This is a genomic window from Proteus sp. Marseille-Q3619 (genome assembly GCF_965283115.1).
Genome location: NZ_CBDIMP010000001.1, coordinates 2,825,670 through 2,941,012, shown reverse-complemented (window position 1 = coordinate 2,941,012; position 115,343 = coordinate 2,825,670). Strand labels below are relative to the sequence as shown.

The window sequence follows — 115,343 nt, the reverse complement described above, 5'->3', positions numbered from 1 at the left end:
AAGTCTGATACACGCATAATTAAACGACTACTTTCATAAAAAACAGGCGGACTAGTCTAGTGCTGCCAGCTTATCAGTGCAAGAAAGAAGCCCTTTTTTATTCAAAAAGCGCTATGATGCTGTGATGAATTATCTTGCTCACTTACATCTGGCCTTTAGAGCAAAAAGCTCTCTATTAGGCAATATGATGGCAGATTACGTTAAAGGCGCACCTAGCTCTGATTACAGCCAAGCTGTTATTGAGGGCATTCGCATGCATAGACGCATTGATGTGCTTACAGACACTCACCCATTAGTCAAGCAAGCTCGCCTTTTATTTCCTGATGAATATCGCCGAGTTTCACCAATTACCTTAGATGTTTTTTGGGATCATTTTCTTTCTTTAAATTGGTTGAAATTTGAACCAGATTTACCGTTGATTGAATTTGTTACCAAGACCCGAAATATTATTGAACCTGATTTATGGCAAACACCTGAAAAATTCCAAGAGCTTAATGAGTATCTATGGTCACAATCTTGGTTAATTCGTTATGCTGATAAGGCATATATTGCTCAAACATTGAAAGGAATGGCAAGAAGAAGACCACGATTAAGTGCACTAGCTGGCTCTTATATTGTTCTTGAAACCCACTATGACGAACTAAGTGAAATTTTTTGGCAGTTTTATCCACAATTGCTAGAAAGAGCACAACATCACCAACTTGATGACTGATACATTTAACTACCATATTGAGTTTCATCTTTTTGTCATATTGTAGAATTACATTTGATATATCAAAGAGATGCTAAGTCAATTTATCATGTTATTAGTAACGATTTGTTAACAAGCATAGTATTCATTTCCAAAGTTGATTAGAATGAATCGTTATACAAGGAGTCATAAATAATCCTACTTTATTGTATTAAGTTGATAGCTATAATCTATCAAATGGATTGTTCTGTTTAACTTTATCAATAGCGATTGATTATTTATGCTGTATGCATCATTTAAAAACAGGGTATACCCCTTGAATTTACTCTGAATAGTTCGAAGTATAGCTAGGCGACAAGTAAATGAGTAAAGTATGTGACTAGTGCGAATGAACGCAGTCAACAACGCTATAACTCGAAATATGACGAGTATAAACTTTTTCAATCTACAGGAGTACATTATGGTTCTGGTTACTCGCAAAGCCCCTGATTTCACAGCTGCTGCCGTTTTAGGTAATGGCGAAATCGTTAATGATTTCAACCTGCATTCATTTATCAAAGGCAAACCTGCCGTTATTTTCTTCTGGCCAATGGATTTCACATTTGTTTGCCCTTCAGAGCTGATTGCATTTGATCACCGTTTTGAAGAATTCAAAAAACGTGGCGTTGAAATCATCGGTGTTTCTATGGACTCTGAATTCGTTCATAACGCATGGCGTAAAACCCCAATTGATGATGGCGGTATTGGTGAAGTTAAATACCCAATGGTTGCTGATATCAAACATGACATCATCAAAGCTTACGGCATCGAACACCCAGAAGCAGGCGTTGCTCTGCGTGGTTCATTCCTAATTGACAAAGAAGGTGTTGTTCGTCACCAAGTCGTTAACGATCTGCCACTTGGTCGTAATATCGATGAAATGATCCGTATGGTTGACGCACTGCAATTCCACGAAGAACACGGTGAAGTTTGCCCTGCACAGTGGGAAAAAGGTCAAGAAGGTATGGGCGCATCTCCAGACGGCGTTGCTAAATACCTGAAAGCAAACTCTGGCAAACTGTAATATTTCAGTAAGCTACTATTTTCTAAAAGCCTGTGAAAACAGGCTTTTTTTGTTTATTCAGCGCTTATCTATTTATTTCTTATCAACTCTATTTATTACTGCAATTAGTTATACTCAAGCTTATTGTTTACCTGCTTAAAGATAGTTTTGTGATCATCACATCAAAAAAAATTCTCATCACCAATAACCTCTCTCTATACTTATTGTTACGCAATTGTTAATTCACATTAATAACAGCGTAAAACTCTATATTTGTATTTATTAAATATAACTCCCTGTTATAAATGGAGATAATAATGATTACTATAAAAAAGACTCACCTGCTGTTACTCACCGCCCTTTTTTCACATTCACTTTATGCTGCCTATGAACCCGCGGTTGAAGCACAACATGGTATGGTTGTCTCTTCTCAACATTTAGCATCACAAGTCGGGAATGATATTTTACAAAAAGGGGGGAATGCGATTGATGCCGCCGTTGCAGTTGGTTATGCACAAGCTGTCGTGAATGCCTGCTGCGGTAATATTGGTGGCGGTGGTTTTATGACAATACACCTTGCTGATGGCACAAATACCTTTATTAATTTCAGGGAAACCGCGCCTGCCGCAGCGTCTAAAAATATGTATTTAGATAAAGAGGGTAACTTAATTAAAGGTGCCAGTTTATATGGCTATCTCGCTTCAGGTGTACCTGGTACGGTAAAAGGGCTTGATGCTGCATTAGAAAAATACGGCACCCTTTCACGCCAAGAAGTGATGGCACCTGCGATTAAACTTGCAAGAGAAGGCTATATTTTAACGCGTGCTGATACCGATGTATTAGAAACAACAACAGAGCGCTTTAAACAAGATCCTGAATCGGCAAAAATTTTCTTAAAACCAGATGGAACACCATGGCAACCTGGTGATCGCTTAATTCAGACTGACTTAGCCAATACGCTTGAGCTTATTGCAGAGCAAGGTGCAGAGGCTTTTTATCAAGGTGAAATTCCTAAAAAAGTAGAAGAAGCCTCAAAACAGCATAAGGGAATGCTAACTAAAGATGATTTCGCAAACTTCACTATCACCGAGACCAAACCTATCACCTGTACTTATCGGGGTTATGAATTTATTTCTGCACCACCACCCAGCTCAGGCGGAGTGACTATCTGCCAAACATTGAATATTTTGGAAGGCTATGATCTTAAATCGATGGGCTTTAATTCAGCTGAATATGTTCATACACTAACGGAAGCAATGCGTCATGCTTATATGGACAGAAACACTTTTCTTGGCGATCCTCAATTTATTAATAATCCAACAGAAAGGTTACTCAGTAAAACTTATGCCACTGAAATTCGCCAACAAATAAAACCCAATAAAGCCACTCCATCAGAAAATGTACAACCTGGTATTGCACCTCATGAAAGCCCTGAAACAACACACTACTCAGTTATAGATAAAAATGGTAACGCAGTTTCAACCACTTATACTATAAATGGTCGTTTCGGTGCCGTTGTTATTGCGCCTGGAACAGGTTTTTTCCTCAATAATGAAATGGATGATTTTACAACCAAAGTTGGCGAGAAAAATCTCTATGGCTTAGTACAAGGTGAACGTAATAGCATTGCCCCATTAAAACGCCCATTATCATCAATGAGCCCAACCATTGTGACGAAAGAAGGTAAACCTTTCTTAATATTAGGATCACCAGGAGGCTCACGAATTATCTCAATCACCTTACAAACAGCACTTAATATCATTGAGTTTGGTATGCCACCGCAAGAAGCCGTTAATAGCCCTCGTATTCATCATCAATGGCTACCTGATGAGGTTTATTATGAACAACGAGGGTTATCAAAAGACACGTTAGAAAAACTTTCTGCCATGGGATATAAAATGGTAGAACAAACCCCATGGGGAGCTGCTGAATTGATTATGGTTGGACTCCCCGGAGAAGAAGGCGTGATCCCAACTTCATCAGGCAACGATTCTGCTGTTTCTGGAGCAGTGCGTGAAGGTTATATTTATGGATCAAATGATGTGCGCCGCCCTGCGGGTAAAGCAGTGGGTTACTAACCATAAAACCAAATGATAAAACAAACAAAAGAAACCTTCTCTTAATTAGATAAGGTTTCTTTTTTTATAAAAATGATCTAGTCATGGTTTTACAATTTATTCATATTTACAGCTATTAATAATAATCAAAACTCACATTTCATTTAATCGATAATTAATATCGAATATCAATTTATTATTAAAATAATAATATCAAATAAAATACAAGAACAAATCACCTTTAATTTAATTTCAATAATAGAATATATATAAATAGTAGTTATTCTCTTTCGTAATTACAGATAAAAATAATAATCATTTAATTAAACAAATTAAATAACACGAATTGTTTTTATTTCTATGATAGTAATCACAGAATAAATTTTTTAATAACCACACTATCAGAAAGGATAATAAAAATACGTAAAAAAAATGATATAACACATTGTAAATACAAATATTTAACATTTTCTTACAACGTGTTTTTTAATCATAAAAAGAGTTGAAATCTATAATTTATCTACTAACGATACCGTTATTATATTTTTTATATAACGATAAGGCAAGCGGGTAAATAAAGAATTTATCATCACAACTTATTTCTTAATAAAATTAGTTAAGCGGAGATAAATATTAATGTCTGATACACATCATCGTCCAATATTAGATATTGGGCTATCAAGACTAGAGTTTCTGCGAATATCCGGTAAAGGGCTTGCAGGGATCACGATAGCACCCGCATTGCTTTCTCTTTTAGGTTGTAAGCAAGAAGAAATAGACAGCGGAATAATTCAATTAACCACAACACCTAAAGGCGTTTTAGTCACAAATAGAGCGCGTTGCACAGGATGCCACCGTTGCGAAACAGCATGTACAACATGGAATGATGGAAGCGTTGGATCATTCTTCTCACGTACCAAAATCCATCGTCACTTTTATTTTGGTGATAAAGGTATTGGCTCTGGTGGGGGGCTTTATGGCGATTTGAACTTTACAACGGATACATGCCGCCAATGTAAAGATCCTGAATGTATGAAGGTCTGCCCAGTCAAAGCTATCCGTTATCAAGAAGAGTTCGGCTGTATTGTCGTTGATACACGTCGTTGTATTGGTTGTGCCGCCTGTACAACAGCTTGTCCGTGGATGATGGCAACCCTCAACCCACAAACTAAAAAATCCGGCAAATGCAATTTATGTGGTGAGTGTGCATCAGCGTGCCCAACAGGTGCTCTGCAAATCATTGAATGGAAAGAAATTACTGTTTAATAAATCCAGACAATCACATCACTGAACCACATTTAGATTAGGAAGCAATATTATGACTAACGGCTGGACTGGAAATATTCTAAGAATCAATTTAACTACCGGTGCCATCACACGTGAAAGCTCAAGCAAGTATAAATTCTTGATTGGTGGTATGGGCTTTGGCTACAAAATTATGTACGAAGAGGTTGCTCCCGGCGTTAAACCTTTTGATGAAGAAAACAAAGTTGTTTTTGCAGTAGGTCCTTTAACTGGATCTGGCGCACCTTGTAGCTCTCGCGTCAATATCACCTCTCTTTCCACCTTTACTCGTGGCAACCTCGTTGTTGACGCTCATATGGGGGGATTTTTCGCAGCATGGATGAAGTTTGCAGGCTATGACTCTCTGATTATTGAAGGTAAATCAGATAAACCTGTTTGGATCCATATCGATGATGACCAAGTTTCTATTGAAGATGCCTCTTTCTTATGGGGTAAAGGCGTTCGTCAAACCACAGAAGAGCTGTGCGCACAAACTAGCCCTGAAGCCTGTGTTGCCGCAATTGGTCCTGCGGGTGAAAATTTAGTCCCGTTATCTGGCATTATTAATAGCCGTAATCACAGTGGTGGTGCGGGTGTTGGTGCAGTGTTAGGCGCTAAAAAATTAAAAGCGATTGTTGTCGAAGGTAGCCGAGGCGTTAACGTTGCTGATCGTAAAGCGTTAAAAGAGCTTAACGACTACATGATGACACAACTTATTGGCTCAAATAACAACCACGTTGTACCAAGCACACCACAATCATGGGCTGAATATTCTCATCCAGGTTCTCGCTGGACTGCACGCAAAGGACTTTTCTGGGGTGCGGCTGAAGGCGGACCTATCGAAACGGGTGAAATTCCTCCTGGTGATATCAATACCGTTGGTTTTAGAACCATGAAATCCACCTTTGACCTTGGTCCTGAAGCTGAAGAATACACGGTCAAAATGGGAGGTTGCCACTCTTGTCCTATTCGTTGTATGGCGCAACTTAATGTTCCACAAGCGAAAAAATTTGGTGTACCGCAAACTGGGGGTAATACCTGCGTTGCAAACTTTGTTCACACCACCATTTTCCCTAATGGCCCTAAAGATGTTGAGAAAAAAGGGGATGGCAACGTTGTTGGTAATCTTGTTGGTCTGAATATTTTTGATGATATGGGATTATGGTGTAACTACGGTCAACTCCATCGTGACTTCACTTATTGTTATACCCACGGCGTCTTTAAACGTGTGCTTTCTGAAGAAGAATATAACGATATTCCTTGGGATAAACTGGAAGAAGGTAACCCAGAATTTATCAAAGATTTCTATTACCGTTTAGCGCATCGTAAAGGTGAATTTAGCCACCTTGCCGATGGATCTTACCTGATGGCTCAGCGTTGGAATTTAGGTGAAGAATATTGGGGTAACAAGAAAAATAAACTTTGGTCACCAATGGGCTTCCCAATTCACCACGCCAATGAAGCCTCTGCACAAGTTGGTTCTATCGTTAACTGTATGTTTAACCGCGACGCGATGACACATACCCATATCAACTATATCGGTAGTGGTTTACCGCTGAAATTGCAAAAAGAGATTGCAGGTGAGCTATTTGGCTCTGGTGATGCTTTTGATGAAACCAAAAACTACACACCAATTAATAAAGCAAAAATTGCTTATACCAAATGGACTCTCTTACGTAGTTGCTTACACGATGCCGTCACTTTATGTAACTGGGTATGGCCGATGACGGTTTCCCCTCATAAGAGCCGTAACTATCGTGGTGATCTTGAAATGGAAGCCAAATTCTTCACGGCGATCACAGGTGAACCAACCACATCTAAAGATTTAGATTTAGCCTCAGAGCGTATCTTCACCTTACACCGCGCTTATACCGTTAAATTAATGAACACTATGGATATGCGCAATGAGCATGACCAAATCTGTTCATGGGTATTTGATAAAGATCCTGATATTCCTGTCTTTACTGAAGGTACAGACAAAATGGACAGAGAAGATATGCAGCTTTCTCTCACCATGTTCTATGAAGAAATGGGCTGGGACCCTAAATTAGGTTGCCCAACAAAAGAAACTTTAGTTCGCCTTGGATTACAAGATGTTGCAGATGATTTAGCGTCTCGTGGTTTATTACCAAGTTAATAGGTAAAAGAAGGAGATCATGATGATAGAACAAAGTGCATCGGCTTCTATACCACAAGATATCGCTGATGATGCAGATATTGCTTTAGAGCAGCCTGATATTTCTCGTCGCCGTTGGTTACTGCCACTATCAGAAACCGGTGTTGGACGTAGTGCTAACACCTCAACGGATATCGTAGAAGAGCCCGTTGCAGAGATAGCAGAATTATCTGCCGAACAACATCTAGCGAATGCGATACGTCAATGTTCAAAAGAAGGTGAACTATTAGCAATTTCAACGCTGTATGATGCGCCCTATTCTCTGACAGAAGAAGATATTGCGCAGTTAGAAACCGCGTTAAAGAGCGACGAGTTTATTGATATCGCCCATTTAAGTCTCAATGGCGAGGATTATTTCTACTCAGATGAATTTATGTCAGATAACTTCGCACAACTGCAATTACTAAACCGCTATGCGGATATTTGTACAGCAATTGCAGGTGTGGTTCGTTTTGAATGTGAAACCTATCCTCGACCATTGAAACAAAGCATGTTGATGTCTGAACCTTTTCAGTACACGGCTTCAGAGATTGAAGATGCACTGACACTGATGAAAACTCACCCTGATTTTCAGGATATTCAGCAAGTTTTAGCGTCCAACGATGCCCCTTATCTCTTTAGCAATACGTTAATGAGTTACGGCAAAGCACGAGGCTTAACTGAATGGATTGAGGTAGAACAACATGAAAATCCTTAACGTTCCACCTTATCAACGAAATTCGATGTGGGTATTACAACATCATCAGACTGAGGAGCAAAAATAATGCGTGTTTCTCGCCGTAAATTTGTAGCAGGTATGGGATCGGTCATTTTTTTCAGTGCGCCACTAGGAAGTGCGCTTGCAGCAACTGCAGAAAAAAAACCTATCCGCTATGCCATGATCCACGATGAGACGCTCTGTAATGGCTGTAATATCTGTGCCACTGCATGTCGTCGATTAAATAAAGTACCCAATGGAATGGCTCGAATGGATATTGCTCATATTCCATTAAGCCTCAAAGAAGATAACGATAAATACCATTTCTTTAGACACTCTTGCCAGCAATGTGAAGACGCCCCTTGTATCCCAGTTTGTCCTACGGGTGCTTCTTGGCGTGATGAAACCAATGGCATTGTTCGTGTTAATAAAGAGAAATGTATTGGTTGTAGCTATTGTATATCGGCATGCCCATACCAAGTCCGTTATCTTAACCCTGTGACACATGTTGCTGATAAATGTGATTTTTGTCTTGAGTCTCGATTACAAAAAGGTTTCCCACCGATTTGTGTGAGCGCTTGTCCACAAAATGCCTTGTTATTTGGTAGAGAAGACAGCCCTCAAATTCAAGAATGGCTCAAAACACATGATTACTATATCTATCAACTCGATGGCGTAGGAAAACCACATCTCTATCGTCGTGTAGGGCCTCATTCTCAAGAGGAGGGTAAAGTATGAGTGCAGTTAATATCATGCCAAATGCCGAGCAATTTCAAGCCTCACTAAAAGAGTATGTCTTAATCTATACGCCTGACTATTTACCACTTTGGTTAATTGTTGCAGGTGTGCTCTTAGTGGGGATGTTGCTTGTTCTCGCACTGCATGGCTTCTTGCGTTATCGCTTTGCCACACCACACGGTGAGTCTCATAAAGAAGAGAAGCTCTATCTTTACTCTAAAGCAGTGCGTTTGTGGCACTGGAGTAATGCCTCTTTATTTATTCTGTTGCTTCTCAGTGGTGGCATTAACCATTTCGCCCTACTTTCTGCACACGATACAGCATTATTAGTTAGCGTGCATGAAATCTGTGGTTATCTGCTATTAGTTTGCTGGTTATCCTTCGTACTGATTAACCTTGTTGGTGGTAATGGCAAGTTTTACCGCATTGATGGCAAAAATTGGTTACAACGCACCTTAATGCAAGTTCGTTTTTACCTCTACGGCATTATCAAAGGCGAAGATCACCCCTTCCCAGCAACACCGAATGTTAAATTTAATCCACTGCAACAAATGGCTTATTTAGGTGTGATGTATGCATTAGTTCCATTGCTTTTAATAACTGGTGTTTTACTGCAAAACCCAGCATTTATTCCTGCTGATGCTGTAATGTTTAAAGCATGGCTATTGATCGCACACCAAGTATTAGCCGTATGTAGTGTCTTTTTTATTCTTGGTCACCTGTATCTGTGTACGACAGGCAGAACCCCATTCCAAACATTTCGCAGTATGGTTGACGGTTACCATAGACACTAATTGATACATGGATTAAGGAGCTTATATGTCAGTCCCTTCAAAGGAAAATATCACATTAACAAAAGAAGACTTACGACAACTGCATGTTTCAACTTCGCTTTATCGTTGGTTTTTGCGTTATTTTCCTGATGGAGGCACTTACAGTGCTATCCATAGTGAGTTAATAAAACAGCGCCGTACACAGTGGATAGAGAGCTTTATTCAATATATTTATTTACGTCATTTTAGTGAAACATCCTTTGCCAAACAGGAACAAGAAGTCATGGAAAACATCTTGTTCCTGCTCGGCGATGAACAACAGCAAGGCGTGTCATTACAACGCCTGCCATATCACAATACTTTGCCAACATCTGAAAATATTCAATTTTCTACCGAATGGCATCAATTGATCTTAAAAAGTCAGCAATTAAGTACCGATCTTGCTTTGTGTGGGAGTAATAACATTGTGGCTTTTTCTGGCGATGAAAACAGCATTGCCAACACAGGTTATAGTAATCAATTGATGAATACGGGTTTTGCAGGAAAAGTATGTAATACGGGTAATCAATGTCGTATTGGCAGCTTAGGTGGACGCTCTCGCATTTGTAATAGTGGCAATGATGTCAAAATTTATGCCTCTGGTAATGGTGTTCATATCGCAAACAGCGGCATGCGTAATTTTATTACTGCCTCGCAAGATCGAGCAAAAGTCACTAACACAGGTGATTTAGCACAAATCAACGTAATCGGACAAAACTCTGTCGCGATTAATACTGGTGATAATTGTAAAGTCACGGTATCTGGCGACGACAGTATTTGTATCTCAACAGGTAATCTACATCAATTCTGCTTAGGAAAAGGCGGCAGTGCAGTTATTGCTTATCATGATGGCAATCGTACTCGCTTTAAAATCTTCTATGAAGGTGAAGATGATATTGTTGCTGGAGTTCATTATTACTTAGATGAAAACCAACAGCCCGTGGCAGAAAAACAGTATTCTACAGATCAAAATTAATGAGTTATTCCAACAAAAAGGGAAACTTTCGTTTCCCTTTTCACGTTTAAATCAATGTGCTTTATCGCTTATTTAGTCACTTTCGTCTGGAGTGCTTTTTTACTCTGAGAGCCTGCAACTTTATCGTAAATACCACACACAACAATCGTCACCAATACAGGAATGAGCCATGCTAATCCCTGCTCACTTAATGGCAATTTAGTTGCCCAGTCTGGTAATAAATGTTTCAGATAATCAGAGGCTTTTATTGCATCAAAAATACCGAAAAATAAGCTAACAGCCATCGCTGGCGCGATAATACGGCTTGGATTATTCCACAGACGTAAAGTGAAACTCATCAAAATAATCACAATACAAGGTGGATAAATCATAATCAGCACAGGAATCGAAAACTCAATAAGTTTGCTTAATCCTAAGTTTGAAACAACCGCTGAGAATATCGCTAAAATCAACACTAATGTACGGTAAGAGATGGGCAAATAACGGCTAAAAAATTCAGCACATGCACAAGTTAAACCAACTGCCGTCACCATACAGGCTAAGAAAATCAGTAGAGCAAGGAAGAAGCTACCGAAGTCACCAAAAGTGTACTGAACATAGGCGTGTAAAATATCAGCACCATCTTGCGCCTCTGGAATAATGCTCCCACTGCTAGAACCTAATTTAAACAAGCTTAAGTAAATAGCTGTTAATAATACGCCCGCAATAATACCCGCCCACATAGTGTAACGTGTTAATAATGAAGAGTTATCTATTCCACGAGAGCGGGCAGCATTAACAATCACGATACCAAAAACCATCGCCCCCAAGGTATCCATGGTGAGATAACCATTGATAAAACCTTGAGTGAAAGCCATTTCACGATAAGCATCTGTGGCAGGGATCGCGCCACCAGCAGGCCAAAACACCGCAGCCACACCTAATACTGCTAATGCCAGAATTTTAATAGGCGCAAGAATATGACCAACACTATCTAATAATTTACCGGGATAAAGTGAAATACCAATCACAATTAAGAAATAGGCAATGCTATAAATCAGCAATGACATTTCTGTATCACCCACCAAAGGGGCAATACCCACTTTAAAAGAGACCGTTGCAGTACGAGGAGTTGCGAAAAGAGGCCCAACAGCAAGATAGGCAACAATAGCTAATAATAATCCCATTGATTTACCAATCGGTGTGCTTAATGCCTCTATACCACCACCGACTTTTGCTAATGCGACTACTGTTAAAACAGGTAAACCTACCCCTGTGATCAAAAAGCCAATTGCTGCTGTCCAAACAAATTCGCCTGATTGTAACCCCACCATTGGAGGAAAAATAATGTTGCCAGCGCCAACAAATAGGGCGAATGTCATAAACCCTAATGCCAGAATATCTCTGGAAGTTAATCTATGTGCCATAAGTTTTGTTAATATATAGTTACAATAATGGTTAAATTGCGCCAATATAGCGCAACATAAAATCAACAATATCTATTTAGGCTCATACCATCATTATTCAGGATAATATCCATATATAATCATTTCATGTAGAGCAATTAAGTGCTAAATAGAAAAAATTGCCGATAACTGGTCACAAGTAAAACTTTTATAATGAAAAAAGGCAATAGCCAATCTAAAAACCAGAAGAATCATCTAAACTATTTTTCAGGTCTAGTTATAACTGTCATATATCATCGAATATACATGATATGATTTGTGCATTTTATCACCAATAATATTGAATATTAGCGTCATTTAAAGTTACCATTAATTAATAATATTAAAATTTAACACTACGATATTAGTTTTTATTGATATTAAAAAGATTAAAAAAGGACAAAAAAGCCTTTATCACTGATTGAATAGAAGTGATAAAGGCTTTAAAAAAGACATTCTGCTAGTGTGTTTTTTTAGCAGTAAGCAATGTTTGAGGAAGGATAAAAGAGAATGTACTCCCAACACCTACTTTACTTTCAATATTCAATTGAGAGTGATGATGAAGCAACGATTTTTTCACAATCGCCAAACCTAAACCAGTACCGCCAGAATGACGAGAGCGAGCTTTATCTACGCGATAAAAACGCTCTGTTAAACGTGTTAAGTGTTCAGCGCTGATCCCCGCCCCATTATCTGAAACACTAAATAACATACCTTGGGGTATTTTCTTCCAACTCACTTTGATTGTTGTACCCTCTTCAGTGTGATTAATGGCGTTATACACTAAATTAGAAACAGCACTACGCAGTTGCTCTTCATTACCACGAACAGCCCACTCTTCATCAACATCAAAAACAATCTGATGTTGACCTTGGCTTAGTGAGTTCGCTTCTTGTTGTAATAAAGCCAAAATGGCAGGAATATCAACAATTTTGTTTAAATCAATATGAGGAGCAGATTCGATACGAGAAAGCTGTAAGAGTTGCTGAACAAGCGTATCCATACGTTTAGCCTGCTCTTGCATCGTAACTATCGCCTTATGCTCTGCGGGTTTTGCTACACTATTTTCTTCCATCATCTCAAGATAACCTTGAATAACGGTTAGTGGTGTTCTTAGCTCATGACTGACATTAGCAAAAAAATCACGTCGTGAGTTTTCTAGTTTATTTTTTTCTGTTACATCGCGCGCCACCATTAAGCGCTGATCTTCGCTATATGGCATCACACGAAACTCAACAATAGAGCCATTATTTAGTGAAATAGTTAAGGGGCGACTAAAATCACCTGCGGTAAAATAGTGCAAAAAATCAGGATAACGTAATAAGTTAAAAATATTTTGCCCATTATCATCAGGCCAGCGAAAGCCTAATAGATGTTGAGCTAGACTATTACACCAAAAAATATTCCCTTCATTTGTCATCATCACAACAGCATCGGGTAAACTTTCAGCCCCGCTTCTAAAACGTTTAATTAAGTCGCCTAATTCTCTGCGTCGTTTACGATTACGTTGTTGGGTCTGTCGAATACCATAAAAAATAGGCTCCCATCCCCCTCTCCCTTCCGGAGGTAATACAGAGCGATCTAACCATAACCATTTAGATAATTTCAGCAAATTATAGGCATGCCACACAAGGGCACTGAGAAGCGATGCCACCAGCAACCAAGGAAGATGCCCAATAAAAAGCGATAATATAAAGGCAGGCAAGCAAAATAGACATAGCCCCCAAACGAGGGCTTTCCACGATAGTCGTTCTAACACCTGACGATTACTCCCATATTGACTTAGAAACGGGCAGAAAAACGATATCCCGTTCCACGTACTGTCTGTATCATTCTGTCATGGCCATCTTCTTCAATAGCCTTACGTAAACGACGAATATGCACATCAACAGTACGGTCTTCGACATAAACATTGGTTCCCCAAACGTAGTTTAGCAGTTGTTCTCTGCTATATACGCGTTCAGGATGTGTCATAAAAAAGTGTAGGAGTTTAAATTCGGTAGGGCCCATATCAATCGGCTTATCTTGACTTGTGACGCGGTGAGAAACAGGATCAAGACCGAGTCCATTGAATTCAATAACATCTTCCGCTGACATCGGTGATAAACGCCGTAAAATCGCCTTCACTCGGGCAACAAGCTCTTTAGGTGAAAACGGTTTGATAACATAATCATCAGCACCCGTCTCTAGGCCTTGGACTTTATCTTCTTCTTCCCCTTTTGCCGTTAGCATAATAATGGGAATATCACGGGTATTACTTTCCCGCTTCATCTGTTTTATTACCTGCAAGCCTGATCCACCAGGGATCATCCAATCTAATAAAACCAGATCAGGGTAAGGATCGATAAGAAAACTCAATGCAGAATCATAGTCTTCTGCTTCAATAGGTTGAAAACCATTTTGTTCCAAAACAAAACAGATCATCTCTCGAATTGCGGTTTCATCTTCAACAACAAGAATACGCCTTGCCATACTCTATCCTGTGTAATGTATATAGAGGGTCAAAATGATTATGATGCACTTTTATGACAGATTTATGACTAGCCTTAACATTACTGAAATAGATCCCTGTTGTTAAGGTAAATAAATCATTTTTTGGTGAAATATCACTCAAAAAAGGGAGTTATTGTTGAGTTTTCACTAAAAAAGCAAGGTGCGCTATACTCTTCACCAGATAAAAAAGAGGGATAGCAATGCGGATTATTCACACATCAGACTGGCATTTAGGGCAATATTTTTTTACTAAGACTCGAGCTAAAGAACACCAACAGTTTCTTGATTGGTTATTAGCACAAATTAAACATTACCAAGTTGATGCTCTGATTGTTGCGGGTGATATTTTTGATACTGGCTCCCCTCCAAGCTACGCCCGAGAGCTTTATAACCGTTTTGTTGTTGCTATTAGAGATACACAATGTCAGCTCGTTATTCTAGGTGGTAATCACGATTCGGTGGCAACACTAAATGAATCAAAATCACTGTTGGCATGTTTAAATACGACCGTTATTGCCAATGTTCATGCTGAAACACCACAAGCTCCGTTAATTCTTCCTAAAAAAGATAACACTCCAGGAGCATTACTTTGTGCAATCCCTTATCTACGCCCTAGAGACATGATCAGCAGTAAAAGTGGGCAATCAGGTGCTGAAAAACAAACAGCCTTAAAAGAAGCGATTGCTGAATATTATCAAGCTCAATATCAAGCAGCTCTCGAATTACGTCAGCAATTAAATGTCGATATTCCCATTATTGCAACGGGTCATCTCACCACGATTGGAGCGAGTGTGACAGATTCCGTCCGTGAAATTTATATCGGCACCTTAGAAGCCTTTTCAGCAACCCTATTTCCTGAATTTGACTATATTGCCCTTGGTCATATTCATCGCCCTCAAGTGGTGAATAAATCAGGTCATATTCGTTATAGCGGCTCTCCTATTCCGTTAAGTTTTGATGAATGTGGACAACAGAAAAGTATCTGCCTTATCGATTTTGAGCAAGAAAAATTAACTAACCTCACACTATTACCTATTCCTGAATTTCAGTTACTACGCACTATCAGTGGTTCATTAAAAGAAATAGCGATACAACTTGAGGATTTAAAAAAACAATACGGTGAAATAGATACCACTATTTGGTTGGATATCGAAGTTTCAACACAAGATTATCTCAGTGATATACAAACCCGTATTCAAGAGCTAACTAACGATCCGCTTTTTGATGTGATCTTATTAAGAAGAGCGAGAAAACAACGCCAAGCGTTCACTCAAAATGAGAACGAAACACTGACCGAATTAACCGTTTATGATGTTTTTGAAAGACGTTTAGAACAGCATGAGTTTGATTCAGAAGAAACTAAAACTCGTTTAACAACATTATTTAAACAAGCAGTTGAAATGGCAGAGAAAGAGGATAACGAAGCATAATGAAAATCTTAAGTCTGCGATTTAAAAATATTAACTCCTTAAAAGGCGAGTGGAAGATTAACTTTAACCAAGAGCCTTTTATCAGCAATGGATTATTTGCCATTACAGGCCCCACGGGGGCAGGAAAAACCACTCTGTTAGATGCGATTAGTTTGGCGCTTTATCATAGAACACCACGATTAGATAAAGTCACACAATCTCAAAATGAATTAATGACTCGTCATACCGCAGAGTGTTTGACCGAAGTCGAATTTGAAGTCAAAGGTGTGGCTTATCGAGCATTTTGGGAACAACGCCGAGCTAATTATAAAGAAGATGGCAATCTTCAAGCGCCACAGGCTGAACTTGTTAAAATAAATACAACAGGAGGCGAAGACAAAATATTAGCAAGCAAAATAAGCCAAGTGAAAGAGATGATCATTAATATTACGGGCCTTGATTTTGATCGTTTCACTAAATCTATGTTGCTTTCTCAAGGACAATTTGCGGCTTTTTTAAATGCAGATGATAAATCTCGTGCTGAATTACTCGAAGAACTCACTGGCACAGATATTTATCGCCATATCTCCCAATCTATCTTTAAACATTGGCGTGAAGAAGAACAAGCATTAAAAGCACTAAAACAGCAAGCCGAAATGATGGCGTTATTAGATGAAAATGCTCGCCAAGCGTTATTAACTGAACAAACCGATCTTTTTGTCAAAGAGAGCCGATTACAAAAAGAACAGCTGGAATATCAAGCAGCAAAACAGTGGCAAGAAAAAGAAACTGAACTTAATAAAAACAAACTATTAGCACAAACCGAAGTTAACTTAGCACAAGAAGCCTTAATCGCCGCCAAACCCGATATTCAACGTCTTGAAAATAGCGAACCAGCAGAAAAAATCCGCCCAATTTATGATGAAAAGGATCGTCTATTAAAAGAACAAACCTATATTGAGTCACAACTCTCAACACTAACAGCAGAAAAACAGCTCATTGAACAACAGAGCCAACCTATTAATCAGCATTTAATCGAGGCTCGTAACACATTTAAACAACACGATGAAAAAAAACAGCAAATATTGCAGCTTATACGTGAAAAAGTAGCACCATTAGATAATCGGTTAATCTTGCTACAACAAGATATTTCAGTAAAAACACAGCAAAAAAATACGCTAGAAAAAACGCAATCAGAATATCTGGAAAAAATACAGTTAACTGAAGCCAAATTAGCTGGCTCACAAAAACAATTTAATGAATTAGACGAATATTTAAATCAGCATATAGCTCATGCTCAACTGGCTGAAAATTTACCGTTATGGCAACGTTATTTTGAGCAATATGATGAAATTACAGAGAAATATCTAATTAGCCAGAAAAGTGAAAAAGCAGAACAAGAAAAAGAATGCTTACTTAAACTCGAATTAGAAAAAGCGACCAAAGCGCTAGAAGTGCAACAGTACAATCTTAACTTACAGCAACAACAATTAAGCGAATTACAAACACAACTTGAGCAACAAAATAAAGCTGATGCTATTGCGGATATCCCTCATCGTTTGCAACAAATTTCACAACAACGAAATGCACTCGCTAAACTAATGGGATTACAAACCCAATTACAACGCAATATCAAAACTGAATATCAATACCAAAAAAGCTATTCAGAAAATCAGCAAAAAATAGCAATGCTGACTGAAAGCATCCATAAAAATGACATTGTTTTAAAAGAGAAAGAACAACATCTTAAAGACTTAAACGATAATTATCTGCTAATACGAAAGTTAGCAGAATATGAAGAAGAGAGACAACGTTTAGTTAAAGATACCCCATGTCCTGTTTGTGGTTCAACCGAGCATCCTTATGTTGAAAAATATAAAGAAATTCAAACTGATGAAACGAAATCACGGTTAGATACCTTAACACAGCAAGTACATGCATTAACTATAGAGTTAGTGGAACAAAAAACACAGTGTGCTGGCTATCAAACTCAAAACGAAAAGCTTAATGAAGATCTTGAGCAACTCACCCAAGATATAGCGACATTAAAACAACAATGGCGAACCTTAGCACAAACGCACACAATACCTGATGTTGATTGCGAAGAAGATGCTTTGGCTAAATTGGATGCAGAGCTTGAGAAAAAAGATAATTTACTCACACAAAAGCAATCCAGCTATAAAGCGTTAGAAACCAAAATTCAGCAAGAATACAAACTGCTATCTGATACCAAAGAGCAATTTAATCAACAACAGCAAGCGATCCTTCATCAGCAAAATGAATTTGCGCAACAACAAAAAGAAGCCATCAATAAACAACAACAAACAACGCAATATCTTCAACAACAAACCCAGTTAACTCAGGATCTTCAATCTCTTGTCAAACAGCAAGGTTATGAATTACAGGAATGTGAAGATAAAATTCAATGGCTTATTGCGCGTAAAAAAGAGAGCCAACAATATCAATCAACCTTAAAAACACATCACGAATTACAACAAACAATCCGCGAATTGTTATCAACACTGCAAGAAAGAAAACGCTATTTATCTGAAATTCAAAAAGAACTTGATGCTGTTTTAATCCATTTACAACAACTACATCAGCAACAAGAACAGCTAAAAGCACAACGCCAAGCGTTATTCGGGACACAAACCACCGAAGATGCGCGTAATGAATTAGATAAACAGAGTCAATTGTTACAAAAACAAATTGAGCAATATAGCGAAGAAAAAAACCGACTCGAAATCCGTTTAAATCAGCTTATTGGTCAATATCAGGAAAATGAAAAATCACTACAACGGTTACAAACGCGTTCACAAGACATTATTGAACAATATCAACATGCGTTAAAAAACAGTCCGTTTGCTGATGAAAATGCATTTTTAGCCTCTCTGTTATCAGTCGAAGAAAGAAACTGTTTACAAGAACAGCAAAAACAACGACTTGATAGATTATTGCAAGAAAAAACTCGCTTAGACACTCAAGAAAAGGCATATCAGCAGCACTTGTTACAACAACCGTTGTTATCGACTGAGCAAAATATTGAACAAATCACTACACATTTATTAGCACTAGAAACACAGCTGGCTCATATACAAGAAACCAAATTCCGCATTCAAGAGCAACTGCGTACTGATGAAGAAAAACGCAAAGAACAACAAGCCTTACTCGACAAAATAACGAAACAGCAATCTCACTTTGATGATTGGAGTTACTTAAACGAATTGGTGGGATCTGCATCAGGAGATAAGTTCAGCCGATTTGCTCAAGGCTTAACGCTTGATCATCTAATTTATTTGGCTAATCGTCGTTTAGAAAAGCTTCATGGTCGTTATTTCTTGCAACGTAAAACACCAGCAAGCCTTGAATTACAAATTGCCGATACATGGCAAGCTGATGCGCTACGGGATACTCGCACGCTCTCTGGTGGCGAAAGTTTTTTAGTCAGCTTATCGCTCGCCTTAGCGCTTTCAGATTTGGTCAGTAACAAAACTCAAATCGAATCACTATTTCTAGATGAAGGCTTTGGCACATTAGATCCTGATACCTTAGATATTGCATTAGACGCTCTCGATAGCCTCAACGCATCTGGAAAAATTATTGGTGTAATTAGTCACGTAGAAGCCATGAAAGAGCGCATTCCAGTGCAAATTAAAGTGAAGAAAGCCGGAGGTGTTGGCATTAGCCAGCTTGCTCCTGAGTTTAGATATGTAGATAAACAGATTTTAAATCAAGTAGTTAAAAACTAGGTCGAATATTTTGACGTAGCTGATTAAATTTTTTATATATCAATAAATCACTACTAAGCCCTATAGTATGTCCATAGATTAGCTCAAGCTAAGACACGCTTTAAGCGCTTAAATTTATCAAGGAGACAATCATGTCTAACGCATTTACTGATTTAATGAAAAAACGTAGAACAATTTATCATTTAGGTAATCAACTTCCAATTAGCGAAGACAGAGTCACTGAAGTTATCAAAGAAGCGGTTAAAGAGAGCCCAACTGCATTTAACTCACAAACATCTCGTGTTGTTGTTCTGTTTGGTGAACAACATCAAAAACTGTGGGATATCGTTAAAAATACCCTGAAAAAATTAGTGCCAGCAGAAGCATTTAGTGCAACTGAAGCGAAAATTAATAGCTTTGCAGCAGGCGCAGGTTCAATTCTTTATTTTGAAGACACTGATATCGTAAAAGGTCTTCAAGAACAATTCCCACTGTATGCGGATAACTTCCCTGTATGGTCAGAACAAGCAAGTGGTATGGCGCAACTCTCTGTTTGGACTGCATTAGCAGCAGAGAACGTAGGTGCTTCATTACAACACTACAACCCAATTATTGATGACGAAGTTCATGCAACTTGGGATCTGCCAAAAACATGGAAACTAAGAGCTCAAATGGTCTTTGGTTCAATTGAACAAGAGGCTGGTGAAAAGAATTATATGGAAGATGATGCACGCTTTAAAATCTTCAAATAAGTGTTAGAACAGACATCTGACAAAAGACCCTAGCAATAAGTAATACCCTCTTTTTTTTACTTTCATTCCTTGCCCACAGCCACTGTGGGCTTTTTTTTGCCCATATCCAACATAAAAGAAAGGTGGCATTAGGCCACCTTTCTTTTATGTTGTAATCAGTTTTAGATCAGTCTTTCGCTGTTTCTTCTGAGCATTATAGAAATTCTCATGAGAACCTATATGCAATAAATACAGTTCAACTTTGTTGGCGACCCATGAATAGCCGAGTAGTACAGTCAGCTCATTAAGCCTAAATTTATGTACTCTAAGATGAGTAAGATCACCTTTTTTCTGTTCACCAATCAATGGATTATCAATTATTTGATCAATTTCATCTTCAATAATTTTCACATCTGATTCAGGCAACTTTTTCATTGCCTTTTCAAATCGAGCTGACTGATAAACATCAATCTCTTTTTGTGGTTCGGACATATCGAGAAACCTTTTTGTTTTCGACTTCCGCCTGTGCCAGTAACAATTCTTCGATAAAGCTATATGGCAGATCAGGGTTATCTTCAGCTATACGCCCTATTTTAGCCCAGTGTTCAATTTGTTTAGGAACACTTCTGCTTTTCGCTTCCGCATGAATTTTAGCATCAGACACAAAGTCTTCATCTAATCTTACGGAAATAGCCATGATTTACACTCCTAATACCTATCGGGTGTTACAACTTTATAGAATTAAAACGCTATAAATTTTTATGTTAATAACTCACGACAAAAAATGAAATCTTTTGTCGCTAAACGCAACAATACACCACAGATGATATGTTGTAAAGATTCCAACTTTGTTGCTTATGCCTTCATGCTCACTAAAAAAATACTTATTCTCCAATAAAAAACATAAAAAAGAGCAAAGTGCGTAATGAATACAAAGGTAGGGATGGACCCTTTGTGTTCAACACTTTGCTCTCTTTATTTATTTACGCACCTCCCGTAAGAGGTGCGATTTTCACAAGGCGTATGAAAATACGTTATTTACGTGTGATGTTATTCGCTTTTGGTTGAGCAATTGGAGACTGCTCAGCAAAGTATTTCACGACTGCATCAACATCTGGCACGCTGTAAACTGGATCTTTACCTTCTTTCAGTACAGAGAAGTTACTACCACCTGTTGCTAAGTATTCGTTAGCAACAACACGGTAGTTCGCTTTCATATCTACTGGTTTACCATCAATTTTCATTGATTCAACGATAACACGGTTACCATTAGATGCTTTGCTATCCCATGTGTACTGGAAGTTACCTGAAATCGCTAACACTTGTGGACGTGAACGATCCCATTGTTGTTCTAACAGGCGTTTGATTTGCTCACCTGTTAATGTTTGAGTTAACAGTACGTTAGAGAATGGCTGTACTGTGTAGATTGCGTTATAAGAAACGTCGCCACCTGTCATATCAGCACGAATACCACCGCTGTTCATAAATGCGATTTGTGCGCCACCCATATCTTTTGGTTTTGCAGTGTATAAATGCGCATCAGCAATCACTTGACCCAGTGCAGACTCACCCGCGTCGTTAGTTTGCTTCGTTAAATTACCTTCTAACTTACCAATGATACGGTTAGCTAATGGGGTTGCGATTTTTTCGTAAGCTTCTAACAGTTTGGTAACGGCTGGATCTTTTTCATATTTGCGGTTATCAACCCAAATATTACGTGCTTCAACATCAACAACGTCTTTTGTTGTTTTGTCTAGTTTCAGATCGATACGCGTTAACATTGCACCATTTGATTGCGCAGATGTCACTGATTTACCGTTGATAGTACAGTTATAAGCTTGGTGAGTATGACCGGTCACAACGAAGTCAATCGCAGGATCTAATTGATCAACAACACCTAATACTTTACCAGTAATACCATTACATGCGTTGATATTCACAGGACCACCGTCACGACGTTGTGCAGCACCTTCGTGAATTAACACACCAATCGCTTGAACACCTTGCGCCTTTAACTGAGGCACTAATGCGTTGATTGTTTTCGCTTCGTTATGGAAACTTAAACCTTCAGTACCTTTAGGTGTTACGATTGCCGCAGTACCTTCCAGTGTGACACCGATAAATGCAACAGGGATACCATTAAATTCTTTGATAACATATTCAGGCAGTAATGTTTTACCTGTTTCGTTAACAATAACGTTAGCGGCTAAGTATTGGAAATCAGCGCCTTTAAATTCAGTTGGACCTTGGCAACCTGTTACTGGGTGGCAACCACCGTTCTGTTTACGCAGTAACTCGCTCATGCCTTTATCAAATTCGTGGTTACCCACAGACGTTGCTTCTAAGCCAGCTAATGATAACGCTTCAATAGAAGGTTCATCATGGAACATTGAAGATAACAGTGGGCTTGCACCAACCATATCACCCGCTGCAACAACGATGTTGTTCGGGTTATCTTTCTTCATTTCTTTGATTAATGTTGCCATGTGCTCGATGCCACCAGGTTTGTTTGGACCTGGCGCTTTTAGTGCACCGTGGAAGTCGTTCATTGCGATAACACGCACATCAACAACATTAGCTTCGTCGTAGTTCTTTGCACAACCAGCTAATAAGACTGAGCTTACTGCCAGTGCAACGAGTTTATATTTATGGTTCATTTAAAATTTATCCCTAAGATCAAAATTCACGTTTCGGACAATCAATGACTTCGAAATCTTTGCTATAACAGATATAGAATTCATCTCGATTAATTTGAATTTCCTTATCCTTCAATGATGGATTGTGTTCTTTTAAGAACTTAATCAATGCACTGTTTGAAGGACGGCCTTCTGGTAATACTAACGCTTCATACAACTCTTTTTGTTTACCAAAGAATGCATCTGGTGTATCAAACGCACATACACCGTGTTTTTCCCACTCACCTTGTAGTAAGTCGATACCCGGAGAATCACACAGATAAGGTTTGATAGCAGAGTATTCTAAAGGTGGTAAATCGCCTTTACATAAACGAGGATGCTTGCGTATGTCTTTCCAATCACGGCACTCTTCCCATGATTTACCATCACAGGTTTCAGCCCACAGCCCATGAACAATCCAACCAAATTTATTATCTGAGAAGCATTGGATTTCAAATTTATCATACTCACGTTTTGCACGATCTTTTTCATTGTCGTTATTTAAACGCTTAATGTTATTACTTTTATAATCACAAAAAGCGGGTGAGTAGTTAATCGCTAACTTAAAGTAATCTGTTGATGCTGTGCTGTTTTGACCATAGCGATCATTAGAAGCAATGTAGTCGTAAGGTGCTGTTGGTGCATCAGGTAAAATACAAGATACGCCTTCAACTAATTTAGCTTGAGGTTTTAATGGTTCTGTAATTTCAGGTGCTTGCGTTGCACATCCTGCTAATACTAAAGCAAAAGCAGCAGGTAATAGCTTCATAAAGCGCATAAAATCCCCTTAAAGAGCAATAAGTTTTACTCTTTTGGTTCAAAAAGGTAAGAGAAGCCTGCCCAGAATGGACAGGCTTTAATGGCTTATTTTTTCTCTGTTAAATCAATTTTGTAAATTGCAAAACCGATTTCATCATTTTCCACAAAGGTCATTGGATATTGAGAGAAATCTTTAATAAATGCAGCCGCTTTTTCACTTGGCGACGTTTCAAAACGTACATCTAACGCTTTGTCAGTCTTAATAGGTAAGAATGACCAGTTGTTAGCAGCTTTAGTTGCAACTTCGCCTTTTTCTTTCGTTTGTTTAGCAATGTAAGAAGCTAAGATTGCACGGTTCTCATCTGGAGATGCGAACGCAATATTTGCTTCACCAGTACCCGCAAACTTACCACCGTATCCACGGTAGTTATTTGTTGCGATCAGGAATGTTGCTTTAGGATCGATTGGCTTGCCTTCATAAGTCACGTCTTTGATACGATTCGCATCTTTATTAACGACTTGGCAATCAACGTCATATTTAGCTGGTTGAGTTAGGTCAACTTTATAGTTCACACCACTAATGGTATCGAAGTTATAAGTACGGAAACCATCCCAGTTGATCAGTTCTTGTGGTTTAGTTGAATTTGGATCAACTTGGTTCCACATACCCGCAGAACATTCTAACCACTCAACAACATCAGCACCGGTCGCTTTAACGACCACTAATGTGTTTGGATACAGGTATAAGTCTGCAGCGTTACGGAATGTTAAGTCACCTTTTTCAACTTCTACGAAGTCTGCTGGTGCGTTTTTACGACCACCCGCTTTAAATGGCGCAGCTGCACCTAATACTGGTAAACCGTCTAAGTTCGGATCACCTTGAATAAAGTGTTTAGTGTAATCAACTTGTGCATCATTAACGATTTGTACAGTTGGATCGCTTTGTACTAATGCTAAGAAACTGTACATATTGGCAGAAGCTTTACCAATGTGTTTACCCACGAAATCACGAGTACCTTGGTGTGCTTTTTCAATGATTTGCGCTAATTCAGCATCACGTTCAACTAATGCTTTTTTGTTCGCTTTATCAAAGATAGGACGTGCTTCACCTGTTGCTTGTGTCATCACCCATTTGCCGCTGTCGTTGTTGATAACCATATCAACGACACCTAAGTGATCACCCCATTGTCCTGGCATAACCGCAGGAACGCCATTTACAGTACCTTTAGCAACATCAACACCTTTAATGCCTTCAAATTCTTTGCTTGGGAATACGCCATGAGCGTGACCAAACATGATTGCATTGATGCCTTCAACTTCGCTTAAATAATAAACAGAGTTTTCAGCCATTGCTTTGTATGGCTCTGAGGCAAAACCAGAGTGAGGAATAGCCACAATCAGGTCAGCACCCTCTTTTTTCATTTGAGGGACGAATTTTTTCGCTGTTTCTGTAATATCGTTTACAACGACCTTACCATCCAGATTGGCTTTATCCCAGATTAAGATCTGTGGTGGAACGAAGCCGATATAACCAATCTTGATAGTGTGTTCTTTACCATCACGATCTTTTACTGGTGTATCAACAATGATATAAGGTGTGAAATAGTTTTTGCCTGTTTTCGCATCCATCACGTTGGCGTTGATGTAAGGGAATTTAGCACCGGCAATGGCTTTTTTCAGGTAATCTAAACCATAGTTAAATTCATGGTTACCAAAGTTACCTACTGTGTAACCCATGGTGTTCATCAGCTGGTGAGCTGGATGAGATTCGCCTTTTTCTAAGCCTTTAGCTGCTTGATAGTCAGCCAGCGGGCTACCTTGGATCAAGTCGCCGTTATCAACTAAAATCGCATTGGTTGCTTCAGCTTTTGCTGCTTTGATTAAATTAGCAGTACGGACATAACCAAACTGTTCTGTTGGTTTGTCTTTGAAGTAGTCAAAGTCGATTAAGTTACTGTGAACATCAGACGTCTCCATAATACGAAGATCGACTGTCGCAGCATTCACGTTGAATGCGACAAACATTGCTAATGTTGAAATTTTCAACACGTTCTTAACCATTACACACCCCTTATATATTGGTTAACAGGAGAGCGAAATCGCTCTCCTTTGGTTACTTCTATCAAACGGTAATGCTTTTGTCAGGACTAGAAGTACAGACGCATACCAGTTTCGAAGATATATTGCTTTTTATCTTCATATTTCGGGTTTTCGCTACGTGCGTCATCATATGCAACTTCAGCGAATAAACGTAAGTTGTTGTATTTAGATACCGCAAAACGTTTATCTACACCCATAGTATAGGTTTCTTTTTTGTAGTTGAATGTGTTGGCATCACCATCACGCAGGTAGTAACCCGCATACATACCACTTTCGATACGATCCCAGTGCCATTTCACACCAACACCATACAAGTCAGCTTTCCAATCGCCTTTCACTGAGTTCCAGCCACGCGGAGCTTGGTTTGAATACAGTGCTAAGCCTGGATTTTTACCACGAGATTGACCATAGTCTAAACCGATAGAAAATTCACGACCTGGGAAGAAGTATTCCGCACCAAACGCTAAGATACTGTTTTCTGGTGTTTTATCTTTATTTGGACCTGAATTATTTGCTTCACCTTTAGCCGCAGAGTAACCCGCATCAAACTCTAAACCGAAAGTTGATTTATAGAAACCAACTAATGAGTAAGCACGAGTAATATCACCCGCTACACGGCGACCATCATCACCAGTTTTACCTGTTACAGTACCTGCTAATTTAAAGCCTTCATAACGGTTAGTTTCTAAGAAAATAGTTTGTGGTAAACGGGTCATAAAGTTGTTTTTACCAACACCATTATAGTTTACATATTTACCATTAACGCTAGTTTCACCACCAGAGTAACCTACTGAACGACCTAATACATCGCTAAAGTAAAATACACCTGTGTTACCGTAGCCGTAGCTTGATTTTTTCACCCAGTCAATTGGAATATAAGTACGACCAAATTGGATTTGACCATAATCACGGTGAGAAAAGCCGACATAACCCACACGGTTGTACATTTCAAAGTTTGATTTAGGGTTTTCGCTATTCGTTCTTTGAGTGTCTGAACCCCACTCTAATTTACCAAAGACTTTGATATCGTTAGTCAGTTCGTGTGAACCAAAGAAACCGATACGGCTACCATCATCCGTCATTTTCATTTCGTGATTTTGGCTGGTCACTTGTGTTTTTAAACGGAACTGACCATTTACATCGAAACGTGTACCTTTATCGTTATACACGTTTACCGCGTTTGCCGATCCAGAAAGAACCAACAAACCAACCAGTGCTGCTAGAGGCTTCAAGCTTTTCATGATTAAAATACCCATCTATCTATTTTCTATAGTTTTATGACTTTCTTTAAGGTCAAAAATAATACCGCCGTATATAGTTGACCTGAGATTCAGGCAAAAGATCTCTGCCACGAATTTCGAAAAAGAAAATCGCTCTCACAATTGATAATTTTTATAGCTACTAATTATGACTCTACAAAATTTTCTTAAAGGCTTTAATTTCCTTGACACAGACGTAATCACCAATAAGACACAAAAATAATATCCTCATTATATTTAAATAAAGGCATTACTTTTATTTCTGTCAGGAAAAGAAATAGGTTGTTGAGTTTTCGATGGCATGTTACTCAAAAAAAAGCCCAACTTTCGTGATACAGCCCACAATTACACCAATGTGTATTTTCATGGTTACATACTCAAGTGATAGGTATCACAATTAAAGGTAAAGATACGTGTTTTTTGAACTTAATCAACTTTTTAAAAATAGCACTTTTAGATTTTTCTTTTATATTTCATTTCTTTATAAGACTCTTTTTTTTGCTAATAAAAAATTTATCCCCCTATTTAATATATTTAAAAGGAAGTATTAATTTTAACCACTAAATAAATAACACTAAAGATTTAAATATTGTTATTCCTAATTAATAATTTTTTATCTTTATATTTATTTCTTATTTAAATAAAGGCAAAGTCGAATTTAAATACAATTTAACTAGTGGTAACGAGTAACATCCCATCAAAAAAGAATAATTATCTATAAATATTCAAAAGAGAAGCACAAGAATGCTATTCAATTACAATATCTAATCAATACGTACAAGCAACAACAAAACCCAATGAAACATTATAAAATCTAAACTATAACACTGGTTAATATAAAAAGCCCAATCGTGCTCTTTTAACGATATTTGAAAAAAAATATCAATATTTGTGATCTTAATCACTTTGCTTATTGTGAAAAACCCCCTCCTACATTTTCCTTATTTTGTGATAATTATCACACAAGAGCGTCAAGAATATTTTTGTTTTGTAAATTAATGCAGAGATAAATCTGAAAGTGATTTCAGTTTGTAAACAAAAAAGAGTATAAAAATAAAATCTTGTGATTATTATCACATAATGGTTTGTACTAAAAATCATGCTATTTCATTATCAATATTCTTAATCGATCTAATTCAGATAAGAATAAAACTCATTATCATAGAGTAGATTTACTAATTATTCGTTTCAGCTTTTTTTATCTTTTTATTAAATAGCACGGTATAGATTTTCTTTTAAGGGATATTACCTTTTAGATACCCTAAACATTCAGTATCATATTGTGGTAAATAATGATTAAGGGGAATGTCAGATGCTGTGGTTTAAAAATATTTTAGTCTATCGCTTAAATAAAGAGATAGCACTGTCAATGGATGAGTTAGAACAACAGCTTGCCTCATTGGCATTCACACCTTGTAGTAGCCAAGATATGACTCGGACAGGTTGGGTTTCGCCGATGGGTGATCGCGGTGAAGCGCTTATCCATGTTGCTGGCAAACAAGTCATGATGTGTGCACGGAAAGAAGACAAAATTTTACCTGCGACAGTTATTAAACAAGCACTGCAAGACAAAGTTGAAAAACTTGAAGGTGAGCAAGGACGTAAACTGAAAAAAACAGAGAAAGCCACCTTAAAAGATGAAGTGGTGCACACTCTGCTTCCTCGTGCTTTTAGTAAATTCTCACAAACATTTATTTGGCTCGATTTAGAAAAACAACTCGTTATTGTTGATTCGGGCAGTGCAAAACGCGCTGAAGATAACTTAGCCCTGCTGCGTAAGACCTTAGGTTCATTACCTGTTGTTCCTTTGAACTTTAATGAATCCGTTGAATTAAAAATGACAGAGTGGGTACGCTCTGGAGAACTCCCAGCTGGCTTTACCTTGATGGATGAAGCCGAGCTAAAAGCGGTCTTAGATGAAGGTGGCGTTATTCGTTGTAAGAAACAGGAATTAGTCTCTGATGAAATTGCGACGCATATTGAAGCAGGTAAATTTGTCACCAAACTCTCTGTAGATTGGGAAGATCGCCTGCAATTTATGCTTTGTGATGATGGTTCTATCAAACGCATTAAATTCAGTGAAACTTTACGTGAGCAAAATGATGACATTGATAAAGCTGATTTTGCCCAACGTTTTGATGCCGACTTTATTTTAATGACCGGTGAACTCAGCGCTTTAATTGAACGAGTCACCGAAGTCCTAGGCGGCGAAGCAGAGTAATAATATTATTCAAGAAAACAGCCTATCATTCTCTATGTATAGGCTGTTTTTTTATTTAATGAAAAATAAAGATTATTTTTGAATTAAATAACGAATAGTTGGGCCATCTTGTTGAATATCTAACACGGTATAACCGTAGTTTTTCGCATCAAGTGGAATATTGTTGATTGATTGCGGGCAATCACTGACCACTTCTAAAATTTCGCCTTTTTTCAGAGATGGCATGGCTTCAAGCGTTGCCACCGCAGGGTAAGGACAAGGTTCGCCAACCATATCTAAACGATAATCGGGAATAATAGTGTCTTTCTGGCTCATGCGATTTCCTTATTAATCTGGGTTGAAATAGAGTGTGCTTGTTGTGTTTTTTTACGGAAGAAGTGTTTCTCCCACCAAAGCAACAACACAAATGACAGACCCAACATCAGATATGTCACGCCTAATCCACCTACTGGCCCAAAAGTATCAAGTAAATTAATTTTGTCATAATCAGTCGCTAAGATGGCTGAAAAATCATCCCAATAATAAGCGAGTAACGTCGAACCAATCACATTGCCTAATCCAACCCACCAAAAGTGAATTTGACCTTCAACAGCGCGATACATCCAGCCAGTTTCACACCCACCAGCAAGCACAATACCGAAACCGAAGAGTAAACCGCCAATTACCGCATTAGGTCCCGCCCACATAATTTTAGGTGCTGCACCTAATTGGACATAGCTAAAGATCCCAATGGCACTCACCGCCATACCGATGATAATCGCTTTTGCCATATGGGTTCTGCCTGTTATCCATAAGTCACGGAAAGCAGAAGTAAAACAGATTTGTGCACGTTCAATTAAAATACCAAAACCAATACCGCCTAGCATGGCGAAACCCAGTTTTGGTGAATCAAAGAGAATAATTAAAGACCACGCAATCATGGCAAAAAAGATAACCATTCCCAATCTAAAGCGACGTTTCGCACGTTGTTTATCTTGAGTGATAGGTGACGCTTGGCTGACTTTTTGCAGTTTTACTGGAATACGGAACAGTGGCATCAATGACAGCTTGGCACCGAAGTAGGAACCGACTGCCGTTGCAACCGCAAAGAACCAAGCATGTAAAGAGAACTGAGGAATACCCGTAAAGAAGGCAGCAAGGTTACAACCCATTGCTAAACGAGCACCAAAACCTGCGATGATCCCACCTAGAACAGCTTGAAGAATACGAATTTTATGTTGAGGATGACGAAGTTTGACGTTATTGGCCCAAAGAGCCGCCATAATGCAACCTCCAAACATCCCGATAATCATCACGCCATCAATACGCGTTAATGGCGTACCTTCAAGACCGATGATTTTAAAATAACCCCATTCTTCAGGATGAGCACCGAACCATTGCATAACGTGACCACCCCAGCGAGTAAACTCACCAGTGACAGCCCAGAAAGTGCCGGTTAAACCAAAGTAATAAGTTGATAAGATACCTGCCGCGATAACAGCTGGAAGAGGCTTCCAAAAACGGATCAGGTATTGAGATTTAAATTCTGACCAAGACATGTTTTTTCCTAGAGCTAACCTCTACGAGAGACACTCTCCACGCAGTAGGATGAGGCGAACATGTTACTCCGATAATTTTTTTATCAAAGAGTCAGTATTCAGATAAATGAGAGAAATTTGCGTTATAACAATTTTTTGTAACAAGTGGGTAACTTATCCCACTTATAAATTCAGTGAACATTTCAATTTATAAGTGGGGAATAAGTGTTTAGCAGATACGAGGTAAAGGCTCGTTATAAGGTAGGTCGAGAATACGACTAGTACCGAAAATACCTGTTAAACGAATATAATTATCCGTTGTGACTTCGCCAATCGTGCAAGCGTCTTTGCCTAAAGCATGTTGATGCAGTGCTTCAAGTACTTGAGCTTCCGCTTCTGGTGAAACTACTAAAACAATTTTTCCTTCGTTAGCGAAATTAAGCGCTTCAAGTCCCAATAATTCGCATACACCACGAACAGATTGTTTCATAGGTAATTTGCTTTCATGCACGTTCATGCCACAACCGCTGGCTTGAGCAAACTCATGCAAAATCGCCGTCACACCACCTCGAGTTGCATCACGTAGTGCTTTAATTCCTTCGATTTGGCGTAAAGGGGCAATCATTGGCTCAAGAACCGCGCAGTCACTTTGCAGATCCGCTTCAAGCCCTAAATTTTCACGCAGATTCAGGATTGTTGCACCATGATCGCCAATCGTGCCACTCACTAAGATCTTATCGCCTGCTTTAATGTTTGATGCAGCCCAATGAATTTTGGTTGGGATCACACCAATACCCGCAGTGTTAATAAAAATCTTATCCGCAGCACCACGAGGAACCACTTTCGTATCACCCGTAACAATTTGAATGCCCGCTTGTTGCGCGGCTTTTGCCATTGCCATCACAAGGGTTTCTAAGGTTTCAAAAGGAAGCCCTTCTTCCAAAATAAAACCACATGAAAGATAACGAGGAACCGCACCACCAACAGAAAGATCGTTAGCCGTCCCGCAGACCGATAATTTACCAATGTTTCCACCAGGGAAAATAATGGGATCGATGACATAGCTATCTGTACTAAAAGCAAGACGATCGCCCAGTGTGGTTAACTCATTTAAGGCGATCCGCGCTTGATCTTCTTTTTCATTTAATAATGGATTATCGAACGCTTTTAAAAATAGTCCTTCGATAAGTTGCTGCATACCTTGCCCGCCGTTTCCTTGGGCTAAGGTGATTTCATCAGGTTGTTTCATATATTACCTTCACGGCGATACTGATAATAAGCCGCACATGCACCTTCAGATGATACCATCAAGGCACCCAATGCCGTTTCTGGTGTACAACTTTTACCAAAGAGTGGGCAATCGGAAGGTTTGCATCGTCCTGTTAATACATCACCACAGCGAGATTGCGGATTATCAGCCACTTTCTGCGGGGCGGGAGTAAAACGTAATTCAGCATCAAACTCAGAATAAGCAGGTGTTAATTGAATACCTGACATTGGGATTTCACCCAGTCCACGCCATTCACTGGTTTCTTTTAACATAAACACTTCGCTAAGTGCTTTTTGAGCCAACTTATTACCTTCATTCGGTACAATGCGACTATATTGGTTTTCAATACTTAAAACATAATCTGTATTTTCTGCTTTTGCTTTAAGTTGTTTAATGACCATCAGTATAGCTTGTAATAAGTCTAATGGTTCAAATCCTGTCACCACAAAAGGCTTTTCAAATTCGTCACATAGCGGTTGATATGGCGTACAGCCAATCACCATACTCACATGCCCTGGAGCAATAAAGCCGTCAATGCGAACATCATCTTGTTCTAGTAAACAACGTAAAGTCGGCACGATAGTAATATGCTGGCAAAACAGAGAGAAATTTTTGAGTCCGCGCAATTTCGCTTGTTGTAGCGTCATTGCAGTACTTGGCATCGTAGTTTCAAAACCTAAACCAAAAAAGACGACTTGTTTATCTGGATTATCTTGTGCAATTTTGAGGGAATCGAGCGGTGAGTAGACAATACGAATATCACTGCCACGACGACGTGCATCAAGCATTGAGCCATTACGTCCCGGTACTCGCATTGCATCACCAAAAGTACAGAAAATGACATCAGGACGGGCTGCAATTTCTAAACAGGCGTCAATTCGCCCCATCGGTAATACACAAACAGGACAACCCGGTCCATGAACAAATTCAATTTCTTCTGGTAATAAGCGATCTAGACCAAATTTAAAAATGGCATGTGTATGCCCACCACACACTTCCATAATTTGTAATGGACGTTTAATAGGATGAGGCCATTGTGAAATAGTTTCACGGATTTGGGCTAGTAAGGCTTTCGCAAGTTCGGGATCACGAAATTCATCAACGTACTGCATCATCAGCCTCTTCGAGGGTCACACCATAGACATGCTGTAATGCATCAAGGGTATCTTGTGCTTCTTGCTCATCAAGAATACTCATGGCAAATCCCACATGAATAAGTACCCATTTGCCTAATAATTCACTAGGTTCGCCTTCACATACCATCGAAATATTAACAGCACGTTTGACGCCACTGACTTCGGCATAAGCGAGTTGGTGGACGTCTTCGCCCACCTCAACAATCTTAGCTGGAACACCTAAGCACATAAACGACTCTCCAACCAAGCTAACCACTCTTCCATGCCTTCACCCGTTGTTGCTGATAACGCAATGATTTCGATATTTGGGTTAACACGGCGAGCGGATTCAATACAGGCTTGAACATCAATATTCAGATGTGGCACTAAATCAATTTTGTTGATAATCATTAAATCAGCCGCAGCAAACATATGCGGGTATTTCAGTGGCTTATCTTCACCTTCAGTGACAGAAAGAATCGCAACTTTATGCTTTTCACCCAGATCAAAACTGGCAGGACAAACTAAGTTACCCACGTTTTCAATAAAGAGAACGCTGTTATCATGTAAGCCTAATTGGTGTGTCGCATCATGCACCATTTGTGCATCAAGGTGGCAACCTTTACCTGTATTCACTTGGATCGCTGGCACACCAGTTTCACGGATACGATCCGCATCATTAGTGGTTTGCTGATCGCCTTCGATCACCGCACAAGGCACACGTTGCGCTAACTGTTTTAAGGTTTGTGTTAATAGCGTTGTTTTACCGGAGCCTGGGCTTGAGACTAAGTTTAATGCCAACACATTTTGTTGTTCAAAATGTTCACGGTTATGAACAGCAATACGGTTATTTTTATCCAGCACATCCATTTCAATTTTCAGCATACGCTTTTGGCTAATACCGGGAGCATGTGTTCCCGCTTCACCTTGGCCATAATGCATATTCTGATTTTCAATCACAGGGCTAAATTGCTCTTCGTGCTCATGTTCGTGATCGTGGTCATGATCGTGGCTGTGAGAATGATGATGTGAATGCTCATGGTTATGATCATGAGAATGATCGTGACTGTGAGCATGGTCATGATTGTGTGAATGATCATGCTCATGATGATCGTCATGTCCATGATGATGTTCATGGAAAACAGGCGCTTCGTTTAGCTGTGCATCGTTATGAAAATGGAGATGAACATCACCACTGTTATGGTAATAGTGGTGATGAACGATGATAGGCTGACCATGTGTTTCGTAGTTATGTTTATGCTTTTGTTCAGACTTATCAATATATTTATGAACAGTATTCGCTGGAGTAGCATTGTGTTCATGATGATGATCATGCCCATGATGGCCGTGATCATGATGATGACCGTGGTCGTGATGATCATGGTCATGAGAGTGATGATGGTGGTGCTCATGTGAATGAGGCTCTACGCCTTCAATTCTGACATTGCCTTCGCCACAACCGCAAGTGCTACACATATTCTGACTCCTGTACTATTCAATAAGAAGAATGTGACTCTGTGTCGCGTAAAATTTCTACACTATGATCTTAACTGACCACGGAAGAGAGAACGACGACTTAAATCAACTTCTGCTACGGATTGTGTCTGAACAGGAAGAGAAAGTGCCATTTTTACACTATTTTCCACCAACTCAACAGCATGTTCCCCTGAAAGGTGTCTATCAAGTGGCGACATTAATGAACACGCGAGATATTGCATATCACCAGCAAGCTCACCCACAACGAATTTAATCTGACCACAAGGTAATTCTAACCCAATGCGATCACCTACTTTTCGATGTGGCCATTCTTGTGAAGGCCCCGGGAAAACGACAAGCTCTAGCATCCAAGGAGTAAGGACAGCCCCAATCCACTGGTTTTCAAATAAGGTAAAGCCCCCTGCTTTTACAGGAATACCTTCTCGATAAAAAGGAAGCCCTTTCATCTCTTTTTCAGCAATTTCACTAAAACGCGCTTCAAGTTGCTCAACAGGTGGTTCATCGTATCCTACGATATCCCAGCTCATTTCACTCATGCTGTTACCTCTTTGGGTGTGACAGGAATGCCGTATTCACGCAAAATATTGACGACATGTTCCAACGCAATTTCCATTGATTTTTGACCAATGTCAGACAGTGACATGCTTGGCTCTAATGACGCAGGTTCAATGCCCACTAAAATAAGCTTGCGTGGAAATTCATCTGTCATACGCAATGCCATAAGCACATCAGATAAGCCTAATTGATGAGGCGAGATCTTCTGCGTAAAAAGTGCGGGAACATCATCATCATGTAACACAAAAATACTGCCAGGTTCATGATTACTTCTTACCGCATCGGCAACAATCAGGAGATCTCTTGCAGCGATATCTTGCAAAATTTCCATACCTGATGTGCCACCATCAATAACATCGACGTTCTCTGGTAAAGAGAAGCGCTCTTCGAGCGCTTCTACTATACGAACACCAATGCCTTCATCGCTTAGTAATAAATTACCAATACCTAAGACGAGAGTTCGCATTATAATACCTTCACCTTACTTAGTTCTTTACCTGTTAAATCAACCATATGCACAGCACACGCCATACATGGGTCAAAGGAGTGGATCGTTCTTACCACTTCTAATGGTTTTTTCGGATCAGCAACAGGTGTACCAACAAGTGATAACTCATAAGGACCCGGTTCATCATTAAAGTTACGAGGACCCGCATTCCATGTTGATGGAACAACCGCCTGATAGTTAGTGATTTTACCGTCTTTAAACACGATCCAGTGAGATAACATACCGCGAGAGGCTTCTTCAAAACCCACACCTCGGTACTCTTTACCTGGTTCAAACTCTGGTTTAATAAAGGCAGCTGTATCGCCACGACCAATATTATCAACCAGTGATTGCCACAAGAAGTTTAGAGAATCTTGTAACACACACGCATGAACAGTACGTCCAATAATGCGTCCCCAAGTTGACTCTAACTGCTCATTAACCAGCGTTTCACCCGTTAATTTGGTGTATATCTCATTGATTTCGTTATAGTGTTTAACAGTTCCTTCATGCTTACCTGCTAAACCACATACTAACCATGCTAACGTACCCACTTCGACAGGTTTGCCATAGAATGTAGGTGATTTAACCCATGAGTATTTTTCGTTCTCATCCCAACCTGTATATTTAGGACGAGTCAAACCTTCCCACGGTTTTAATGGTTCATCATCTTCATACCATGCGTGTTTACCACTTTCTTCGATACCGTCTTTCAGGTTTTCATCTTTCCAGTCTTTAATTGGACGATACGTTGAGAAATCAACGCCTTCCATATAACCACCAGACAATAAAAACTCAGTGTTATTACCGTTAATAGGTAATTCAGGTACAGATAAATAGTAGTTCGCACCTTTACCAATTTTTAGCCACTCTGGGTAATAAGCAGCAAAAATCGCAGTATCGACTTTATAAACTTGTTCAATAAAATCGCCAAGATTATCGATAAAGTGCTTCACATACATTAGACGTTCTAAGTTAAGAACACTTGGTGCATCAAGGTTAATTGGGTTAGCAACACCCCCTACTGCCAAGTTTTGAATGTGTGGTGTTTTACCACCAAGAACCGCAACGATACGGTTAGCATCACGCTGACATTCAAGTGCTTGCAGATAGTGAGCAACAGCAATCAGGTTAACTTCTGGTGGTAATTTCATGGCTGAATGACCCCAGTAGCCATTAGCGAAAATACCTAACTGACCGCTGTCAACCAGACCTTGAATTTTCTTCTGAACCTTTCTGAATTCTTCAGCAGAGTTCAATTGCCACTGAGAAACGCCTTTTAGCATCGCTGACGCTTTTTCAGGATCGGCTTGTAATGCTGAAGTAATATCAACCCAGTCCATCGCAGAAAGCTGATAGAAGTGGACGATATGGTCATGAAGAATATGCGAAGCCAAAATAATGTTACGGATATACTGCGCATTGACAGGAATATCCATACCTAAGGCATCTTCAACAGCACGTACTGAGGCAATGGCGTGAACTGTCGTACAAACCCCACAAATACGTTGCACGATAATCCATGCATCACGAGGATCGCTTCCTTTTAGGATCTCCTCCATTCCGCGCCACATGGTACCGGAAGACCAAGCCTTAACAACTTTTCCGTTATCAATTTCACAATCGACGCGTAAATGCCCTTCAATACGGGTAATAGGATCAATAGTAATGCGTTGGCTCATGATTTAACCTCAGCCTTTTTTAATTGTATATTTGAGTCTGTTTGTGCAGGTAAGACCGGCAGTAAACGGATAATAAGAATGTAAGCTGTTACTTCAAATGCAACGAAACCAATAGAAATCAGCAATTCACTTGCTGTTGGGAAATAGTGGTAACCATTGCCTGGATTGTAAGCAACTAAAGAGTAGTTCATACGCCACATTGCTGCGCCAATTAAGATAAATACAGCGCAGACAAACAACATTTTTGGACTACGGCGGTTATTATTTAAATGCATCAAAATAAGAGGAAGTAACAATAATGCACTTTCAGCAATGAATAACCACGAGAACATATCCCCATTTCCGATATAACTCAGTTTACCGTTCCAAATAATTTCGCCCCAGCGACATACCAAGAAAGCAATCAGTAACACTTCAATCACTTTGGTTAACTTGGTAAATAGCGGTGTTTCATCATCGTTCATGGTGCGGCTTGCTTTTAACAGCGAACCTTCAAAAATAACGATAGTGAAACCAAGGAGAAAGGCTGTTAACAGAGAAAATAGCGGTAACATCTCATAAGATTGCCACAGTGGATGTACTTTCCAACCCGCTGAAATCATTAATGATCCCATTGAAGATTGGTGCATGGTTGGCAGTAAAGCACCAAGACCAATAATAAAGAACATCGCTTTATTAAGACGTTTCAACGACACTTTCCAACCTAAACGTTCTAATAACGCAGGTAAGAATTCTAATGCCATCACCATAATATAGATGGTCATACAGGTCGCTGTTTCAAACAACACTGAGTTAACGTTGAAGTATTGCGGCATAAAGAAGTGAGGCATGTTCCAATAACGACCGATATCAATGGCGATAGATAAACCACCTAATGAATAGCCGAACAAGCTCGCTAACAATGCAGGTCGCACTAATGGGTGAAATTCCCCTTTATTAAAGACATAAACAGCCCATGCAAGTGCCCAACCACCACATGCAAAGCCTGTCCCTATCAATAAGTCAAAGGCAATCCAAATACCCCAAGGATATCCCCCATTCAGATCAGAGACATCGCCCAGACCCAATACCAAACGCTTACCAATAAGAATAAAACCGAGCACAGCAAGCGGTAAAAATACTCTTACTGCTAGAGTAAATAACTTACCGCCAAGTGGACGAGGATCATGACTCGACATCGTTATCCTCCTTGTGGTGTTCCTGCTCTTGTTTTTTACTATTACGGTTAACCAAATAGGTGATCCCTGCGAGGGCTGCTATTGGTAATACCATGCCTTTGTAAAGCGTATGTTGAATATGTTCAGAACGCGCACCCGTTGATAATGGTGCCACTTCTGGCATTCCTAAATTTTCGAAAGGAACAGCAGAAAGTACCATGACTTGCGTACCACCACCTTCAAACTCACCATAGATATGATCTTGATATTCAGGAATTTTATGTAAATAAGTATCGCCACCACTAATGGTTTGACGTGGGTAATGATACTCTTCACCCGCTTTTTTCGCTAAACGACGTTTTGCTTCTTCCAACAACTCTTCACGTGTACCGAAAATAACCGCACCAGTAGGACAAACTTCAACACAGCCTGGTAATAAGCCTTTATCTAAGCGCTCAACCCCTTTTTGGTTACAAAGCTCACATTTATAGAGCTTACCAAATGGATCATCATAATCGTATTTTGGAATGTTATAAGGGCATCCCACCATACAATAACGACAACCTGTACAGATATCCGCGTGATAATGGACAATACCGGTTTTTGGATCTTTGGTTAACGCAGAAACAGGACAAACAGAAACGCAGTTTGCATCAACACAATGCATACATTGTTTCTTAATAAAGGCATAACCGTTTTCCAGTTGATCTTTATTTTCACCAGTACCATCACGCCAAATTTGAATAATGTTATTTGTGTAAGGACTTAATTTGTCATTGTTTGACCAAATCGGATCACCATTAGCGTAAGTATCACCACGCTCCATTGGCTCCGGGTGATTAATTTCCTGACATTTTGTGACACATGCTTGACAGCCTACACACAGTGTAGAGTCGTAGAGCATACCGAGAGACCCAGGAATTGGGGGACGGTTCTGCGCCGCAGCATGACTCGCAGTGGGTGCCATTCCCGCAAGGAGAACCCCACCTGATGCCAGCTTAAAGAAATGACGCCTATTCACCGTTTATCCTCCTGTGAGGCTCCTGTGGCATTCTTGTCACGGCCTAATTGACGCACAGCCATCACACTAACACCTGCAACTGCCCCCACGACAGCACCCAGTAAGCCAGCAGCACCATAAGAAACACCACCACCTTCTTTTGCATTAACATCAGGTACTTGTGCTTTTGGTGTTGGCTGATAAACGTTCGCTAATTGGAAAATACCCTTAGTAAAGCCGATACCTTCTTCGTTACAGCCATAGCAGGGGTGACCGATACCGACAGGCCAGATCCCACCACCGACATCGCAGAATTCTAATGTTGGGCAGTTACCATAAGTTTCAGGGCCTTTACAGCCTAAATGGTATAAACACCAGCCTTGACGATGACCTTCATCACCAAATTCTTTAGCAAAACGACCCGCATCAAAATGAGGGCGACGTTCACAGTTTTCGTGAATTAAACGCTCATAAGCAAAAAGCGGTCTGTTTTTGCTATCTAACTTAGGCAATTTGTTGAAAGTAATAATATGTGCAACAGTTGCTAAGAAGTTATGTGGGTTTGGTGGACACCCTGGAATATTGATAACAGTTTTACCCGGTAAAATAGCTTCCAGTGATTTAGCGCCTGTTGGGTTACCCCCAGTAGCAGGTACACCACCCCATGCAGAACATGAACCAATAGCAATAATCGCAGCAGCCCCTTCAGCGGCTTCTTTGATATGCTCAAGAATTGGTTTTCCTGCAACCATACAGTAAACACCGCCATCTTTGTCTGGGATTGAACCGTCGACAACGAGGACGTACTTACCTTTGTATTTCTCCATCGCATTGTGTTTATTTTCTTCAGCCTGTTCACCAAAGGCCGAAGAAAGCACTTCGTGATATTCGAGTGCGATAACATCAAGAACGAGGTTTTCCAGAGTCGGGTGAGTTGCACGTAATAAAGACTCCGTACACCCTGTACACTCCTGAGCGCCAATCCAAATAACGGGTGGACGTTCAGATGATGCCATTGCATCTGACATTTCTGCGGCAGCTTTGCCGCTTAATCCCATGGTAGCTGACAACGCAGCACACAATTTCATAAAATCGCGTCGGTTAATACCATGATGGGAAAAAACATTATTCCCCAAGGCCATATATCTCTCCTGATATGATGATTTTTAATTGGAATAATTTTAAAACACCGCCTTTTTAACACTACGACACAATAATGACTTGATCATTATCAAGCGATAATTCATTAAAAAATAAATTACGCTTTTATGTGAGTAAAAACGTTTCAGCAATATAAGGTTTAATGTCTATTTTTTATATATTTCGTCATTTTAAATTTATTTAAGCTCTATTTAATAATGATAATTTAAATAGAAATAATTCTCATTATCTCAACAAACAAGATAAAGATATTTTTAAAATCTATATTAATCAATTAGATACAAAAAAGACAAAAAACATTCAAATTATAAGACAATATATTTAAAATAATACAAAATTAATAATCCATTATTCCTATATTCCAATAAAAATTATTAAAAATAAGTTTCAATATATTATTTAATTATAATGATGACTCTTGTTTTCATAATATCAACCTTTATATTACATCATAAGTAATGTTAAAAATTGCATTTCATAAACAAGAAATGATTACATTAATATATTTAATTTCAGCTTATTTTCATTACCTATTTAGCTAATCTTCTTTCGTTATTAATTTTTAATCACCATAATTACTGTTTATTTAATAGACAAAAGTTAACCTGTTTTTCTTATCGTTTTTCATATAGTTATAAGTATATTCATTTTTGGAATAAGAAATTCCTCTAGTATAAAATCGTTATAAAATTAAGTACATATCGATATAAACATCATCAAAAAGATAAGATCATTAATAATTACTAATTAGTACACATTTGCAATAGTTTCGTTAAGTTATTTTATAATATATCGAATTTATAACGAAATTAACGTAAATAAAATCTCATGTTAAATCACTGTTATTTTTGTGGATAAAAAAAATACAATTTATCGATAAATAATCCCTAAATAGAGCTGATTTCTTTTTTTTGTGAGAATAGATAAAAGAAGTGGTCATAAATCTAAAAAATTAAAATATGCTTTGTTAACTGTTTGTAGTATTCAGTATGACAAGTACTTGTGAAGATCAGCAGGTAATGAGGTGTATGCCCTCTAAAGTGATGAGAAAGACAGGACAGGTAAAATAATGATAAAAGCAAAATCCCAGTTGATAAAAATAAAAAGCCATAACACCGAAATGTTATGGCTTCTAAATTTATTAAAATAATAAAATGCTATGTGTAGTTCTCTGCCTTTCACGTTTTATTTTACTCACTGCGTATCAAAGATAAGTAGTGGTTTGAATAAGTAAATAAAATCTACTTACCAGAAATTGGAATGACTGAAAACAACGGTCTACCTGGTGCAATAAAAAAATAAGTACCCAAATACGGATAACTTAGATAATAAATAAATTAGGCGTTATAACACATTACAAAATATTTCAATTTGTAACGTGAGTGCATTATATCCAATAAGATTTTTTGCGCAAGTTTTTTTACACTTAAATCAAATTTACATAAAGACATTATAAATCATAAGGTTATAGATAAATTTAACTTTAAAATGTCGAACTAAACAAATCTAAAAATGAAAAAAAATGAAGAGTTAATGAATATTAATGTTATAGGAGTTCAAATAATGATATCTACTTAGCATTAATTGATTCAGCCCGCCATTACTCAATAAATTTAATTAATCGTTTACTCATAAACTTAATCTACTTATTATTAATCTTATTTAACACTAAAGTTAAATTTTATTCTAACTCAATTTTATTAATAATATCGATAACCATTAAAAACGGTAAAAATATAAACTCTATTTCTTCTATACAATAAAAAAGCACTTTATTCATCATTTCACAACGACAAATAAAGTGCTTTTAAAATAGAGTAATAATACTTAAATAAATAGCTTATTTGCTAAAATTTAACCACCCGTAGAGACGGTTTCCATTCCCACTAGTCCAACTTTGAGATAACCCGCTTTTCTTAGCGAATCCATTGCCGACATTAACGTTTCATAATCAACCGTTTTATCAGCTTGGAAAAAGATTGTTGTCTCTTTGTTTGCTTGTGTCATGGTATCTAACACATTCGCCATCGTTTCATGTGTGACCATCTCTTCACCAATGAAAATTTGTTTATCCGACTTAATCGTTAAATAAACAGGCTTTTCAGGACGAGGTTGTGGTTTAGCACTTGAAGCGGGTAAATTTACTTTTATATCAACAGTAGCTAAAGGTGCCGCCACCATAAAGATAATGAGTAGAACCAACATGACATCAATAAAAGGCGTCACATTGATATCATGCAATTCATTATCATCACCTGAATCATCACCAAGACGCATTGCCATAATTCATTACCTTGCTTTGCTGTTTTCGATATCTAAATCACGGCTGACTAATGTCACCACACCTGTTGCGATATCACCAATTTCACCACGATAACCTGCGATCATACGAGCAAAAATGTTATAGATAATAACCGCTGGAATTGCCGCAATCAGACCAATCGCGGTTGCTAATAGCGCTTCTGCAATACCTGGTGCAACAACAGCAAGATTTGTCGTTTGAGAATGTGCAATACCGATGAAGCTATTCATGATCCCCCAAACCGTACCGAAAAGGCCGATAAAGGGAGAAATTGCACCGATTGTGGCTAAGTAACCATTACCGCGACCTAATTCACGAATAATTGCTGCAACGCGACGTTCCATACGCATTTCAACACGCTCTTTAATGCCTGATGCCACTTTACTTTCTTGAGAGTAAGTACGCTCTAATTCTGCATCATTAAAGAGATCAGCGGTTGCGCTCTTATTACCAAATTTTTTGCTAATCGCTAACGCATCGTTAAGTGATTTAGCTTCAACTAACTGAGCCGTCTCATTTCTTAAGCGACGACGCAGTGAGATCAAGTAACTTCCTTTCGCGAAAAATAGTGCCCAAGTAACAATAGAGGCTAACAATAAGCCAATCATGACACTTTTAACGACTAAGTCTGCATTACGGTACATGCCCATTACAGATAAATCTTCAGCGAATCCACCACCAGCAACCATTTCAGGTTGTACTTCTGATGGTGTATTTTCTGTCGCTGAAGGTACATTTTCTGAATTCTCAGCCGTTGTTACAGGTGTATTTTCACCTTCAGGCTTAGTGGTTTCAGTACCTACTGCTTTCACTTCATTACCCGTTGTAGAAGTCGTTGAAGCAGTAGCAGTTGTTGGTGTAGCTGTTCCCGGTGTAGAAGCTGTTGAAGAAACGGCAGCAGTAGTTGGCTGTTCAGTTGGTGTGGCAGGAATCGTATCCGCAAAAGCAGAGCCTGTCAGACCGATTGCCAATAGAATAGAAGCTGTCAAATTACGCATCAGTTGGCCTTTTACTCTCTTTTTTATCTATTTATTTATTCAGTAATGAAGCTTTTTCTTCACTACTTACCCAAAATCGTTCGCTTACAATCATCCTGTTTGCCATCAGGAAAGAGAAAACGCTCAAATGATATCAAACATGAAGCATTTTGATAGTAATTATCATTACTATTTGGCTATTTTTTTTTCATTTGTCGATTTTTAAGACAAATTATCGTTCTTTCACGTAACGTGAAATTTTATCAACTACTCTGCAAGCCTTTTGTACTTATCCAAAAAATGAATTAACTTGAGGTAAACACACCATCAATTAAAAGAAGGTATTAAGGATGACGCTAAAAAAACAAGAAACCTCACTCCTCCTTTCTGGTCGAGCTAAAAAATATTCCCAAGGCGCAGTAAACCCAATTATACAACGAACATCATCCGTTATTTTTGATTCCGTTGCACAAAAACGTGAAGCAACGAAAAAACGAGCGGAAGGTACGCTTTTTTATGGCCGTCGAGGTACAACCACACATTTTGCCTTACAAGAAGCTTTAACGGAATTAGAGCAAGGTGCAGGCTGCGCATTATTTCCTTCAGGTGCAGCTGCGATTACGCAATCTATACTCGCATTTATTGAGCAAGGTGCTCATATTCTTGTTACAGGCTCTGCCTACGATCCAACTCAAAATTTTTGTGATCAGATCTTACGTAAATTCTCAGTGACAACGACTTATTTTGATCCTTTAATCGGCAAAGAGATCAGCCAATTGCTACTTCCTGAAACAAAAATCGTTTTTCTTGAATCTCCAGGATCAATCACGATGGAAATTCAAGATCTACAAGGAATAGTCAATTCAGTGCGCCAATATAACCCTGAAATCATTATTATGATTGATAACACTTGGGCGGCGGGATTACTGCTTAAACCACTAACATTGGGTGCTGACATTTCAATCCAATCTGCCACAAAATATATTAATGGTCACTCTGATGGCATGTTAGGTTTTGCTGTGGCTAATGAACGTTGCTGGGCGCAGTTACGTGAAAATACCTATTTATTAGGTCAATGTGTTGATCCTGATACTGCTTATATGACAACAAGAGGATTAAGAACATTACCTGTCAGGATGAAACAACACGAACAAAGTGCATTAGAAGTCGCTCGCTGGTTAAAACAACATCCTTTAGTTGATAATGTTTATCACCCTGCTTTAGTCTCTTGCCCAGGACATGAATATTTCCAACGTGATTTCTCTGGTAGCAATGGGTTGTTCTCTTTTAGTTTAAGGAAAATCCTAACCACTGAAGAATTTGCACTTTTCTTGGATAACTTCTCATTATTTAAGATGGCGTTTTCATGGGGAGGATTTGAATCTTTAATTTTGGGTTATCAACCTAATGATATTAAAGCGATGCGCCAATATGAAACTCAGCCAACATTTACGGGAACACTATTTCGCATTCATATTGGATTAGAAAATGTAGATGACCTTATTGAAGATCTAGAACAAGCCTTTTTACGTATTTCTTAATAAAGAATGAATTTTTTATTAAAAAAAATCTATCCCTGTGGTTCCACAGGGATTAAATCAAACTGTTCTCTTTATTTTGCGTTAGAATAGCGAACATAAAGTCCTTTTTTAATGCGAGTTCGCTAATGGGTACATTAAAAGAGATCATTCACGCGCTAATGCAACACGATTATATGGTGTTAGCTAATCCAAATGTGCTGTGGGTTATCTATATTGTTCTTTTTGTTATTATTATGCTGGAAAACGGGGTATTACCCGCCGCATTTTTACCAGGAGATACACTGCTTATTCTTTGCGGTGCCTTAATTGCAAAAGGTGTTTTACACTTTTTCCCGACTATCATTATATTAGGCGCTGCCGCGAGTATTGGGAGTTGGCTCGGATTTTTACAGGGCCGCTGGCTAAGTGATACAAAAATAGTTAAACGTTGGATGGCTCAATTACCAGAGCAATATCATCATAAGGCAAATGATCTCTTCCATCGCCAAGGGTTATACGCGCTATTACTGGGTCGTTTTATTGGGTTCGTGCGTACATTATTACCGACGCTGGCTGGCTTATCAGAATTACAACAACGTCGCTTTCAAATATTTAACTGGTTAAGTGGTTTCTTATGGGTGGGGATTATTGTTTCTTTAGGCTATGTACTAAATCTTATTCCTTTTATTCAAAAGCATGAAACCTTAGTCATGAATATTTTGATGACATTACCTGTATTACTCTTAAGTGCAGGTTTAATTGGTTCGATTGTGATGTATATTCGCCATCGTAAAAATAGTACCAGTAATAAGTAATTAAAAAAACGCCATTATGTTAATCATCATAATGGCGTTTTTAATCATCTAATACCTCAAAAGTTCAGTTGTTCATTGTCTTATCTCCTATCTTTTTAATATCTCAGTAAAAATTCATTGATATTTATCACCGTCATCTTTTTGCCTTAATCTGTATGTCGTTAAAGCTTAATGGCTTTTGACGCAATAAACGTTGGAATATAACTATCAACGAGAAAACGAGCATGAGGGGCAAAATCTTCAACAAAATCTTGTAATAAGAAACCCGCTTTTAGCTGCCCACCAATAAGGTCAGTTAAAGAATGACCAAATACAAGTCCATCACCTTTTGCGACTTTTTCTTGCAGGATCTCCGAAGGTAGTGAACCTTGATCGCTATATGGTAATCGGTAAGTCGGTCTTATTAATCCCTGTGAGCGCAATTGCGGATCTCTATCATCAATAAAAACAACGGGATTATAAAAACTCGCCATCAAGACACCGCCTTTTTTCAAAACACGGTAGCACTCTTGCCAAACGGGATTAACATCCGCTACATATAAGTTTGAAATAGGATGAAAAATAATATCAAAACTTTCATCAGCAAATGCGGTTAAATCCGCCATATCACCTTGTACTGTGACCAAATCTAACTGATGCTTTTGTGCCAATTGATGGTCTTTGCTTAATTGACCTTCTGATAAATCAAATACCGTCACAATGCCACCAGCAGCAGCTAAAATAGGCGCTTGTTGCCCACCGGCAGAAGCTAAACAGAGTATTTTTTTACCTTTAATATCTGCTAACCACTCTTTTTTAACCGGATGAGGTGTTAAATGGACTTTCCAGTTTCCTTGTTTTGCCGCGATAATTTCTTCATCACTTACAGGTTTAGACCACTGATTTTCCATTGCGGCTTGTTTATCCCAATGTTCTTGGTTTAATGTTAAATAATGATTTTCCATATTACTCCTTATAAATTAGCTACAATTTGAATTGTTGTAGTCATTAAGAAAGATAATTCATCTCTTATTTCTACAACCTTACAGTTATAGTTATGTCATGCTATTTCGTCTAGACACAGTGAAAAACTTTTTCCTGATTAATTGTCATATTGCAGAACATCAAATTAAGGTGGATACAAAATGCAAAACTTTACTTATTACTCCCCCACTCGCCTTCATTTTGGTCAAGGGCAAATAGAAAAACTACGTTCTGAAATCGGAAAAAATGAAAGAATTTTGCTGACTTATGGTGGTGGCAGTATTAAACGCAACGGCGTTCTAGATCAAATCTATACGGCACTCCCTGGTTATCAAATTCATGAATTTAGTGGTATTGAACCCAATCCTTCTTATGAAACATTAATGAAAGCCGTTTCTTATGCCAGATATCATGGTATTACGCATTTATTAGCAGTAGGGGGCGGGTCAGTTATTGATGGCACAAAATTTATTGCAGCCGCGATACCTTATAAAGGTGAACCTTGGGAAATCGTTACCAGTCGCGGTAAAGTCATCGAAAATGCAATACCTTTAAGCTGTGTATTAACACTTCCAGCAACGGGAACAGAAACCAACAGTTTTTCTGTTATCAGCAGAAAACAGACCATGGATAAACAAAGCTTTGCTAGCCCTCATGTTTACCCTCATTGCGCTATTTTAGATCCAACAACCACTTATTCTCTGCCACCAAGACAAACCGCAAACGGTGTTGTTGACGCTTTTATTCATATATTAGAGCAATATCTCACTTATCCGGTGAATGCTCGTGTACAAGATGAGTATGCAGAAGGTCTTTTACGGATTTTAATTGATCAAGGACCAAAAGCGCTGACATCACCTACAGACTATGATATCCGTGCTAATATAATGTGGACAGCATCACAAGCCCTTAATGGTATCCTTGGTGTTGGTGTTCCTCAAGATTGGGCTACACATGCATTAGGCCACGAACTCACGGCATTACACGGGCTTGATCATGCACAAACTCTCGCCATCGTTTTACCTGCCCTATTAAATGAAAAACGGCAGGCTAAATATGAGAAGTTAATCCAATATGCACAAAAAGTTTGGGGTATAAACCAAGGTTCTGACGCTTTTAAAATTGAAACTGCGATTAATGAAACTCGAAAATTCTTTGAATTAATGGGACTTAGAACTCGACTAACTGATTTCAAAATCACTGAAGAAGATATTCCAGCTTTAGTGCGAAAATTGGAAGAGCACGGACAAACCGCACTAGGCGAGCATCAAGATATCACATTAGAAGTCAGTCAACGTATTTATACAGCGGCACTCTAAGTACTTTAATGCGACTTTGGAGACAGAAATGGATAAACCTAAACTGATCAAGCTATCTGATGGAAATACCATTCCACAACTTGGTCTTGGTGTTTGGAAAGCAGATAATCATCAAGTTGTTAACGCTATTCATCACGCACTTGATACAGGCTATCGCCTTTTTGATACGGCAGCGATTTATCATAATGAAGAAGGTGTGGGTAAAGCGTTAAAACAGGTCACTGTTCCTCGTGAGGAGCTTTTTATCACAACAAAATTATGGAACAACGATCAAACGCATGCTCGTGGTGCTGTCTTAGAAAGTCTCCAGCGTTTGCAACTTGATTATATTGATCTCTATTTAATGCATTGGCCTGCCCCCTCACGCGAGCTTTATGTTGAAGCGTGGAAACAGATGATTATTTTGCAAAAAGAAGGGTTAGTAAAAAGTATTGGTGTTTGTAATTTTAAAGAAGAACATCTTGAACGTATCATTACTGAAACAGGTGTAACCCCAGTTATTAATCAGATTGAAATTCACCCTTTAATGCAACAAGCGCCATTAAGAGCATGGAACACAACGCATAATATTGTGACCGAATCTTGGAGCCCTTTAGCACAAGGTGGTGAAGGTGTTTTCAACCAGCCCATTATTCAAAAACTTGCCGAAAAATATCATAAAACCCCAGCACAAATTGTTTTACGTTGGCACCTAGATAGTGGACTTGTGGTGATCCCTAAATCTGTTACGCCTTCTCGCATAGAAGAAAACTTCCATATTTTTGATTTTAAATTGGAGAAAGAGGAAGTTGCAGAAATGGCAGCACTTGATCAGAAAAAACGTTTAGGTCCTGATCCTGATATTTTTGTTGATATCTAATTTTTGATGTTGAATAAAAAGCCAATAGTATTTATTCCTATTGGCTTTTTTATACCTAAAATTCCCTTTCAATTTTTATTTCTAAACTTATTTTATTTTTTTGATCATTTATTTTTATATATTGAATAATTAATTAATTCAAGTTCACTTTCTGATATCTAAAACATCTATAAATACGAGAATCTCATCATTATTTGTTACGGTGAGTTTAAAAATGACAAAATTTAAAAGTGGACTAACGCCTCAACTCTCTTCTATTACAAAGAAAGTTGCTTGGTTTAATATTTTTATTCAACTGGCATTTCCTATCTCAGCAACCCTTCCAGCCAATGTGTTTGCTGACGGAAATAACCAAGAAAAACAGGCTATTAATTTATTAAAAAAACAGAAAACTTATCAGGTTAATGCGGGCGATACACCGGAATCTATCGCTAAGCAATTTAATATAAAATTATTTAAGCTTATAGAAGCTAATCCTGATTATGTCTCTTTAGTGGGTAAATTAAAAATAAAGGTGGGCATAACACTTAATATCCCCGATGAGCCTTTATTAACAAAAAAATGGCTAAATAATAATCAAGATATTCCGATCCCTTCAACTAACGGGCAAGAACTAGCCCAAATTATTGTCGATAATTCATCTTTATTAAATAGAGATACTGATGCGACACAATTCGCAATAAGCAAAATATCAAATAAAGCCAATCAACAAATAGAACAATGGCTTAATCAATTTGGCCATGCTCGTGTGTCACTTTCTACAGATAAAAATTTCACATTAGAAAATAGCTCAGCCGATCTCTTGATCCCATTGTACGATCAAGAAAAAAACTTAGTTTTCTCTCAAACCAGTTATCATCGTAAAGACTCTCGTAGCCAATTAAACCAAGGGATTGGCTACCGATATTTTACTGATAAATTTATGGTGGGTCTGAATGCTTTTTATGACTACGATTTAAGTCGTTATCACAGCCGTTTTGGTGTGGGAGGTGAAGTATGGCGAGACTATTTTAAATTAAGTGTAAATCACTATCACCGTCTATCTAATTGGCGTACCTCTGACGACGTTATAGATTATAACGAGCGTCCTGCTAATGGGTGGGATATTCGTACCGAGGGCTATCTACCTGCTTATCCGCAATTAGGTGCAAAGCTTATTTTTGAACAATATTACGGTAAAGAAGTCGGCTTATTTGGCAAAGATAATCGCCAAGAAAATCCTCACGCTTATACTGCGGGATTAACTTATACGCCAGTGCCTTTAATTACCTTCGGTGCTGAACGTCGCTTTGGTTTAAATGACAACAGTGATAATAAATTTGATGTAAATATCCAATATCGACTTGGAGAATCACTCTCTTCACAACTTAATCCCGATAATGTGCGAGCAACTCGTTTAATGTCAGGAAATCGCTATGATTTTGTTGATAGAAATAATGACATTGTTTTGGAATATAAAAAGAAGACGCTAGTCTTCCTTTCTATAAATCCAACCCTTAACGGTTATGCGAAAGAAGAAAAAGATTTAGGTGTGCAAGTTCGTTCAAAATATCCTGTTAAACAGATTGAGTGGTCAGCAAGTCGCTTAATCGCTAATGGAGGTAAAATTAATCATAATAATAATCTTAACTATTCTATAATTCTTCCTCGTCATATTTCAGGTTCAACTGAAAAAAACAACTACACAATAAGTGCTGTTGCTATTGATGAACAAGGTAATCGTTCTGCTCCTGTACAAAGTCAAATTACGGTTGATCAATCCGCGATTAATACACAAAATAGCCAATTTACACCTAAAGCGACACAACTGCCTGCTGACAGTCATTCTTCACAAAATCTGACTTTATCAATCCTCGATAATGATAAACTTCCCGTTGATATCAATATCAAAGAACTCTCACTACAAGTTCAATCTGATAATCCTATCGGTAATAGCAAAGTTTCCAATTTCAGCCGAATAGATGCAGGGAAATATCAAGTCACAATCACCGCAGGAAGTACTCCTGAAATGGTGACATTAATACCCAAATTTAGAGATAACACCTTTAATCAGGCACAAGTGACTTTTGTTGCTGATATACATTCCGCCATTATTGCTAAAGGTGGATTAACCGTAATTAAAAACGGCGAACCTGCTGATGGTAAAAGCCAAAATAAAATCCAAGTTATCGTAACTGATATTAATGCCAATAAAATTCCTAACTATCCCGTCTCTTTTACTGCAGATAATGGAGCAACGATTATTGGGCAAGCAAATACAGATGCTGAAGGTAAAATCATTGTTCCCATTACCAATACACGTAGTGGTAAAAGCATAATTGATGTTAGTGTTAAAAATATCCCCTATTCAACTAATGTTGATTTTATTGCCGATAAAAGTTCGGCCCAAATAAATGCTTTCACAATTAATCCAAATAATTCATTTGCCAATGGCAAAGATGAAAAACATATTGCTTTCAATATTATTGATAAAAATAACAACCCTGTTCCTGGTATCGAAATTGAATTATCTGCTGATAATCAAGCTCAACTTAAAAAAACTAAGTTGCTGACGGATGATCAAGGTAATGCATCAACAACGATGACCAGCCAAATAGCAGGCGTAACCACGGTAACTGCATGGGTTAATCAAAAAGACAGGAAAGAGACAACGCATTTTATTGCCGATCTATCCAACGGTAAAATTATTTCATTAACGCCATCGGCAAAACCTTATATTGCTGATGGTAAAACAGCAGTAACCTTTACTGCTGTCGTTGAAGATAACAACCACAACATCTTGCCAGATGCAAAAGTCATTTGGACAACTGATCGTGATCAACAGATTGTTTCTATTAATGAAATTTCAACCACTAATAACCAAGGGGTTGCTCAAACGACAGTGACCAGTACTCAAGCCTTTGATGTTATTGTTACTGCCCGCCTCAGTAATGGGTCACATAATGAATCACCTATTACTTTTATTGCCGATGACAAAAAAGGGTTAATTACCTTAACCAGCAATAAAACTCAAATTACTGCAGATAATAAAGAACAGGCCGTATTAAGCGCGGTTGTAAAAGATAAGTTCGGCAATAAATTACCTAATGTTACCGTCAATTGGGATATTAACGGCGGAACAGCAAATCAAAAAGAGACAAAAACCAACCAACAAGGTGAAACGGCTATTTTGATTAATACCGTTCGAGCAGGAACCATTACCGCCACTGCTTTACTCAAAAATGGAAATAAAGACCAGACGACAATAATAGCCGTTTCTGATCCGAACAGTGCAACAATTTCTTTATTGGCTAATAATAAAACAGAAGCCATTGCTGACGATAATGACACAATCACTGTTACAGCACATGTCGTTGATGCTAATAATAATCCGTTAATCCAACAATCTGTTTTCTGGAATGCATCACCCAATCATCCTAATAAAGAGATAGTAAAAACAGATATTCATGGTAATGCACAAGTCGAAATAAAAGGAAAAATAGCACAGGCAATAACATTAACTGGCCGTCTAGATAATAATAAAAAGGCATCAATTGATCTTTTATTTAAACCTGGAAAAGTAGATAAAACCCATAGCCACTTTAAATTAGATCCACAAACCATCGTAGCTAATGGTAAAAATGTCTCTATTGGTACTATCGAATTAAAAGACCAATTTGATAACCCAGTTCCTAAACAAGAAAAATATATCAGCCTTAGTGGCAATAATCCCACTATTACATTCAGTAATGTTATTGATAAAAACGACGGAATTTATCAGTTTGAAATTAAAGGGAAAAAAGAAGGTATTAGTGAGATAACAGCAAAATATGGTGTAACAAATCCATTTCTCCTAACACAGCCTCTTGGTTTTGTTGCCGACACGCAAAATGCCATGATCCAATCTGTAAACGTCATTGCGCCTTATACTGTCACTGCAAATGGGAAAGATAGTGTCGTTATTAAAGCCCATATTGTAGATAAGCAAGGCAACCCAAGCATGGAAGGCATTACGGTAGGTTGGCAAACCTCATTAGGTCAACTTTCACCATTACCAATTAGTAAAACAGATAAGAATGGGGTTGCAGAGATTGCGCTGATAAGTACACAAGCAGGCACAGCAAAAGTCACTGCAATGCTAGATGCTCAAGAGTTTCTTGAAGCTGATCATGACATCATATTTACAACTGATGTCATCTCTGCAACTCGCTCTACACTTGCTCTTTCACCATCCATCATTACAGCGGGTGATGGAACTCACTCTTATGATCAATCAGATATTACGGTCATTGCAAAAGATAATCAGGGGAACTTACTCACTGGATTAAAAGATGATATTAAACTTCAATACTCCACTAATCTTAAAGAGAGTAAATTTACCGAGAGTAGCACAGGTGTTTATAAAGCCACAATCAGCGCCCAAAAAACAGGTACAACAGAAATTCATGCCACTATTAACAGTATAACCTTAGCTCAATCGGTTTCACTAACCGTTGTTGCTGATAATCTCAGTGCTAAAGTACGCGATATTATTATCAGTGATATGGCACCTAAAGCCGGAGACACTATCACTTATACTGCTTATTTAATTGATAAATATGATAATCCTGTTAGTAATGATACGCCTGTCACTTGGACATCCGACAATGTCAGTGTTTTAACCTCAGCACTGACGTTTACAGATGATAAAGGTGTAGCGAAAACAAAATTAACACGCGGCCCAGCTGGATTAGCAAAAGTTAATGTCCACTTAAAATCAGGGGATTACCCTGCAAAAGATGTCAACTTTATCGCTAATGACGTTGATGAAAACCTTTCAGAAATCAACTTAATACCAGCCACAATCATCGCCAATGGCACAGATAAAGCATTACTCACTTTAACGATTAAAGATAAAGGCGGCAATATTCTACCGGATCAGCAAGTTGAAGGTATCCCTAATAACTCAATTGTTCAGTTTAGCCAAGCCCAACAAGTCTCTTCAGGTCATTATGAAATTGAAGTAACGGGCACTAAAGCAGGTACAGTACCATTAGGTGTTAGAGTTAATGGTGTTGATTTCAAAAAACAAAAAATCTTACAACTACGTGCAGATGCAAAAACCAGGAAAATAAAATCTGTCGATGTCGATAGAACAAGCATAATCGCCGGAGATAATGGTGTTAATTATCAAGCAACCATTGTGGATGCCAATGACAATATATTGTCTAACGTTATTGTAGTATGGGAGTTACAAGGTGTAGCTGATAAATATAACCATATTACCTATACAGATACCCATGGTATCGCAAGAACAAAAGTCACCAGTACTGTTGCCGGTATATTGAAAATGGACGTGGCTCTTGATTCAAATAATTATAAGCCAATTCAAGATGTAACCGTAAATCCAGCTGATATTGATGCCAATCAATCAACCTTTAATAGTAACCGTCAATCAATTGGGGGAAATGATAAAGATAGCGCCCTACTCACTGTAAATTTAATGGATAAATATGGCAATGCCATTGACGGTAAAAAAGTTTCAATAAAAACAACCAGTGGTAAACCTAATTTTAGTGATAACCCACTAAATTCATTAGGAAAGGGGAAATATCAAACTAATCTTACTTCAAATGTTAAAACAGATATTATTTTAACGGCTGAAGCGGAAGGATTAGCCATTGCGAAACCATTAACCATAAAAGTCACTATTCCGAAACCTGATATTATTTTTGACAAACAAATCCAACAAGAAACCTACGCTTCAGCACCGATCAGCGCACTAGGTTATACAGGATTGCCTAATAATATTAATATGATGTGGTCTAGTTCCGATCCGACTATTGCCTCTATCGATACAACTAGCGGTCGTATTTCGATGAAAAAAGCGGGTACTACAGTTATCACATTACAAACATCAGGTAATGATCAATATCAACCAGCGCAAAGTAGTTATCCTTTAGTCATTGAAAAAGCGAAACCTATTTTACAATTAGCGTCATCGGGTACGATTAAATCGGTATGGAATGATGGAGTAGTGCATAACGTTAACGCCACTTTTGGCAATACAGACGTAAAAAATATTCCTTTGTATTATCTCAGTGATGATCAACGTGTAGCCACTGTTGATACACAAGGCACTATTACAGAAGTAAAACCAGGCAAAACGAAAATACACATCAAAAGTGATGCGACTGATCAATTTCTAGCAGATGCGTTGGCAGTGGATTACGAGCAAGATAAAGGAACACTCCAAATCGCTTTTGCAAAAAATGACATTATTTTATCTGAAACGGATACTAATATTGATGTACAACAACCAACAATTCCATTGCCTAAAGAAGCTCTAGGTATCTGGTCAGCAAAAGATCCTAATATTGTGGCAATAAAAGAAAGCGGGGTTATTGTTAAAGTCAATCCAGGTAAAACAGATATCATTTTGACATCAAAAGAAAATGATTACTTTCATCAATCTCAAGGTTCTTATTCTGTCGATGTCAGAAAAGTACCTCATATCACTATTAACTCAGTAACACGAAGGGTTGATAACAATAAAAATGCACAAATCATGCCTCATGAGAATATATCGATAAATTGGACTCCTGTTTATGAAGATGATTCGTTAACTTTTTCTTGGTTACCGCCAGATACAGCAGCAAGTGATTATGCAGTTAATCTTGAATTATGGGATGGAAATCAAAAAACCAGTCAAATCCTTGCTTATGACCACAATCAGCTTATTGGTAGACCAAAAATCACTAGCTCATTTAAGCTTGATAAAAATTTATTTAAAAGTACTCAGCTTAAAATCAAAGTCATTGTGTTTGACATTTACGATCATGATCCAAGTACAAATACAGGTAGACAATATGCGGTTTATTATCCACTAGATGTAAAACCGATTCATCCTAGGTATATGGATTTAGAATTAAACGGCTCTATTTCATTTATTAATACTACTAGTGCTAGTGTGCCGAGAAATTCATGTAGAATGAGTGGATTGGATAGTATGGTTCATGTTATTGCAAGGCCGATGTTTACATTAGGAAACCACGCAAGTGATTTCTTTGAGCCCGTCACGGTATCTCACAAACTTATTGATATACAAGGCGATTCTACTCGTGGTTCAGTCGATTACAACGATGGAGATACTTATACATCTAGAATTGAGAACCAACGTTTCCCATTTAATAGTCATTCACTGGCAATAAAAGAAGACTGTTGGGGGAGTGGTGGCGGTGCTTCTGCCCATCATGGTAATGCAACGTTAATTACCTCTGTCACTATCGCAGGTGAAACATATGAGTTTAAACAACATGTTAATTGGGATGGAGATGGTGCTTCATCACAAAATAATATAACAAAAATTAGCCAACTTTAGTTAATAACCATAAAGAGCCTCTCGAGGCTCTTTATTAATTTAAAGCTGTTTTTCTAAATCAGTTTATTTCGTTGATTGATATCTCTTTTGATACTTTACGTTTACCAACGTTACTAATAAAGCAAAGAGTACAATCATTGCAGCCAATCCAAAACCACCACGATATCCAATAATGGCAGTTAAACTCACTAACATCATTGCACACGCAATTTCACCAATATCACGCATGCTTTGCACGGCTGTCATATCTGTACCAGCTTGATTATCTGTTGAAGCGAATCGCATACCTGCGGTCATAATAGCTACAGAAGTGATCCCCGAAGATAAAGCGCCTAAAGCACACAATAATCCTGCGGAAAAAGCACGCCAAACACCGATTTTATTGATTAACCAAGCCCCACCACCACAACCAAAGAACAGAGTGACCATTCACCCCACAATTTGGATCGCATTGATTTTAGATAATAGAGTGCTTGTACCAAAAATCTGACAATTTGAAGAAAAATGGGGAGGAAGAAAACCGCCCCCCCAGCAAACTATTTATAACACATCAAAATAGCTTGAACGACTGTGTTTCCATTACTAATGTTAAGTGAACATAATCGTTCGCCTACAATTATTGTAAAACATAGAACAGTCACACAGATAACCGTAATGCCAAATAAGGTTATTTTCATCAATTTCATTGACTGCTTTCGGAAAAGGACACAGAATCAAGTTGTTGATATTTGAGTCTGTCCCCGGATTTTATGAAAATAGAATTCGGGGCTTTTCTCTTTTTGGCTCTAGCAAAATGCTTGAACCAAAATGATCCAAGCACCCGCCAATATAGTAACAGAAATTTCTCTATCCCCTATACCTTATCAGTAGCAAACAAAAAATTTAAATCAATTAAAACAACATATTACTAAGTCATGCAAAATGATTTTCTCTTGACTCAAGCGACAAAAAAAGACAAAATTAACCCGCTAAAACAAAGAAATTAACTTGTTTTATCTTCTTGACTCCTTACTTGAAACAAAAAGATCCGCACCTACCTCTTTGTTTTGCACTAGCCCCAAATAAATTTATTTGGGGCTATCTTTTTTATATCAAATAGAAAAATAAAAAATCCCGAATACAAGTCTCCTCATATTCGGGATCATTATTACAACAATAAATAATATTAAGATTTATTTATCTTTTTATGCATTTCTTGAACTGAGATAACACTTTCCGTAGGGTCTGCTGTTAATGACAGCGTTGTCGCAAATCCGCCATTTAACGTCGTGTCATAATGGACTTTATATCTTAATGCACTACGACGAATAATTTTAGAATCTTCAATGGCTTGACGACCAGAAGTCGTATTAACAATATAGTCATATTCGCCATTTTTAATTCTATCTTCAATATGTGGCCGACCTTCATGAACTTTATTCACTAAGCGTGGATTTATTCCCGCCTCACCTAATACAATGGCTGTACCATGTGTAGCATCTAATTCAAATCCACTTTTTAGTAATTTTGTTGCTAAATCAACAACTCGCTTTTTATCACCAGCACGCACAGAAAGAAGCGCTCTGCCTTTTTTCTTCATGGTAGAACTGCTACCTAACATTGCTTTAGCAAAGGCTTGAGCAAAGGTTGCACCAACGCCCATCACTTCACCTGTTGAACGCATTTCAGGCCCTAAAATCGGATCAACACCTGCAAACTTATTGAAAGGTAAAACTACCTCTTTTACAGAGTAATAAGGTGGAATAACTTCTTTTGTAACTCCCTGCTCTTCAAGGCTTTGACCAATCATGACACGCGCAGCGACTTTGGCTAATGGCACACCTGTGGCTTTTGACACAAAAGGTACGGTACGAGCAGCACGAGGATTGACTTCGATAAGGTAAACATCGTTACCTTTCACCGCAAATTGTACGTTCATTAGCCCTTTGACTCCAAGTTCAAACGCAAGTGAGCGTACTTGTTTACGCATCACATCTTGAATTTCTTGGCTTAGGGTATAAGCAGGCAATGAGCAAGCTGAGTCACCAGAGTGAACACCCGCTTGTTCGATATGCTCCATAATGCCACCAATCACGACTTGTTGACCGTCACAAATCGCATCAACATCGACTTCAATCGCATCATCAAGGAAGCGATCTAACAACACGGGAGCATCGTTTGACACACTAACCGCAGTTTGGAAATAGCGTCTTAAATCGATTTCGTCGTAAACAATCTCCATTGCGCGTCCACCAAGTACATAAGAAGGACGAACCACCAGCGGATAGCCAATTAATTGTGCTTTTTCTACCGCCTCTTCTAAAGCGGTTACAGTGGCATTTTCAGGCTGTTTAAGCCCTAATTTATCCACTGCTTTTTGGAAACGTTCACGATCTTCTGCTTTATCAATAGCATCTGGCGTTGTGCCAATAACTGGCACGCCTTCAGCTTCCAGTGCTCTGGCTAGTTTTAATGGTGTTTGTCCACCATATTGCACGATAACCCCTTTCGGCTTTTCAATTCGTACAATTTCAAGTACATCTTCTAATGTGACAGGTTCAAAATAGAGTCTGTCAGAAGTATCGTAATCTGTTGAAACCGTTTCAGGGTTACAGTTCACCATAATGGTTTCGTAACCGTCTTCACGCAACGCAAGCGCGGCATGAACACAACAATAATCAAATTCTATTCCTTGCCCTATACGGTTTGGTCCACCACCTAAGATCATGACTTTAGGTTTGTCTTGATGTGGATTTGCCTCGCACTCTTCTTCATAAGTCGAGTACATATAAGCGGTATCCGTAGCAAATTCTGCTGCACAAGTATCAACACGTTTATAGACAGGATGGAGTTGATATTGCTCCCGTAACTGGCGAATAACAGGCTCTTTTACGTTAAGTATTTTAGCTAAACGTGCATCAGCAAAACCTTTACGTTTTAACTGACGTAAGAAATCAGCGCTTAAGCCTTTTATACCGACTTCACTGACTTTTTCTTCAAGGCGAACGATTTCTTCTATTTGAACTAAGAACCAGCGATCAATATTGGTGAGGTTAAATACACCATCAACGGATAGCCCTGCTCGGAAGGCATCCGCGATATACCAAATTCGGTCAGAGCCTGCTTCTTTTAGCTCACGGCGAATTTTCGTTAATGCTTCTGGATCGTCTAAATCGACTTTAGGATCAAAACCTGTCGCCCCCACTTCGAGGCCTCGTAATGCTTTTTGCAAAGATTCTTGTTGTGTTCTACCAATTGCCATCACTTCGCCAACAGATTTCATTTGCGTTGTTAATCTGTCATTGGTTCCTGCAAATTTTTCAAAGTTAAAGCGAGGAATTTTTGTCACAACATAATCAATAGAAGGTTCGAAAGAGGCTGGTGTTCTCCCTCCAGTGATATCATTCATCAGCTCATCGAGGGTGTAACCTACTGCTAATTTTGCAGCGACTTTCGCAATTGGGAAGCCTGTCGCTTTAGATGCCAGAGCTGATGAACGAGAAACCCTAGGGTTCATTTCGATAACAATCAAGCGCCCTGTTTTAGGATCAACAGCAAACTGAACGTTAGAACCGCCCGTTTCAACACCTATTTCACGTAATACCGCCATCGAGGCATTACGCATAATTTGATATTCTTTGTCAGTAAGTGTTTGTGCTGGCGCGACGGTAATGGAATCGCCTGTATGAATTCCCATTGCATCAAAGTTTTCGATAGAGCAGACGATAATGCAGTTGTCGTTTTTATCACGCACCACTTCCATTTCATACTCTTTCCAACCAATTAAAGATTCATCAATTAACAGTTCATTGGTGGGTGATAAATCTAAGCCTCGCGTACAAATTTCTTCAAATTCTTCACGATTATAGGCGATCCCGCCCCCCGTTCCGCCCATTGTGAATGAAGGGCGAATAATACAAGGAAAACCCACTTGTTCAGCAACAGCAAAAGCTTCATCAAGGTTATGTGCAATACCTGAACGAGCAGTATCTAAACCGATTTTTTTCATCGCTTTATCAAAGCGTTGTCTATCTTCTGCTTTATCAATTGCATCGGCTGTTGCACCAATCATGGTGACACCAAATTCAGCCAAGACACCTTGGCGCTCTAGCTCTAGCGCACAGTTCAGTGCAGTTTGCCCACCCATTGTTGGCAATACCGCATCAGGGCGCTCTTTTTCAATAATTTTTCTCACAACTTGCCAGTGAATAGGCTCGATGTACGTTGCATCGGCCATTTCAGGATCGGTCATAATGGTTGCAGGATTTGAATTTACCAAAACAACTCGATATCCCTCTTCACGTAGGGCTTTACATGCTTGCGCGCCTGAATAGTCAAATTCACACGCTTGCCCGATAACAATCGGCCCAGCACCTAAAATCAGGATTGTTTTGATATCTGTTCTTTTAGCCATTTTCTTTCGCTCCTGATTTATTTAGTTGTCACTGATTGCAGGTTTTGACGATATTGCGCGATAAGCTCGATAAAGTGATCAAAAAGCGGTGCGGCATCATGTGGCCCTGGGCTAGCTTCTGGGTGACCTTGGAAACTGAACGCAGGTTTATCTGTGCGATGAATACCTTGTAAAGAACCATCAAATAGAGATTTATGTGTCACACGTAAATTGGCAGGAAGAGAGGTTTCATCAACAGCAAATCCATGATTTTGCGCTGTGATCATCACCGTATTTTTATCTAAATCTTTAACAGGATGATTACCACCGTGGTGACCAAATTTCATTTTGATGGTTTTTGCACCGCTAGCTAATGCTAATAGCTGATGCCCTAAACAGATACCAAATACCGGAATATCAGTGGTTAAAAAGGTTTGAATGGCGTTAATGGCATAATCACAGGGCTCTGGATCCCCGGGGCCATTGGAAAGGAAAATACCATCTGGTGAAAGGGCTAAAACATCTTGAGCTGACGTTTGAGCAGGTACAACAGTAACGCGACATCCTCTATCCACCAGCATACGTAAAATATTACGTTTTACACCGAAATCATACGCCACAATATGCAATGGCAACTCAGTCGCTAATTTAGCTTCTGGTAATTCATTCTCTAACGTCCAACTTCCTTGAGTCCACTGGTAAGGCTGTTTCACTGTCACCGTTTTTGCTAAGTCCATTCCTTTTAAACCAGGAAATGATCTAGCTTGTTGAGCATCAAGATGATTGCCTGCGATAATGCAACCGTTTTGCGCGCCTTTTTCTCTCAGCAAACGCGTTAACTTACGTGTATCAATATCCGCAATCGCAACAATGTTATGACGTTTAAGATAATCAGATAACGTTTCTTGAGCACGATAGTTGCTCATCACTAATGGCAAGTCGCGAATAATTAAGCCTTGAGCATGGATGGTTTCTGATTCTTCGTCTGAACGATTAACGCCGGTGTTGCCAATGTGGGGATAAGTGAGAGTAACAATTTGTTGGGAGTAAGAAGGGTCGGTTAATATTTCTTGATAACCGGTCATTGAAGTATTAAAAACGACTTCACCGATAGCGGCGCCTTCTGCGCCAATCGACTTGCCGTGGAATTCGGTCCCATCTTCTAGAACCAGTATAGCTGATTTAATCAAAACGCCCTCCAGAGAATAATAAATCACATTTCATGCATATTAATTCAGATTTAAGACTCTAAATCAATGCCAAAAACATAAAATTGGGCAAATTTTTGGCAAATTGGGCGCATTCTAAAGATCGAACGAGCAGATGTCTAGAAAAAACACCTTTTTAATTAAAAAAATATCAATCATTAGCAATTTAGTTAACCAAGTGACAATTTATATAATCAATCTTACAAATTTAACCGTTTGCTTACCAAGATAATTTAAAATTAGAGTTTAAATAGGAAAAATAGATGATTTATCCTTTTTAGAGAGAAAAAAACAGAGAAAAAATAGAGATAAGATATAAAAACAAACATTACAAAATAATTTATAAAATAGACATTAAAAAACCCATAATTATAAAAATAGTTATGAGTTTTCAACGGATTATTTTTTCTTAAAAACTACAAATCTTCCAACGAAAGAACATCCTTCATGTTATAAAGACCCAATTTTTTAGATTTTAACCAAATAGCAGCCTTAACTGCGCCATTTGCAAATGTCATTCGGCTAGAAGCCTTGTGGCTTATCTCTACACGCTCACCAATATCAGCAAAAATTGCGGTGTGTTCTCCCACAATATCACCTGCACGAATAGTGGCAAAACCAATGCTTTGAGGATCTCGCTCTCCAGTGTGTCCTACACGTTCATAAACTGCGCACTCTTTAAGATCACGGCCTAACGCATCTGCAATAGATTCTCCCATTGCTAATGCAGTACCTGATGGTGCATCAACTTTATGACGATGGTGCGCTTCTACAATTTCAATATCACTGTAAGAACCCATCACTTTCGCCGCTTTTTCAAGTAACTTAAGCACCAAGTTAACACCAACACTAAAGTTAGCAGCAAACACTATTGGGATCATTTTGGCGGCATTTTCAATGGCTTTTTTACCTTCATCATCAAAGCCTGTCGTACCAATAATCATGCCTTTTTTCTGTTCTACGCAAAATGCAATATGAGAAAGCGTGCCTTCAGGGCGTGTAAAATCAATTAACACATCAAATTCACTCGCTTGAGACAGCAAGTTATCGGTGATTGTGACACCAATATGCCCAATACCCGCTAATTCTCCAGCATCAGCGCCAATCAATGAAGAATTAGTACGCTCAAAAGCAGCACCTAAAACGGTTCCTTCTTGTTGAGAAATTGCCTGAATTAATTGGCGCCCCATACGACCACCCGCACCAACAACGGCAAGACGAAGTTCTTTTGCAGACATAACTCAATTTCTCCTTAACAATACTTATTGTCTCTATTTATTGTTTACAGATTAACGATGTCATCCACTTGATGCCAGCATTTAACGTTCGAGATAAGAAAAACACACAAAACCGTAGTCATTATCAGTAAAAGAGATGAACAGCATGATTATTCATTTAACTTTACTTTATACATAAAAAAAGCAGAGTCATTCACTCTGCTTTTTAAATTCACTATCACATTTAAGTGAGATTATTCGATAACTTTATAATCTAGGCGAAGCTCTTTAGGCACTTCAAAAACAATATTTTCTTCACGCCCTGATAATTCAATCACGTCATCAGCACCAAAGGTTTTTAAACGTTCTAATACTTGTTGAACCAAAATATCTGGTGCTGAAGCCCCTGCTGTAACGCCAACAATATTTGCATTAGCCACCCATGACTCATCAATATCTTCAAAGCTATCGATCAGATAAGAAGGCTTACCTGCACGCTGTGCAAGCTCCGCTAAGCGATTAGAGTTTGATGAGTTCTTAGAGCCAACGACAAATACAACATCCGCTTTTTCAGCAAGCTCTCTTGCGGCTTCTTGGCGATTGGTTGTTGCATAGCAGATATCATCTTTACGAGGACCAATAATTTTGGGGAAGCGTGCATTTAAAGCATCAATCACTTCAGATGTATCATCAACAGAAAGCGTTGTTTGGGTCATAAAGCAAAGATTATCTTCATCTTTGACTTCTAATTTCCACACATCAGCAGGCGACTCAACTAAATACATTCCCCCTTCAGGGTTGTTGTATTGCCCCATTGTGCCTTCAACTTCAGGGTGTCCTGCATGACCTATTAAGATAGCTTCTTTGCCTTTACGGCTCGCTCTTGCCACTTCCATATGCACTTTGGTTACGAGTGGACAAGTTGCATCATAGAGCATTGTTAAATTACGTGAGCGAGCTTCTTGACGAATAGCTTGAGAAACACCATGAGCTGAAAAAATTAAAATCGCGTTATCGGGGACTTCTGAAATTTCTTCAATAAAGATAGCACCTCGTTCACGTAAGTCGTTAACGACATAGCGGTTATGAACGACCTCGTGACGAACATAAATAGGTGCGCCATAGATTTCCAGAGCGCGGTCAACAATGCTGATAGCTCGGTCAACACCCGCACAAAAGCCTCGTGGGTTAGCCAGCAGTATTTGCATGTGTTGTTTCCTCCTCAGGATTAATGCTGACAACTTCAATATCAAATGTCACTTCTTCTGACGCTAACGGATGATTAAAATCAACGGTTACAGAATCTTCAGTGACATCTCTTACAATGCCTGGCATTTCACTGCCATTCATTGATGTAAATAGCATGATAGTGCCTGCCTCAGGCACACCAGACTCTGCGAAGTCAGAAGGCATAAAGTATTGGATCAAGTCAGGATTGTATTTACCAAAAAGATGTTCACCCGCAAGCGTAAAAGTTTTTTTATCTCCCGTTGATAATCCCAATAATTCAGCTTCTAAGGCTGGCGATAAACTTTCATCACCTAAACGAAAAAGAGCGGGTTTACCATGCGCTTGTGTAGATTCAGCAACAGAGCCATCTGCTAACTTTAAAGTGAAATTCAGCAACACTGCGCTGTCGTTGAGTACCTGCATAACCATACTAATACCTTCTATTAAGCGTAACCCCCGCCATAAGGCAGGGGTTATTTTAGTTAACTTCTTGTCTGATTACTTTTGCTTTTTTGTATCTTGAGGACTGACATTTTTATCAGGGAAAAAGCTCTCAATAATAATAAGCCCTGCACCGATACAAATCCCCATATCAGCAATATTAAAGGTAGGCCAATGCCAATCTCCAATATAAACATCAAGAAAATCGATGACAAACCCGTGGATCAGACGATCAGAGAGATTACCCAATGCTCCGCCAATAATTAGCGCATAAGCAACGTTACTTAGCTTAGCGCTCGCTTTGTTTTTATACATCATTACCAATAAAGTAATGCAGATTGCCAATGCAATCAGTGCAAAAAACCAACGTTGCCATCCTCCTTTATCTGCTAAAAAGCTAAAGGCAGCACCATAGTTATGGGCGTAAGTGAAGTTGAAAAAAGGCATCACGGCAACAGATTCATACAGACGAAATGTCTGCATGAAATACTGTTTCGTTCCTAAATCCAACACCACTACGGCGACGGCTAGCCATAGCCAGCGTAAACCTGTAGAGCAAAGTGTTTTCTTCATTAATTAAGCAAACTTACGTTCTTCACCGTTACCGGCTACGTTAGTAACACAGCGTCCGCATAATTCAGCGTGTTCCGCTACTTGACCGATATCTGTCGCATAATGCCAGCAACGAGGGCATTTTTCGCCGTCTGCTTTGTTAAAGGCGATTTTTAAACCCGCCATATCAGAAGCTAATGCTGTTTCTGGTGCTTCATTAATATCTGCCACTTTCGCTTGAGAAGTTAATAAAACAAAACGCAATTCGTTACCTAACGCATTTAACTTATCTGCTAAAGCTTTATCTGCATACAGAGTTACTGATGCTTCTAAAGAGCCACGCAGTTGTTTATCTGTACGAGCTTGCTCTAATACTTTATTGACTTCACCACGAACGGCAAGTAATTCAGCCCAATAGTCATCATTTAAGGTTTCTGACGCATCTAAGCCAAATAAATCGGTATACCATTCTTCCGTTAAGACATATTTTGCACGTTCGCCTGGTAACTCATTCCAGATCTCATCTGCTGTGAATGACATAACTGGCGCCATCCAACGAACTAATGCTTCACAGATATGGAATAACGCTGTTTGGCAACTACGACGAGCAACGCTATCGCTTTTCGCGGTGTACTGTCTGTCTTTGATGATATCTAAGTAGAAAGAACCCATTTCCACTGAACAGAACTGCATCAGGCGCTGAATAACATTATGGAAATCGTAATTTTCATAATGTTTTAGGATATCCGCTTGTGCTGCTTTCGCACGACCTACTGCCCAGCGATCTAATGTGACCATCTCTTCTGGTTTAACTTGATGTTTTGCAGGATCAAAACCGTTTAAGTTCGCTAAGAAGAAACGTGCAGTATTACGAATACGGCGATAAGTATCAGCCGAGCGTTTTAAGATTTCATCAGATACGGCGATTTCACCAGTGTAATCTGTTGATGCAACCCATAAACGTAGGATATCAGCACCCAGTTTATCCATTACATCTTGTGGACTTACTGTGTTACCGATGGATTTAGACATTTTACGGCCTTGTCCATCTACGGTAAAACCGTGTGTTAAAACTTCACGGTAAGGCGCTTTGCCTTTGATTGCAGTCGAAATCATCAGTGAAGACATAAACCAACCACGATGTTGGTCAGAGCCTTCTAAATACATATCTGCTGAATTGCCATGGAATTCAGGACGCGCATCAACCACTGTTGAGTGTGTTGATCCTGAATCGAACCAAACATCTAGTGTATCTGGCGTTTTCATGTAATCGTCAGCTTCATCACCCAGCACTTCACGGATATCTAAATCCCACCATGCTTGAATACCGCTGACTTCAACACGTTTTGCGACTTCTTCCATCAACTCTAAAGTACGTGGATGTGGCTCTTGAGTCTCTTTGTGAACAAACAGAGACATTGGCGTACCCCAAGTACGTTGACGAGAAATACACCAGTCAGGGCGGTTTTCAACCATTGATTCAATACGTGCTTGACCCCAATCAGGGATCCATTTAACACCTTTGATCTCTTTTAATGATTGCTGACGTAAACCGTTTTTATCCATGCCAATAAACCATTGTGGTGTAGCGCGGAAAATAACTGGCGTTTTATGTCTCCAGCAACATGGGTAACTGTGTTGCATGGCTTCGTGATGTAACAGAGCACCTTTTTCTTTTAACAGCTCAACAATGACATCATTTGCTTTGAAAACAAAAACGCCATCTAATGTTGGATAAGTGCCCGGCAAGTAACAACCATTAGGCCCAACAGGATTTGCCACTTCTAAACCGTATTTTTGACCGACAACAAAGTCATCAGGGCCGTGGCCTGGTGCAGTATGAACAGCACCTGTACCCGCTTCTAAAGTAACGTGATCACCTAAAATTGCAGGTACATCAAAGCCCATAAATGGATGATTAAAGCGCAGTAGTTCTAGATCAGCACCCTTACATTCGCCTAAAACAGCCCAGCTTGTTACGCCAATACGCTTCATTACGCCTTCAACAAGATCAGCGGCTAAAATCACGCATTCATCGTTAAAAGAGACTAATGCGTAATTAAATTCAGCATTTAATGCGATAGCGCGGTTAGCAGGTAATGTCCACGGTGTTGTTGTCCAGATAACCAAAGAAATAGGCTTATCTGTTACTGCATGGAATTTTGCGGCAACGGCGTTTGGATCAACGGCGGTGAAACGCACATCAATCGACGGTGAAGTTTTATCGTAATATTCAACTTCAGCTTCTGCCAGCGATGAACCACACGCAGTACACCAGTGAACAGGTTTAGCCCCTTTTAACAGGTGACCATTTGCGATGATACGCGCTAACGCACGAATAGTGTTCGCTTCGGTTTTGTAATCCATAGTGAGATAAGGTTTTTCCCAATCTCCTAGAACACCTAAACGAATAAAATCTTTTTTCTGTGCTTCAATTTGCTCGTAAGCATATTTACGGCATTCCTCGCGGAATTGCGCTGCAGATATTTTCTCTCCTGGTTTACCTACGATTTGTTCAACTTTTAGTTCGATAGGTAATCCGTGACAATCCCATCCTGGAATGTACGGAGAATCAAAGCCTGACAGCCCTTTGGATTTAATAATAATATCTTTGAGAATTTTGTTTACTGAGTGACCAATATGAATATTGCCGTTGGCGTATGGAGGGCCATCGTGCAAAATAAATGTTTTCTTACCACTTTTAGCCTGACGAATTGCTTGATACAAACCTTCTTTGTACCAACGTGATAACATCTCTGGCTCGCGCTTTGCTAAATCCCCGCGCATAGGGAACCCTGTTTCTGGTAAGTTCAGGGTATTTTTATAGTCACTCATTCGATTCTCAGTTCCAATTTTCCGCTAGTTTATGACTCCGACCGCTGCGATAAAAAATCCCTAGCAGTAGCCACATCATCTGCGATTTGCTGCTTCAATGCATCCAATGATGCAAATCGCTGTTCATTACGTAATTTCTTTCGTAACACAACATCAATACGACGTCCATATAAATCCATATTAACGTCGATTAAATGCACTTCTAATTGTACGCCCGTCCCTTTTACAGTAGGACGACTTCCGATATTTGCCACACCGGGTAAAGGTGATTGATTATCTGATAAATAGACATCAACGGCATAAACGCCTTTAACTGGTGCAACTAAGCGTTTCATAGGAATATTGGCTGTCGGAAAACCAATGGTTCTACCCAATTCATTACCATGAACAACACGCCCACAAACGCTGTAAGGGTGTCCTAGTAGTGATTCAGCAAGAACTAAATCATCATTGAGTAACGCTTCTCGTACCGCAGTGCTACTGATACGCAATCCTTTATCGCAATAACTTTCAGTATTAGCGACTTCAAATCCATATCTAACACCGGCTTGTTGTAAAAAATGGAAATCACCTTCACGATTTTTGCCAAAGCGAAAATCATCACCAATAGCAAGAAACTTCACCCCTAATTTATTCACCAACAGTGATGAAACAAATTCTTCCGGTGTTTGTGCCGCAAATTGTTTATCAAATTTGACACACAAAAGGTAATCAATACCACATTCAGCTAAATACTTAATCTTGTCTCGTAAACGAGTCAGACGTGCTGGTGCCTTTTCTGGTAAAAAGAACTCAAGTGGCTGAGGCTCAAATGTCATCACAACCGTGGGTAATCCTCGCTGCGATGCCTCTTGCTTCAAGTGTTTCAATAATGCCTGATGGCCTCTATGGACACCATCAAAATTCCCAATTGTCAGAACGCAACCGTGGTGTAGCGCTCTAATATTTTGTATACCGCGAATTAGCTCCATAACTGGCTCAATACCGTGGAAATTATTGGATTATACCTTGTCAAAGGCTTGAGAGTAACCCAATATATCAATGTTTATTGATGAGTAATATCTCGACAAGTCGATTCACTGTTATTCTTAAATTTGATTGCTCACATCAAACAAAAAATGGACTATCACTCACTTCTTGGTTATAAAATCGCATAAAATCAAGCATAGATCCTATTAGAATCTATTATTTATTACTCATATACACGATTTTGATGATTTTTTCACTCAAAAGACTGTATTCTACCCGTCTTAACTGATAAAATCTTGCGCCATCACAACGAAACAAGTGTCGCGTACAACGACGCTAATTTTGTATAAATCCATTGACAAACTTAGGTTGAAAAGGCATATTCCTTCACCTTTGTATTTGTCCTCGCTAGAATATATTTGGGAGTTGGAACTTGGCTAATATCAAATCAGCTAAGAAACGTGCGGTTCAGTCTGAAAAGCGTCGTCAGCACAACGCAAGCCGTCGTTCTATGATGCGTACTTACATCAAAAAAGTATACGCAGCAGTTGCTTCAGGTGATAAAGAAGCAGCACAAAAAGCATTTAATGACATGCAACCAATTGTTGACCGTCAGGCAACTAAAGGCTTAATTCACAAGAATAAAGCTGCACGTCATAAAGCTAATCTGCAAGCACAAATCAAAGCAATGTAATATTGCTTTCTTGTGTTATAAAAAACCGGCTTATGCCGGTTTTTTATTTTCTACTTTTTAACCGCAACCACTTTATGGGTTTACAACGCTCTTTTTATCTCCATTAAAGAGTTCTGAAAAATCAGTATTACAAACACGTTGAACCGCTGGATGTTGGATCATTCGCTCTGCAAAAATCGCGTAATACTCTTCTTTTACCGTATCAAGCTTCCCAATCTCTTCGATATTACTATGAGCAAAAGTTTCGTCGGTATACAGTGAAGGCGCGACAAAGATAGCATTATAATTTAAGCCGAATGCTTTCATTAATGCCGCATCATCAAACTCACCCAATATTTCTACTTGCAGGTTTTTATTACGTATCCATGTTAATAAATGGCGACCTAACATATATCTACGCCCCGGAATGAGGAGCTTTCGCTCTTCTAAACATTCAGGAAACGGCTTTTCAGGAAGCGGATGACTGCAAAAAAAACTCATATTACATTCGCCGAGTTTTACAGAGAACAGACCTTCTTGTTGTGACGAATCCACGGGGCAATCTGATAGGATCATATCCAGCTTATGCTGACTTAATTGCTCTAGTAATAGTTCATGAGTAGATTCAAAACAACGCAGATGGATTTGCTCATTATCAATAACAGCCGTTTCTAATATGCGACTGACTAATTGTTTTGATAACGCATCCGCAACACCGACATCAAACAGTAAATTCGATTCACGACTGTAATTAACGATATCCAGCATTTCTTGGCTGAGCATAAACATTTTATCGGCATAACGAAAAATGAGTTGACCCAATTCTGAAGGAACTAATCCTCTTCCTTGGCGTTTAAATAACTTGCCACCCAATCTTTCTTCTAATGCTTTAATTTGCCCTGTAATTGTCTGAGGTGTCAGATACAGCGCTTGCGCTGCACCCACAACAGAGCCTTCTTTACACACATGCCAAAAATAATAAAGATGGTTAAAATTGAGATGTGACACCCGCATAGTTATCTTCCTTTCAACTTCTGTGCTTCATACACAGACTATGTAATAACGCATTAGTTTGCGATTGGCTTTCCTTGCACCCAATCCTCATAAAAACACCTACGGCACAATACACTGTATTGCACCGTAGGTTTAAATATATAGCTCGGTATTTATTGTGTTGAGAAACTCAAATCCGTAATAAATTTCCCTATATTGACTTCGTTTTTAACTTCGGTAAAACAGAACGAAGTAACAAATATCCCACAACAGCGGCTACTGTTGAACCGACTAAAATACCAAGCTTAGCATAGGTATTATAAGCTTCATCCGCGCCATCAAATGCTAACCCTGCGATAAAGATAGACATAGTAAAACCGATACCACATAGCACAGATACTGCAAATATTTGCTTAAGATTAATCGCATCTGGTAATTTTGCAATGCCTAGTTTTACCGAAATCCAACTAAAGAGGAAAATTCCAATCGGCTTACCTAAAAATAGACCTAACGCGATACCTAACGGTAAAGCAGATAACATGCCATCAAGTGTTACACCATTTAAAGAAACCCCTGCATTACTAAATGCAAACAGCGGCAAAATAAAATAGGCAACCCAAGGATGTAGCACATGCTCTAATTCTTCAGAAGGAGAATCACCTTCTTTATTTCTCAATGGGATAAGAAATCCAACAATCACACCTGCAATGGTGGCATGAATACCTGATTTTAAAATACACACCCACAAGATGAACCCTAGAATTAAATAAGCAGCCGTATTACCCACTTTACGCCAGTTCATTATGCCCAGAGCAATCACTATCAAACCTGCCAAAGCGAGAGGCATTAATGCAATACTCTTTGAATAAAAGAGCGCAATAATGACAATCACACCTAAGTCATCAATGATAGCTAACGCTAACAAAAAGACTTTTAACTCGACAGGAACACGCTTACCCAGTAACGCCATGACCCCCAGTGCAAAAGCAATATCGGTTGCCGCTGGAATTGCCCAACCTTGCTGTCCAATTGCGTCCGCATGATTAAACATCAAATAAATCAATGCAGGGGCTAACATACCACCTACTGCGGCTATCGCAGGGAAAATGGCTCTATCACGCTGAGCCAAAGAGCCTTCTTTTAATTCACGTTTAACTTCCAATCCGACTACTAAGAAAAAGATCGCCATTAAGGCATCATTTACCCAAAGTAATAATGGTTTATCAAGTTCGAATGCACCGAATTTGATCATAATTGGAATAGATAAAAACTCATTATACAAAGCACTTAGAGGTGTATTCGCCATAATCAATGCGATAATAGCAGCAATAATCAGAAGAATACCGCCTGATGCCTCTAATCTCAAAAATTGTCTAATAATTGCCGTCATAATATTAACCTCAAAATTACTAATTTTGTTAATAATATGCTAATTATGAATTCGTAAAAAACAGATTATTTATGGATAACAAATCGATATTTTCGAATTAAAGAGAAAATATCAAGAAAAACAAAGCAAATAATCGTCGCAAATCAATAAAGCATCGAAAAAAATAGAATAAAAGTAGATTTATAAAAGATATTTTTATCATATTGATTTAATGAAATTTTATTTATAAAAAAACAAAAATAAGCATCTAATTTAATAATTAACACCAATCAACAAAATAGATCAAAAGTATCAATTTTTCTTATCTACATAAATAATGCTAATGTTATTCTTCATATTAAAATATACCCCGCAATTATAAATAAAAAGAAAATGTTGCATGTTTCACTATTTAACCATTGTGTTATTGTCCTATAGATAGTGAATACTCTCGTTACATTAAGGTTTCTATCAATATGTCGATTACTGTTTTTATTGCCGTTTTATTTGCTGCTATCTTTCATGCATGTTGGAATGCATTAGTTAAAGTAGGTAGTGATCGATTTTTAGGGATCTCGTTACTGACTTTTTTTTCGGGCGCTGTAACTCTACCCGCCTTGTTTTGGGTTGGACTCCCTGATGTTGGTGCATGGAAATGGCTTATTCTTTCTGTTTTATTTCATATTGGTTACACACTCTCTTTAAGTCGCTGTTATACCCTAGCTGACTTTAATCAGGTCTACCCTATCTCTCGTGGCAGTGCGCCATTAATGACTGCTTTTCTTGGTTTTTTTCTCTTCCATGAAACACTGCCTATTGCTGGACTCATTGGCATTTTGTTTATCATTTTGGGTATTATCCTTATCTCACGTAGTAGAAAAATAGCAGAGTTTAATTTACGTAAAGATGCACTCTTTTTTGCGCTACTTACCGCATTATTTACCGCTAGTTATACCCTATCTGATGGTAATGGCTCTCGTGTAGGTGAAACACCGTTTGCTTATATTTTATGGCTCTTCTTTTTAAATGGTATCGCAATGTATTTACTTGCTTGGCTTCGTTATCGCCAACATTTAAAAATCAAGATAAAGGATTATTGGAAACCAGCTTTCTTTGGTGGCGTGATGCAATTGGTCAGTTATGGCATAGTGATATGGGCGATGAGTCATGCCTCTATTGTGCTTGTCGCTGCACTAAGGGAAACCAGCGTGTTATTTGCCATGATCTTATCTGTTTATCTGTTAAAAGAGCAATTTAACCGTAAACAGCTATTGGCGTGTTTAGTGATTTTAGCCGGTATTGTTGCTATCAAGATGGGATAAGACAAAACATAATTCAAATAAAAAAGCCTGATGACAGAATTTATCATCAGGCCTTTTTGAAGGTGATAAGAAAAATTATTTGGTTAAATCATCAAAGAATTTTTTCACACCATCTAAGAAGCTTTTAGAACGAGGGGTATTTTTCTCACCACTCTTGCCACCGAATGATTCACCTAGTTGTTGCATTAACTCTTTTTGTTTCTCATTCAGTTTAACGGGTGTTTCAACCACAACGCGACACATTAAGTCACCAATACTACTACTGCGTACTGATTTAACGCCCTTGCCTTTCATACGGAACATTTTTCCAGTTTGTGTTTCTGCTGGAATTTTAAGTTTCACACGGCCATCAAGTGTTGGGACTTCAATCTCGCCACCTAAAGCAGCAATGGCGAAGTTAATAGGGACTTCACAGTAAAGATTATTGCCATCACGTTCAAAAATATGATGTTGGCGAACATGAACCTGTACGTATAAATCGCCTGCTGGCGCGCCGTTTTCACCTGCTTCACCTTCACCACTTAAGCGAATACGGTCACCAGTATCAACACCGGCTGGAATTTTGACAGACAGCGTTTTAGAGCGTTCAACACGACCATCACCATGACATTTAGAGCAAGGCTCTTTGATCACTTTACCGCGACCATGACAAGTTGGACATGCTTGCTGTACAGTGAAGAAACCTTGACGTAAATGAACCTGACCAGCGCCATGACAAGTAGAACAGGTTTCTGCTGATGTGCCTTCTTTAGCACCGCTACCATGGCATTTGTCACATGTTTCCAGTGTTGGTATACGAATTTCTTTAGTGACGCCACGAACCGCTTCTTCAAGCGTTAGATCCATGTTGTATTGTAAATCAGAACCACGCGCTGCACGTTGTTGACGACGACCACCGCCAAAAATATCGCCAAATACATCACCAAAGATATCACCAAAGTCAGCACCACCGCCGAAGCCGCCGCCACCTTGACCACCAAATCCCCCCTGTTCAAACGCAGCATGACCATATTGATCATAAGCAGCACGTTTTTGAGCATCACTTAAGATCTCATAGGCTTCTTTGATTTCTTTGAATTTTGTTTCTGATTCTTTATCACCTTGATTACGGTCTGGGTGATATTTCATTGCTAAACGCTTATATGCGCGTTTAATTTCTTTTTCGTCGGCAGTTTTACTTAAACCGAGTACTTCGTAAAAATCTCTTTTCGCCATTCTAGATTACCCTTGACATAAACACACGGGCGTTGAGTTTCCTCGACGCCCGTGTTCGGTATCAGTAACTATTCACAGGTGAGTTACCGCGGCCCGTTAAGGGCATTATTTCTTGTCTTTGCCGTCAACTTCTTCAAATTCTGCATCGACAACATCGTCATCTTTCTTCGCACTTGCATCAGCACCCGCGGCATTACCTGCTGCACCTGCTTGAGCTTGTTGTTGTGCGATTTCTAGTAATTTTTCAGAAGCTTCAACTAATGCTTTAATTTTTGCTTCAATAGTGTCTTTATCTTCGCCTTTAGAAGCAATTTCTAACTCGCTTACCGCTTTTTCGATAGCTTCTTTATCGTTCGCTGGTAATTTATCACCCGCTTCTTCAATTTGTTTACGTGTACCGTGAACTAATTGGTCAGCTTGGTTACGAGTTTGTACTAATTCTTCAAACTTACGGTCAGCTTCTGCATTTGCTTCTGCATCACGAACCATTTTTTGGATTTCATCTTCATTTAAACCTGAAGAAGCTTTGATTGTGATGTTTTGCTCACGACCACTGTTTTTATCTTTCGCTGATACATGCAAGATACCATCAGCATCGATGTCAAAAGTAACTTCGATTTGTGGCATACCGCGTGGTGCCGCTTGAATACCATCTAAGTTAAACTGACCCAGTGATTTGTTATCACTTGCACGTTTACGTTCACCTTGTAATACGTGAATAGTTACAGCAGATTGGTTATCTTCTGCGGTAGAGAACACTTGGCTATGTTTAGTTGGAATTGTGGTATTTTTCGCAATCAGGGAAGTCATTACACCACCCATTGTTTCGATACCTAAAGACAGTGGTGTTACGTCAAGTAACAAAACGTCTTTAACATCACCCGCTAACACACCACCTTGAACAGCCGCACCCATTGCAACAGCTTCATCTGGGTTAACGTCTTTACGTGGCTCTTTACCGAAGAAATCTGCAACGGTTTTTTGAACCATTGGCATACGAGTTTGACCACCAACCAGAATAACGTCGTTAACTTCGCTAACTTTCAGGCCTGCATCTTCTAATGCAACACGTACTGGTTCCATTGAACGTTTAACTAAATCTTCAACTAAAGATTCCAGTTTTGCACGAGTGACTTTGATATTTAAGTGTTTAGGGCCAGTCGCATCTGCTGTAACGTATGGCAAGTTAACATCTGTTTGTTGTGCAGAAGATAATTCGATTTTCGCTTTTTCTGCTGCTTCTTTCAGACGTTGCATTGCTAATGGATCGTTACGTAGATCAATGCCTTGTTCTTTCTTAAATTCATCAACTAAATAGTTAATTAAACGGCTATCGAAGTCTTCACCACCTAAGTGAGTATCACCATTGGTTGACAGAACTTCATAGGTTTTTTCGCCATCAACTTCATCGATTTCGATGATAGAGATATCAAATGTACCACCACCTAAGTCGTAAACTGCGATAGTACGGTTACCCACTTCACGATCTAAGCCGTAAGCCAGAGCAGCCGCTGTTGGTTCGTTAATAATACGTTTAACTTCAAGACCTGCGATACGACCCGCATCTTTAGTTGCTTGACGTTGAGCATCGTTAAAGTAAGCAGGAACAGTAATAACAGCTTCGGTAACTGCTTCACCTAAATAGTCTTCTGCTGTTTTCTTCATTTTTTTCAGGACTTCAGCAGAAACTTGTGGTGGAGCCATTTTTTCGTTACGAGCTTCAATCCAAGCATCACCGTTATCAGCTTTTACAATTTTGTAAGGCATGATAGCAACGTCACGCTGAACTTCGGCATCCTCAAAACGACGACCAATTAAACGTTTGATGGCAAATAAAGTATTTTGTGGGTTAGTCACAGCCTGACGTTTTGCAGGTTGACCAACTAAGATTTCACCATCTTGTGCATAAGCAACGATTGAAGGAGTAGTACGATCACCTTCTGCGTTTTCAATAACCCGGGCAGTTTTGCCATCCATTACAGCAACACAAGAGTTAGTTGTACCCAGGTCAATACCAATAATTTTACCCATTTAAACGCCTCCAAAGAGAATTCTTTATCAATTTGATTACCAATCTATATGAGGATGAATATTCATTTTTCAAGTCACAAATTAATAGACTAAACAACATCATCTCCAAGCGGATACAAAATCAACGCAACTCAATAGTGGTAATTGCAGTTGAAAAAGAAGATGGGGTCATAAATACATTCATCAAGGGGAATAATGAAAAAAAATGCAAAAAATGCGAAAATTTTGTGTTTGAGAACAAAATAATAATTAAAATTTGTTATTTTTCATAATGTTACGTCAACCACAAATAACATCATGAATTATCTGAAATGTACTTTTAAGACCATACTTAGAATAAGAGTATAACTATTTGAAAAATAATATTTTTTAAATTTTATAATAAAAATATCAAATAAATATCGGGTTACTTTTGCGTTATCCAAACTTAGTCAAAACTTTTCCTAGCCAGAAGTTTGGTGACAAAAATAACCTCTTACATTATTTATGCTGAAGTGGAACGGCGGGCTGATTTAGGTCTAAAAGCAGCAACAATAGCTTCATTAGTTTCGACATAAGGACCATCAAGCAGTTGAATGCAGTACGGTACACTAGCGAAAATACCGCTAACAATCACATTACCATCGTTATCTTTTAATCCTTCTAATGTTTCTGCAATAGCCTTAGGTTGCCCTGGTAAATTTAGAATTAACGCTTGGTTACGAATAACACCAACTTGGCGAGATAAAATAGCTGTGGGTACAAACTTCAGACTAATTTGGCGCATCTGCTCGCCAAAACCCGGCATTTCTCTGTCTGCGATAGCCAACGTAGCATCAGGAGTAACGTCACGACGAGCGGGGCCAGTTCCCCCTGTTGTTAACACTAAATGACAGCCGACTTCATCAACTAGCTCACACAGTGTTTGCTCAATCATGAGTTGTTCGTCAGGAATTAAACGTGATTCGATATGAAAAGGCGTTGTTAATGCAGCCTTTAGCCAAGCTTCTAAAGCGGGTAAGCCTTTATCTTCATAAATCCCACTTGATGCGCGATCAGAAACAGAAACTAACCCTATGCGTAATTCGTTCATATCAAACCTCTATTAATCAATCACCGTCTAACTTGCGCGCAGATATTACCATGAGAACACAAGAGAATTAAAAAGAATCTCAATATATTATTGATATTTAAAATTTGATTATTGAGAATGGATAATAAAGAAATGATAATAATCTATTTTTATTTGGCTTTAGCTAAAAATAAAAAAGGGAGCATAAGCTCCCCCTCTTTAATCTTGAATAATATTAATTAATATTACTCATCAATATATTTAGTAATATAAGACGCTGCTAATTTTTTCGCTTCGGCTAATTGTGCTGCATTTAATGCGCGGGCAGTACGTTTTAGCATAGCTTCATCACCATCACCATTTTCAACAGCAACAGAGAACCATGCATAAGCTTCTTTCAGATCGCGTTTAACGCCTTTACCGTAATAATAGTTTAAAGCTAAGTTATTTTGTGCCAAACCATTACCTTGTATAGCTGATTTTCTATACCATTCAACGGCTTTACGTGCATCTTTAGCGACACCGTCGCCTTCATCGTACATTACACCTAAGTTATTTTGCGCATCACGATTACCTTGGTTTGCTGCTTTGGTATACCAGAAAACCGCTTTAGTGCCGTTACGTTCTACACCTTCACCATCATCATAAGAGACAGCAAGGTTATATTGTGCGTCTGCATGACCTTGCTCTGCTGCTTTTGTATACCAAACAACCGCTGCTTCATGGTCTTGCGCTACACCGATACCTTCATCATAAGAGATCCCAAGGTTGTATTGAGCATCACTATCACCTTGCTCACCAGCTTTAGTATACCAATACACTGCTTTCTCATGATCTTGCGCTACGCCATCACCATCATCATAAGAAACAGCAAGATTGTATTGGGCTAAGGAGACACCTTGAACAGCCGCTTTGTTATACCAATAAACCGCTTTTTCTGCATCACGGTCAATATCATCACTCATGTCATACATAAGTGCTAAATTTAACTGTGCTTCAGCATGGCCTTGTTCTGCCGCTTTGGTATACCACTCCAGTGCTTTTTGTGAGTCTTGCTCAACACCTTCACCATTCTCATATTTCACACCCAATTGATATTGAGATGCTGCATTTCCACTTTCAGCACTTTTTTCAATTGCAGGTAAAGAGAAAGCTGTTTTACTTTCTGCCATTGCAGCGCCACTAAAAAATAACGATGCAAGTACCGTTGCCAAGACAATCTTTTTCATAATTCACCAATAATAAATAGAGTATTTTAATAATATATTTTTATAATTATTACTGGATAAATAATATATTCCAATCAATTTAATCTTAAAATTTACTTAAATGTTATTTTGAGAAGCAAAAAATGAAAATACCCACCTGTATAAGATGGGTATTTAAGATTTTTATAAGAATTTAACGACGAATTATAATAAATCCGCAATCATTTTCTCTAATTTTTCCTGATCGACAGCAAATTTGCGAATACCGTCAGATAATTTATCTACTGCCATTGGGTCAGCGTTGTGCTCCCAATAGAATTGAGCTTCAGTGATAGCTTCTGGACGCGCTTTCACTTCCCCTTTGTAGGATAATTTATGTTCAACTTCACCTTCAGCTTCTGATAATTCTTTTAACAGTGCTGGTGCAATAGTTAAACGGTCACAACCTGCTAATTCTAAAATCTCACCCATATTACGGAAGCTTGCGCCCATAACAACAGTGTTATAACCGTGTTGTTTGTAATAGTTATAGATTTCAGTAACAGAAATCACACCTGGATCTTCAGCTGGAGCAAATTCTTTTTTATCTGTATTGGCTTTATACCAATCCATGATACGACCAACAAATGGAGAAATCAGGTAAACACCTGCTTCAGCACATGCACGCGCTTGAGCGAAAGAGAACAGTAAAGTCAGGTTACAGTTGATACCTTCTTTTTCTAATTGCTCTGCGGCACGGATACCCTGCCAAGTAGATGCTAATTTGATAAGAATACGGTCGTTACTGATACCTGCATCATTATAAAGTTTCATTAAATGACGTGCTTTTTCGATACATGCTTGTGTGTCGTAAGAAAGACGTGCATCAACTTCTGTTGAAATACGACCTGGGATCAGTTTTAAAATTTCTAAACCGATATTCACTGCCAGTTTGTCGCAAGCATCAACGATTTGTTGTTCACGAGAATCGCTTTGTGAACGAGCCCATTCAATCGCTTCATCAATTAATTTACGATATTCAGGAATTTGAGCTGCATTTAAAATTAAAGATGGGTTGGTAGTTGCATCTTGTGGCTGATACAGTTTCATTGCTGCGATGTCACCAGTGTCAGCAACAACAGTTGTCAGCTTACGCAAAGAAGTCAATTTGTTGGTCATTTTGTTTATCTCATCTACTAGGTAAATCTGTTTGCAGTCACCTGCGGATATCTATTGATAATAACATGGACTGCTCACACTACAAGACGCTTAGATTCATACAAAGCAATTATTTGAATGCCAAACGTTTTCGCAAAACAAAAGCGGAAAAAAACAGAAGAAAATCACAGGCTGAATCGTTTAAATTGTCGAATTTTACGACAAATAAGAGAAACCATTGTTTTTTCCTATTACTATAATTTAGTCTTTAATTGAAAGAATTTGCTATATTTGGTCAACATTAAAATAACGTATCGAGGGAATTATGCTAATCACCATTTCACCAGCTAAAACACTGGATTTCGAATCGCCTTTAGCAACAACGCACTTCACCCAACCTGAATTGCTAAAATATTCCCAACAACTTATCGAAGAATGTCGAAAATTGTCATCGAGCGATATCGCAAGCTTAATGAAAATAAGTGATAAACTCGCAGGATTAAATGCCGCTCGTTTTGGTGAATGGCAACCTAATTTCACACCAGAAAATGCACGCCAAGCTATTTTGGCATTTAAAGGTGATGTTTATACCGGAATGCAAGCAGAGCTTTTTTCTGAAGATGATTTTCAGTTTGCACAACAACATTTACGTATGCTTTCTGGCTTATATGGCGTACTGCGCCCTCTTGATTTAATGCAACCTTATCGTCTTGAAATGGGAATAAAGCTAAAAAATAAAAAAGGAAGTGATTTATACCAATTTTGGGGAAATACCATTACAGAAGCACTAAACAAAGCACTTGAAGAACAAGGTGATAATGTTTTAATCAATTTAGCATCTGATGAATATTTTAAATCAGTCAACCCGAAAAAACTCAATGCTGATATTATTAAACCTGTTTTCCTTGATGAAAAAAATGGCAAATATAAAGTTATCAGCTTCTATGCTAAAAAAGCCCGTGGATTAATGAGTCGCTTTATTATTCAAGAAAAACTGACTAATAAAGCACAACTGAAAGAGTTTGATCTTGAAGGTTATCAATTTAACTCAGCAGAATCAGAGGGTAACACTCTCGTATTTAAACGTGCAGAATCACTGGCGAAATAAAAATATTAGCTATTAACTATTAACTATTAGCTATCAATAAAAACAGCACTAAAATCAGTGCTGTTTTTTTATATTGAGGCTCACAAATGTTTTGTCACTAATGGTAGAGGTGGCCATGTTAGAGATGGAATAAATTCACTACCTTGCATTGTTGTCAATTGTTGCTCATTGAATTGCGCCATTTCTTGAATAATAGAAGCGAGGGATTGCATTGAAAGTGTGTTTTCTGTTTTGATAATTGTAACCGAGCTATTCGTCTGATTTTCTTTTGTTTTTAGAGTTAAAATAAATTGGCCATCTTCTGTCCTATACTGCCAATCGTCACCCACTTGAGAAGAAATGAGTTCATCTTGTTCAGATAATCCTGAAATAAAAAGTTGGCTATTTTCGCCTTCATCATAGACAGTGACTTCACCATAACGCTTGTTCACAATATAAATATTACTACCACTCCCACCACTTAAATAATCAAGACCTGATTCAGAGATCAAAAGATCATTTCCACCTCCTGCACTGAGATTATCGTTCCCCTCTCCCGCAATTAAAATATGATGTCCGTGATTAACCACAATATGATCATCTCCCTCTCCGCCATCAATCACCGAGCTACATTTATTATGATTAACGACGATATCATCACCTGCCATTAATTCGAGAATAGGCAAGTGTTCAATTGATTGATTGTGTGGTTTCTGTTGAGTCATTAAAATAGATCTTAACAAAGAGTAAGGTGAATCAAGTGAATAAGTCGATAATGCCTCTTTATTTAAGGTCAGTGATTCAGGGATCATAAGCACATCATTTCCTGCACTAATAGTAAAATTTAGATCCGTCATTGGTGTTAATAAATGTTGTTGGCTCTCTTTTGTAGGAAGTGTAAAAACAACATTATCTTTATCTATTAATCGAATAGTCACGTTTGTATCGACAATTTTATTTAATAGCGTTGGATCGAAAGATAGCGTTAAATAATCATCTGGAAGATAGCGATGAGATAAAAGACCATTTTTAAATGTCAAATCAAAACCACTTATATCTGTTAAAAAGAAATGGCTCACATTATCATCAGTTAGTTTATCGATATAGTCAGACAGTGAAATATTCACTCTTTCATTCTTATTTTTTGTTAAAAATGTTTTTATTTGATAGCTGTCATTACCCTGACTCAATTTAATGTATGAGTTAGAATCAATACCAAAATAATTATTATTTTGGTTATTCCCATGAATACCAAGTCGTAAATTTGTTCCAGATAAGAAACCACTGTATTCAAATTCAGGCAATAGTTTTATATTTCTACTCTGACTGTTAAAAGCCGTAACAATTAAATTTTCGATCTCATTAATATAAAAATCTTTAATAATTAATTTTGATTTATTATATTTTTCTAAATAACTAAATTTGTATAATATTTTATCTTTAGTATTTTCATCCAAAGTGAGTAAAAATCCATCTTGAGTTATTAACGTATAACAATGTGAAAGTGTATTATTTACAGAATCATCATAAACATTTTTTAATTTTATAGAGTGATAAATCAATTCATTATTTTCATTTCCATCATTTACTTTCATATCAAAAATAATATCTTTTCCTTGACGAGAAATAGCAGCGATTTCATCAAAATGATAGTTTAATTGCACAATACTAGACTCGATATGACTCACTTCATTAATAATTGTTTGAAATTGAATATTATAATTTTTTTCCAAAGAAGATCTTAATATAACATAGCTATCATTTCCCTCCCCCTTCAGCATAACCTTCTCGTAAAACTAGTGTGTCATTTCCCCCTAATCCATATAATAAATCGGCACCGCCAGCACCATCTAGATAATTATTCTCTTGGTTACCATAAATAATATCATCACCGGCCTCGCTACCAATTACGTTCTCAATACTGTCTAAATAGGCAATCACATTTTGATCTTGTAAGACAATATTAGGCATGGAATCAACTAATTGCTTTGAATACAAACGCCCATTCTCTTGATAAAGAAATAGCTTTGAATGAAAATTTTGACTGTTTGTTTGTTCTTCTGATTGTCTGAATTTAACATAGTTATTAGATAAACTAACCTCATATCCCGTATATTTGTTTGTTGTTTTTATAATACGAAGTGTGTCATTTCCCTCTCTGCCATAAAAACGACTCGCATAAAGTGGCGATTCAGAGGAAAATAAATTGAACATATCATTTCTTTCGCCTCCACTTAATCGTTTAGTACCATTATAAATATCAAAGGTATTTTGAGTAATTAAAGGTGCTGCAATAACATCATTACCATGATAGGTATTAAAATAGAATTTTTCATTCTCATTCCAATCTGAGACATAATATTTTTTATACTGATTCGCTTTTATTAAACTTTCCGATAAATTTTCCACACCTAAAAGATTAATTATATTTTCTCTATTTGTTCTTATATTTTTTAAAAAATCACTATCGACCATATTATCAAAAATGGGAGAATCATCATCGGAAATAATATCCATTGTATAGCGATTCAATTCATTAACATAAAAATCGACATCAAAAATTAGTGTCTCATGGGTTGCTATTGCTTCTTTAGGAAGATAATACTTATATTCTGTTTTTTCTGAGCGAAGATGATAAGAAAGTGCAGCTATTTTTTCAGCCATTTCTTGACTGATATTTTGAGATATCCGTTGAGCAACATATTCTCCTAAAGGATTTAAAATTGAATCTAATGTTTTTCCCATTAAGTTTGGTATGACTTTATAATAATAATATTCTTGGTAAACCTGTTTTTCATTTGTATAAAAATAACGGCTCTGATGATTTTGTTTTTTTATCTCATCAAGATAATTGACTTCATTTTTGTCAATCATCTCTTCTAATTGTGTTTCTGTTTCTAAATAGATGATTTCATTCTTTTTATTTGGTAGTAAATCTCCCATTAAAAGGGCATAAAAACCATTATTAAGTTCTTCTAATGGCGTAAAATTTACCTTTATCTTTGCTTCTTCAATAAGCCTTGCTGCATTATAAATCGATGTTGCAAGTGCAATAACTGCACCCGCCACAATACCAATAGGGCCTGCAATCGTTGAACCTGCAAGCATTGCAATAGAAACCCCTAGCGTAACCAACCCAGATACAACAGCAAAGGAACCATTAACAATATAATCAATTTTCCTTTTTTCATTATTTTCACCAGAAATTCGGCTAAAATTATCATAGGCATTATAAATATCAAATCCGATAGAAAGAACATTAAGTCCAATTCCTACTTTTGTACTTATCTTACTTACATATTCAAGTGGATTATGACGATATTTTAACAATCCTTTAGCTAATGCAATTTCAATCAATTCAGAAAGACCATTATAAGCCATCTCAGACCACATAATAGCTAAGTTATTAATGATCTCTTTTCGTTCTTTAGGCGATAACAATGGGTTATTTAGTTGTTCAGCAAGCATAAACGTGGAATTAATTGACTGCCACATACCATAAGTAATATTAGCGTAACCAATTTTACTAATTATTTTCATATGTCGAGGAAGTGTTAATGATGCATTTCTTAATAAATTCCAATCTTTATCACTGTAGCCTTTATTTCCTAGCTTAATCATTTTAGTTAATCGTTCAGATGCAGCAAGATAGTCGATTCTATTTACATCATTAGAAAGGAGATATTTAACTTTCTCTTCTTTATTATTTAGCAAATAACGAAACAAAGAGATGACTTTTTTATCCTTTTCACTACCCGATATTGATAGAAAATAATCATTAAGATGATAAGGATCAAATGTTAATTTTAAGTCCCATTTTTCTATATTACTGAGATCAATGTCATCGATATTTTTTCCACTTATCTTAGCACCTAAACTGACTAATAAACTTTTATCAAAAGAGACATCATTTATTTTCACTATCTCTTTATTTTTATTATCAAAGATCTTATTTTTCACATCTAAAATATCTAACGAATTTAAATCACTTACTTTCCTTAATGCTATTTCTGGTGATAATGATTCAAGTATCATTTTATTGCTAGTCATAAAAATGATATTTTTAAGTTTGTTTATTGTTTTTTTATAGTTTTCAAATGTTGATACAGTGTCTAGCAACATTCGATATAAAATACCTTTTTTGTTTTTATCAAAAAATGTAGCCAGTAGATTTTTTGAAAGTAAACTTAATTTCTTAATTAATGTTGGATTGTCATAAATTGCATGAATAATTTCTATTGCTTGATTTGTTTTTTCTGTTAATGTCAATTTTTCTTCTGATAATGAGTCCGATGATAGCCATTTTTTATATGTCATTTCGCCCATCAAATATCGATTGAATTTTTTATTAACTAATGGATCAAGTATTACTTGTGTTAATTTTTTTCTATATTATTTTCATCTGAAATTTTAAAAAAAGAAGATAGCTCATATAGATATTTTCTGCATGCAGTACTTATTGAAATATCATTACTGATAATTTTGTCACTAAGTTCTTTTAATATTTCCCTATGCTGCTCAACATTAAGGTGATCAACTTTATTAATAATAGAGCCAATTTGATAGATATTAAGATCATAGCGATTTGATTTAATATAATCTAAAATATCAGATAATATGATTTCATTTGAATAATCTACAATCACTTTTTTTATATTTTTATCATATCCCAATTTAAACTCTTCACGTTCTCGATAATTAGGATACCAAGAAGAAATGATTTGATAGATTTCTTTTGTAATTTGATTGTTTTCTACAGTTATTTTTTCTTTATTTGAAAAAGCTAAAACATCATCATAATCTGCTTCAGTAGTAATTATATTAGATACCATTGAGCTCCCAAGTAGTGGTTTATCGATATACTGCCTCTCAATAATCGGCTTAACAATAATGTTGTCTATTAAAAGAGAAACCTTATTATCAATAATCTGGTAGATCGGCATATTTAATCGTTGAGCAATACCCTCAATAAAAAAATCACCCGATTGATAACTCAACAACTTTTCTTTTTTGGCAAAAATAATCGTTTTTTCATTAAAAAATTGATTTTCTAAAATAATATTGTGCAATGTTTCAACATCATTTTTTTGTTTAATAAAATCTTGTTTAAAAAAACTATCTTCTTCATTCCCAGTTGCAATTACTCTTATTCTATTCTTTAAGCAATAATCAAGAAAATAGCTTATTTCTGGTTTATCATTTAAGTAAGCATTTAAACTCTCATTTTTAATACCATTATAAAAATAAATTATTATATCATCTTGATAGAATGAATCGATGCTATCTATAATAATGTTATCAATGTTTCCTCCATTAAATAGTTTCTTATCATCAAACAAAAAATTAAAGTTATTTTTATTATCGTCAAATAATAAATAACTACAATCTATTTTATTTCTATTTTGATTTAATGATTTATCAAAAAGAATATGAATATTTTCTTCATTAATATAAAAATTGTTCGGATGATAAGCATAATTCCTCTCACGATAATTGTTATTAAAATAAGTTTCTAACTGATTTATTTCATGAACGATCATTCTATTTGAAAATTGATTATTTCTAAAGTAATCAAAGTATAAGTCACTATAAGAGCTTAAATTATTACCTTTTTTAACATCTATTTCAATTTCAATTAAATCAAGTAGTTTATTTATATCTTCATTATCTCTATATTTTGATAGTTTTTGATAGTTTTCTTTTAAATGTAGTTTATTATTATCCTCTATCAGAAATGTGTTTTTTAATTCAGGGATATCAATTTGTTCAATTATCTCAATTAAATATTGGTAGTTATTTTTAAATTCAATAGTGTAATCGTACCCCTCAATGCCAGCATTTCTATTTTTATCCCATAATAAATATGGACTATCTATAATTTGATTATAAATAAAATTACTAACACCATGAGAACCATCGTTAATTTCATTCACCATTAATTGATAAAGCTTTGAAGCCACTAAACTGTTTTTTTCAGCAAGTGAAATTAAATTCTTTTTTCCATAAATCAATCTATCGTAAAACAATTTATCTTCTAACTTATTTTTAACCTTATTTAAAATTCCATTAAGTGATATGTTTTTATCATCGTTAAATAAATTTATTTTATTAATGAGAGAAAAACTAGCCGTTAACTTATCAAAATAGATATTTCCATTTAATATATCTATTAAAAAAACAATTTCTTTTAACTCTTTTGATTTATTTCCTTTAACTAAATAACTATTTATTTCAATTAAATTTCTGTAATAAATATCATTAAATTCAACATATCCATTTCTTTTTTTGACCTCTTGGAAATTATTGAATTCGACTACTTCAATATCAATACTATTATCATCATTCTTATTCAAAATAATCTTACTTGCCTGATTATTTTCAAGAATATCATCAATATAATGTTTAACTAAGTAAATACCCTCATCAACATATGAATTTTTTACAACAACTTCTATTAAAACATTCTCTTTTCTAAGCTCGAGAATAAGATCTCTCTGTTCACTATAATAAATAATACGTCCCGTAACACCCTCGCTAAAAGATAATGAAAAGCCTATTTTCTTTATACTTTCAGCAATACCTTTATTGGTATCAACATCATCATTATTCCACACACTTCTATAATTTAATGAATCTGTTTTTTTATACTCATCAAAAGTAATATATTTTTTACCTTCTATTTCATGAGCTCCATAGAAATCCATTTTGCTTGCCAATACTTCTTTTATAGATAAAGGATCAGAAAACTCAAGTAACTCACTATTTGAATCAAACAATGTAAATTTATAATTATTTTCAGAATATTTTTTATATGCAATGGCTATAGCATGATCTTTGAATGCAATAATGGCATAATAATCATTATATCCCTGCATAATGTGATCTATATGATGACTAACTTCTTCTTGACTAAAACCAAGATGATGAATATTTGATTTTCCCAACCCTTTCTTATTTAAGATTTCTTCATATTTAGCCGACTTTAATGAATCAAAAACAAAATATTGAACTTTATTACATAACCTCTCCATTTGAAAATGTTGAGAAAAAATAATATTTTTTACTTCTTTCATTAAATTTAATACTTCATACTCTTGTATATTATTAAATAAAATAGAGTCTAATTCATTTAGTATAATTTCCTTTTCATTTTGATAAGAAGAAATATTTTCTTTTAGCCAAAATAAATATTTATGCCCCCTTCTAATCCACTATTTCTAATCTCTAATAAATAATTCAAACTCAAACCATAGCATAATCCAGCAAGTGATTGGAAATGACTAAAATCATAATTAGTTTCTGTTGAAGAAATAAGATTAACTCGGCTCATTATTTTCTCAAGCGGCTTAAGTAGATCTTCATATTGTGAAAATCGCTTTTCTATATTATTTTTTATCTTAGTCGTAAACAAGCCAGTACCCACTTTATAAATTAGATGTTCTCCATTTTCAGGTATCTGGCTATATTTAGATTTCGCAATCGTAAATGCCTCTTCTATATCATCAATATAGATATGTAATACTTTCTCGGTTTCTTCTATCTTATCCCGTATAATAAAAATATTTTTATAGGAGTAGCTTTCATTAAGCTCAATTGAAAAACGTGAGTTAATATCTATCTGTTTTTTTATTTTTATATCACTAATAATTTTATTTATTATATCGTGATTACTTAAATTCCAATCTTCATTTAAATTAAAATAATTTGAATACTCTTTTTTATTATAATTACGATAATATAAAAAATCGTCATTGTTGTTTTCTTTAATTGTATTGCCTATACTATTAATCAAATCACCTTTACTATAAAAAAAATCGGATTCACCTTCAAAATCAATTATTTTAAATATATCATTTTCATTATCTATTTCTAAAATAAGGCTTTTTTCTCCAACTCCACATAATAAGTTCCCGAAAAATGCTGAAAAAGGAGAGTGTTCATACGTTCTTTTTTTATTTTAATCGACTCTCTAGCTGTTAATTTAGCACTATTTAAAAATAGATTTTCTATACTTAAATTGATTTTTACTCTGAAAAAATCAATACTTTTAGTAAATTCATTCTTATTATAGAGTGAAAAATTATTTTCTATTCTTCTAAGAAATTCATTTGCTTCATATTCATTTTTAGAAATAAGGATCGAGGTGTAATTTTCAGTTAATACCCTTTTTACTGATTCAAATTTACAGAATAATTCTGCGCTATGCTCTTTTATATGATTTTCTATTATTAATGCAATTCTATTTATATCATCTTTAAAAATTAACTTTCTGAATCCATTCATATTTCATTCCTTTTTTTTGAATAGATATATCCTTCTAAAAAGAAAATATATAATTCAAATCCACTTTTTTAAATCCTTATTTTCCTATTTTTAAAATTTAGCTCATAAAAAAAGCCCAACATTATGTTGAGCTTTTTTCAGGATAAATAATTAATTAAATTAGAAATTAATTATTTCAAAAACTACTAATTATTATTTAGGCGCACGTTCTAATAAAAACTCACGTAGCTGTGCAAAATCAGCAGGTAAGAAATGCGAAAGCAATTCTTTATCTGCACGCTCGGCTAGCTCTTTAGGTAATGGCAACTCACCCCCTAAAATACGCTCTACACTCTCTTTAAATTTCGCGGGATGGGCTGTCCCCAGGAACAGACCATATTCGCCCTCTTTCAACTCATCACGCAGTAAGCGGTAAGCAACCGCGGCATGAGGCTCTGAAATATAGCCTTTCTTCGCGAGTTCACGCACCGTTTCTTCTGTTGTTTCGTCACTCACTGAACCATGAGCAAGATCAGAAAGATCCCAACCTTTACGACGATACAATTCTTCAATACGTGGCCAGTTATTAGGTTGACTAACATCCATCGCATTAGAAAGCGTTGCCACAGTGCGATGTGGTTCCCATTTACCATTATCTAAATAGCGAGGAACGGTGTCATTTACGTTTGTCGCCGCAATAAAGCGTTTTACAGGTAATCCCAGAGATTTAGCGAGTAAACCCGCCGTGAGATCACCAAAGTTACCACTTGGTACTGAAATCACTAGCTGCTCATGTTTTTCCGCAGGGATTTGTGCAACGGCCTCAAAATAATAACAAATTTGAGCAAGCAAACGGCTGATATTGATGGAGTTCGCTGAGTTCAAATACATTGTTTTCTTTAAGAACTCATCATCAAAAGCCTGTTTCACTAATGACTGGCAAGCATCAAAATCACCTTTGATTGCAACAGTGTGAATGTTTTCACCTAATGTACAGAACAGTTTTTCCTGTAACGGGCTAATTTTGCCTTCAGGATAAAGAATAACAACTTGTACATTTTCTAATTTGTAGAAAGCATGAGCAACAGCAGCGCCAGTATCACCTGATGTTGCTGTTAAAATTGTAACAGGTTGGTTGCCAGCAACTTCTGACAACATTTGCGCCATAAAACGACCACCAAAGTCTTTAAATGCCAGCGTCGGGCCGTGGAAAAGCTCTAAACAACTTACATCATCTTCAACTTGGGTTACTGGTGCAGGAAATGCAAATGCGGTGCTAATACGTTTTTCTAATACATCAGCAGGAATTTCATCACCAATAAAGGCTGTTAAAATACGGCTACTACGTGTTGCAAAATCAAGTGCTAATAATTCATCAATTTCAGCTTTAGAAAACGAAGGTAAGTCTTGTGGAAAAAAGAGCCCTTGTTGTTTACCCAAACCTTGTTTTACTGCTTGAGCAAAACTGACTTGCTCTTGATTATCTTTCAAATTATATAATTTCATGACTTATCCTATCTGTCTTGCGCCACGCGTATCTATACGGCAGATATGTACAAAGCCTTCACTGTTTTGTACGTAGTTTTGTTTCAGCCATTCGGCCATCTCTTGTGCGATTTCTAATGAATCACTAATCGTAAAAATGGTAGGGCCTGAGCCGGAAATACCACAAGCTAACGCACCTTTCTTCTGCGAAGCCTCTCTGGCTTTTTCAAACCCCGGAAGAAGTTGGGTGCGATAAGGCTCTGCAATCACATCTTGCATCAAATTAGCGGCTAGTCCTGATTGCTGAGTATGGCAAGCATGAATAAAACCCGATAAATAACGACCGTGGTTAATGATGTCTGCTTTAGAGTATTGTTTTGGTAAAATCGCTCTAGCTTCTGCCGTAGAAACTTTAATTCCCGGATATGCCATAACCCAATACCAATCATCAAAGGTTGGTACAGACTGACAAATAGTGCCATTTTGTTCCAAAATAAGTTGTAACCCACCTAAATAACAAGGTGCAACATTATCATAGTGCACACTACCTGAAATACGTCCTTCAAGCTCCCCCATCATCAGCAGCAATTGTCTCTCACCAAAAGGCTTTTGGGCAAATTCATTAAGTGCAACCAATGCCGCAACAACAGAACAAGCACTTGATCCTAAACCAGAACCAATTGGCATATTTTTCTCAAGCGTCATTGCAACAGAAAGTTCTTTGCCTAATTTTTCACAAAATAACTGCCAACATTGATACACAATGTTTTGCTTAGGATCTGAAGGTAATTTGCTAACAAAGTGCCCTTTACTTTCAAGTGTAAATACCGAAGCCGCTTCAACGGTGACACAATCACCCAGTAATTGCCCATCAATAGGTGAAACTGCCGCGCCAAGGACATCAAATCCGACACTCACGTTGCCGATTGATGCTGGTGCATAAACTTTAACCACGCTTAAACTCCCAATTTCCATGATAAGGTACGTAATACATCTGCAAACACCCCAGCAGCAGTAACATCATTACCAGCACCATATCCACGTAATACCAATGGAATAGGTTGATAGTAGCGAGTGTAAAAGGCTAAAGCATTTTCACCATTTTTCACTTTAAACAGAGGATCATTTGCATCAACTGCCATTATCTTAACTTGGCATTTTCCTTCATTGATGATGCCAACATAACGTAATACCTTACCTGCTTTTTGTGCTTCTTCGACTTTTGCATCAAATTCAACATCAACTTGAGGTAAACGGTTTAAGAAGCTTGCTACATCACCTGAGCTATCAAATGAAACAGGCAGCACAGGCTCTACATCGATATCACTGAGTTCTAATTTATAACCCGCTTCACGCGCTAAAATAAGCAGTTTACGCGCAACATCCATACCAGAAAGATCATCACGAGGATCAGGCTCTGTAAAACCTTTATCTTTTGCTGAAAGAGTCGCTTCAGATAAGCTTTTACCTTCATCTAGTTGACCAAAAATGTATGACAAGGAGCCTGAAAGAATACCATTAAATTGAACTAACTCATCGCCCGCATTGAGCAAGTTTTGTAAGTTTTCAATAACCGGTAAACCTGCACCAACGTTAGTGTCATACAAGAACTTACGGCGTGAAGCTTCCGCTGCTTGTCGAATTTGGTAGTAATAGTCCATCGACAGCGTATTCGCTTTTTTGTTTGGTGTAACCACGTTAAAGCCATTTTGTAAGAAATTTGCGTATTGTTGCGCAATTTCTTCGTTTGATGTGCAATCAACGATCACTGGATTTAAGAAGTGGTACTCTTTTTCTAAACGAATAAGCTGACTAAAGCTAAAAGGTTCTTTGGCTTCTTTAAGTTCTTGTTGCCAATTATCTAAATCAATACCTTGCATATCTGTCAGCATGGCTCTTGAGTTAGCAATACCACAGACACGAAGATCGATATGCTTATTTTTCAACCATGCTTGCTGGCGATGGATTTGTTCAATTAATGCGTTGCCAACACCACCAACACCGACAATAAAGACTTCAACAATTTGATTAGTGTTGAAAAGCATTTGATGGCATAAACGCACCGCGTTAGTTGCAGAATCATTCGCAATAACGGCAGAAATAGAACGCTCTGAAGAGCCTTGAGCTATCGCAACGATATTAATATTGCCACGGGTTAAAGCAGAGAAGAAACGCGCTGATATCCCTTTTAAAGTACGCATACCATCACCTACAACGGAGATGATAGCGACGTTTTCCATGATATCTAATGGATCAAGTACACCATCTTTTAATTCTAAATAAAATTCATCTGATAAGGCTTTTTGCGCTCTCATAAGTTCTTTTTGCGGTACACAAAAGCTGATGCTGTATTCAGAAGAAGATTGTGTAATCAGAACAACAGAAATACCCGCTCTTGACATAACAGAGAACACTCGAGCGGCCATCCCCACCATACCTTTCATACCAGGGCCTGATACGTTGATCATCGCCATATTATTAAGGTTGGTGATCCCTTTAACTGGTGTACTATCATCTTTTTGACCATCACCAATTAATGTACCCGGCGCATCTGGGTTGCCAGTGTTTTTTATTAAACAAGGAATTTGGAATTGGGCGATTGGAGCAATAGTGCGAGGATGAAGTACTTTAGCGCCGAAGTAAGAGAGTTCCATCGCTTCTTGATAAGACATGCCTTTTAACAGACGTGCATCAGGAACTAAACGAGGATCACAAGTATAAACACCGTCAACATCAGTCCAAATTTCACAACACTCTGCACGTAAGCAAGCGGCTAACACAGCAGCAGAGTAGTCTGAGCCATTACGACCTAATACCACGAGTTCATTCTTTTCATTACCCGCAGTAAAGCCTGCCATTAAAATCATATCGTCTTTTGCGATATTGAGTTCTAAGATGCGGCGAGTAGACTCAGGAATATCAACTGTCGATTCTAAGTAATGACCTTGTGCGAGTAAATTTTTGACTGGATCGATCACAGTGACATTATAGCCACGAGCCTGCAAAACGGATCCCATTATAGCGATAGAAAGCTTTTCACCACGACAAATCATCGCTGCATTGATGCTATCAGGGCATTGACCTAGTAAAGAGATCCCATGAAGAATATGTTTGATCTCTGCAAATTCACGCTCAACTTTATCTTTTAAGCGCTCATAGTCAAAACCAGGTTGTTTTTCTCTTAAACCTTGTAATAAGTTGGCAAAAATTTGCTCGGCTTCTCGTACTTGAGTGAGAGGATCTTCGCCTTCTGCCGTTTTTTCAATCATTGCAACCAAGTAGTTAGTTATCTTGGCTGGTGCTGATAATACAAGAGCGACTTGTCCTTGCTCTCTTTTTTTCTCAGCGATATCAGCAACATTCAGCACACGCTCTGCGTTGGCAACTGAAGTTCCCCCAAATTTTAACACTCGCATACAGCTCTCCTGATTTTTCACCCAAAAAAAAACCCGCATTTCTCAATGCGGGCTTTTTCGATTTTCGTTTTTTATATGCGACAGCCCGCCCCGCAATATAAGATTCCGGTGGTGGTGGTAATAATTGTCATTTTAGCTGGGCTGTAAATACGCATAACTATCCTGTCTGTCTCAAATTTAGTTTGACTATATACTGGTTAAAGCAAAGCGAGAGAGATGTCAAATTTTTTCTTTTTTTTCACCAAAAAATAAACTCAACTTAAATAAAATTTATTCGATCCTTACTCCTATTGTAGTATAGATATTGCTATCACAAAGGGATAAACAAAGAAAATAAAGCTACTATTTTAGAGTTATTTGGGGATTTGTACTTTTATAAGGAATAAGGTATTTTATGCTACTTTAAATTGTGTAACAAAACTGGAAAAAAAATAAACCCCCACTATATTTAACATATATTTTTCTTTTACATTACATAAATAAAATTATATAGTTAACTATTGAAATCAAGGTTAAGCTGTTATCTTGATTTTGATATGTGTCAACAAAAGTTAGCTTTTTAGATGGTATTTAATACAACTGGTGTTATATTGCTGTTAATAGACTATGGGCGTTTTGCATTCTGATTTTAGCGTTCATTGTCGATTAAAATTGCAAGTTTTGTAATAACGTGATGGTTATTTATCGAATTTCAATCTGGGTCTAGTTTTTACGTGCTAATAACAAAAATGAATAACCACACAAGCGCACACAGAAGTTAAACACAGATTTCCTTTTTCTATTTTTGGTAATTTTAGGTAGCAAATATGCAAACCCCGCACATTCTGATTGTTGAAGACGAAGTTGTTACTCGTAATACCCTGAAAAGCATATTCGAAGCTGAAGGGTATATCGTACACGAAGCCACTGATGGCAACGAAATGCACAATGTTCTATCTGATCATGATATTAATCTGGTCATTATGGACATTAACCTTCCTGGTAAAAACGGGCTGTTACTTGCTCGTGAATTACGTGAACAGGCAAGTGTTGCATTAATGTTCCTGACCGGTCGTGATAATGAAGTTGATAAAATCTTAGGCCTAGAAATTGGTGCCGATGATTACATTACTAAACCATTTAACCCTCGTGAATTAACGATTCGTGCACGTAACTTACTGTCACGTACCATGAATTTAGTTAATGGCACAGAAGAACGCCGTTTAGTGGAAAGCTATAAATTCAATGGTTGGGAGCTTGATATTAACAGTCGCTCACTAATCAGCCCTGCTGGTGAACAATATAAATTACCACGCAGTGAATTTCGTGCGATGCTACATTTCTGCGAGAATCCAGGAAAAATCCAAACTCGTGCAGAATTACTGAAGAAAATGACAGGCCGTGAGCTGAAACCTCATGATCGTACTGTTGACGTTACTATCCGTCGTATTCGTAAGCATTTTGAGTCAACACCAGATACACCTGAAATCATCGCAACAATCCATGGTGAAGGTTATCGTTTCTGTGGTGATTTAGACGAGTGATTTGATTCTATCTCAAACACTTTCTTAACAAAAAACCCCGAATTACCATTCGGGGTTTTCTTTTATCTAAAGAAGGATTAATAAAATCACAAATAGTGAAAATTGATCTCAGCAACTATTTTGATAAAAAATATAACTTCTTTTTTAAAAAAATTTTAAACCTTATTCGTATTAATTTTATTAACCATTAATTTCTCTAGTAAATAAAAATCACTCTTTCCACGGCATAATAGGTACTGCACTAATCGCATTTTTTGGCGAACCATCAATGACTTTATCTGAGTAAGTCAGATAAACTAAAGCATGGCGCTGTTTATCGTAAAAACGTACAACTTGAAGCTTTTTAAATACTAATGATGTTCTTTTCTGGAAAACAACATCACCATTATTTTTCCCTTTAATAACCTTTTCGCTTAGTTCAATAGGCCCTACTTGCTGGCAAGAGATAGCCGCATCAGCAGTATCTTCAGCAAGACCTAAACTCCCTGAAATGCCCCCAGTTTTTGCTCGGCTTAAATAACATGTGACATTTTTAACTTCAGGATCATCAAATGCTTCAATCACAATTTTATGGTTAGCGCCAAAAAACTTAAATACCGTATCCACGTAGCCAATTTCTTCTGCTTTTGCCATCAAAGAAAAAGGGAGTAATATAGATACTGCTAGCATCTTTTTGAAATTTAACATATTTACCTAGTTCCATTGAAAAGATGAGAAAATAGTTTTGTCTAGAATAAAACAATCTATTACTAACTGATAGAAGAATTTGTGTACATTAGTCGATGAAAAAGACTATATTTTACGATTGTCTAACAATATAACTTGTTATAGATGTTCAGGCTCTTTACCATCTACTTCTACTGCAATAAACAAACGAATATGACTAAGGGAGATGTATGGATCAAACCAACATCATACGTGATTTGCTCGCTTGGCTTGATAGTAACCTAGACAAGCCATTATCCCTCGATAATGTCGCAACCAAAGCGGGTTACTCCAAGTGGCATCTACAACGCATGTTTAAAGAAGTTACAGGACAAGCGATTGGTTCTTATATTCGTTCAAGGCGTCTATCTCGTGCAGCCGTTGCATTACGTTTAACGAGCCGCCCTATTTTAGACATTGCTTTGCAATATCGTTTTGATTCTCAACAGACTTTTACCCGCGCTTTTAAAAAGCAATTTAATAGAACACCCGCACTTTATCGTCGTACTGATGAATGGTGTGCGGTAGGAATTTGTCCACCAATTACCTTAGATCCTCAAAATTTACCTAAATGGGAATTTGTAACGCTATCTGAGAAGAAATTAATTGGTATTGAGCAAACTTGTAGCCACACCCTTGAGCAATGGGCTGAAGCCTGCTCTAACATGCGCCAAACCTTCTGGCGTTACTACATGAGCAAGATAAGCGCTGTCCCTCATCAAGTTTATGGGCTTCACCACGCACAACATAGCGATGAGCATGAAGATGAACAACGTGTGCTTTACACAACTGCCGTTGAGCCAGATTATGCAACGTTTATTGATGATGATGCAGCAAATGAAGTCTCTCTTGCTGGCGGTGATTACATTCGCTTTGATTTTGAAGGTGAGGCAAAACGCGGTGCAATGCAGGAATTTTTATTCCTAATTTATGGTGTCTGCTTACCTAATATGGGATTAACGCGCCGTAAAGGCTATGACGTTGAAAAATACTATCTTAAAAATGTGAGTTACAGCAATGAGATGGTGACTGAGCCACAAGATCATATCGAACGTTTTGAATATTACATTCCAATTAAACGCGAAGATGTAACCGCATAAGAAAAAGCTCTCTTTGTAATATGAGAAAGAGAGCTTTTATTTTTTAGCGCTGAACTTCATCTAATGCAGTATCAGTAAGATGGCTCACATCACCCGCTGTTTCAATCACCCAACCATTAGCAAGCCAAGGGCTATTTTGATAATCAACGCGTGAAATTGAGCAATTACGCAGTCTTAAACGGCGTTCTGCATATGCAGGTAATCCCAATACAGTACTCAGTAAGCACCCTAAAGCAATACCATGACTGACTAAGAGTGGGCGGCTATTTGCGGGTAAATCAAGACATTGATTTAGCGCAGCCTGCATACGACTTGCTAATTCTGCCATTGATTCTCCTTGGGGAATTCGTCCATCAGGTGTACCATCAATCAAACTCTTGCGCCAAGCCTCTTCTTGTGTCTTTAATGTTGCGATCTCTCGCTGTTCAAGAACGCCCATATTAAGTTCACGTAAACGTGGGTCAGTTATCACTTCACAGCCACAAGCTTGTGCAATGATTTCTGCCGTTTGACGAGTACGGCCAAGATCGCTTGAGATAATGTGGGTAATGCCTGCTGATTTTACTTTTTCAGCAACTTGCTGTGCTTGACGCACACCATTCGCTGTTAGTGGGCTATCAGATTGCCCTTGAATACGTCTCGCCACGTTCCATTCAGTTTCACCGTGGCGAACAAGATAGACCTGTAACATACATTTTTTCCGTTATACTGCTCTAATTTTTCAAAGGATGATTAATTCATTATGTATCATGTCATTGCAGCCACTACGAATCCAGCAAAAATCAACGCGATAAAACTCGCCTTTGAGCAAGTATTCGGTAAAGATACCTTTGATATTGAAGATATTAATGTCGATAGTCGTGTTCCACAGCAACCTATCGGAAATACAGAAACGAGAACTGGCGCACGTCAACGTGTGATGGCGGCTCGTCAAGTTCGCCCTGAAGCTGATTTTTGGGTTGGCGTCGAAGCCGGTATAGAAGATGATATGACCTTTGCTTGGATTGTTGTCGAACATGGTCAAATTCGTGGAGAATCACGCTCAGCAAGCCTTATGCTACCAGAACAGATCTTAAAAGGGATCCGTGAAGGTCGTGAGCTTGGCGATGAAATGGCTTTCTTAACAAAAATTGACAACATTAAACAGCGTGGCGGTGCGATTGGTTATTTTACTGATGGCCTACTCAGTCGTACTTCTGTGTATCAACAAGCATTAGTGCTAGCATTAGTACCAGTCACTCATGATATCTATAAAGAACTCAATCAAAAAGAAGATTAATAATTAATCTGATGCGTTTTCTTAGATAACCCAGCTTCTAGATAAGTCTGCTGTTAGATAAAAATGAAACAAAAAAAGCCATTTAATCAAATAATTAAATGGCTTTTTATTATTCTAGTTTAGAGAGTAACAACGCGACTATTTTTTCGTCATTAGCTCTTTTTCAAGCCATAATTTCACATCATGTGGCGCTGTTTTTAAACTATTAGAGCCTCTAGTGATGGTGGCAATGCCAACGCCTAACTCTTCTTTTAACTCACGCTGACTTAAATCCCCTCGCATTAACTCTTGCACAATACGAACTCGAGTTGCCAAAGCACTACGTTCATCAGGTGTCATTAAAAGTTGTAAAATAGGAAATTGCACATCTTGCTCAAAAGCATGTTGTAATAACTCAACAAATCTTAGCCAGTGCTCATTCTCTTCAGGTGATAATGCAGGATCTTGCATCGTGGGAACCTCTTTTTGCCACACTCATTAACTAGTACAAACTATATCATACTTTGCTAATGTACAAAGAGGCTCCAACAATAAATCCTTTTTTATCCTTTAATATCGGCTATTCCACTCATTTTCAGTCAGTACTGGCTGCTGTTCGCCCGCAAAATAGCTATAGAAAACAGCAAAAGAGAGTACGTTTTTCACATAACCACGAGTTTCAGCAAAAGGAATACTTTCAACAAAAGCAATTGCATCTAATTGACCATTTGCATCAGATAACCAACGATCAACACGCGCAGGCCCCGCATTATACGCAGCACTTGCTAAAATACGGTTTTGGTTAAAACGCTGATAGACAGAATCAAGATAAGCAGTACCAATCTCAATATTCTTCACAGGATTTGTCAATTGCGCACTACTTGTATATCCCGTAATCCCCGCTTGTTTCACCGTAAACTCTGCTGTTTTTGGCATAACCTGCATTAAACCTGTTGCACCAGCTGAAGAACGGGCTTGAGGATTCCACGCACTTTCTTGGCGAGCAATCGCCATCGCATAATTGCGGTCTATTGATTTATCTTTCGTATATTGCTCAAACTCATTTTTCCAAGCAAGAGGGAAGCGTTCTTCTAGATGATCCCACATTTTTCCAGTGATCGTGGCTTGTACTGCTAAATCAGCCCATTTTTGCTCGTATGCATAACGCGCTAATTCAGACTGTATTTGCGCTGGCTGTGAAGCGACATAGTTTGCCCACTCTGATCGCGCTAAGTTATCCATCTGCCAATACATTAACTCACGAACACGCTGTATTTCTGGCTGATTAGGGATGTTTGATGAAACACTAGGGGCTTTATCTATCACCATCACATAAGGCTTACCTAATTTGGCAGCTGCAACCATTGGGTAAAAACCACGATTTTGTGTTAGCGCTTCTAAAATAGTTTGTGCTTCACTGTTTTTACCTTGTGATTGCAACACCATTGCTCGCCAATAACGCCACTCTTCCTTATTTTTACTTTCAGGAGAGAGCCTTTCTAACCACAATGCCAATTCAGCGGGTTGATTTTGGCTTAATGCTAGACGTACACGACGCTCACGCAATGTATCTGATGCTGTATCTTGAATAACGCTATCACGCCATTTTACCTGCTCTGGTGTCGCATAAGGCATATATTGCCACGCCACAGTATCACGCATTAACTGGCGCTCACTGGCTGTCATTTTTTGTGCATGCGCGATATTGTCCAGTTGTGCTCTTGCTGCATCTGCGTCTTTTCTTGCCCAACGTGAAAATGCAGATTGTATGATTGAACGTGTGAAATCTGTCGGTGAAAGAGTGGTTGCATAGCGCCCAACTAAATTGGGATAGTCTTGTAATTCAACCAAGGCATCACTAATGGTTTGATAATTTTCAGGGAGACGTCGAGCCAAGTAAGCAGCAAGCGCCGTATTACCATTTTTAACCGCTAAATTAATGCGTTCTAACACCAACTCTGGTGTTAATTGATTCGCTTTTTGCCATTCATCAAAAAGTGAATCACAACTTGATGGCATTGATGTGCCATTAAGCCATGCTTCTTTAGCCCCTACCCATGCCGTTTGAATATCACCTGTTGCCCATTTTGCATAATAATAATTACATCTTGCGGCTTTAGGATTTGGTGGATTAGGGCTAAAAGTCAGTAAGTTCTGCCACTCTTGGCGCTTAGCCAATTCATTCACAAACAGTGAAGGAAGTGCTTTTGCTGGTGGCAATGTGGGATATTTAGCAACAAATTCAGTAACCACTGCTGGCGCAATAACATCAAGATTATCCGTAATTTGACGGTATTCCAGATAAGGATAAAGTGGATAGTTTTGTAATGTGGGCAGTAGTTTTTCTACTTCATCTGTTTTTTTCAGATCCCATGCTGACTTAATTTCTTGATAACGAGCACGTTGTTCATTTAATGAATCTGCTTGCACCCATGTAGAAAAACACAATGCCCCAATTGCCACTGCTAACGACCACTTTTGCTTCACCACGTTATTTCTCCCACCTCAAATAGAACCACCAAAGAGTGAATACATTAGCTAATATGATAATCATTAACAATGTAAGTTCCCCTCTTTAAGAGAAATTTTCTTTACTTTCAGAGGAAGTACGAAAGGTGGATAAAAACCTCTCTTTTGACTAAGGTTTTCTTTTATAAATCGGGTATACTGGCGACTTTCATCATTTTCGGGTCTTTGGCAAAATACTGGCATCGACTTTGCTATTGTTCATTTTGGTACCATAAATACGCGGCTTAATCACAAAAAATTTGTTTTTAGCGCAAAAAGTGGCACCTCAGATAAAATCTCTTTTATAATCAAAGGGTAATTATAGTGGCTCAATACGTTTATAGTATGTTGCGTGTCGGGAAAATTGTCCCACCTAAGCGACATATCCTTAAAAACATTTCACTCAGCTTCTTCCCGGGCGCGAAAATTGGTGTGCTTGGTCTTAATGGTGCTGGTAAATCAACATTACTACGCATCATGGCAGGTATTGATACTGATATCGAAGGTGAAGCACGTCCACAACCAGGTATTAAAATTGGTTACTTACCACAAGAACCAAAATTAAACCCAGAACATACAGTACGTGAAGCCGTTGAAGAAGCCGTCAGCGAACTGAAAAACGCATTAAACCGCCTTGATGAAGTTTATGCGGCTTATGCCGATCCTGATGCTGATTTCGATAAATTAGCAAAAGAACAAGGTCAGTTAGAAGCGATTATTCAATCTCATGATGGCCATAACCTTGAAAATCAATTAGAGCGTGCAGCAGAAGCGCTACGTTTACCTGAATGGGACGCAAAAATTGAGAAACTTTCAGGAGGTGAACGTCGCCGTGTTGCTATCTGTCGTCTCCTGTTAGAAAAACCAGATATGCTGTTATTAGATGAACCAACTAACCACTTGGATGCAGAATCTGTGGCTTGGTTAGAGCGCTTCTTACATGATTATGAAGGTACTGTTGTGGCGATCACCCACGACCGTTACTTCCTTGATAACGTAGCGGGTTGGATCTTAGAACTTGACCGTGGTGAAGGTATTCCATGGGAAGGTAACTACTCTTCATGGTTAGAGCAAAAAGACGCGCGTCTTGAGCAAGAAGCGGCAACTGAAGCGGCTCGTCATAAATCTATTCAGAAAGAACTTGAATGGATCCGCCAAAATCCTAAAGGCCGTCAAGCAAAAGGCAAGGCACGTCTTGCTCGCTTTGAAGAACTTAACAGCGTTGATTATCAAAAACGTAATGAGACCAGTGAACTCTTTATTCCACCTGGACCACGTTTAGGGGATAAAGTGTTAGAAATTAATAATCTAACAAAATCTTATGGTGATCGCGTTCTGATTGATAATTTAAGCTTCTCTATCCCTAAAGGGGCGATTGTCGGTATTATCGGCCCTAACGGTGCGGGTAAATCAACACTATTTCGTATGATCTCGGGTCAAGAACAACCAGACTCAGGTACACTCACTTTAGGTGATACTGTTAAACTGGCGTCTGTTGATCAGTTCCGTGACAGCATGGACGACAGTAAAACTGTTTGGGAAGAAGTTTCAGGTGGCCAAGACATTATGCGTATTGGCAACTTTGAGATCCCAAGCCGTGCCTATGTTGGTCGTTTTAACTTTAAAGGTATTGACCAAGGTAAACGTGTTGGCGAGCTTTCTGGTGGTGAGCGTGGTCGTTTACACCTTGCGAAGCTGCTACAAGTTGGCGGTAACATGTTACTGCTCGATGAACCAACCAACGACCTCGACGTTGAAACTTTACGTGCGTTAGAAAACGCCCTATTAGAGTTTCCTGGTTGTGCAATGGTTATCTCGCATGACCGCTGGTTCCTTGACCGTATTGCCACTCATATCATCGATTATCAAGATGAAGGTAAAGTGGAATTCTTCGAAGGTAACTTTACTGAATATGAAGAATACAAAAAACGTACATTAGGCAACGACGCTATTCAGCCTCGTCGCATGAAATACAAACGCATGACAAAATAGTTTTAATTATTTTCCTTACGACTAAAAATAAAAGCAGAGATTATTCTCTGCTTTTTTATATTTAATTAGTTTTAAATTTAATAAATATATTTAAAGTTTAAAATAGAAAAAATAAAGTCACATTAATTTAAAATAATCCCGAAAACACAGATATACCTCACTATTACTTAACGGATTATATTATGATAAGAATTAATTATTTTGAATTTCATAATTATCAGACCTAAATATTATTAGGTCATGTTATCCTAAATGGTATAAATGAAATCATCACTCCACTATTTAGAGATAACATTGATAAAGAAAATTTCTATCCTGTTTTTATCACAAAATCATTTATCGGTAGAAAAGAACACAGATGGAAAATAAAAAGTTCAAAAATTCAAACTCTATCTGAGAACAATATTATTATAAATATTTGGCTATCTCCAAGAAATGTTTCAGATGATATTTATTTATCTCAAACATTAAAAAATAAAAATTATAAAAGTGCTAAATCAATATTATATCTTGGTAAAATTATTATTGTTGAATTTGGACATATCTTCTCATGTGTCACTTTGGATGCCAGTATAAAAACAAATAAACGCTATCCTGATAATATTCAACAGGATGAAATGCATAAGAGAAGACCTGCGATTGTCGTAAAAGCAGATGACAGAGGAGTTAAAGTCATTCCACTCACATCAAAAAAGCCTCATGACTTAGCTGTTAATTCCTCTATTTTTAAATTATCAGATGAATCAATAAAAAACATTGGTGATCTTGCTAAAAAAGAAACTTATGCTTTATGTGATATGATCCAAACTGTTTGTGTAACGCGAATACTTCCTCCTTTATTTAAATTAAAAGGATACAATCAATATTATAGAAATGAGGACTATCGAGCTTCACTTTGTCGTGGAGATAAAAAATTATTAGATAAAGGGCTACTATCATCAATATCAAAAAATAAATTTTATACAGAAATTGAAGAATTAAGAAAAACAAATAAAAATTTAGAATCAGAGTTATATTCTTAAAAAAATGACTTATTAATATTAAAAGAAATGTATATGTATACCCATGAAAGCAATGCATTATATATTGATGAGGTTGATAATGAGATTTTATTATACAAAAACTCTATTGAATAATTATATTGCTGTTATATTTTCACTATGATACTCTTATTTCGTTGGTGGGGACAAAAGAGGCGGCAATCTTCCCCGCGACGCTGAAAAATTGCGATGCCGACGAACACAAAGATTAAAACTAAAAAACCACCTTACGGTGGTTTTTTAGTTTCTGTTTCTTTAAATTATTTATTTTTAATAATTAGTTTATTATGTAGTAAATAATAACTTAGCTATCTTGCCTATAATCAAACGTTAAAGGCGCAGTAAATGAAATATTACCATTTACTAAACGATAGCTTTCAGGCGCTGGAAATGGCGAAGCACGTTTAATCGTATTTAACGCTTCTCTATCAAGAATACGATTACCCGATGATGTTTCTACTTTCGCGTCTAATAACTCACCTTTTGCATTTAACACAATAGAAACTTGTGTCACGCCCGTTGCTTTAAAGCGCAATGCTGTGCGTGGGTAGCGTTTATAGGCATTAATATGGCTATGAACTAAACTTTCCCAGCCCATTTGCCCACTCACAGAAGAGGTGGATAAACTATTAAATTGAGCACTACTACTTGTATTAGAACCAGAAATAGGTGCGCTTGTTACATCTGATGGTGCTTCTGAGACAGGAAGATCATCAGGTACTTTCACCGCAACAGGTTTTGGTTTCACCACTGGTTTTACTTTTGGCTTTTCTGGAACACGCTCATAAGTGCCTTGTTCTACTACAGGCATTTTAGGTAAATCTAACACTTCTTTGATAGGCTCTGGCTCTACCTCTGCGGGTTCAGGAACAGACATCACTTTTTCAGGCCCAACAGGAACTTCTTTTGTTTCTGCCTTTGCTAATTGATAGATACCAAGATCCATTGTCATCGCTGGTGGTAAAACACCATGGCGTTCATCTTTAGATGTTATCCAGCCAATAACGACAACGGCTAACGTTGCATGAAATAAAATACTGGCGGTTAATCCACCAATAGAAAATGATCCACGGCGTGAAAAAGTCGCCGACATACTACTCATAATTCTTGCCTCTGATTTTCTTTCTTGTGAATTATAGGCATAATATAAACACAAATGATATTGCTTATTATTAATAATACAATAAAAAATTAGCTTGATAATTATCATAACTTGTTCGCATGAGAAGCAGTAAGAGCTTATTATTTCACTCTTTTTTAGACACCAGAGATTATGGCTAGCGATAAATCATTGGCACAAAAAATTAGTTGTGCCTATCAATCAACCTATGGACAACTTGTGCGTTTTTTCCACAAACGTACGGGTAATTACCATGATGCAGATGATTTGTCTCAAGATGTGTTTACACTATGGCTAAACAGAAAAGAACAAACACCTGTGCAAGAACAGCGTGCTTTTCTGTTTAAAATAGCGAACCACGTTTTGATTGACCATTGGAGAAAAAATCAAAAGCAAAAAGATATCTATCAGGATGATTGTGAATTAGATGACGCCGCTCAAAGTTATACCACGGAGCTTGATCCGGGGTATGTCGTTGAGCATCAACAGCGTTTAGATCTACTTAGCGAAGCAATTGAAACATTACCTCCACGCCGTCGAGAAGCATTTGTTCTTTATCGTTTTGATGGACTATCACAAAGCGAAATTGCAGAGCAAATGGAAATCTCAATCAGTATGGTGGAAAAACATATTGCCGCTGCCCTATTACATTGCAAAAGATATGTCGATGCAGGACAGGAGAAATGCTCGAATGATGAGTAAGCCGGAAAAAAATATACCGGAAATAAAACCTCACACAGATGAGGATCTAGACTCCCTTTTTTTGGAGACTAATGATGAATTACTCAATGGATCGACTGATGAGCAAGCAGCCCTTTGGTTCACCCGACAATATAGCCAAAGGATGACACCTCAGCAACGTCAAGCGTTTAAAATGTGGATAGAAAATGATGTAAACCGGCAAGCGTATCAAGATATTGCAGGGATCTGGCGTCAATGCGATGCATTACCACGCCCAACAATAACCACCGTTGAGAAGAAAAAACGCTCTCCTTGGCGCCCGATGATCCACACCACGGCTACTCTTTGTTTACTCACCGTTTTATATCTTCCTTATAGTCATTTACCTGCATTACTGATGGATAATATGACACTTGCAACCAGCGATTTACCGAAAGAAATGACCTTAGCTGATGGCTCTAAAGTCTATTTAAACAGAAATACACAGGTAAGAGTGGCTTATGTGCAAGAAGAAAGGCGTTTATGGTTGGATAAAGGACAAGCCTATTTCAAGGTAAAATCAAATCCGTATCGCCCTTTCTATGTGCATGCTGATACCCGATTAATTAAAGTAGTTGGCACTGAATTTGAAGTTAGTCGCTATGATAACAATCAAATTAACGTTGCTGTCCATGAAGGGATCGTTGAAGTAAAAGCAACACCGAAATCTTCGCCAGCCTATTTGTACGCAGGCTCTCAGGCTACAAGCAAATTAGCCAGCGATAGCTTTGTTATCTCTTCGGTCAATATTGATTCCGTGGGAAGTTGGCGTTTTGGTCAACTGCATTTCTTTGAGCGCCCATTGAATGAAGTGATAACCAAGCTCAAACCTTATCTTGATATCAATATTCAAATTTCCTCCCCCGAAATCGCAAAAATGAAAGTCTCAGGGATCGCTAACATAAATGATGCCAAAGACTTTATTACCGCAATTCCACTGATATTGCCGGTTAATGTTGTTTTCACTGATAAAAATAATGCTTTAATAATCAATAAGTAAAAATAAATATGAAAAATATTCTTTTTTACAGGTGAGGATAATTCTCATTTCACCCTCTTCCCTAGTAACAACAATTATTAAGTTAGTGAATGGGATTGGTGAAATGAGAATGAATAACAAAAAAAGGATCCTTAAGAGGTCTTTACTAGCATTGCTAATAAGTACCACGATTGCCGCACCTTACGCTTATGCATCTACAGTTTCAGTGGCTTTACCAGAGCAGTCTTTAGCTGATTCATTAAGTGCCATTGCAAAACAAGGACAAGTACAAATTTTATTTGATGCAAATTCGGTTAAAAACCTACGTGCTCCAGCACTTTCAGGTCAATTTGAAACCCAAACTGCATTACAAAAAGTCTTAATCGGGAGTGGATTAGAAATTATTCCACAAGGCAGTGGGTTTGTTATTCGTCCCCTTACAACTGCCAACGCGATCGTTATTCCTGAAGTTAAAGTAACCGGTGTCGGTAGTACATATCATCCAGCTACTGATGTGGTTTCAGCCCCACAATACATCACCTCAGAAGAGATAAAACAGCGTAATACAGGTGATGGAAACGTTACTGACTTACTAAAAAGTAACCCTGCGGTTCAATTTTCCAATAACGACAGCACCTCAATGAATCAGGGTGAAATTAAACCTTCACGTATCTCTATTCACGGCTCTAGTAGTTATCAAAACTCCTATAAACTTGACGGTGTCAGTTTTAACAACGATTTTGACCCTGCAAATTCAGGTTTAGGTGAAACCAACACACGCATTAGTAGTGATGAACAAGGGATGTACCTTGATAGTCGCTTAATTGATAGCGTCGCAGTTTACGATAACAATATTCCTGTCGAATTCGGCGGATTTACGGGGGGAACGGTTGAAGTACAAAGTCGTCGTTGGTCTGGTGAAACACACGCTAACGCCTATTATCGTACAACACGTTCAAGCTGGAACAATATTTTCACCGATCCAAAACTAAATTTTGATACCGCAAATAACGATTTTAGTAATCCCGCTCGATTCCAGAAAAAATACGATAAACAAAACTTTGGTGGTTGGTTTGAAACAGGCTTAACAGACAACACCGGACTTATTTTCTCTGCATCTCGTCGTGAATCAACGATCCCAATGATGATAAGTGCAGAAGGCGGAATTATCCTGACTCCAGATGGTCAGTTAGAACAAGTTGAGCAAACGCCTCATTATAAAGATCAAACTCGAACATCAGATAACTATTTTATTAAATATTCATGGGATATCTCAGAGAAACAATCTCTTGATTTATCGAGCAATATTGCACGTTATAATAGTTATTTATTCTCAGGTTCTGTCTATAACTCAGGCTATGACAACGAACATAATGGTTTAAGTTTTACCGCACTTTATAAACACCAACTTGATCTTGGTTCATTAGAATTAACGGCGGGTTATCAAAACCTTGAAGATAAGCGTACTAATGATCAAGACTACTTTATTACCATTAAAGATTATACCGATTGGCAAAATCCACAGCAGGTTAGCAGTGGTGGTCAAGGTGATCTGAAAAGTAGACAAGAAACCTATAACGCAAAAAGTATTATGCGATTTAACCCTGTTGAATGGGGTGCCGTAAGTCACCAGCCAACGACAGGATTTGAGATTAGCCGAACTAAAGGCTCTTATATCCGCGACAAAACCTATTACAACTACACCTATACGGGTTCCACATGGGATAATCAGTGGATGGGTTCATTGCAGCAAACAACGCGTTTCTTAGCGGGCACATATGATGCTTCGTATACTAACTACGCTATTTATCTCGACGATAATATCCAATATAAACGCCTCACATTACGTCCTGGTATCCGTTTAGATCGTGATGATTTTGTTCAAAAAAATAATATTTCTCCACGTTTAAGCGGAACTTATGATCTTTGGGGAACAGGTGATACCTTAATTATTGGTGGTGTAAACCGTTATTACGGTCGTTCCATGCTGACTTACGCACTGTATGGGGCACAAAATGCAGGCTTACAGCATTGCTATTTCTCTTGTGATAACAACAATCCAAATGATTGGGAAAACCGTACCGACTTTGAAGGTGTTGATTCTCTCAAAACACCGTATAACGATGAAATTACGTTAGGTTTACAACAAGAAATTGTGTCTACAACTTGGCGTCTGCAATACGTTCATCGTGAAGGTCGTGACGAAGTCCGTAGTGATACAAAATACCCGAATGACAAAGACAAAATAAGAATTCGTCACTTCAATAATAATGGTCGCAGCACTCACGATACCTTAACGCTTTCTGTGAGAAACAGTCAGCCTTGGGAATTAGCCCAAGCAGATCATGTTTTTAATGCTTCTATTAGTTGGCAGAAAAGCAAAACCAATACCCCTAAAGATTCTGGTTACGCCAATTTCGATCCGAGTTCACAAGGAATGAACTATGACAAAGTTTGGTATGACGGAAAAATCATCAATGCCAAAGACTTACCTTCTGGCAATTTTAACTCACCATTAAAAGTAACGGCTGAACTCACCAGTGTTTGGGATGATTGGGATATTACTTGGTATAACCGACTTCAATGGAATGGTGCTCGTTCACAAGCAGAAAAAGTCAATAATGGCGCGCCAAAACCAAGTGAATATGGCCCATTATTTGAATACAAAAAACGTAATTACAGTAGTCGTTTTACTTGGGATACCAAACTGGGTTGGAAACCTGAATTTGCTTATGGTGTCGGTATTTCTGTTGAAGTGAATAATGTCCTTAACACCAAAAATGTGGCTGACTACTTCACTTACCAAGATAAAGATTACAAATCTTATGAACCAGGTCGTCAATTCTGGTTACAAGTCAGCTACGACTATTAATAAATTGACGAAGTTAATGTGAGCAACCTAGTCGATAAACAATAAAAATATGACCAATAAGCAATGAAAACAATAAAACAATTTTTCTATTTAGTTTCACCTTTTTGGGGGCGGCGTGCCGCCCTTTACTGCTGGTTTCTATTGATTGTCTCGTTAACCTTAACCCTGTCATCGGTTTGGTTTAACGTCAAAATGAATGAATGGAATGGCAGTTTCTATAACGCATTACAACAACTTGACGGACAAGCGTTATACAAGCTCCTTCAACAATTTGTCATTATTATTGCGGGATTAATTACTGTGGTAGTAATGGGCGATTTTTTACGCCAAAAAATGGTCATTCGCTGGCGAGAAGGCATGACTGAACAAGTGCTTGATCGCTGGTTATCAAAAAACAGTAAACACTATATGTTAAGACTCACTTCTCAAGAGCCTGATAACCCAGATCAGCGTATTGCAGAAGATATTCGTTTACTGATCGAATCAACAATGCGTTTAACCGTGACATTTTTGCACTCGTTACTTACGCTTATCTCTTTTGCCACCATTCTTTGGTCACTGTCTGGCGCTATCTCTTTCACATTAGGTGGGAGTGAGTGGACAATTCCTGGCTATATGTTCTGGGCTTGTATTGTGTATACCATTATTGGGATCACTATTACGCAGTTTATTGGTTCGCCACTGCGTAAAATTAATATGGATAAACAGCGCAAAGAAGCTGATTACCGTACTGCACTCATCACCCGTAAACAACATGGCGATGCGATTGCAGGCCAACGTGGTGAAATCAGTGATCGTAATGAATTAATGGGTCGTTTTTTAGGGGTTATTCATAACTGGAATAACCTTATCCGCTACGAAAGAAATCTTGCATTCTTCACTGTGGGCTACCAACAAGCTACTGCAATGGCGCCAATTATTTTTGCCTTACCTAAATTCCTTGCTGGCGAATTAATGCTAGGGGGATTAATGCAGTTGAGACAAGCATTCTCTAGCGTTGCTGGTGCATTAAGCTGGTTTATTTTCTCCTATAAAGAGATTGCTGCATGGCAAGCAACAGTGACGCGTCTTTACAATTTCGTGGTGCTTTTAGAGCACGATCATGAGCCAGAAGTCACTGATTTAAATGATAAAAAGACTAAGCTGAAAGCCAATCTTTCTCTATTTATGCAAGATAACAGCCTGTTAATCCAAGATATTAATTTCTCTGTAAAAGCAGGTGAATTAACCGTTATCGAAGGTTGTTCTGGTTTAGGTAAATCAACACTGCTTAGAGCATTAAGTGGACATTGGCCTTATTTCAAAGGGGAAATTCAACGCTCACCAAATGTGTGTTGGATCCCACAGCGTATGTATCTGCCTTTTGCGCGTTTAGATAGTTTGCTCGCTTATCCTTATCAGCCTAATCAATTCTCCGCCAAAGAGTACGAAGAAGCGCTTCATTTGGTGGGCTTAGATAAAATAAAAAATCAACTTTCACTGGAAACTGATTGGACAACACGCCTATCAGGTGGTGAGCAACAACGCCTTATTTTTGCCCGTTTATTACTCAATAAACCAGAGCTTATTTTATTAGATGAAACCACATCAGCACTTGATGAACAAAATGCATTAAACATGTTGAAGTTACTAAAACAACATCTGCCAACCGCGGGTATTGCCTTAGTCAGCCACCAGCGCTTTACACATGTGATTGCAGATAATGTGCTTTCATTAAAAGCCCCTACCGTACCCTCCTCTCAACCTGCTGGAGCTACCGAATATGTATCGTAATTTACTGATTGTTTCAGTCAGTCTTTCACTTTTAGGGTGTGCTGCAAGCACCCCTAATCAAAATGACAAAAATACGCTATCACTGCGCCCTGATGTTCGCCATTTTACGTTAGATAATGGTTTAGACGTCTACTTACTGCAACGCCAACAAACTGGCGTTGAAATGCGCCTATTAGTGAAAAGCGGTTCTGTACAAGAAGATGAAAAGCAACTTGGTTTTTCACACTTTACCGAACATATGGCGTTTAAAGGCACCACACACTTTCCGGGTACAACGGGCTTTAAACAACTTGAAAGCCTAGGCATGAAATTAGGTAGCCACGTTAATGCAGCAACTAGTTTAAATGCAACTACCTATAAATTGTCATTGCCGAATGCAAATCCCATCCAAATTAAAACAGGGCTAAAAATCTTATCAGATTGGGCATTTGAAATGACATTTGACCCTATTGAGTTTGATAAAGAGCGTCCTGTTATTGTTGAAGAATGGCGTTTGCGCCAAGGTATTGGTTTTCGAATTAACCGCCAGTTAGAAGAATTACGTTATTACGGTAGCCGTTATCTGGATCGTGATCCTATTGGCGATTTAGACATCGTTAAACATGGCGATGTAAAAGATGCGAAACGTTATTATGATGCTTGGTATCAACCAGAAAGAATGGCTTTAGTGCTGGTGGGTAACTTTAATCAAGGCGATGCAATCGCAGATATTAAACAACTGTTTAACGCTAAAAATAGCGAGAACAAAGGGATTGACGACCCATCTTGGCACAACTTTATCGATCATAAAGATTTACTCGTTAAGACTATTTTCGATAAAGAACAAGGCTCACGTATTTTGCAATTTACCTTGCAACGTACTTTGCCTGCGCCTTTAAATAGCCGCCAAGGTCAATATGACGACCTAATGGATTCATTATGGCTATCAATTTTAAATCAACGCTTCTCAACTATCGTCGATAATGGCTTGATTGCGTCCATTAGCGCGAATGCGCAAGGCGCAATGTTAGACGCTCGCCGCTCACAGCAATTGATGATTGCGCACCCTAAAGGTAATGATTACCAAGGCGCGTTAGATATCTTATTTACCGAGGTTCAACGCCTAGCCTCTGTTCCGGTAACTCAAGAAGAGTTAGATAATGCTCGCAATGCAATGTTAAAACGTCTAAGTCAACAAGCTGCGGGCGAAGAACGTTACGAACACGATTATTTAGCCAATCAAATTACCACCGCGATCGAATTGGAGATGCCAATTCAAACAAAAAAACAGGCATTAAATTTAAGCTATCAACTCATCAATAAAGTGACACCTGAAACACTAGAACACTATTTTGCTCAATATCTAAAACAAGCATCACCACGAGTGGCGGTTATTGGTCCTGATAGTGATGCCAATGTATTTAGTGCAACTAAAGCAGCACAACGCTGGCAAGAAATTAGACAATCAAATCCAGGTGCATTTACGTTAAAAACACAAGCCGTTGTGTTAGATATCAAACCTGAACAAACAGGCTCCATTGTTTCAACGCAATCACTGCCGATTGAAAAAACACAAGAGTGGATACTGAGCAATAACGTAAAAGTGATTGTGAAAAATGACAGTTATCTTAAAGATAATATTCAAGTTTCATTGCGTATTCCGGGTGGTTCATCCCTTGAAACCAATCAAAGCTTAGGCATGGTGCAATGGGCATTAAAATTACCTGAAGTCAGTGGATATGGTCATTATAATGCACGGGAATTGGCGTTATTTACCAAACAACACCAAATTAGTTTACGTCCTTATAGCGAACTGTTATTCCACGGTTTCCGTGGTGAAGCCCCCATTGATGAGTTGGAAACTTTACTCACGTTAATGCACTTAAAAATCACGTCACCGCAATTTAATGGCGAGAAGTTAGAGCAACAAAAACAAGCGATGGCATTAGGTATTTCAAAAACGCCTGTTGAACGCACCTTCTTAGATAATATCAATAAAGAAAGTTATCAAAATGGCGATCGTTTAGTGGTTTCTCCTCAAGGTGCTTGGAAGCAGTTTACTGCCCAACAATTACAGCAAACCAACCAAATGATTTTAGGGCAACCTGCTGATATGACATTAGTTATCAGTGGCCCAGTTAATCTAAATCAAGTTAAACCTCTTATTGAGCGTTGGATTGCGAGTCTGCCAACACGTTCAGAGCAACGCTTATTTTGGGCAGATCCCGCTATTAATCCTAAACTTACCTCGTTTAGCAAAACATATCCTATTGCAAGTAGTGATAAGAGCATGATTAGCATTCAATATGCAGCGTCAGCTCAATGGTCACAGCAACAAGTATTAGCGCTAAATTTACTCGATACGGTGATCAGCCAACGCTTAAGACTTAATCTACGTGAAAAAGCAGGTGGTATTTATTCACTTGGTTTCTCTGAAATGTTAACGAAAGTCCCTACAAGCTACTATACTAGCCGTTTAAACTTTACAGCATCACCTGAGCGTGCAGATGAATTAATTACTCTCGCGCGTAAAGTGGTCAACGAAGTTAAGCAGTCAGGCATTACAGATAAAGAGTTACAAGAGGCTAAAAATATCTGGCTAACTGAAAATTCACAGGTAAATGACAGTGCAAGCTATTGGACAGATGCCCTTGCACAAGTTGCAACTGATGACCAGCAGTATCAGCGTTTACTTACTGATCCTGCCATTATAAAAACATTAAGTGTTAACGATATAAACCAAGTAGCTCGTCAGTGGCTAGGCGAAAATGAAAAAGTATTTAAATTAACGCCACCAAATCAAAAATAAAAATAACTTAGGTTAAAAACGATAAGCTATAAAGTCGCCTAAAATAAAACGCCCAGATCTCGTCTGCATATAGTGTGAGAACTGG

86 protein-coding genes and 1 other annotated feature (1 of these 87 only partly in view) are annotated in these 115,343 nt (G+C 37.9%); of the genes, 31 read left to right on the top strand and 55 right to left on the bottom strand.

Translation table 11 applies throughout. The annotated features are described in order from the left end of the window. On the bottom strand, positions 1-17 hold the 5' end (the start) of the coding sequence (gene queA, locus ACWPWK_RS13525; protein ID WP_109371756.1) for a tRNA preQ1(34) S-adenosylmethionine ribosyltransferase-isomerase QueA. 1,057 nt of this gene lie to the left of the window's left edge; 17 of the gene's 1,074 nt are visible here — the first part of the coding sequence; its start codon is at positions 15-17; its stop codon lies beyond the left edge, outside the window. Between the two features lie 107 nt (positions 18-124). Here queA and ACWPWK_RS13520 point away from each other — a divergent pair, with 107 nt between their 5' ends. From ACWPWK_RS13520 to ydhT, 9 genes are all read left to right on the top strand, one after another. After that, positions 125-712 carry an acyl carrier protein phosphodiesterase gene (locus ACWPWK_RS13520; RefSeq protein ID WP_109372071.1) on the top strand — a complete coding sequence of 196 codons (588 nt, stop codon included), beginning with the start codon at positions 125-127 and terminating at the stop codon, positions 710-712. 439 nt (positions 713-1,151) lie between these two features. Then, positions 1,152-1,754, top strand: coding sequence for a peroxiredoxin C (locus tag ACWPWK_RS13515; RefSeq protein ID WP_072069413.1), 603 nt, complete (start codon positions 1,152-1,154; stop codon positions 1,752-1,754). 296 nt (positions 1,755-2,050) lie between these two features. Then, a complete protein-coding gene (ggt, locus tag ACWPWK_RS13510; RefSeq protein ID WP_109371758.1) occupies positions 2,051-3,811 on the top strand; it encodes a gamma-glutamyltransferase in 1,761 nt (586 codons plus the stop codon). 615 nt (positions 3,812-4,426) lie between these two features. Further along, positions 4,427-5,056 (top strand): ferredoxin-like protein, encoded by a 630-nt coding sequence (locus ACWPWK_RS13505; protein ID WP_109371760.1) that lies wholly within the window; start codon positions 4,427-4,429, stop codon positions 5,054-5,056. 52 nt (positions 5,057-5,108) lie between these two features. After that, on the top strand, positions 5,109-7,211 hold the full coding sequence (locus ACWPWK_RS13500) for an aldehyde ferredoxin oxidoreductase (RefSeq protein ID WP_109371762.1): 2,103 nt from the start codon (positions 5,109-5,111) through the stop codon (positions 7,209-7,211). A 22-nt stretch (positions 7,212-7,233) separates the two neighbouring features. Beyond that, complete coding sequence (locus ACWPWK_RS13495) at positions 7,234-7,947, top strand: YdhW family putative oxidoreductase system protein (protein WP_232799373.1); 714 nt, start codon at positions 7,234-7,236, stop codon at positions 7,945-7,947. A gap of 66 nt (positions 7,948-8,013) precedes the next feature. Next, positions 8,014-8,685, top strand: coding sequence for a 4Fe-4S dicluster domain-containing protein (locus ACWPWK_RS13490; RefSeq protein ID WP_109371766.1), 672 nt, complete (start codon positions 8,014-8,016; stop codon positions 8,683-8,685). Next, entirely contained in the window at positions 8,682-9,479 is a 798-nt protein-coding gene (phsC, locus tag ACWPWK_RS13485; protein WP_109371768.1) for a thiosulfate reductase cytochrome B subunit, read from the top strand. Before ACWPWK_RS13490 ends, phsC begins: the two co-directional genes overlap by 4 nt. Positions 9,480-9,504: 25 nt before the next feature. Next, positions 9,505-10,473 carry a protein YdhT gene (gene ydhT, locus ACWPWK_RS13480; RefSeq protein ID WP_109371770.1) on the top strand — a complete coding sequence of 323 codons (969 nt, stop codon included), beginning with the start codon at positions 9,505-9,507 and terminating at the stop codon, positions 10,471-10,473. 68 nt (positions 10,474-10,541) lie between these two features. Here the strand turns inward: ydhT and brnQ are convergent, their stop codons facing one another. From brnQ to phoB, 3 genes are all read right to left on the bottom strand, one after another. Beyond that, entirely contained in the window at positions 10,542-11,879 is a 1,338-nt protein-coding gene (gene brnQ, locus ACWPWK_RS13475) for a branched-chain amino acid transport system II carrier protein (protein WP_109371772.1), read from the bottom strand. A gap of 478 nt (positions 11,880-12,357) precedes the next feature. Continuing rightward, on the bottom strand, positions 12,358-13,656 hold the full coding sequence (gene phoR, locus ACWPWK_RS13470) for a phosphate regulon sensor histidine kinase PhoR (RefSeq protein WP_109371774.1): 1,299 nt from the start codon (positions 13,654-13,656) through the stop codon (positions 12,358-12,360). A gap of 23 nt (positions 13,657-13,679) precedes the next feature. Beyond that, positions 13,680-14,369, bottom strand: coding sequence for a phosphate regulon transcriptional regulator PhoB (phoB, locus tag ACWPWK_RS13465; protein WP_075673984.1), 690 nt, complete (start codon positions 14,367-14,369; stop codon positions 13,680-13,682). 221 nt (positions 14,370-14,590) lie between these two features. On the opposite strand from phoB, the gene sbcD reads away from it, so the two are divergent. The 3 genes from sbcD to ACWPWK_RS13450 all read left to right on the top strand — a co-directional run bounded on the left by sbcD (position 14,591) and on the right by ACWPWK_RS13450 (position 20,279). Next, the gene (sbcD, locus tag ACWPWK_RS13460) at positions 14,591-15,820 is read left to right on the top strand and encodes an exonuclease subunit SbcD (RefSeq protein ID WP_109371776.1); all 1,230 of its coding nucleotides are present in this window, start codon (positions 14,591-14,593) and stop codon (positions 15,818-15,820) included. Further along, positions 15,820-19,548: an AAA family ATPase gene (locus tag ACWPWK_RS13455; protein WP_109371778.1), complete on the top strand. Its 3,729-nt coding sequence runs from the start codon at positions 15,820-15,822 to the stop codon at positions 19,546-19,548. Before sbcD ends, ACWPWK_RS13455 begins: the two co-directional genes overlap by 1 nt. A gap of 131 nt (positions 19,549-19,679) precedes the next feature. Further along, the gene (locus ACWPWK_RS13450; RefSeq protein ID WP_109371780.1) at positions 19,680-20,279 is read left to right on the top strand and encodes a nitroreductase family protein; all 600 of its coding nucleotides are present in this window, start codon (positions 19,680-19,682) and stop codon (positions 20,277-20,279) included. 144 nt (positions 20,280-20,423) lie between these two features. On the opposite strand, the gene ACWPWK_RS13445 is transcribed toward ACWPWK_RS13450, so the two are convergent. From ACWPWK_RS13445 to ACWPWK_RS13420, 6 genes are all read right to left on the bottom strand, one after another. Then, positions 20,424-20,750, bottom strand: coding sequence for a type II toxin-antitoxin system RelE/ParE family toxin (locus ACWPWK_RS13445; protein WP_109371782.1), 327 nt, complete (start codon positions 20,748-20,750; stop codon positions 20,424-20,426). Further along, complete coding sequence (locus ACWPWK_RS13440; protein WP_004245167.1) at positions 20,725-20,955, bottom strand: ParD-like family protein; 231 nt, start codon at positions 20,953-20,955, stop codon at positions 20,725-20,727. The genes ACWPWK_RS13445 and ACWPWK_RS13440 overlap by 26 nt, the downstream gene beginning before the upstream one ends. Before the next feature lie 337 nt (positions 20,956-21,292). Continuing rightward, positions 21,293-22,915, bottom strand: coding sequence for a bifunctional metallophosphatase/5'-nucleotidase (locus ACWPWK_RS13435; RefSeq protein WP_109371784.1), 1,623 nt, complete (start codon positions 22,913-22,915; stop codon positions 21,293-21,295). Between the two features lie 19 nt (positions 22,916-22,934). Next, positions 22,935-23,711, bottom strand: coding sequence for a ribonuclease T2 family protein (locus tag ACWPWK_RS13430; protein ID WP_069368615.1), 777 nt, complete (start codon positions 23,709-23,711; stop codon positions 22,935-22,937). Positions 23,712-23,797: 86 nt separating this feature from the next. After that, complete coding sequence (locus ACWPWK_RS13425; protein WP_109371787.1) at positions 23,798-25,753, bottom strand: bifunctional 2',3'-cyclic-nucleotide 2'-phosphodiesterase/3'-nucleotidase; 1,956 nt, start codon at positions 25,751-25,753, stop codon at positions 23,798-23,800. An 86-nt stretch (positions 25,754-25,839) separates the two neighbouring features. Beyond that, positions 25,840-27,033 (bottom strand): porin, encoded by a 1,194-nt coding sequence (locus ACWPWK_RS13420; protein ID WP_244185004.1) that lies wholly within the window; start codon positions 27,031-27,033, stop codon positions 25,840-25,842. 1,330 nt (positions 27,034-28,363) lie between these two features. On the opposite strand from ACWPWK_RS13420, the gene rdgC reads away from it, so the two are divergent. Next, positions 28,364-29,272: a recombination-associated protein RdgC gene (gene rdgC / locus ACWPWK_RS13415; protein WP_109371791.1), complete on the top strand. Its 909-nt coding sequence runs from the start codon at positions 28,364-28,366 to the stop codon at positions 29,270-29,272. A gap of 72 nt (positions 29,273-29,344) precedes the next feature. On the opposite strand, the gene yedF is transcribed toward rdgC, so the two are convergent. The 14 genes from yedF to exbB form a co-directional block, all read right to left on the bottom strand. After that, entirely contained in the window at positions 29,345-29,587 is a 243-nt protein-coding gene (gene yedF, locus ACWPWK_RS13410; protein WP_006535172.1) for a sulfurtransferase-like selenium metabolism protein YedF, read from the bottom strand. After that, positions 29,584-30,810 carry a selenium metabolism membrane protein YedE/FdhT gene (gene yedE, locus ACWPWK_RS13405; RefSeq protein ID WP_109371793.1) on the bottom strand — a complete coding sequence of 409 codons (1,227 nt, stop codon included), beginning with the start codon at positions 30,808-30,810 and terminating at the stop codon, positions 29,584-29,586. Before yedE ends, yedF begins: the two co-directional genes overlap by 4 nt. A 208-nt stretch (positions 30,811-31,018) precedes the next feature. Continuing rightward, positions 31,019-32,038 carry a hydrogenase expression/formation protein HypE gene (gene hypE / locus ACWPWK_RS13400; protein ID WP_109371795.1) on the bottom strand — a complete coding sequence of 340 codons (1,020 nt, stop codon included), beginning with the start codon at positions 32,036-32,038 and terminating at the stop codon, positions 31,019-31,021. Next, a complete protein-coding gene (gene hypD, locus ACWPWK_RS13395; protein WP_075674243.1) occupies positions 32,035-33,171 on the bottom strand; it encodes a hydrogenase formation protein HypD in 1,137 nt (378 codons plus the stop codon). The genes hypE and hypD overlap by 4 nt, the downstream gene beginning before the upstream one ends. Beyond that, entirely contained in the window at positions 33,158-33,424 is a 267-nt protein-coding gene (gene hybG, locus ACWPWK_RS13390) for a hydrogenase maturation factor HybG (protein WP_006535180.1), read from the bottom strand. Before hybG ends, hypD begins: the two co-directional genes overlap by 14 nt. Beyond that, a complete protein-coding gene (gene hypB, locus ACWPWK_RS13385) occupies positions 33,415-34,650 on the bottom strand; it encodes a hydrogenase nickel incorporation protein HypB (RefSeq protein ID WP_109371797.1) in 1,236 nt (411 codons plus the stop codon). Before hypB ends, hybG begins: the two co-directional genes overlap by 10 nt. Positions 34,651-34,712: 62 nt before the next feature. Further along, the gene (hybE, locus tag ACWPWK_RS13380) at positions 34,713-35,207 is read right to left on the bottom strand and encodes a hydrogenase-2 assembly chaperone (protein ID WP_109371799.1); all 495 of its coding nucleotides are present in this window, start codon (positions 35,205-35,207) and stop codon (positions 34,713-34,715) included. Further along, complete coding sequence (locus ACWPWK_RS13375) at positions 35,204-35,692, bottom strand: HyaD/HybD family hydrogenase maturation endopeptidase (protein ID WP_023580916.1); 489 nt, start codon at positions 35,690-35,692, stop codon at positions 35,204-35,206. The genes hybE and ACWPWK_RS13375 overlap by 4 nt, the downstream gene beginning before the upstream one ends. After that, the gene (gene hybC, locus ACWPWK_RS13370) at positions 35,692-37,395 is read right to left on the bottom strand and encodes a hydrogenase 2 large subunit (protein ID WP_109371801.1); all 1,704 of its coding nucleotides are present in this window, start codon (positions 37,393-37,395) and stop codon (positions 35,692-35,694) included. Before hybC ends, ACWPWK_RS13375 begins: the two co-directional genes overlap by 1 nt. Next, complete coding sequence (gene hybB, locus ACWPWK_RS13365) at positions 37,392-38,573, bottom strand: Ni/Fe-hydrogenase cytochrome b subunit (RefSeq protein ID WP_023580918.1); 1,182 nt, start codon at positions 38,571-38,573, stop codon at positions 37,392-37,394. The genes hybC and hybB overlap by 4 nt, the downstream gene beginning before the upstream one ends. Next, on the bottom strand, positions 38,560-39,573 hold the full coding sequence (gene hybA / locus ACWPWK_RS13360) for a hydrogenase 2 operon protein HybA (RefSeq protein ID WP_109371803.1): 1,014 nt from the start codon (positions 39,571-39,573) through the stop codon (positions 38,560-38,562). The genes hybB and hybA overlap by 14 nt, the downstream gene beginning before the upstream one ends. Beyond that, a complete protein-coding gene (gene hybO / locus ACWPWK_RS13355; RefSeq protein WP_109371805.1) occupies positions 39,570-40,694 on the bottom strand; it encodes a hydrogenase 2 small subunit in 1,125 nt (374 codons plus the stop codon). The genes hybA and hybO overlap by 4 nt, the downstream gene beginning before the upstream one ends. A gap of 1,873 nt (positions 40,695-42,567) precedes the next feature. After that, positions 42,568-42,996, bottom strand: a complete 429-nt coding sequence (gene exbD / locus ACWPWK_RS13350; protein ID WP_075674386.1) for a TonB system transport protein ExbD — start codon at positions 42,994-42,996, stop codon at positions 42,568-42,570. A 6-nt stretch (positions 42,997-43,002) separates the two neighbouring features. Next, positions 43,003-44,013, bottom strand: a complete 1,011-nt coding sequence (gene exbB, locus ACWPWK_RS13345) for a tonB-system energizer ExbB (protein ID WP_109371807.1) — start codon at positions 44,011-44,013, stop codon at positions 43,003-43,005. A 329-nt stretch (positions 44,014-44,342) separates the two neighbouring features. Here exbB and metC point away from each other — a divergent pair, with 329 nt between their 5' ends. Both metC and ACWPWK_RS13335 read left to right on the top strand, forming a co-directional pair. Beyond that, positions 44,343-45,533 carry a cystathionine beta-lyase gene (metC, locus tag ACWPWK_RS13340; protein ID WP_109371809.1) on the top strand — a complete coding sequence of 397 codons (1,191 nt, stop codon included), beginning with the start codon at positions 44,343-44,345 and terminating at the stop codon, positions 45,531-45,533. A 125-nt stretch (positions 45,534-45,658) separates the two neighbouring features. Next, complete coding sequence (locus ACWPWK_RS13335; protein ID WP_109371811.1) at positions 45,659-46,327, top strand: DedA family protein; 669 nt, start codon at positions 45,659-45,661, stop codon at positions 46,325-46,327. 161 nt (positions 46,328-46,488) lie between these two features. Here the strand turns inward: ACWPWK_RS13335 and ACWPWK_RS13330 are convergent, their stop codons facing one another. Beyond that, complete coding sequence (locus ACWPWK_RS13330; RefSeq protein ID WP_109371813.1) at positions 46,489-47,271, bottom strand: class I SAM-dependent methyltransferase; 783 nt, start codon at positions 47,269-47,271, stop codon at positions 46,489-46,491. 180 nt (positions 47,272-47,451) lie between these two features. On the opposite strand from ACWPWK_RS13330, the gene ACWPWK_RS13325 reads away from it, so the two are divergent. From ACWPWK_RS13325 to ACWPWK_RS13315, 3 genes are all read left to right on the top strand, one after another. After that, positions 47,452-48,609, top strand: coding sequence for an iron-containing alcohol dehydrogenase (locus ACWPWK_RS13325; protein ID WP_109371815.1), 1,158 nt, complete (start codon positions 47,452-47,454; stop codon positions 48,607-48,609). Positions 48,610-48,637: 28 nt separating this feature from the next. Further along, positions 48,638-49,468, top strand: a complete 831-nt coding sequence (gene dkgA, locus ACWPWK_RS13320) for a 2,5-didehydrogluconate reductase DkgA (RefSeq protein ID WP_109371817.1) — start codon at positions 48,638-48,640, stop codon at positions 49,466-49,468. A 214-nt stretch (positions 49,469-49,682) separates the two neighbouring features. Then, on the top strand, positions 49,683-56,807 hold the full coding sequence (locus ACWPWK_RS13315; protein WP_454209060.1) for an Ig-like domain-containing protein: 7,125 nt from the start codon (positions 49,683-49,685) through the stop codon (positions 56,805-56,807). A gap of 63 nt (positions 56,808-56,870) precedes the next feature. On the opposite strand, the gene ACWPWK_RS13310 is transcribed toward ACWPWK_RS13315, so the two are convergent. The 10 genes from ACWPWK_RS13310 to ribF all read right to left on the bottom strand — a co-directional run bounded on the left by ACWPWK_RS13310 (position 56,871) and on the right by ribF (position 69,633). Next, on the bottom strand, positions 56,871-57,236 hold the full coding sequence (locus ACWPWK_RS13310; protein WP_109371821.1) for an MFS transporter: 366 nt from the start codon (positions 57,234-57,236) through the stop codon (positions 56,871-56,873). Between the two features lie 107 nt (positions 57,237-57,343). Continuing rightward, the gene (locus tag ACWPWK_RS13305; RefSeq protein WP_406588702.1) at positions 57,344-57,484 is read right to left on the bottom strand and encodes a Hok/Gef family protein; all 141 of its coding nucleotides are present in this window, start codon (positions 57,482-57,484) and stop codon (positions 57,344-57,346) included. Positions 57,485-57,972: 488 nt separating this feature from the next. Continuing rightward, on the bottom strand, positions 57,973-61,200 hold the full coding sequence (carB, locus tag ACWPWK_RS13300; protein ID WP_109371823.1) for a carbamoyl-phosphate synthase large subunit: 3,228 nt from the start codon (positions 61,198-61,200) through the stop codon (positions 57,973-57,975). Between the two features lie 17 nt (positions 61,201-61,217). Beyond that, positions 61,218-62,369, bottom strand: coding sequence for a glutamine-hydrolyzing carbamoyl-phosphate synthase small subunit (carA, locus tag ACWPWK_RS13295; RefSeq protein ID WP_109371825.1), 1,152 nt, complete (start codon positions 62,367-62,369; stop codon positions 61,218-61,220). 434 nt (positions 62,370-62,803) lie between these two features. After that, positions 62,804-63,625: a 4-hydroxy-tetrahydrodipicolinate reductase gene (dapB, locus tag ACWPWK_RS13290; protein WP_109371827.1), complete on the bottom strand. Its 822-nt coding sequence runs from the start codon at positions 63,623-63,625 to the stop codon at positions 62,804-62,806. A 233-nt stretch (positions 63,626-63,858) separates the two neighbouring features. Next, positions 63,859-64,812 (bottom strand): 4-hydroxy-3-methylbut-2-enyl diphosphate reductase, encoded by a 954-nt coding sequence (ispH, locus tag ACWPWK_RS13285; RefSeq protein WP_109371829.1) that lies wholly within the window; start codon positions 64,810-64,812, stop codon positions 63,859-63,861. Further along, entirely contained in the window at positions 64,793-65,263 is a 471-nt protein-coding gene (fkpB, locus tag ACWPWK_RS13280) for an FKBP-type peptidyl-prolyl cis-trans isomerase (RefSeq protein WP_109371831.1), read from the bottom strand. The genes ispH and fkpB overlap by 20 nt, the downstream gene beginning before the upstream one ends. A gap of 69 nt (positions 65,264-65,332) precedes the next feature. Then, positions 65,333-65,848, bottom strand: coding sequence for a signal peptidase II (gene lspA / locus ACWPWK_RS13275; protein WP_109371833.1), 516 nt, complete (start codon positions 65,846-65,848; stop codon positions 65,333-65,335). 3 nt (positions 65,849-65,851) lie between these two features. Beyond that, positions 65,852-68,662: an isoleucine--tRNA ligase gene (gene ileS / locus ACWPWK_RS13270; RefSeq protein WP_109371835.1), complete on the bottom strand. Its 2,811-nt coding sequence runs from the start codon at positions 68,660-68,662 to the stop codon at positions 65,852-65,854. 29 nt (positions 68,663-68,691) lie between these two features. Further along, positions 68,692-69,633: a bifunctional riboflavin kinase/FAD synthetase gene (gene ribF / locus ACWPWK_RS13265; protein WP_109371837.1), complete on the bottom strand. Its 942-nt coding sequence runs from the start codon at positions 69,631-69,633 to the stop codon at positions 68,692-68,694. A gap of 431 nt (positions 69,634-70,064) precedes the next feature. Here ribF and rpsT point away from each other — a divergent pair, with 431 nt between their 5' ends. Continuing rightward, positions 70,065-70,325, top strand: coding sequence for a 30S ribosomal protein S20 (rpsT, locus tag ACWPWK_RS13260; protein WP_004248964.1), 261 nt, complete (start codon positions 70,065-70,067; stop codon positions 70,323-70,325). 72 nt (positions 70,326-70,397) lie between these two features. On the opposite strand, the gene nhaR is transcribed toward rpsT, so the two are convergent. Together nhaR and nhaA are read right to left on the bottom strand one after the other, a co-directional pair. Beyond that, a complete protein-coding gene (nhaR, locus tag ACWPWK_RS13255) occupies positions 70,398-71,318 on the bottom strand; it encodes a transcriptional activator NhaR (protein ID WP_109371841.1) in 921 nt (306 codons plus the stop codon). Positions 71,319-71,508: 190 nt separating this feature from the next. After that, positions 71,509-72,687: a Na+/H+ antiporter NhaA gene (gene nhaA, locus ACWPWK_RS13250; protein ID WP_109371843.1), complete on the bottom strand. Its 1,179-nt coding sequence runs from the start codon at positions 72,685-72,687 to the stop codon at positions 71,509-71,511. Positions 72,688-73,142: 455 nt separating this feature from the next. Here nhaA and ACWPWK_RS13245 point away from each other — a divergent pair, with 455 nt between their 5' ends. After that, on the top strand, positions 73,143-73,988 hold the full coding sequence (locus ACWPWK_RS13245; protein WP_109371845.1) for a DMT family transporter: 846 nt from the start codon (positions 73,143-73,145) through the stop codon (positions 73,986-73,988). Positions 73,989-74,063: 75 nt separating this feature from the next. On the opposite strand, the gene dnaJ is transcribed toward ACWPWK_RS13245, so the two are convergent. The 5 genes from dnaJ to tal form a co-directional block, all read right to left on the bottom strand. Next, positions 74,064-75,203, bottom strand: coding sequence for a molecular chaperone DnaJ (dnaJ, locus tag ACWPWK_RS13240; protein ID WP_109371847.1), 1,140 nt, complete (start codon positions 75,201-75,203; stop codon positions 74,064-74,066). Positions 75,204-75,308: 105 nt separating this feature from the next. Then, the gene (gene dnaK / locus ACWPWK_RS13235) at positions 75,309-77,234 is read right to left on the bottom strand and encodes a molecular chaperone DnaK (protein WP_109371849.1); all 1,926 of its coding nucleotides are present in this window, start codon (positions 77,232-77,234) and stop codon (positions 75,309-75,311) included. Positions 77,235-77,718: 484 nt separating this feature from the next. Continuing rightward, positions 77,719-78,306, bottom strand: coding sequence for a molybdopterin adenylyltransferase (gene mog, locus ACWPWK_RS13230; RefSeq protein WP_109371851.1), 588 nt, complete (start codon positions 78,304-78,306; stop codon positions 77,719-77,721). A 224-nt stretch (positions 78,307-78,530) separates the two neighbouring features. Continuing rightward, positions 78,531-79,514: a tetratricopeptide repeat protein gene (locus ACWPWK_RS13225; RefSeq protein WP_109371853.1), complete on the bottom strand. Its 984-nt coding sequence runs from the start codon at positions 79,512-79,514 to the stop codon at positions 78,531-78,533. Between the two features lie 183 nt (positions 79,515-79,697). Next, the gene (gene tal / locus ACWPWK_RS13220) at positions 79,698-80,651 is read right to left on the bottom strand and encodes a transaldolase (protein ID WP_109371855.1); all 954 of its coding nucleotides are present in this window, start codon (positions 80,649-80,651) and stop codon (positions 79,698-79,700) included. A gap of 304 nt (positions 80,652-80,955) precedes the next feature. Here tal and yaaA point away from each other — a divergent pair, with 304 nt between their 5' ends. After that, a complete protein-coding gene (gene yaaA, locus ACWPWK_RS13215; protein WP_109371857.1) occupies positions 80,956-81,738 on the top strand; it encodes a peroxide stress protein YaaA in 783 nt (260 codons plus the stop codon). An 80-nt stretch (positions 81,739-81,818) separates the two neighbouring features. On the opposite strand, the gene ACWPWK_RS13210 is transcribed toward yaaA, so the two are convergent. The 8 genes from ACWPWK_RS13210 to thrA form a co-directional block, all read right to left on the bottom strand. Beyond that, positions 81,819-83,498, bottom strand: a complete 1,680-nt coding sequence (locus ACWPWK_RS13210) for a calcium-binding protein (RefSeq protein WP_454209052.1) — start codon at positions 83,496-83,498, stop codon at positions 81,819-81,821. Further along, positions 83,476-86,043, bottom strand: a complete 2,568-nt coding sequence (locus ACWPWK_RS13205) for a hypothetical protein (protein ID WP_454209050.1) — start codon at positions 86,041-86,043, stop codon at positions 83,476-83,478. Before ACWPWK_RS13205 ends, ACWPWK_RS13210 begins: the two co-directional genes overlap by 23 nt. Positions 86,044-86,093: 50 nt before the next feature. Continuing rightward, entirely contained in the window at positions 86,094-88,790 is a 2,697-nt protein-coding gene (locus ACWPWK_RS13200) for a hypothetical protein (protein WP_454209048.1), read from the bottom strand. 101 nt (positions 88,791-88,891) lie between these two features. After that, on the bottom strand, positions 88,892-89,509 hold the full coding sequence (locus tag ACWPWK_RS13195) for a hypothetical protein (RefSeq protein ID WP_454209046.1): 618 nt from the start codon (positions 89,507-89,509) through the stop codon (positions 88,892-88,894). Positions 89,510-89,586: 77 nt separating this feature from the next. Further along, positions 89,587-90,000, bottom strand: coding sequence for a hypothetical protein (locus tag ACWPWK_RS13190; RefSeq protein ID WP_454209044.1), 414 nt, complete (start codon positions 89,998-90,000; stop codon positions 89,587-89,589). Positions 90,001-90,192: 192 nt separating this feature from the next. Beyond that, positions 90,193-91,485 (bottom strand): threonine synthase, encoded by a 1,293-nt coding sequence (thrC, locus tag ACWPWK_RS13185; RefSeq protein ID WP_109371861.1) that lies wholly within the window; start codon positions 91,483-91,485, stop codon positions 90,193-90,195. Between the two features lie 3 nt (positions 91,486-91,488). Beyond that, on the bottom strand, positions 91,489-92,439 hold the full coding sequence (gene thrB / locus ACWPWK_RS13180) for a homoserine kinase (protein WP_109371863.1): 951 nt from the start codon (positions 92,437-92,439) through the stop codon (positions 91,489-91,491). Further along, positions 92,421-94,880 carry a bifunctional aspartate kinase/homoserine dehydrogenase I gene (gene thrA, locus ACWPWK_RS13175; RefSeq protein WP_109371865.1) on the bottom strand — a complete coding sequence of 820 codons (2,460 nt, stop codon included), beginning with the start codon at positions 94,878-94,880 and terminating at the stop codon, positions 92,421-92,423. Before thrA ends, thrB begins: the two co-directional genes overlap by 19 nt. A 22-nt stretch (positions 94,881-94,902) precedes the next feature. Further along, positions 94,903-95,023: a sequence feature (Thr leader region), on the bottom strand. 663 nt (positions 95,024-95,686) lie between these two features. On the opposite strand from thrA, the gene arcA reads away from it, so the two are divergent. Next, positions 95,687-96,403 (top strand): two-component system response regulator ArcA, encoded by a 717-nt coding sequence (gene arcA, locus ACWPWK_RS13170; protein ID WP_006535263.1) that lies wholly within the window; start codon positions 95,687-95,689, stop codon positions 96,401-96,403. Between the two features lie 210 nt (positions 96,404-96,613). On the opposite strand, the gene creA is transcribed toward arcA, so the two are convergent. Then, positions 96,614-97,072 (bottom strand): protein CreA, encoded by a 459-nt coding sequence (gene creA / locus ACWPWK_RS13165; RefSeq protein ID WP_171455359.1) that lies wholly within the window; start codon positions 97,070-97,072, stop codon positions 96,614-96,616. A 227-nt stretch (positions 97,073-97,299) separates the two neighbouring features. On the opposite strand from creA, the gene robA reads away from it, so the two are divergent. Then, on the top strand, positions 97,300-98,208 hold the full coding sequence (gene robA, locus ACWPWK_RS13160) for an MDR efflux pump AcrAB transcriptional activator RobA (protein ID WP_109371867.1): 909 nt from the start codon (positions 97,300-97,302) through the stop codon (positions 98,206-98,208). Between the two features lie 43 nt (positions 98,209-98,251). Here the strand turns inward: robA and gpmB are convergent, their stop codons facing one another. Next, on the bottom strand, positions 98,252-98,899 hold the full coding sequence (gene gpmB / locus ACWPWK_RS13155) for a 2,3-diphosphoglycerate-dependent phosphoglycerate mutase GpmB (RefSeq protein ID WP_109371869.1): 648 nt from the start codon (positions 98,897-98,899) through the stop codon (positions 98,252-98,254). A gap of 51 nt (positions 98,900-98,950) precedes the next feature. On the opposite strand from gpmB, the gene yjjX reads away from it, so the two are divergent. Further along, the gene (yjjX, locus tag ACWPWK_RS13150) at positions 98,951-99,487 is read left to right on the top strand and encodes an inosine/xanthosine triphosphatase (protein WP_023580954.1); all 537 of its coding nucleotides are present in this window, start codon (positions 98,951-98,953) and stop codon (positions 99,485-99,487) included. Between the two features lie 138 nt (positions 99,488-99,625). On the opposite strand, the gene trpR is transcribed toward yjjX, so the two are convergent. Both trpR and sltY read right to left on the bottom strand, forming a co-directional pair. Further along, positions 99,626-99,937: a trp operon repressor gene (gene trpR, locus ACWPWK_RS13145; protein WP_036911763.1), complete on the bottom strand. Its 312-nt coding sequence runs from the start codon at positions 99,935-99,937 to the stop codon at positions 99,626-99,628. A gap of 99 nt (positions 99,938-100,036) precedes the next feature. After that, on the bottom strand, positions 100,037-101,956 hold the full coding sequence (gene sltY / locus ACWPWK_RS13140) for a murein transglycosylase (RefSeq protein WP_109371871.1): 1,920 nt from the start codon (positions 101,954-101,956) through the stop codon (positions 100,037-100,039). Between the two features lie 342 nt (positions 101,957-102,298). Here sltY and ettA point away from each other — a divergent pair, with 342 nt between their 5' ends. After that, positions 102,299-103,966 carry an energy-dependent translational throttle protein EttA gene (gene ettA, locus ACWPWK_RS13135; RefSeq protein ID WP_109371873.1) on the top strand — a complete coding sequence of 556 codons (1,668 nt, stop codon included), beginning with the start codon at positions 102,299-102,301 and terminating at the stop codon, positions 103,964-103,966. Between the two features lie 560 nt (positions 103,967-104,526). Beyond that, positions 104,527-104,988 carry a type II toxin-antitoxin system PemK/MazF family toxin gene (locus ACWPWK_RS13130; RefSeq protein WP_109371875.1) on the top strand — a complete coding sequence of 154 codons (462 nt, stop codon included), beginning with the start codon at positions 104,527-104,529 and terminating at the stop codon, positions 104,986-104,988. 322 nt (positions 104,989-105,310) lie between these two features. On the opposite strand, the gene ACWPWK_RS13125 is transcribed toward ACWPWK_RS13130, so the two are convergent. After that, the gene (locus ACWPWK_RS13125; protein WP_109371877.1) at positions 105,311-106,108 is read right to left on the bottom strand and encodes an energy transducer TonB; all 798 of its coding nucleotides are present in this window, start codon (positions 106,106-106,108) and stop codon (positions 105,311-105,313) included. Between the two features lie 171 nt (positions 106,109-106,279). Here ACWPWK_RS13125 and ACWPWK_RS13120 point away from each other — a divergent pair, with 171 nt between their 5' ends. The 5 genes from ACWPWK_RS13120 to ACWPWK_RS13100 all read left to right on the top strand — a co-directional run bounded on the left by ACWPWK_RS13120 (position 106,280) and on the right by ACWPWK_RS13100 (position 115,258). Then, on the top strand, positions 106,280-106,828 hold the full coding sequence (locus ACWPWK_RS13120) for an RNA polymerase sigma factor (RefSeq protein ID WP_109371879.1): 549 nt from the start codon (positions 106,280-106,282) through the stop codon (positions 106,826-106,828). Next, on the top strand, positions 106,818-107,846 hold the full coding sequence (locus ACWPWK_RS13115; protein ID WP_244185005.1) for a FecR family protein: 1,029 nt from the start codon (positions 106,818-106,820) through the stop codon (positions 107,844-107,846). Before ACWPWK_RS13120 ends, ACWPWK_RS13115 begins: the two co-directional genes overlap by 11 nt. 103 nt (positions 107,847-107,949) lie before the next feature. Next, the gene (locus tag ACWPWK_RS13110; RefSeq protein ID WP_109371881.1) at positions 107,950-110,697 is read left to right on the top strand and encodes a TonB-dependent receptor; all 2,748 of its coding nucleotides are present in this window, start codon (positions 107,950-107,952) and stop codon (positions 110,695-110,697) included. A gap of 63 nt (positions 110,698-110,760) precedes the next feature. Beyond that, positions 110,761-112,470, top strand: a complete 1,710-nt coding sequence (locus ACWPWK_RS13105) for an ABC transporter ATP-binding protein/permease (protein ID WP_109371883.1) — start codon at positions 110,761-110,763, stop codon at positions 112,468-112,470. Next, on the top strand, positions 112,460-115,258 hold the full coding sequence (locus ACWPWK_RS13100; protein WP_109371885.1) for a M16 family metallopeptidase: 2,799 nt from the start codon (positions 112,460-112,462) through the stop codon (positions 115,256-115,258). The genes ACWPWK_RS13105 and ACWPWK_RS13100 overlap by 11 nt, the downstream gene beginning before the upstream one ends. The last annotated feature ends 85 nt before the right edge of the window (positions 115,259-115,343 follow it).

Excerpts from the sequence above, each read along its gene's own strand:
- ACWPWK_RS13520 (WP_109372071.1), top strand. The coding sequence starts at position 125 with ATGAATTATCTTGCTCACTTACATCTGGCCTTTAGAGCAAAAAGCTCT.
- ACWPWK_RS13515 (WP_072069413.1), top strand. The coding sequence starts at position 1,152 with ATGGTTCTGGTTACTCGCAAAGCCCCTGATTTCACAGCTGCTGCCGTT.
- ggt (WP_109371758.1), top strand. The coding sequence starts at position 2,051 with ATGATTACTATAAAAAAGACTCACCTGCTGTTACTCACCGCCCTTTTT.
- ACWPWK_RS13505 (WP_109371760.1), top strand. The coding sequence starts at position 4,427 with ATGTCTGATACACATCATCGTCCAATATTAGATATTGGGCTATCAAGA.
- ACWPWK_RS13500 (WP_109371762.1), top strand. The coding sequence starts at position 5,109 with ATGACTAACGGCTGGACTGGAAATATTCTAAGAATCAATTTAACTACC.
- ACWPWK_RS13495 (WP_232799373.1), top strand. The coding sequence starts at position 7,234 with ATGATAGAACAAAGTGCATCGGCTTCTATACCACAAGATATCGCTGAT.
- ACWPWK_RS13490 (WP_109371766.1), top strand. The coding sequence starts at position 8,014 with ATGCGTGTTTCTCGCCGTAAATTTGTAGCAGGTATGGGATCGGTCATT.
- phsC (WP_109371768.1), top strand. The coding sequence starts at position 8,682 with ATGAGTGCAGTTAATATCATGCCAAATGCCGAGCAATTTCAAGCCTCA.
- ydhT (WP_109371770.1), top strand. The coding sequence starts at position 9,505 with ATGTCAGTCCCTTCAAAGGAAAATATCACATTAACAAAAGAAGACTTA.
- brnQ (WP_109371772.1), bottom strand. The coding sequence starts at position 11,879 with ATGGCACATAGATTAACTTCCAGAGATATTCTGGCATTAGGGTTTATG.
- phoB (WP_075673984.1), bottom strand. The coding sequence starts at position 14,369 with ATGGCAAGGCGTATTCTTGTTGTTGAAGATGAAACCGCAATTCGAGAG.
- sbcD (WP_109371776.1), top strand. The coding sequence starts at position 14,591 with ATGCGGATTATTCACACATCAGACTGGCATTTAGGGCAATATTTTTTT.
- ACWPWK_RS13455 (WP_109371778.1), top strand. The coding sequence starts at position 15,820 with ATGAAAATCTTAAGTCTGCGATTTAAAAATATTAACTCCTTAAAAGGC.
- ACWPWK_RS13450 (WP_109371780.1), top strand. The coding sequence starts at position 19,680 with ATGTCTAACGCATTTACTGATTTAATGAAAAAACGTAGAACAATTTAT.
- ACWPWK_RS13445 (WP_109371782.1), bottom strand. The coding sequence starts at position 20,750 with ATGTCCGAACCACAAAAAGAGATTGATGTTTATCAGTCAGCTCGATTT.
- ACWPWK_RS13440 (WP_004245167.1), bottom strand. The coding sequence starts at position 20,955 with ATGGCTATTTCCGTAAGATTAGATGAAGACTTTGTGTCTGATGCTAAA.
- ACWPWK_RS13435 (WP_109371784.1), bottom strand. The coding sequence starts at position 22,915 with ATGAACCATAAATATAAACTCGTTGCACTGGCAGTAAGCTCAGTCTTA.
- ACWPWK_RS13430 (WP_069368615.1), bottom strand. The coding sequence starts at position 23,711 with ATGCGCTTTATGAAGCTATTACCTGCTGCTTTTGCTTTAGTATTAGCA.
- ACWPWK_RS13425 (WP_109371787.1), bottom strand. The coding sequence starts at position 25,753 with ATGGTTAAGAACGTGTTGAAAATTTCAACATTAGCAATGTTTGTCGCA.
- ACWPWK_RS13420 (WP_244185004.1), bottom strand. The coding sequence starts at position 27,033 with ATGAAAAGCTTGAAGCCTCTAGCAGCACTGGTTGGTTTGTTGGTTCTT.
- rdgC (WP_109371791.1), top strand. The coding sequence starts at position 28,364 with ATGCTGTGGTTTAAAAATATTTTAGTCTATCGCTTAAATAAAGAGATA.
- yedF (WP_006535172.1), bottom strand. The coding sequence starts at position 29,587 with ATGAGCCAGAAAGACACTATTATTCCCGATTATCGTTTAGATATGGTT.
- yedE (WP_109371793.1), bottom strand. The coding sequence starts at position 30,810 with ATGTCTTGGTCAGAATTTAAATCTCAATACCTGATCCGTTTTTGGAAG.
- hypE (WP_109371795.1), bottom strand. The coding sequence starts at position 32,038 with ATGAAACAACCTGATGAAATCACCTTAGCCCAAGGAAACGGCGGGCAA.
- hypD (WP_075674243.1), bottom strand. The coding sequence starts at position 33,171 with ATGCAGTACGTTGATGAATTTCGTGATCCCGAACTTGCGAAAGCCTTA.
- hybG (WP_006535180.1), bottom strand. The coding sequence starts at position 33,424 with ATGTGCTTAGGTGTTCCAGCTAAGATTGTTGAGGTGGGCGAAGACGTC.
- hypB (WP_109371797.1), bottom strand. The coding sequence starts at position 34,650 with ATGTGTAGCACTTGCGGTTGTGGCGAAGGCAATGTCAGAATTGAAGGC.
- hybE (WP_109371799.1), bottom strand. The coding sequence starts at position 35,207 with ATGAGTGAAATGAGCTGGGATATCGTAGGATACGATGAACCACCTGTT.
- ACWPWK_RS13375 (WP_023580916.1), bottom strand. The coding sequence starts at position 35,692 with ATGCGAACTCTCGTCTTAGGTATTGGTAATTTATTACTAAGCGATGAA.
- hybC (WP_109371801.1), bottom strand. The coding sequence starts at position 37,395 with ATGAGCCAACGCATTACTATTGATCCTATTACCCGTATTGAAGGGCAT.
- hybB (WP_023580918.1), bottom strand. The coding sequence starts at position 38,573 with ATGTCGAGTCATGATCCTCGTCCACTTGGCGGTAAGTTATTTACTCTA.
- hybO (WP_109371805.1), bottom strand. The coding sequence starts at position 40,694 with ATGGCCTTGGGGAATAATGTTTTTTCCCATCATGGTATTAACCGACGC.
- exbD (WP_075674386.1), bottom strand. The coding sequence starts at position 42,996 with ATGGCAATGCGTCTTGGTGATGATTCAGGTGATGATAATGAATTGCAT.
- exbB (WP_109371807.1), bottom strand. The coding sequence starts at position 44,013 with ATGCGTAATTTGACAGCTTCTATTCTATTGGCAATCGGTCTGACAGGC.
- metC (WP_109371809.1), top strand. The coding sequence starts at position 44,343 with ATGACGCTAAAAAAACAAGAAACCTCACTCCTCCTTTCTGGTCGAGCT.
- ACWPWK_RS13335 (WP_109371811.1), top strand. The coding sequence starts at position 45,659 with ATGGGTACATTAAAAGAGATCATTCACGCGCTAATGCAACACGATTAT.
- ACWPWK_RS13330 (WP_109371813.1), bottom strand. The coding sequence starts at position 47,271 with ATGGAAAATCATTATTTAACATTAAACCAAGAACATTGGGATAAACAA.
- ACWPWK_RS13325 (WP_109371815.1), top strand. The coding sequence starts at position 47,452 with ATGCAAAACTTTACTTATTACTCCCCCACTCGCCTTCATTTTGGTCAA.
- dkgA (WP_109371817.1), top strand. The coding sequence starts at position 48,638 with ATGGATAAACCTAAACTGATCAAGCTATCTGATGGAAATACCATTCCA.
- ACWPWK_RS13315 (WP_454209060.1), top strand. The coding sequence starts at position 49,683 with ATGACAAAATTTAAAAGTGGACTAACGCCTCAACTCTCTTCTATTACA.
- ACWPWK_RS13310 (WP_109371821.1), bottom strand. The coding sequence starts at position 57,236 with ATGGTCACTCTGTTCTTTGGTTGTGGTGGTGGGGCTTGGTTAATCAAT.
- ACWPWK_RS13305 (WP_406588702.1), bottom strand. The coding sequence starts at position 57,484 with ATGAAAATAACCTTATTTGGCATTACGGTTATCTGTGTGACTGTTCTA.
- carB (WP_109371823.1), bottom strand. The coding sequence starts at position 61,200 with ATGGCTAAAAGAACAGATATCAAAACAATCCTGATTTTAGGTGCTGGG.
- dapB (WP_109371827.1), bottom strand. The coding sequence starts at position 63,625 with ATGTCTGCAAAAGAACTTCGTCTTGCCGTTGTTGGTGCGGGTGGTCGT.
- ispH (WP_109371829.1), bottom strand. The coding sequence starts at position 64,812 with ATGCAAATACTGCTGGCTAACCCACGAGGCTTTTGTGCGGGTGTTGAC.
- fkpB (WP_109371831.1), bottom strand. The coding sequence starts at position 65,263 with ATGGTTATGCAGGTACTCAACGACAGCGCAGTGTTGCTGAATTTCACT.
- lspA (WP_109371833.1), bottom strand. The coding sequence starts at position 65,848 with ATGAAGAAAACACTTTGCTCTACAGGTTTACGCTGGCTATGGCTAGCC.
- ileS (WP_109371835.1), bottom strand. The coding sequence starts at position 68,662 with ATGAGTGACTATAAAAATACCCTGAACTTACCAGAAACAGGGTTCCCT.
- ribF (WP_109371837.1), bottom strand. The coding sequence starts at position 69,633 with ATGGAGCTAATTCGCGGTATACAAAATATTAGAGCGCTACACCACGGT.
- nhaR (WP_109371841.1), bottom strand. The coding sequence starts at position 71,318 with ATGCGGGTGTCACATCTCAATTTTAACCATCTTTATTATTTTTGGCAT.
- nhaA (WP_109371843.1), bottom strand. The coding sequence starts at position 72,687 with ATGACGGCAATTATTAGACAATTTTTGAGATTAGAGGCATCAGGCGGT.
- ACWPWK_RS13245 (WP_109371845.1), top strand. The coding sequence starts at position 73,143 with ATGTCGATTACTGTTTTTATTGCCGTTTTATTTGCTGCTATCTTTCAT.
- dnaJ (WP_109371847.1), bottom strand. The coding sequence starts at position 75,203 with ATGGCGAAAAGAGATTTTTACGAAGTACTCGGTTTAAGTAAAACTGCC.
- dnaK (WP_109371849.1), bottom strand. The coding sequence starts at position 77,234 with ATGGGTAAAATTATTGGTATTGACCTGGGTACAACTAACTCTTGTGTT.
- mog (WP_109371851.1), bottom strand. The coding sequence starts at position 78,306 with ATGAACGAATTACGCATAGGGTTAGTTTCTGTTTCTGATCGCGCATCA.
- ACWPWK_RS13225 (WP_109371853.1), bottom strand. The coding sequence starts at position 79,514 with ATGAAAAAGATTGTCTTGGCAACGGTACTTGCATCGTTATTTTTTAGT.
- tal (WP_109371855.1), bottom strand. The coding sequence starts at position 80,651 with ATGACCAACAAATTGACTTCTTTGCGTAAGCTGACAACTGTTGTTGCT.
- yaaA (WP_109371857.1), top strand. The coding sequence starts at position 80,956 with ATGCTAATCACCATTTCACCAGCTAAAACACTGGATTTCGAATCGCCT.
- ACWPWK_RS13210 (WP_454209052.1), bottom strand. The coding sequence starts at position 83,498 with ATGCTGAAGGGGGAGGGAAATGATAGCTATGTTATATTAAGATCTTCT.
- ACWPWK_RS13205 (WP_454209050.1), bottom strand. The coding sequence starts at position 86,043 with ATGGGCGAAATGACATATAAAAAATGGCTATCATCGGACTCATTATCA.
- ACWPWK_RS13200 (WP_454209048.1), bottom strand. The coding sequence starts at position 88,790 with ATGAAAGAAGTAAAAAATATTATTTTTTCTCAACATTTTCAAATGGAG.
- ACWPWK_RS13190 (WP_454209044.1), bottom strand. The coding sequence starts at position 90,000 with ATGAATGGATTCAGAAAGTTAATTTTTAAAGATGATATAAATAGAATT.
- thrC (WP_109371861.1), bottom strand. The coding sequence starts at position 91,485 with ATGAAATTATATAATTTGAAAGATAATCAAGAGCAAGTCAGTTTTGCT.
- thrB (WP_109371863.1), bottom strand. The coding sequence starts at position 92,439 with ATGGAAATTGGGAGTTTAAGCGTGGTTAAAGTTTATGCACCAGCATCA.
- thrA (WP_109371865.1), bottom strand. The coding sequence starts at position 94,880 with ATGCGAGTGTTAAAATTTGGGGGAACTTCAGTTGCCAACGCAGAGCGT.
- arcA (WP_006535263.1), top strand. The coding sequence starts at position 95,687 with ATGCAAACCCCGCACATTCTGATTGTTGAAGACGAAGTTGTTACTCGT.
- creA (WP_171455359.1), bottom strand. The coding sequence starts at position 97,072 with ATGCTAGCAGTATCTATATTACTCCCTTTTTCTTTGATGGCAAAAGCA.
- robA (WP_109371867.1), top strand. The coding sequence starts at position 97,300 with ATGGATCAAACCAACATCATACGTGATTTGCTCGCTTGGCTTGATAGT.
- gpmB (WP_109371869.1), bottom strand. The coding sequence starts at position 98,899 with ATGTTACAGGTCTATCTTGTTCGCCACGGTGAAACTGAATGGAACGTG.
- yjjX (WP_023580954.1), top strand. The coding sequence starts at position 98,951 with ATGTATCATGTCATTGCAGCCACTACGAATCCAGCAAAAATCAACGCG.
- trpR (WP_036911763.1), bottom strand. The coding sequence starts at position 99,937 with ATGCAAGATCCTGCATTATCACCTGAAGAGAATGAGCACTGGCTAAGA.
- ACWPWK_RS13125 (WP_109371877.1), bottom strand. The coding sequence starts at position 106,108 with ATGAGTAGTATGTCGGCGACTTTTTCACGCCGTGGATCATTTTCTATT.
- ACWPWK_RS13120 (WP_109371879.1), top strand. The coding sequence starts at position 106,280 with ATGGCTAGCGATAAATCATTGGCACAAAAAATTAGTTGTGCCTATCAA.
- ACWPWK_RS13115 (WP_244185005.1), top strand. The coding sequence starts at position 106,818 with ATGATGAGTAAGCCGGAAAAAAATATACCGGAAATAAAACCTCACACA.
- ACWPWK_RS13110 (WP_109371881.1), top strand. The coding sequence starts at position 107,950 with ATGAGAATGAATAACAAAAAAAGGATCCTTAAGAGGTCTTTACTAGCA.
- ACWPWK_RS13105 (WP_109371883.1), top strand. The coding sequence starts at position 110,761 with ATGAAAACAATAAAACAATTTTTCTATTTAGTTTCACCTTTTTGGGGG.
- ACWPWK_RS13100 (WP_109371885.1), top strand. The coding sequence starts at position 112,460 with ATGTATCGTAATTTACTGATTGTTTCAGTCAGTCTTTCACTTTTAGGG.